122 protein-coding genes (1 of these 122 only partly in view) are annotated in these 111858 nt (G+C 68.2%); 76 read left to right on the top strand and 46 right to left on the bottom strand.

Annotated elements, in window-relative coordinates; translation table 11 throughout:
• A protein-coding gene (locus ASE48_RS26400) for a cyclopropane mycolic acid synthase family methyltransferase (RefSeq protein WP_057170147.1) crosses the window boundary here: on the top strand, positions 1–408 show its end. Its footprint begins 468 nt before the window's first position; only the last 408 of its 876 coding nucleotides appear in the window; the start codon falls outside the window, past its left edge; the stop codon is at positions 406–408.
• Between the two features lie 17 nt (positions 409–425).
• On the opposite strand, the gene ASE48_RS26395 is transcribed toward ASE48_RS26400, so the two are convergent.
• Together ASE48_RS26395 and ASE48_RS26390 are read right to left on the bottom strand one after the other, a co-directional pair.
• The gene (locus ASE48_RS26395; RefSeq protein WP_057170146.1) at positions 426–1298 is read right to left on the bottom strand and encodes a polyphosphate kinase 2 family protein; all 873 of its coding nucleotides are present in this window, start codon (positions 1296–1298) and stop codon (positions 426–428) included.
• A 6-nt stretch (positions 1299–1304) separates the two neighbouring features.
• Positions 1305–2006, bottom strand: a complete 702-nt coding sequence (locus tag ASE48_RS26390) for a TetR/AcrR family transcriptional regulator (RefSeq protein ID WP_057170145.1) — start codon at positions 2004–2006, stop codon at positions 1305–1307.
• 78 nt (positions 2007–2084) lie between these two features.
• Between ASE48_RS26390 and ASE48_RS26385 the strand changes: the two genes are divergently transcribed.
• The 5 genes from ASE48_RS26385 (at position 2085) to ASE48_RS26365 (ending at position 5266) form a co-directional block, all read left to right on the top strand.
• Positions 2085–3374 carry a DUF445 domain-containing protein gene (locus ASE48_RS26385; protein ID WP_057170144.1) on the top strand — a complete coding sequence of 430 codons (1290 nt, stop codon included), beginning with the start codon at positions 2085–2087 and terminating at the stop codon, positions 3372–3374.
• A gap of 85 nt (positions 3375–3459) precedes the next feature.
• The gene (locus tag ASE48_RS26380) at positions 3460–3909 is read left to right on the top strand and encodes a helix-turn-helix domain-containing protein (protein ID WP_057170143.1); all 450 of its coding nucleotides are present in this window, start codon (positions 3460–3462) and stop codon (positions 3907–3909) included.
• A gap of 11 nt (positions 3910–3920) precedes the next feature.
• The gene (locus ASE48_RS26375; protein ID WP_057170142.1) at positions 3921–4541 is read left to right on the top strand and encodes a hypothetical protein; all 621 of its coding nucleotides are present in this window, start codon (positions 3921–3923) and stop codon (positions 4539–4541) included.
• Between the two features lie 40 nt (positions 4542–4581).
• Positions 4582–4863 carry a DUF2516 family protein gene (locus ASE48_RS26370; protein WP_200962290.1) on the top strand — a complete coding sequence of 94 codons (282 nt, stop codon included), beginning with the start codon at positions 4582–4584 and terminating at the stop codon, positions 4861–4863.
• Positions 4864–4867: 4 nt separating this feature from the next.
• Positions 4868–5266, top strand: coding sequence for a DUF2599 domain-containing protein (locus ASE48_RS26365; RefSeq protein ID WP_057170140.1), 399 nt, complete (start codon positions 4868–4870; stop codon positions 5264–5266).
• On the opposite strand, the gene ASE48_RS26360 is transcribed toward ASE48_RS26365, so the two are convergent.
• The 4 genes from ASE48_RS26360 to ASE48_RS26345 are packed head-to-tail and all read right to left on the bottom strand — an operon-like array spanning position 5263 to position 8221.
• Positions 5263–6120, bottom strand: a complete 858-nt coding sequence (locus ASE48_RS26360; RefSeq protein WP_057170139.1) for an LmeA family phospholipid-binding protein — start codon at positions 6118–6120, stop codon at positions 5263–5265. The genes ASE48_RS26365 and ASE48_RS26360 overlap by 4 nt on opposite strands.
• Positions 6117–6923: a carbon-nitrogen hydrolase family protein gene (locus ASE48_RS26355; protein ID WP_057170138.1), complete on the bottom strand. Its 807-nt coding sequence runs from the start codon at positions 6921–6923 to the stop codon at positions 6117–6119. Before ASE48_RS26355 ends, ASE48_RS26360 begins: the two co-directional genes overlap by 4 nt.
• Positions 6924–6932: 9 nt before the next feature.
• Positions 6933–7736 (bottom strand): class I SAM-dependent methyltransferase, encoded by an 804-nt coding sequence (locus ASE48_RS26350; RefSeq protein WP_057170137.1) that lies wholly within the window; start codon positions 7734–7736, stop codon positions 6933–6935.
• Positions 7715–8221, bottom strand: coding sequence for a DUF2505 domain-containing protein (locus ASE48_RS26345; RefSeq protein WP_057170672.1), 507 nt, complete (start codon positions 8219–8221; stop codon positions 7715–7717). The genes ASE48_RS26350 and ASE48_RS26345 overlap by 22 nt, the downstream gene beginning before the upstream one ends.
• A 25-nt stretch (positions 8222–8246) precedes the next feature.
• On the opposite strand from ASE48_RS26345, the gene ASE48_RS26340 reads away from it, so the two are divergent.
• Together ASE48_RS26340 and ASE48_RS26335 are read left to right on the top strand one after the other, a co-directional pair.
• Positions 8247–9302: a UDP-N-acetylmuramate dehydrogenase gene (locus ASE48_RS26340; protein WP_235571552.1), complete on the top strand. Its 1056-nt coding sequence runs from the start codon at positions 8247–8249 to the stop codon at positions 9300–9302.
• Positions 9303–9317: 15 nt separating this feature from the next.
• Positions 9318–10637 (top strand): L,D-transpeptidase, encoded by a 1320-nt coding sequence (locus ASE48_RS26335; protein ID WP_057170135.1) that lies wholly within the window; start codon positions 9318–9320, stop codon positions 10635–10637.
• On the opposite strand, the gene ASE48_RS26330 is transcribed toward ASE48_RS26335, so the two are convergent.
• Positions 10621–11379: an SDR family oxidoreductase gene (locus ASE48_RS26330; RefSeq protein WP_057170134.1), complete on the bottom strand. Its 759-nt coding sequence runs from the start codon at positions 11377–11379 to the stop codon at positions 10621–10623. The genes ASE48_RS26335 and ASE48_RS26330 overlap by 17 nt on opposite strands.
• 290 nt (positions 11380–11669) lie before the next feature.
• On the opposite strand from ASE48_RS26330, the gene ASE48_RS26325 reads away from it, so the two are divergent.
• The 7 genes from ASE48_RS26325 to ASE48_RS26295 all read left to right on the top strand — a co-directional run bounded on the left by ASE48_RS26325 (position 11670) and on the right by ASE48_RS26295 (position 19007).
• Complete coding sequence (locus ASE48_RS26325) at positions 11670–12893, top strand: ROK family transcriptional regulator (RefSeq protein ID WP_235571671.1); 1224 nt, start codon at positions 11670–11672, stop codon at positions 12891–12893.
• Between the two features lie 24 nt (positions 12894–12917).
• A complete protein-coding gene (gene mshA / locus ASE48_RS26320; RefSeq protein ID WP_162264274.1) occupies positions 12918–14276 on the top strand; it encodes a D-inositol-3-phosphate glycosyltransferase in 1359 nt (452 codons plus the stop codon).
• The gene (locus tag ASE48_RS26315; RefSeq protein WP_057170132.1) at positions 14273–14785 is read left to right on the top strand and encodes a YbjN domain-containing protein; all 513 of its coding nucleotides are present in this window, start codon (positions 14273–14275) and stop codon (positions 14783–14785) included. The genes mshA and ASE48_RS26315 overlap by 4 nt, the downstream gene beginning before the upstream one ends.
• Positions 14786–14799: 14 nt before the next feature.
• Positions 14800–15549: a phosphoglyceromutase gene (locus ASE48_RS26310; RefSeq protein WP_200962274.1), complete on the top strand. Its 750-nt coding sequence runs from the start codon at positions 14800–14802 to the stop codon at positions 15547–15549.
• A 119-nt stretch (positions 15550–15668) separates the two neighbouring features.
• Positions 15669–16841 carry a sensor histidine kinase gene (locus ASE48_RS26305; RefSeq protein WP_057170130.1) on the top strand — a complete coding sequence of 391 codons (1173 nt, stop codon included), beginning with the start codon at positions 15669–15671 and terminating at the stop codon, positions 16839–16841.
• Positions 16842–16859: 18 nt separating this feature from the next.
• A complete protein-coding gene (gene regX, locus ASE48_RS26300; RefSeq protein ID WP_057170129.1) occupies positions 16860–17546 on the top strand; it encodes a two-component sensory transduction protein RegX in 687 nt (228 codons plus the stop codon).
• Between the two features lie 201 nt (positions 17547–17747).
• Positions 17748–19007 carry a hypothetical protein gene (locus tag ASE48_RS26295; protein ID WP_057170128.1) on the top strand — a complete coding sequence of 420 codons (1260 nt, stop codon included), beginning with the start codon at positions 17748–17750 and terminating at the stop codon, positions 19005–19007.
• Between the two features lie 40 nt (positions 19008–19047).
• Here ASE48_RS26295 and ASE48_RS26290 read toward each other — a convergent pair whose 3' ends face one another.
• Genes ASE48_RS26290 through ASE48_RS26260 form a run of 7 tightly spaced genes read right to left on the bottom strand, consistent with a single transcriptional unit; the run spans position 19048 to position 26985 of the window.
• Positions 19048–20091, bottom strand: coding sequence for a glycosyltransferase family 4 protein (locus ASE48_RS26290; protein WP_235571550.1), 1044 nt, complete (start codon positions 20089–20091; stop codon positions 19048–19050).
• Positions 20091–21158, bottom strand: coding sequence for a glycosyltransferase family 4 protein (locus ASE48_RS26285; protein WP_057170126.1), 1068 nt, complete (start codon positions 21156–21158; stop codon positions 20091–20093). Before ASE48_RS26285 ends, ASE48_RS26290 begins: the two co-directional genes overlap by 1 nt.
• A gap of 1 nt (position 21159) precedes the next feature.
• Positions 21160–22254 carry a right-handed parallel beta-helix repeat-containing protein gene (locus ASE48_RS26280; protein WP_082614440.1) on the bottom strand — a complete coding sequence of 365 codons (1095 nt, stop codon included), beginning with the start codon at positions 22252–22254 and terminating at the stop codon, positions 21160–21162.
• Positions 22247–23605 carry an O-antigen polymerase gene (locus tag ASE48_RS26275; protein WP_235571548.1) on the bottom strand — a complete coding sequence of 453 codons (1359 nt, stop codon included), beginning with the start codon at positions 23603–23605 and terminating at the stop codon, positions 22247–22249. The genes ASE48_RS26280 and ASE48_RS26275 overlap by 8 nt, the downstream gene beginning before the upstream one ends.
• A 4-nt stretch (positions 23606–23609) precedes the next feature.
• Positions 23610–24968: a lipopolysaccharide biosynthesis protein gene (locus tag ASE48_RS26270; RefSeq protein ID WP_057170124.1), complete on the bottom strand. Its 1359-nt coding sequence runs from the start codon at positions 24966–24968 to the stop codon at positions 23610–23612.
• The gene (locus tag ASE48_RS26265; RefSeq protein ID WP_057170123.1) at positions 24965–26725 is read right to left on the bottom strand and encodes a hypothetical protein; all 1761 of its coding nucleotides are present in this window, start codon (positions 26723–26725) and stop codon (positions 24965–24967) included. The genes ASE48_RS26270 and ASE48_RS26265 overlap by 4 nt, the downstream gene beginning before the upstream one ends.
• A gap of 14 nt (positions 26726–26739) precedes the next feature.
• The gene (locus tag ASE48_RS26260; RefSeq protein WP_057170122.1) at positions 26740–26985 is read right to left on the bottom strand and encodes an acyl carrier protein; all 246 of its coding nucleotides are present in this window, start codon (positions 26983–26985) and stop codon (positions 26740–26742) included.
• A 354-nt stretch (positions 26986–27339) separates the two neighbouring features.
• Between ASE48_RS26260 and ASE48_RS26255 the strand changes: the two genes are divergently transcribed.
• Positions 27340–28269: an amino acid--[acyl-carrier-protein] ligase gene (locus tag ASE48_RS26255; RefSeq protein ID WP_057170121.1), complete on the top strand. Its 930-nt coding sequence runs from the start codon at positions 27340–27342 to the stop codon at positions 28267–28269.
• Here the strand turns inward: ASE48_RS26255 and ASE48_RS26250 are convergent.
• Positions 28247–29593, bottom strand: coding sequence for a sugar transferase (locus ASE48_RS26250; protein WP_235571661.1), 1347 nt, complete (start codon positions 29591–29593; stop codon positions 28247–28249). The two genes, ASE48_RS26255 and ASE48_RS26250, sit on opposite strands and share 23 nt — an antisense overlap.
• Positions 29594–30018: 425 nt before the next feature.
• Positions 30019–30807 carry a hypothetical protein gene (locus tag ASE48_RS26245; RefSeq protein WP_235571546.1) on the bottom strand — a complete coding sequence of 263 codons (789 nt, stop codon included), beginning with the start codon at positions 30805–30807 and terminating at the stop codon, positions 30019–30021.
• A 34-nt stretch (positions 30808–30841) separates the two neighbouring features.
• Between ASE48_RS26245 and ASE48_RS26240 the strand changes: the two genes are divergently transcribed.
• The 9 genes from ASE48_RS26240 to ASE48_RS26205 all read left to right on the top strand — a co-directional run bounded on the left by ASE48_RS26240 (position 30842) and on the right by ASE48_RS26205 (position 38104).
• The gene (locus ASE48_RS26240) at positions 30842–31822 is read left to right on the top strand and encodes a Ppx/GppA phosphatase family protein (protein ID WP_057170120.1); all 981 of its coding nucleotides are present in this window, start codon (positions 30842–30844) and stop codon (positions 31820–31822) included.
• Entirely contained in the window at positions 31819–32814 is a 996-nt protein-coding gene (locus ASE48_RS26235) for a hypothetical protein (protein WP_057170119.1), read from the top strand. The genes ASE48_RS26240 and ASE48_RS26235 overlap by 4 nt, the downstream gene beginning before the upstream one ends.
• A complete protein-coding gene (locus tag ASE48_RS26230) occupies positions 32815–33660 on the top strand; it encodes a sugar phosphate isomerase/epimerase family protein (RefSeq protein ID WP_057170118.1) in 846 nt (281 codons plus the stop codon).
• Positions 33657–34463: a thioesterase family protein gene (locus ASE48_RS26225; RefSeq protein ID WP_057170117.1), complete on the top strand. Its 807-nt coding sequence runs from the start codon at positions 33657–33659 to the stop codon at positions 34461–34463. Before ASE48_RS26230 ends, ASE48_RS26225 begins: the two co-directional genes overlap by 4 nt.
• Before the next feature lie 58 nt (positions 34464–34521).
• Complete coding sequence (gene proC, locus ASE48_RS26220) at positions 34522–35373, top strand: pyrroline-5-carboxylate reductase (protein ID WP_057170116.1); 852 nt, start codon at positions 34522–34524, stop codon at positions 35371–35373.
• A gap of 137 nt (positions 35374–35510) precedes the next feature.
• Complete coding sequence (locus ASE48_RS26215) at positions 35511–35741, top strand: cell division/environmental response transcriptional regulator (protein ID WP_057170115.1); 231 nt, start codon at positions 35511–35513, stop codon at positions 35739–35741.
• Between the two features lie 76 nt (positions 35742–35817).
• On the top strand, positions 35818–35919 hold the full coding sequence (locus ASE48_RS32345) for a 30S ribosomal protein bS22 (RefSeq protein WP_003402602.1): 102 nt from the start codon (positions 35818–35820) through the stop codon (positions 35917–35919).
• Between the two features lie 29 nt (positions 35920–35948).
• Entirely contained in the window at positions 35949–37004 is a 1056-nt protein-coding gene (locus ASE48_RS26210) for an SDR family oxidoreductase (RefSeq protein WP_057170114.1), read from the top strand.
• Between the two features lie 35 nt (positions 37005–37039).
• Positions 37040–38104, top strand: coding sequence for a lysophospholipid acyltransferase family protein (locus ASE48_RS26205; RefSeq protein ID WP_057170113.1), 1065 nt, complete (start codon positions 37040–37042; stop codon positions 38102–38104).
• 61 nt (positions 38105–38165) lie between these two features.
• Here the strand turns inward: ASE48_RS26205 and ASE48_RS26200 are convergent, their stop codons facing one another.
• The 3 genes from ASE48_RS26200 to ASE48_RS26190 all read right to left on the bottom strand — a co-directional run bounded on the left by ASE48_RS26200 (position 38166) and on the right by ASE48_RS26190 (position 40483).
• On the bottom strand, positions 38166–39014 hold the full coding sequence (locus ASE48_RS26200) for a hypothetical protein (protein ID WP_057170112.1): 849 nt from the start codon (positions 39012–39014) through the stop codon (positions 38166–38168).
• Between the two features lie 111 nt (positions 39015–39125).
• Entirely contained in the window at positions 39126–39656 is a 531-nt protein-coding gene (locus ASE48_RS26195; protein ID WP_057170111.1) for an FAS1-like dehydratase domain-containing protein, read from the bottom strand.
• A 26-nt stretch (positions 39657–39682) separates the two neighbouring features.
• Entirely contained in the window at positions 39683–40483 is an 801-nt protein-coding gene (locus tag ASE48_RS26190; RefSeq protein ID WP_057170110.1) for an HAD family hydrolase, read from the bottom strand.
• Between the two features lie 50 nt (positions 40484–40533).
• Between ASE48_RS26190 and ASE48_RS26185 the strand changes: the two genes are divergently transcribed.
• The 14 genes from ASE48_RS26185 to ASE48_RS26120 all read left to right on the top strand — a co-directional run bounded on the left by ASE48_RS26185 (position 40534) and on the right by ASE48_RS26120 (position 50529).
• A complete protein-coding gene (locus tag ASE48_RS26185) occupies positions 40534–40773 on the top strand; it encodes a glutaredoxin family protein (protein ID WP_442928779.1) in 240 nt (79 codons plus the stop codon).
• Positions 40774–40887: 114 nt separating this feature from the next.
• Complete coding sequence (locus ASE48_RS26180; RefSeq protein WP_057170109.1) at positions 40888–42231, top strand: glutamyl-tRNA reductase; 1344 nt, start codon at positions 40888–40890, stop codon at positions 42229–42231.
• The gene (gene hemC / locus ASE48_RS26175) at positions 42228–43163 is read left to right on the top strand and encodes a hydroxymethylbilane synthase (protein WP_057170108.1); all 936 of its coding nucleotides are present in this window, start codon (positions 42228–42230) and stop codon (positions 43161–43163) included. Before ASE48_RS26180 ends, hemC begins: the two co-directional genes overlap by 4 nt.
• On the top strand, positions 43160–44827 hold the full coding sequence (locus tag ASE48_RS26170) for a uroporphyrinogen-III synthase (RefSeq protein ID WP_057170107.1): 1668 nt from the start codon (positions 43160–43162) through the stop codon (positions 44825–44827). Before hemC ends, ASE48_RS26170 begins: the two co-directional genes overlap by 4 nt.
• On the top strand, positions 44827–45807 hold the full coding sequence (hemB, locus tag ASE48_RS26165; protein ID WP_082614438.1) for a porphobilinogen synthase: 981 nt from the start codon (positions 44827–44829) through the stop codon (positions 45805–45807). Before ASE48_RS26170 ends, hemB begins: the two co-directional genes overlap by 1 nt.
• Positions 45795–46229 (top strand): hypothetical protein, encoded by a 435-nt coding sequence (locus ASE48_RS26160; protein ID WP_057170105.1) that lies wholly within the window; start codon positions 45795–45797, stop codon positions 46227–46229. The genes hemB and ASE48_RS26160 overlap by 13 nt, the downstream gene beginning before the upstream one ends.
• A gap of 12 nt (positions 46230–46241) precedes the next feature.
• Complete coding sequence (locus ASE48_RS26155; protein WP_057170104.1) at positions 46242–46685, top strand: hypothetical protein; 444 nt, start codon at positions 46242–46244, stop codon at positions 46683–46685.
• Positions 46682–47173, top strand: coding sequence for a hypothetical protein (locus ASE48_RS26150; RefSeq protein ID WP_057170103.1), 492 nt, complete (start codon positions 46682–46684; stop codon positions 47171–47173). Before ASE48_RS26155 ends, ASE48_RS26150 begins: the two co-directional genes overlap by 4 nt.
• On the top strand, positions 47170–47457 hold the full coding sequence (locus ASE48_RS26145) for a hypothetical protein (protein ID WP_442928767.1): 288 nt from the start codon (positions 47170–47172) through the stop codon (positions 47455–47457). Before ASE48_RS26150 ends, ASE48_RS26145 begins: the two co-directional genes overlap by 4 nt.
• A gap of 71 nt (positions 47458–47528) precedes the next feature.
• A complete protein-coding gene (locus ASE48_RS26140; protein ID WP_057170101.1) occupies positions 47529–48260 on the top strand; it encodes a cutinase family protein in 732 nt (243 codons plus the stop codon).
• A gap of 74 nt (positions 48261–48334) precedes the next feature.
• Positions 48335–49210 (top strand): oxygenase MpaB family protein, encoded by an 876-nt coding sequence (locus ASE48_RS26135; protein ID WP_057170100.1) that lies wholly within the window; start codon positions 48335–48337, stop codon positions 49208–49210.
• Positions 49197–49787: a TetR/AcrR family transcriptional regulator gene (locus ASE48_RS26130; protein WP_057170099.1), complete on the top strand. Its 591-nt coding sequence runs from the start codon at positions 49197–49199 to the stop codon at positions 49785–49787. The genes ASE48_RS26135 and ASE48_RS26130 overlap by 14 nt, the downstream gene beginning before the upstream one ends.
• Before the next feature lie 37 nt (positions 49788–49824).
• Positions 49825–50040, top strand: a complete 216-nt coding sequence (locus tag ASE48_RS26125; RefSeq protein WP_057170098.1) for a hypothetical protein — start codon at positions 49825–49827, stop codon at positions 50038–50040.
• 9 nt (positions 50041–50049) lie between these two features.
• Positions 50050–50529 (top strand): hypothetical protein, encoded by a 480-nt coding sequence (locus tag ASE48_RS26120; RefSeq protein WP_057170097.1) that lies wholly within the window; start codon positions 50050–50052, stop codon positions 50527–50529.
• Here the strand turns inward: ASE48_RS26120 and ASE48_RS26115 are convergent.
• The 3 genes from ASE48_RS26115 to ASE48_RS32900 are packed head-to-tail and all read right to left on the bottom strand — an operon-like array spanning position 50513 to position 59233.
• On the bottom strand, positions 50513–50896 hold the full coding sequence (locus tag ASE48_RS26115; RefSeq protein WP_057170096.1) for a nitroreductase family deazaflavin-dependent oxidoreductase: 384 nt from the start codon (positions 50894–50896) through the stop codon (positions 50513–50515). The genes ASE48_RS26120 and ASE48_RS26115 overlap by 17 nt on opposite strands.
• Before the next feature lie 10 nt (positions 50897–50906).
• Positions 50907–58355 (bottom strand): non-ribosomal peptide synthetase/type I polyketide synthase, encoded by a 7449-nt coding sequence (locus ASE48_RS32340; RefSeq protein ID WP_162264273.1) that lies wholly within the window; start codon positions 58353–58355, stop codon positions 50907–50909.
• Positions 58352–59233: a methyltransferase domain-containing protein gene (locus tag ASE48_RS32900; protein WP_156409386.1), complete on the bottom strand. Its 882-nt coding sequence runs from the start codon at positions 59231–59233 to the stop codon at positions 58352–58354. The genes ASE48_RS32340 and ASE48_RS32900 overlap by 4 nt, the downstream gene beginning before the upstream one ends.
• 170 nt (positions 59234–59403) lie before the next feature.
• Between ASE48_RS32900 and hemL the strand changes: the two genes are divergently transcribed.
• The 7 genes from hemL to ASE48_RS26070 are packed head-to-tail and all read left to right on the top strand — an operon-like array spanning position 59404 to position 66241.
• Positions 59404–60714, top strand: coding sequence for a glutamate-1-semialdehyde 2,1-aminomutase (gene hemL, locus ASE48_RS26100; protein ID WP_057170094.1), 1311 nt, complete (start codon positions 59404–59406; stop codon positions 60712–60714).
• A gap of 23 nt (positions 60715–60737) precedes the next feature.
• Positions 60738–61325 carry a histidine phosphatase family protein gene (locus ASE48_RS26095; RefSeq protein WP_057170093.1) on the top strand — a complete coding sequence of 196 codons (588 nt, stop codon included), beginning with the start codon at positions 60738–60740 and terminating at the stop codon, positions 61323–61325.
• Positions 61326–61348: 23 nt separating this feature from the next.
• The gene (locus ASE48_RS26090; protein WP_057170666.1) at positions 61349–61909 is read left to right on the top strand and encodes a TlpA disulfide reductase family protein; all 561 of its coding nucleotides are present in this window, start codon (positions 61349–61351) and stop codon (positions 61907–61909) included.
• Positions 61906–62637, top strand: coding sequence for a cytochrome c biogenesis CcdA family protein (locus ASE48_RS26085; protein ID WP_442928766.1), 732 nt, complete (start codon positions 61906–61908; stop codon positions 62635–62637). The genes ASE48_RS26090 and ASE48_RS26085 overlap by 4 nt, the downstream gene beginning before the upstream one ends.
• Positions 62634–64196, top strand: a complete 1563-nt coding sequence (gene resB, locus ASE48_RS26080; protein WP_057170092.1) for a cytochrome c biogenesis protein ResB — start codon at positions 62634–62636, stop codon at positions 64194–64196. The genes ASE48_RS26085 and resB overlap by 4 nt, the downstream gene beginning before the upstream one ends.
• Entirely contained in the window at positions 64193–65158 is a 966-nt protein-coding gene (ccsB, locus tag ASE48_RS26075) for a c-type cytochrome biogenesis protein CcsB (protein ID WP_057170091.1), read from the top strand. Before resB ends, ccsB begins: the two co-directional genes overlap by 4 nt.
• 3 nt (positions 65159–65161) lie before the next feature.
• The gene (locus ASE48_RS26070) at positions 65162–66241 is read left to right on the top strand and encodes a MinD/ParA family ATP-binding protein (RefSeq protein ID WP_057170090.1); all 1080 of its coding nucleotides are present in this window, start codon (positions 65162–65164) and stop codon (positions 66239–66241) included.
• Here the strand turns inward: ASE48_RS26070 and ASE48_RS33240 are convergent, their stop codons facing one another.
• Positions 66242–66403, bottom strand: a complete 162-nt coding sequence (locus tag ASE48_RS33240; protein WP_200962272.1) for a hypothetical protein — start codon at positions 66401–66403, stop codon at positions 66242–66244. It lies immediately after the preceding gene.
• A 79-nt stretch (positions 66404–66482) separates the two neighbouring features.
• Between ASE48_RS33240 and ASE48_RS26065 the strand changes: the two genes are divergently transcribed.
• Entirely contained in the window at positions 66483–66755 is a 273-nt protein-coding gene (locus tag ASE48_RS26065) for a DUF4229 domain-containing protein (RefSeq protein WP_200962288.1), read from the top strand.
• Here ASE48_RS26065 and ASE48_RS26060 read toward each other — a convergent pair.
• Complete coding sequence (locus tag ASE48_RS26060; RefSeq protein WP_057170088.1) at positions 66752–67957, bottom strand: MFS transporter; 1206 nt, start codon at positions 67955–67957, stop codon at positions 66752–66754. The genes ASE48_RS26065 and ASE48_RS26060 overlap by 4 nt on opposite strands.
• Before the next feature lie 79 nt (positions 67958–68036).
• On the opposite strand from ASE48_RS26060, the gene ASE48_RS26055 reads away from it, so the two are divergent.
• Positions 68037–70268, top strand: a complete 2232-nt coding sequence (locus tag ASE48_RS26055; RefSeq protein WP_057170664.1) for a S9 family peptidase — start codon at positions 68037–68039, stop codon at positions 70266–70268.
• On the opposite strand, the gene ASE48_RS26050 is transcribed toward ASE48_RS26055, so the two are convergent.
• On the bottom strand, positions 70248–70988 hold the full coding sequence (locus ASE48_RS26050) for a helix-turn-helix domain-containing protein (RefSeq protein WP_057170087.1): 741 nt from the start codon (positions 70986–70988) through the stop codon (positions 70248–70250). The two genes, ASE48_RS26055 and ASE48_RS26050, sit on opposite strands and share 21 nt — an antisense overlap.
• A gap of 63 nt (positions 70989–71051) precedes the next feature.
• On the opposite strand from ASE48_RS26050, the gene ASE48_RS26045 reads away from it, so the two are divergent.
• Positions 71052–71738: a DUF3159 domain-containing protein gene (locus ASE48_RS26045; protein WP_057170086.1), complete on the top strand. Its 687-nt coding sequence runs from the start codon at positions 71052–71054 to the stop codon at positions 71736–71738.
• Between the two features lie 79 nt (positions 71739–71817).
• Here the strand turns inward: ASE48_RS26045 and ASE48_RS26040 are convergent, their stop codons facing one another.
• Positions 71818–72687 (bottom strand): 1,4-dihydroxy-2-naphthoate polyprenyltransferase, encoded by an 870-nt coding sequence (locus tag ASE48_RS26040; RefSeq protein WP_057170663.1) that lies wholly within the window; start codon positions 72685–72687, stop codon positions 71818–71820.
• A gap of 106 nt (positions 72688–72793) precedes the next feature.
• Here ASE48_RS26040 and ASE48_RS26035 point away from each other — a divergent pair, with 106 nt between their 5' ends.
• From ASE48_RS26035 to ASE48_RS26025, 3 genes are read left to right on the top strand one after another with little or no spacing between them, the layout of a single operon-like run.
• Positions 72794–73015 (top strand): hypothetical protein, encoded by a 222-nt coding sequence (locus ASE48_RS26035; RefSeq protein ID WP_057170085.1) that lies wholly within the window; start codon positions 72794–72796, stop codon positions 73013–73015.
• A complete protein-coding gene (locus tag ASE48_RS26030; RefSeq protein ID WP_156409385.1) occupies positions 73012–73791 on the top strand; it encodes an S-methyl-5'-thioadenosine phosphorylase in 780 nt (259 codons plus the stop codon). Before ASE48_RS26035 ends, ASE48_RS26030 begins: the two co-directional genes overlap by 4 nt.
• Entirely contained in the window at positions 73788–74819 is a 1032-nt protein-coding gene (locus ASE48_RS26025) for an NAD-dependent epimerase/dehydratase family protein (protein ID WP_057170083.1), read from the top strand. The genes ASE48_RS26030 and ASE48_RS26025 overlap by 4 nt, the downstream gene beginning before the upstream one ends.
• On the opposite strand, the gene ASE48_RS26020 is transcribed toward ASE48_RS26025, so the two are convergent.
• Complete coding sequence (locus ASE48_RS26020) at positions 74816–75814, bottom strand: sensor histidine kinase (protein WP_200962287.1); 999 nt, start codon at positions 75812–75814, stop codon at positions 74816–74818. The genes ASE48_RS26025 and ASE48_RS26020 overlap by 4 nt on opposite strands.
• 14 nt (positions 75815–75828) lie before the next feature.
• The gene (locus ASE48_RS26015) at positions 75829–76503 is read right to left on the bottom strand and encodes a response regulator transcription factor (protein WP_057170081.1); all 675 of its coding nucleotides are present in this window, start codon (positions 76501–76503) and stop codon (positions 75829–75831) included.
• 103 nt (positions 76504–76606) lie between these two features.
• Here ASE48_RS26015 and ASE48_RS26010 point away from each other — a divergent pair, with 103 nt between their 5' ends.
• From ASE48_RS26010 to ASE48_RS25990, 5 genes are read left to right on the top strand one after another with little or no spacing between them, the layout of a single operon-like run.
• The gene (locus ASE48_RS26010; RefSeq protein ID WP_057170080.1) at positions 76607–77269 is read left to right on the top strand and encodes a glycosyltransferase family 2 protein; all 663 of its coding nucleotides are present in this window, start codon (positions 76607–76609) and stop codon (positions 77267–77269) included.
• Positions 77269–77928: a TIGR04282 family arsenosugar biosynthesis glycosyltransferase gene (locus ASE48_RS26005; RefSeq protein ID WP_057170079.1), complete on the top strand. Its 660-nt coding sequence runs from the start codon at positions 77269–77271 to the stop codon at positions 77926–77928. The genes ASE48_RS26010 and ASE48_RS26005 overlap by 1 nt, the downstream gene beginning before the upstream one ends.
• A 2-nt stretch (positions 77929–77930) precedes the next feature.
• A complete protein-coding gene (locus ASE48_RS26000) occupies positions 77931–78560 on the top strand; it encodes a class I SAM-dependent methyltransferase (protein WP_057170078.1) in 630 nt (209 codons plus the stop codon).
• Positions 78561–78565: 5 nt separating this feature from the next.
• Positions 78566–79657: a molybdopterin-dependent oxidoreductase gene (locus tag ASE48_RS25995; RefSeq protein ID WP_156409420.1), complete on the top strand. Its 1092-nt coding sequence runs from the start codon at positions 78566–78568 to the stop codon at positions 79655–79657.
• Positions 79654–80118, top strand: coding sequence for a hypothetical protein (locus ASE48_RS25990; RefSeq protein ID WP_057170076.1), 465 nt, complete (start codon positions 79654–79656; stop codon positions 80116–80118). The genes ASE48_RS25995 and ASE48_RS25990 overlap by 4 nt, the downstream gene beginning before the upstream one ends.
• Here the strand turns inward: ASE48_RS25990 and ASE48_RS25985 are convergent.
• Positions 80044–81399 (bottom strand): hypothetical protein, encoded by a 1356-nt coding sequence (locus tag ASE48_RS25985; RefSeq protein ID WP_057170662.1) that lies wholly within the window; start codon positions 81397–81399, stop codon positions 80044–80046. The two genes, ASE48_RS25990 and ASE48_RS25985, sit on opposite strands and share 75 nt — an antisense overlap.
• 71 nt (positions 81400–81470) lie before the next feature.
• On the opposite strand from ASE48_RS25985, the gene ASE48_RS25980 reads away from it, so the two are divergent.
• A complete protein-coding gene (locus tag ASE48_RS25980; protein ID WP_057170075.1) occupies positions 81471–82601 on the top strand; it encodes an NAD(P)H-dependent flavin oxidoreductase in 1131 nt (376 codons plus the stop codon).
• A 17-nt stretch (positions 82602–82618) separates the two neighbouring features.
• Positions 82619–83449 (top strand): adenylate/guanylate cyclase domain-containing protein, encoded by an 831-nt coding sequence (locus ASE48_RS25975; RefSeq protein ID WP_057170074.1) that lies wholly within the window; start codon positions 82619–82621, stop codon positions 83447–83449.
• Here ASE48_RS25975 and ASE48_RS25970 read toward each other — a convergent pair.
• Positions 83429–84109 carry a cutinase family protein gene (locus ASE48_RS25970; RefSeq protein WP_057170073.1) on the bottom strand — a complete coding sequence of 227 codons (681 nt, stop codon included), beginning with the start codon at positions 84107–84109 and terminating at the stop codon, positions 83429–83431. The two genes, ASE48_RS25975 and ASE48_RS25970, sit on opposite strands and share 21 nt — an antisense overlap.
• A gap of 165 nt (positions 84110–84274) precedes the next feature.
• Positions 84275–84937, bottom strand: coding sequence for a phosphate signaling complex protein PhoU (gene phoU / locus ASE48_RS25965; RefSeq protein ID WP_057170072.1), 663 nt, complete (start codon positions 84935–84937; stop codon positions 84275–84277).
• Positions 84938–84980: 43 nt separating this feature from the next.
• On the opposite strand from phoU, the gene ASE48_RS25960 reads away from it, so the two are divergent.
• Genes ASE48_RS25960 through ASE48_RS25950 form a run of 3 tightly spaced genes read left to right on the top strand, consistent with a single transcriptional unit; the run spans position 84981 to position 86810 of the window.
• Complete coding sequence (locus tag ASE48_RS25960) at positions 84981–85649, top strand: AzlC family ABC transporter permease (protein WP_057170071.1); 669 nt, start codon at positions 84981–84983, stop codon at positions 85647–85649.
• Positions 85642–85965: a branched-chain amino acid transporter permease gene (locus ASE48_RS25955; RefSeq protein ID WP_057170661.1), complete on the top strand. Its 324-nt coding sequence runs from the start codon at positions 85642–85644 to the stop codon at positions 85963–85965. Before ASE48_RS25960 ends, ASE48_RS25955 begins: the two co-directional genes overlap by 8 nt.
• Before the next feature lie 23 nt (positions 85966–85988).
• Entirely contained in the window at positions 85989–86810 is an 822-nt protein-coding gene (locus ASE48_RS25950) for a GNAT family N-acetyltransferase (protein WP_200962286.1), read from the top strand.
• A gap of 66 nt (positions 86811–86876) precedes the next feature.
• Here ASE48_RS25950 and ASE48_RS25945 read toward each other — a convergent pair whose 3' ends face one another.
• From ASE48_RS25945 to ASE48_RS25935, 3 genes are read right to left on the bottom strand one after another with little or no spacing between them, the layout of a single operon-like run.
• Complete coding sequence (locus tag ASE48_RS25945) at positions 86877–87509, bottom strand: pyridoxamine 5'-phosphate oxidase family protein (protein ID WP_057170069.1); 633 nt, start codon at positions 87507–87509, stop codon at positions 86877–86879.
• Entirely contained in the window at positions 87509–88597 is a 1089-nt protein-coding gene (gene menE / locus ASE48_RS25940) for an o-succinylbenzoate--CoA ligase (RefSeq protein WP_235571657.1), read from the bottom strand. The genes ASE48_RS25945 and menE overlap by 1 nt, the downstream gene beginning before the upstream one ends.
• A gap of 41 nt (positions 88598–88638) precedes the next feature.
• Positions 88639–88956 carry a DUF3349 domain-containing protein gene (locus ASE48_RS25935; RefSeq protein ID WP_057170067.1) on the bottom strand — a complete coding sequence of 106 codons (318 nt, stop codon included), beginning with the start codon at positions 88954–88956 and terminating at the stop codon, positions 88639–88641.
• A 183-nt stretch (positions 88957–89139) separates the two neighbouring features.
• Between ASE48_RS25935 and ASE48_RS25930 the strand changes: the two genes are divergently transcribed.
• The 3 genes from ASE48_RS25930 to ASE48_RS25920 are packed head-to-tail and all read left to right on the top strand — an operon-like array spanning position 89140 to position 91015.
• The gene (locus ASE48_RS25930) at positions 89140–90387 is read left to right on the top strand and encodes an inorganic phosphate transporter (protein ID WP_057170066.1); all 1248 of its coding nucleotides are present in this window, start codon (positions 89140–89142) and stop codon (positions 90385–90387) included.
• Positions 90388–90411: 24 nt separating this feature from the next.
• Positions 90412–90696, top strand: a complete 285-nt coding sequence (locus ASE48_RS25925) for a hypothetical protein (RefSeq protein WP_057170065.1) — start codon at positions 90412–90414, stop codon at positions 90694–90696.
• 10 nt (positions 90697–90706) lie between these two features.
• Positions 90707–91015, top strand: coding sequence for a DUF3349 domain-containing protein (locus ASE48_RS25920; RefSeq protein WP_057170064.1), 309 nt, complete (start codon positions 90707–90709; stop codon positions 91013–91015).
• Here ASE48_RS25920 and ASE48_RS25915 read toward each other — a convergent pair.
• A complete protein-coding gene (locus ASE48_RS25915) occupies positions 90953–91564 on the bottom strand; it encodes a TetR/AcrR family transcriptional regulator (RefSeq protein ID WP_057170063.1) in 612 nt (203 codons plus the stop codon). The two genes, ASE48_RS25920 and ASE48_RS25915, sit on opposite strands and share 63 nt — an antisense overlap.
• Before the next feature lie 196 nt (positions 91565–91760).
• Here ASE48_RS25915 and ASE48_RS25910 point away from each other — a divergent pair, with 196 nt between their 5' ends.
• The 4 genes from ASE48_RS25910 to ASE48_RS25895 are packed head-to-tail and all read left to right on the top strand — an operon-like array spanning position 91761 to position 95891.
• On the top strand, positions 91761–92189 hold the full coding sequence (locus tag ASE48_RS25910) for an MmpS family transport accessory protein (protein WP_057170062.1): 429 nt from the start codon (positions 91761–91763) through the stop codon (positions 92187–92189).
• Positions 92186–95092, top strand: coding sequence for an MMPL/RND family transporter (locus ASE48_RS25905; RefSeq protein ID WP_057170061.1), 2907 nt, complete (start codon positions 92186–92188; stop codon positions 95090–95092). The genes ASE48_RS25910 and ASE48_RS25905 overlap by 4 nt, the downstream gene beginning before the upstream one ends.
• 14 nt (positions 95093–95106) lie before the next feature.
• A complete protein-coding gene (locus ASE48_RS25900; RefSeq protein WP_057170060.1) occupies positions 95107–95436 on the top strand; it encodes a DUF732 domain-containing protein in 330 nt (109 codons plus the stop codon).
• A gap of 14 nt (positions 95437–95450) precedes the next feature.
• The gene (locus ASE48_RS25895) at positions 95451–95891 is read left to right on the top strand and encodes a DUF5078 domain-containing protein (protein ID WP_057170660.1); all 441 of its coding nucleotides are present in this window, start codon (positions 95451–95453) and stop codon (positions 95889–95891) included.
• Positions 95892–95945: 54 nt separating this feature from the next.
• On the opposite strand, the gene ASE48_RS25890 is transcribed toward ASE48_RS25895, so the two are convergent.
• The 7 genes from ASE48_RS25890 to ASE48_RS25860 all read right to left on the bottom strand — a co-directional run bounded on the left by ASE48_RS25890 (position 95946) and on the right by ASE48_RS25860 (position 101221).
• Positions 95946–96218 carry a hypothetical protein gene (locus ASE48_RS25890; RefSeq protein WP_156409384.1) on the bottom strand — a complete coding sequence of 91 codons (273 nt, stop codon included), beginning with the start codon at positions 96216–96218 and terminating at the stop codon, positions 95946–95948.
• Positions 96219–96426: 208 nt separating this feature from the next.
• On the bottom strand, positions 96427–96999 hold the full coding sequence (locus ASE48_RS25885; protein ID WP_057170058.1) for a TetR/AcrR family transcriptional regulator: 573 nt from the start codon (positions 96997–96999) through the stop codon (positions 96427–96429).
• A 3-nt stretch (positions 97000–97002) separates the two neighbouring features.
• A complete protein-coding gene (locus tag ASE48_RS25880) occupies positions 97003–97374 on the bottom strand; it encodes a glyoxalase superfamily protein (protein WP_057170057.1) in 372 nt (123 codons plus the stop codon).
• A gap of 19 nt (positions 97375–97393) precedes the next feature.
• Positions 97394–98158, bottom strand: a complete 765-nt coding sequence (locus tag ASE48_RS33235; protein ID WP_057170056.1) for an ABC transporter permease — start codon at positions 98156–98158, stop codon at positions 97394–97396.
• Positions 98155–98892, bottom strand: a complete 738-nt coding sequence (locus ASE48_RS33230) for an ABC transporter permease (protein WP_057170055.1) — start codon at positions 98890–98892, stop codon at positions 98155–98157. Before ASE48_RS33230 ends, ASE48_RS33235 begins: the two co-directional genes overlap by 4 nt.
• Entirely contained in the window at positions 98889–99824 is a 936-nt protein-coding gene (locus ASE48_RS25865) for a daunorubicin/doxorubicin resistance ABC transporter ATP-binding protein DrrA (RefSeq protein ID WP_057170054.1), read from the bottom strand. The genes ASE48_RS33230 and ASE48_RS25865 overlap by 4 nt, the downstream gene beginning before the upstream one ends.
• Before the next feature lie 23 nt (positions 99825–99847).
• Positions 99848–101221 carry a PucR family transcriptional regulator gene (locus ASE48_RS25860; protein ID WP_057170053.1) on the bottom strand — a complete coding sequence of 458 codons (1374 nt, stop codon included), beginning with the start codon at positions 101219–101221 and terminating at the stop codon, positions 99848–99850.
• A gap of 141 nt (positions 101222–101362) precedes the next feature.
• Between ASE48_RS25860 and ASE48_RS25855 the strand changes: the two genes are divergently transcribed.
• Genes ASE48_RS25855 through ASE48_RS25835 form a run of 5 tightly spaced genes read left to right on the top strand, consistent with a single transcriptional unit; the run spans position 101363 to position 106108 of the window.
• Positions 101363–102805: an APC family permease gene (locus ASE48_RS25855; protein ID WP_235571543.1), complete on the top strand. Its 1443-nt coding sequence runs from the start codon at positions 101363–101365 to the stop codon at positions 102803–102805.
• Positions 102798–103499, top strand: a complete 702-nt coding sequence (locus tag ASE48_RS25850) for an SDR family NAD(P)-dependent oxidoreductase (protein WP_057170051.1) — start codon at positions 102798–102800, stop codon at positions 103497–103499. The genes ASE48_RS25855 and ASE48_RS25850 overlap by 8 nt, the downstream gene beginning before the upstream one ends.
• Entirely contained in the window at positions 103496–104257 is a 762-nt protein-coding gene (locus ASE48_RS25845; RefSeq protein WP_057170050.1) for an SDR family NAD(P)-dependent oxidoreductase, read from the top strand. The genes ASE48_RS25850 and ASE48_RS25845 overlap by 4 nt, the downstream gene beginning before the upstream one ends.
• Complete coding sequence (gene speB, locus ASE48_RS25840) at positions 104254–105243, top strand: agmatinase (protein WP_200962271.1); 990 nt, start codon at positions 104254–104256, stop codon at positions 105241–105243. The genes ASE48_RS25845 and speB overlap by 4 nt, the downstream gene beginning before the upstream one ends.
• Positions 105236–106108: a polysaccharide deacetylase family protein gene (locus ASE48_RS25835; protein WP_057170049.1), complete on the top strand. Its 873-nt coding sequence runs from the start codon at positions 105236–105238 to the stop codon at positions 106106–106108. The genes speB and ASE48_RS25835 overlap by 8 nt, the downstream gene beginning before the upstream one ends.
• Before the next feature lie 75 nt (positions 106109–106183).
• Here the strand turns inward: ASE48_RS25835 and ASE48_RS25830 are convergent, their stop codons facing one another.
• Genes ASE48_RS25830 through ASE48_RS25820 form a run of 3 tightly spaced genes read right to left on the bottom strand, consistent with a single transcriptional unit; the run spans position 106184 to position 110141 of the window.
• Complete coding sequence (locus ASE48_RS25830) at positions 106184–108271, bottom strand: FUSC family protein (protein WP_057170048.1); 2088 nt, start codon at positions 108269–108271, stop codon at positions 106184–106186.
• 32 nt (positions 108272–108303) lie between these two features.
• On the bottom strand, positions 108304–109173 hold the full coding sequence (locus ASE48_RS25825; RefSeq protein ID WP_057170047.1) for an SDR family oxidoreductase: 870 nt from the start codon (positions 109171–109173) through the stop codon (positions 108304–108306).
• 53 nt (positions 109174–109226) lie between these two features.
• Positions 109227–110141 carry a 1,4-dihydroxy-2-naphthoyl-CoA synthase gene (locus ASE48_RS25820; protein WP_057170046.1) on the bottom strand — a complete coding sequence of 305 codons (915 nt, stop codon included), beginning with the start codon at positions 110139–110141 and terminating at the stop codon, positions 109227–109229.
• 114 nt (positions 110142–110255) lie between these two features.
• Between ASE48_RS25820 and ASE48_RS25815 the strand changes: the two genes are divergently transcribed.
• The gene (locus tag ASE48_RS25815; protein ID WP_057170045.1) at positions 110256–110531 is read left to right on the top strand and encodes a hypothetical protein; all 276 of its coding nucleotides are present in this window, start codon (positions 110256–110258) and stop codon (positions 110529–110531) included.
• 4 nt (positions 110532–110535) lie between these two features.
• On the opposite strand, the gene map is transcribed toward ASE48_RS25815, so the two are convergent.
• Complete coding sequence (gene map, locus ASE48_RS25810; protein ID WP_057170044.1) at positions 110536–111306, bottom strand: type I methionyl aminopeptidase; 771 nt, start codon at positions 111304–111306, stop codon at positions 110536–110538.
• Between the two features lie 87 nt (positions 111307–111393).
• On the opposite strand from map, the gene ASE48_RS25805 reads away from it, so the two are divergent.
• A complete protein-coding gene (locus ASE48_RS25805; protein ID WP_057170043.1) occupies positions 111394–111660 on the top strand; it encodes a helix-turn-helix domain-containing protein in 267 nt (88 codons plus the stop codon).
• The last annotated feature ends 198 nt before the right edge of the window (positions 111661–111858 follow it).

The raw sequence follows: 111858 nt of genomic DNA, 5'->3' as shown, positions 1-111858 counted from the left end.
GCCTACAGCATCCTGCCCGAGGGCGGCACCATGCTGTTGCACACGATCCTGGCGCACACCCAGGAGTTCTTCCGCACGAACGGCATCAAGGTCACGCTCAGCGACCTCAAATTCATGCGGTTCATCGGCAAGGAGATCTTCCCCGGCGGACAGCTGCCCGCCGTCGAGGACATCCAGAAGCTGGCCACCGACACCGGGTTCGACCTGCAGCGCATCCACCTGCTGCAGCCGCACTACGCGCGCACGCTGGACATGTGGGCGGCGAACCTCGAAGCCGCCAAGGACGAGGCCATCGCCATGCAGGGGCAGGAAGTGTACGACCGGTACATGAAGTACCTGACCGGTTGCGCCGACTTCTTCCGCCGCGGCATCACCAACATCGGACAGTTCACGCTGGTCAAGCCCTAGTCGGCCGGGCGGCGCTGCTAGGCCTTCTTGAGCCGCTTCTTCTCCGCCTCGACGTCGAAATCGGCTGGGGGCCACTGCAGGTCGAGGCTCTTCAGGGCCTCGATCATCAGCTCCAGCACCGCAAGCCGACTGTACCACTTACGGTTGCAGGGCACGATGTGCCACGGGGCGTAGTCGGTGGAGGTCTTGTCCAGCATGGCCTGATAGGCCTCCTGGTAGAGCGGCCATTTCAGCCGTTCGTCGATATCGGCCGGGTTGTACTTCCAGTACTTGTCGGGACGGTCCAGGCGCGCCGCGAGGCGCTTCTTCTGCTCGTCCAGTGAGACGAACATCGCGACCTTGACGATGGTGGTCCCGGCGTCGACCAGTTCCTGCTCGAAGGCGTTGATCTCGTCGTAGCGCGGGCCCCAGACGTCCGGCGGCACCAGATTGTGCACGCGCACGATCAGCACGTCCTCGTAGTGCGAGCGGTCGAACACGCCGATGTGCCCGGCGGCGGGCAGCGCCTTGTTGATGCGCCACAGGTAGTGGTGCGACAGCTCCTCGGGGGTGGGCTTGCCGAAGCTGTGGTACTGGATGCCCTGCGGATTGCTCGCTCCGACAACATGTTTGACGATACCGCCCTTGCCCGCGGTGTCCATGCCCTGCAAGACGAGCAACACCGAACGGTGGTCGCCGCTGCGGCTGTTGGCGTAGAGCATCTCCTGCAGACCGGCGAAGCGTTCGGTGCGCTCGGCGTGCAGCGCCGGCGCGTCCGATTTGGAGCCGGTGAATCCGGGGGTGGCGTCGGCGTCGATCTCGGACACCAGGGCGCCGGGCTTGAACCGCAGATGGGTGTGGGGCTCGTGGCTCCACAGCTTCGACAGTTCCGAGGTGTTGTCTGCGCTCACAACTCGTTAGTCAAGCAGGTGTCTGGGCAGATCGGGGGATGGATGATCCTGTGAGTTGAACTTCTCCAGCGATCCGCCGACCTCGACGATGCCGCACAGCGAGCTCCACGACAGCATCGTCAGATAGTCGATGAGGTCATCGGTGGACATCCGCGGATTGGACATCCAGGAGTGGGTGGCCAACTGCACGCCGCCGACGATCATGAACGCCCACGGCTCGACTCCGGAGGTGTCCATCTTCTCCGCTTGCATGCGCCGGCGCAGCATGACCGCGAGCATGCGGGCGATGATCTGCTCGGAGTCGTTGATGGCCTTGGTGCGGCTCGACGAGCTGTTGGACATGACGAAGCGGTATGGCTCGGGCTCGGAGGCAACCGTGTCCACATAGACCCGGATGACTTCGCGCACCAGGGTGTATCCGTCGAGGTTCGAGGACAGTGCCGCGGCCATGTTGGGAATCAGCGTGACCTGGGCGAACCGCATCATCACGGCCGTGGTCAGATCGTTCTTGTCCACGAAGTAGCGGTAGAGCACCGTCTTGGACACGCCGATCTCGGCGGCGATCTCGTCCATGCTGACGTTTGCGCCGCGTTGCCGGATAGCCTCCAGCGTGCCGTCCACCAGCTCGTTGCGTCGTTCGACTTTGTGCTGGTGCCAGCGTCGTTTACGGCCGTCGGTCTTCACCGCCGCCGCGCTCTGCTGTGCCACAGTCGTGAGATTCCATTCACTAGGTCGCCTCGATACTACGGTGGACGAGCCGCTCGCGCGGTAGCGGATGATGGGGGAGTGGTACACACGAGTTTCGCGGAGTCGCTGGCCGGTGCCGACTCGGAGGCAGACCGGGAACGGCTGCGCGGGTTACGGCGGATGAAGGTCGTCGCGCTGAGCTTCCTGCTCGGTGCGACGGTGATCTTTCTGGTCTGCACCTGGCTCCAATCCCGGGGCGCCGCACCATGGGTGGGTTATGTGCGGGCCGCCGCCGAGGCGGGCATGATCGGTGCGCTGGCCGACTGGTTCGCCGTGACCGCGCTGTTCAAGCATCCACTCGGTATCCCGATTCCGCACACCGCGATCATCAAACGCAAGAAGGATCAGCTGGGCGAAGGTCTGGGCGCCTTCGTGCGGGAGAACTTCATGTCACCCGAGGTGGTCGCGACCAAGCTGCGCGATGCCGAGGTGGCCGGCCGGACGGGCAAATGGCTGGCCGATCGGCGCAACGCCGAGCGGGTGGCCGCCGAGGTGTCCACCGTGCTGCGCGTGCTCATCGAGATGCTGCGCGACGAAGACGTGCAGCAGGTGCTGGACCGGATGATCGTCAAGCGCATCGCCGAACCGCAGTGGGGGCCGCCGATCGGACGGGTGCTCTCCAGCCTGCTCGAGGAGAACCGGCAGGAGGCGCTGCTCCAGCTGCTGGCGGACCGCGCCTTCCAGTGGTCACTGAATTCCGGCGAGGTGATCGAGCGGGTGATCGAGCGCGACTCCCCGACCTGGTCACCACGCTGGGTGGATCACCTGGTCGGCGACCGGATCCACCGGGAGTTGATGGACTTCACCGACAAGGTGCGCCGCGACCCGAACCACGAACTGCGCCGCTCTGCCACCAAGTTCCTGTTCGAGTTCGCCGACGATCTGCAGAACGACGGTGCCACGATCCAGCGCGCCGAGAACGTCAAGGAACAGATCATGGCGCGTGACGAGGTGGCGCGGGCGGCCGAGACGGCGTGGGCCGCGGCCAAGCGGATCGTGCTCGAATCCGTCGACGATCCGTCCTCGACCTTGCGCACCCGGGTGGCCGACACCGTGGTGCGGATCGGTGAGTCGCTGTGCAACGACCAGGAGATGCGCGACAAGGTCGACAACTGGATCGTGCGGGCCGCACAGCACCTCGTCGAGCAGTATGGGACGGAGATCACAGCGATCATCACCGAGACCATCGAGCGCTGGGATGCCGATGAGGCGAGCCGCCGGATCGAGCTCCATGTGGGTCGTGACCTGCAGTTCATCCGGATCAACGGCACAGTGGTCGGGTCCCTGGCCGGTCTGGTGATCTACACGGTGGCGCAGCTACTTTTCTGAAGTGCTAGCAGAGTGCTTGCAATAGTTAGCACTCGTGCCTACCGTGGACTCCGTCAGCCAATAACCGACGGATCGGGGGTTCATCATGACGCAGGACGAAAATCTTGCCGTTGTGGTGAGCAACGCCGCGCACGACATCGGCGGCTACATCCGGGCTCAACGCGAGGCTGCGCAGGTGTCAGTGCGCCAACTCGCCGAGAAGGCCGGGGTCAGCAATCCCTACCTCAGCCAGATCGAGCGTGGGCTCCGTAAACCGTCGGCTGATGTGCTCAGCCAGATCGCCAAGGCATTGCGTGTCTCCGCCGAGGTGCTCTACGTCCAAGCCGGGATGCTCGAACCCAGTGAGGGCAGCAAGGTGCGTGACGCGATCGTCACCGACACCGCGATCACCGAGCGGCAGAAGCAGGTGCTGCTCGACATCTACACCTCGTTCTGTCAGCAGAACGAGGCTGAGGCCGAAATCGATGCTGCAGCAGTCGAATCCGATACAGATTCCGAACCCGAACAACCCGCTGCACAACCGACCACCATCTGAGAGGAAGAACCATGAGCGAGAAGACCCAGGCAAGCGTCGAAGACCTCAAGGCTCCGTTGCTGGCGGCTGTCGGCGCTGCCGATCTGGCCCTGGCCAAGGTCAACGAGATCGTCGAGACCCTGCGTGACCGCGCCGACGAAGCCCGCACCGACAGCAAGACCCGCGTCGAAGAGGGCCGCGCCCGCCTGACCAAGCTGCAGGAGGATCTGCCCACCCAGTTCGACGAGCTGCGCGACAAGCTGACCCCCGAAGAGCTGCGCAAGGTTGCCGAGAAGTACGCCGACGAGGCGACCAGCCAGTACAACAAGCTCGTCGAGCGCGGCGAGGCCGCCCTGGAGCGCCTGCGCAACCAGCCGGCCCTCGAAGAGGCCGCCTCGCGCGTCGAAGAGGTCACCGATCAGGCCGTCGAGCTGACCCAGGATGCGCTGGGCACCGTCGCCAGCCAGACCCGCGCGGTCGGCGAGCGCGCCGCCAAGCTGGTCGGCGTGGAACTGCCGAAGAAGGTCGAGAAGGCCACTCCGGCAACCCCGGCCAAGAAGGCTCCGGCCAAGAAGGCCGCCGCCACCCCCGCCGCCAAGAAGGCCGCCCCGGCCAAGAAGGCGGCTCCGGCCAAGAAGGTCACCCAGAAGTAGGTTCGCGAACCGGATGGCACCCGCATAGGCTGCAGGCGTGATGCTTGCAAACCTGGCGGGTGCCATTCTGCTTGTGCTGGTCGGGATCGTCGTCCTGGTCGGCGTGTACTCGTTCGTGCACGCCGCGATGCAACGGCCCGACGCGTACACCGCCGCCGGAAAGCTCACCAAGCCGGTCTGGTTGCTGATCCTGGGCGGCGGCGTGCTGCTGGCGCTGCTGCTGCGCGACGCGTTCGGCGCCGCGATCTGTGCCTGCGCGACGGGTGTCTACCTGGTCGATGTGCGGCCCAAGATCCTGGAGATCCAGGGAAAGTCGCGCTGACCCGATGCGCGTCATCGGTGCCGCGCTGTGCGCGGCAGGTCTGCTGCTGAGTACACCGGTGGCTCATGCCGAGCCCGCCGGCGCCTATATCGACCACACCTCATGGGTGCAGTGGGGCGACCTGAAGAGCCTGCGGGTCTATCCGACGCCGGCCGGCCGCGCCCAGGCCGCCACTCCGGGCACCCAGCCCCAGCAGAATCAGGCCTGGGCCGAGGTGCTGGCCATCTCCCCGGAAGCCGATATCCCGGGAATGCAAGCACAATTCAACTGCCACTGGCAGTTCGCCGAGTTCATCGAACCCGGTAAGACCAGCTGGAATCTGGAGCCGTGGCGGCCCGAGGTCACCGACGCCGAACTGGTGGCCGCCGGCTGCAACCCCGGCGGCACCGAAGAACCCTTCTAGAGCCCTGCGAAGCAGGGATCCGAGTTCTGCCCGGTGCTGGCCGGCATCGTCGCGTTGCGGGTGAAGAACTTGGCGACCACCCCGGAATCGGTGACCTCCACGCTGTCGGCCTTGATGCCCAGCGGGTAGTTCTCCGTCATCTGCTTCAGGAACGCGTCCAGCGCAGGCTGCACGGACTCGCGTGGCAGCACGAAGCCCAGGCCCGTCAGGGCCTCCACCGTCAGCGTCAGCTCGTTGTTCCGCACTTCCGGCTTGGCGACGATGCTGCCGAGCATGCCCTGCAGTTCGATGGTGCCGTCGCTGGGATTGGTCGTCACACCGTTGACGAAGCTGCCGATCAGCGGGATGGCGTTCTGGATGGTCCGCTTGATGCCGTCGGCCGACCAGGTGATCTTGGCGTCCAGCGCGCCGACGGTGCCGGGTGCGGCCGGGTTGTTGGTCACCTGGACGTCGTTGATGACGATCTCGGCCTTCATCCCCTCGGCCTCACGGATGCGTTCGCCGCCGGTGGTCACGGTGATGTTGTTGTAGTTGTCGCTCAGATACTGCAGCACGATCGGGCGGGGGCCGAAGGACACGTCGACGGTGTCCTGCACCACGCAGGAGGTCACCCGGGTCACCGTCGAGTCGGCGATCCGCCGGGCCACCAGTTCGGTGCCGACGATGCCGGCCACGGCCAGCGCCAGCACGATGACCACCACCAGCACGATCGACAGCGGATCGCGGAACAGCCGCTGAAGCCGGCTCTTCGGCTGCGCTTCCGGCGTTGCCTCCTGGTCGTGCAGCGGCGGTGGCTGCGGCACGGGTGGGGGCGGCGGCACCTCATCGGCAGGGCGGGCCCAGGGATCGGTCACGCCGTCGATTGTGCCCTAGCGAAATGAGCGCGGTTACGCAGCACCGCGATCGTCTCGCGGGCCTTCGCCGCGGCATCCAGGTCGATATCGGTCACCAGAAGCTGTTCGTCGGCGTCCGCGGCGGCGATGACCTGGCCGGTTGCCGAGGCGACGAGACTGCCCCCGACGCCCGTCGGGCCGATCGCGGCGACCTCGTCACCGGGGTAGGCCTGATCGACGGCGGCCACGACGCCGGTGGTGTCGATCGCTCGGGCCCGGGCCAGCAACGTCCACTGGTCGAGCTTGCCGGGGCCGGTGCCCCACGAGGCGTGCACCGTGATCAGCTGGGCACCGCGATCAGCCAGTTCGGCATACAGCTCGGGGAAGCGGACGTCGTAGCAGAGCGTCAGCCCCACCCGCACGCCACCGACATCGATCACGGTCGGCTGGTGTCCGGGCGCGACGGTCTTGGACTCGGAGAACCCGTACGCGTCGTAGAGGTGGATCTTGTCGTAGTGCGCGTCGGCGGTGGGTCCGGAGGCGATCAGTGTGTTGGTCACCCGGCCGTCGCCCGACGGGCAGAACATGCCCGCCACGATGGTGATGCCGGTGCGCTGCGCAACGGAGCGGACCCCGTCGGCCCAGCGGCCGTCGCGGGGTTCGGCGACCGGGGCCAGCGGCACCCCGAACCGGCACATGGTCGCCTCGGGGAACAGCACCAGCGAGGCGCCGGCGTCGGCGGCCTCACGGCTGTATCGGTCGACGAGGTCCAGGTTCGCCGCAGGGTCGGTGCCGGACCGGATCTGAGCCAGGGCAATCCGCATGTGGCCAGCCTAGGTCGACGGTGACACTGCCGCCCAGGGCACGGTCAGCACCCCGTCACGCAGCCGCCGGCGCGGTGGGGCGACCGGGAAGCCGTCGGCGCGGAGCTGCTCCAGCATCGCCCGCCAGCGCACCCGCGGCCCGAACACCCCGTGCCCGGCCGCGGCCGCCCAGGCCCGGTCCGCGGCCAGCAGCAGGGCGTGGATCGGCTGGCCCTCGACGTTGTGGTGGATCAGCACCTTCGGCAGCCGCTCGGCCAGTTCCGAGGGCTGTTCGATGGCGAACGGATCGCAGGCCAGCGTCAGGCTGACCGGGCCGTCGACGTCCAACAACACCCAGCAGCACAGCCGGCCCAGCTCGTCACAGGTCCCGTCGACCAACAGCCCGCCCGGGGCCAGCCGCGCGCACAGCTGCGCCCACGCGGCGTCCACATCGGTGACCGGGTACTGGCGCAGCACGTTGAACGCCCGCACCAGCACCGGAGACAGCCCGGCCAGTTCGAAACCGCCGAGGGCGAACTCAACCCCATCGGTGGCGGCCTGTTGCGCGGTGCGGACCCGTTCCGGGTGGATCTCCAGTCCGACCACCCGCACGTCCGGGCGCACCGTCTGCAACCGCGACGCCAGTTCCAGGGTCGTGACGGGCAGCGCGCCGTAACCCAGATCGACGACCAGTGGATCGGCGGCCGTCAGCAGCGCCGCGCGTACCTGCGGGGAATGCACCAGCCAGCGGTCGCTGCGGCGCAACCGGTTGTAGCCGGTGGTGCCGCGCGTCGCGTGGCCCAGCGGTTTCTTCAGACGTGCTCGGTGATCCATTGCGAGGTGAACTGTTCTTCCAGCCGGACCATCTCCGCAAGTTGGCCGCCGATGAAGCCTTCGACCTTGCCGCCCAGCAGCGGGATCCGCACCTGCACGGTGGCGTGCACGTCCACCCGGGCGCCGGTCTCGATGCTGCTCATCTCCGCGGTGCCGGTGACGCTGACCGGAGCGCCGGGCACCACACCCTTGATGGTGCCGGTGGCCCGGCCGTCGCGGACCGGGGTCCACGTTTCGGTGCGCACCAGGGTGAGGTCACCGGAGTGCAACTGCGTCACGAACCCGGGCAGCCGGTGGAAACCGACCGTCTGGGTGGTGGCGATGCTGAGGCCGCCGTCGTCGCCGATGGTCAGCGCGTCCAGGGTGGCGACATCGCAGCCGGACTTCGCCAGCCGCTCGAGCCAGTACGCCTCGTCGGCGAACGCCCCGTGCACCTGCGCCACGCCGCACCCGTACTCGGCCGCCATGTCATAGGAACGCGGCATGCCGGTCACGCTACCGTTAGCGCCCGTGGCCGGAACGAATTTCGCGGGCGCGGCGGTCGCCGCGAACGTACCGCTCGTTCAGCGGACGACTTTGCGCGTCGGCCCGGTCGCGCAACGGCTGATCACCTGCGACACCACCGACCGACTGATCGCCGTGCTGTCGGCGCTGCCGGTGGCCGATGACGTGCTGGTGCTGGCCGGCGGCTCCAATGTGGTGCTGGCCGACGATCTGACGGGATTGACCGTCGTCGCGGTCGCCAACACCGCGATCACCGTCGACGGCGCCGTCCTGCGTGCCGAGGCGGGAGCCTCCTGGGATGACGTCGTGGTGGCCGCCCTGGCCCACGGTCTCGGCGGGCTGGAATGCCTGTCCGGGATCCCGGGCTCGGCCGGTGCCACCCCGATCCAGAACGTCGGCGCCTACGGGGCCGAGGTCGCCGACACCATCTCCCGGGTCAGGCTGCTGGACCGCGGCACCGGCACCGACGAATGGGTCGGGCCGGACCGGCTGGGATTCGGTTACCGGCACAGCGTGCTCAAGTATCAGTCCGAGAGCATCGTGCTGGAGGTCGAGTTCACCCTGGACCCCACGGGCCGGAGCGCACCGCTGCGCTACGGCGAACTCGCCACCACGCTGGGCGCGCGGCCGGGGGAGACGGCCGACCCGATGCGGGTACGCGACGCCGTGCTGGCGCTGCGCGGCGCCAAGGGGATGGTGCTCGACGCCGTCGATCACGACACCTGGAGCGTCGGCTCCTTCTTCACCAACCCGGTGGTGACCGCCGAGGTCTTCGAGCGACTGCGCGACGACGTCGGCGCCGCGGTCCCGCACTATCCCGCGCCCGACGGGGTGAAACTGGCCGCCGGATGGCTGGTCGAGCGGTCCGGTTTCGGCAAGGGGTATCCCGGGCCCGACGCATCCGCCCGGTTGTCCACCAAACATGCGCTGGCGCTGACCAATCGCGGCACCGCCTGCACTGCGGACCTGATCGCCCTGGCCAGGACGGTGCGCGACGGCGTATTCAGCCGTTTCGGGATCGAACTCACACCCGAGCCGGTACTGATCGGGTGCGCACTCTAGGTACGCTGGGTCCACGTGAGACCTACCGGTGGAAGTGAAGACGCCCAGCTGAGTCGGCGTCGTGCGCTCACCATCCTGGGCCTCGGCGGCGCGGGCTTCCTGGCTGCCTGCTCGAGCACCTCGGGATCGGGCACCAGCGCGCCGGAGCCGACCGAGGAAGCCTCGGCGCCGACCATCACCCTGAACCCGGACGATGCGTCCACCGATGTGGTGCCGACGGCCTTGGCCGGCGTCAAGGTCAGCGACGGCTGGTTCCAGCGCATCTCGCTGACCAACGCCGCAGGGCAGCCGGTCGACGGGAAGCTCAATCGCGACCGCACCGAGTTCACCGTCACCGAGCCGCTCGGTTACGGCGGCGACTACACCTGGGCCGGGTCGGTGGTGGGCCGCGACGGCAAGGCCATCCCCGTCACGGGCGGGTTCAGTACCGTCAACCCGCAGACCACCGTCAGCGGTGTGTTTCAGCTCGCCGACCATCAGACCGTCGGGGTGGCCGCGCCGATCATCCTGCAGTTCGACGCCTCGATCGCCGACAGTGACCGCGCAGAGGTGGAAAAGGCGCTGAAGGTGACCACCACCCCGGAGGTCGAGGGCAGCTGGGCCTGGCTGCCCGACGAGGTCGGTGGCTCCCGCGTGCACTGGCGCACCAAGGACTACTACCCGACCGGCACCACCGTGCACGTCGACGCGAATCTCTACGGGGTGTCTTTCGGCGAGGACGCCTACGGCGCCGCCGATTCCACCCTGGACTTCACCATCGGCCGGCGCCAGGTGGTCAAGGCCGAGGCCTCGTCACACCAGATCGAGGTGATCACCGATGCCGGCGTCATCATGACGCTGCCCTGCAGCTACGGCGAGGGCGATCTGGACCGCAATGTCACCCGCAGCGGCGTGCACGTGGTCACCGAGAAGTACGAGGACTTCTACATGACCAATCCCGCCGCCGGCTACGCCAACGTCCGGGAGCGGTTTGCGGTGCGGATCTCCAACAACGGCGAGTTCATCCACGCCAACCCGAACAGTGCCGGCGCCCAGGGCAACAGCAATGTGACCAACGGCTGCATCAACCTGTCGACCGAGGACGCCGAGCAGTACTTCAACACCGCGATGTACGGCGACCCCGTGGAGGTCACCGGCACCCGGATCCAGCTGTCCTACGCCGACGGCGACATCTGGGACTGGGCCGTGCCGTGGAGCGAGTGGAAGTCCATGTCGGCGCTCAGCAGCGACGCACCGCCGACGGGAATCCCCGACACCGCGCCGGTCACCCCCAGCGATGCGCCGACGCTGTCGGGAACGCCCACCACGACGCCGAGCGCTACGCCCGGCGGTTGACCCGGGAGCCGGTCGCGCCGGTGACCTGATCGCGCGGCCGCACCACGATGAGGTCCAGGTCGACGTGCGCCGGGCGGCTCGCGACGAAACCGATGACCTCGGCGATGTCCTCGGCCACCAGCGGATCCACCCCGGCGTACACCTTCTCGGCGCGCTCGGCGTCACCGTCGAACCGGTTCAGTGAGAACTCGGTCTTCACCATTCCCGGGGCGACCTCGGTGAGCCGCACCGGCTTTCCGAACAGCTCGCTGCGCAGCGTGCGGTGCAGGACGCCCTGGGCATGCTTGGCGGTGGTGTAGCCCGAACCGTTGTCGTAGGTCTCCAGGGCGGCGATCGAGGTGACGGTGACGATGAGCCCGTCGCCGGAGTCGATCAGCTTGGGCAGCAGCGCTTTCGTCACGTGCAGGGTGCCCAGCACGTTGGACTCCCACATCCAGCGCCAGTTCTCGATGTCGGCGTCGGCCACCGACTCCAGCCCGCGGGCGCCGCCGGCGTTGTTGACGAGCACATCCACCCGGTCCAGGCGCTGCGCCAGCGCCGCCACGGCATCCGGGTCAGTGACGTCCGCCACAATCGCGGTGCCGTCGATCTCGGCGGCCAGCGCCTCGATGGGGCCAGGTCGGCGTGCCACACAGATCACGTGAAATCCCTGTGCGGCAAGAGTTTTCGCGGTTGCTTCACCGATTCCGGCACTGGCTCCGGTGACTACCGCGACGCGGCGCTGATCTGTTGAGGTCGTCATGGTGACAACCCTAAGCCTGCGCATCTGTCCTTCGCGCGAGTGCTGATAGTCGTGCTAAGTTGACGACGTGTTCTTGATCAGTCAGGCGAGTGTTCTCGCCGCGCGGTGTGCGTGTTGTTGTTGCGCACCCGCCGCGCCCTGCTGACCCCGAGGACCATTTCGTCCCGCTGAGTCGCCGGTGTGGCAGAAGCCCACCCCACCCCCGACTCAGACCAGAGGACCCCATCGTGAGCACCGCCACCGCCACCACCGTTCGCCAGACGCCCGCCGCGCACGCCAAACGTGCTCTTATGGCCCGTCACCACATCGTCGCGCCGTCGCTGAAGGTGGCCGATGCGGCCGCCGCATCGGTGTTCGGGGCTGCCCGCCAGCGCGGTCCGATCGCCCGCGACGCCATCGCCCGTGTCACCGGACTGAGCATCGCCACGGTGAACCGCCAGGTCACCGCCCTGCTCGACGCCGGGGTGCTGCGCGAGCGCGCAGACCTCGCGGTGTCCGGCGCGATCGGCCGCCCCCGCGTCCCGGTCGAGGTCAACCATGAGCCATTCCTGACCCTGGGCCTGCACATCGGTGCCAAGACCACCAGCATCGTGGCCACCGATCTGTTCGGTCGCACCCTCGACGTCGTCGAGACCCCGACGCCGCGCGGTGCGCAGAACGCCGCGCTGGCCTCGCTGGCCGGCAGCGCCCGTCGCTACCTGAGCCGCTGGCACCGCCGCCGCCCGCTGTGGGTGGGCGTTGCCGCCGGTGGCGTCGTGGACAGCACCTCCGGATACCTGGACCACGCCCGGCTGGGCTGGACGGAAGCGCCGGTCGGCCCGGTGCTGGCCGAGACGCTGGGACTGCCCGTGTCGGTCGCCTCGCACGTCGACGCCATGGCCGGCGCCGAACTGCTGCTCGGGGTGCGTCGTCCCAATGCGCAGGTTGGCACCAGCCTCTATGTCTACGCCCGTGAGACCGTCGGCTACGCGCTGTCCATCGGTGGCCGGGTGCACTCACCGTCCAGCGGCCCGGGCACCATCGCCGCACTCCCGGTGAGCTCCGAATTGCTGGGCGGCACAGGGAAACTGGAGTCGACCGTCAGTGATGAAGCGGTGCTGAACGCGGCCCGCGCCCAGCGCATCGTGCCGTCCGAGGGCCCCGCGTCGACGCTGCCCGCGGTGCTGCGCGCCGCCCGTGGCGGCCACGAGGGCGCCCGCGCGCTGCTGGCCGAGCGGGCCAGGGTGCTCGGCGAGGCCGTGGCACTGCTGCGCGACATGCTCAATCCCGACGACCTGGTGGTCGGCGGTCAGGCCTTCACCGAATACCCCGAGGGTATGGAGCTCGTCGAGCGCGCGTTCGCGGCACGGACCGTGCTGGGATCCCGCGATATCCGGGTGACCGCCTTCGGAAACCGCGTGCAGGAAGCCGGCGCGGGCGTGGTGTCGCTCGGCGGGCTCTACGCCGACCCGATCGCCGCCATGCGTCGCTCGCAGCTGCGCCGCGGCGAAGCGGGTGTGCTCGGCGCATCCTGACCGGGCAGGTGTAGACATGAGCATGTGCGCGCCGTCCCAGAAACGCCCGGACTGAAGGACACTGCCCGTCGCGTTGCGGTGCTCTCGGTGCACACCTCGCCACTGGCCCAGCCCGGAACCGGTGATGCCGGTGGCATGAACGTCTACGTGCTGCAGACCGCGCTGGAACTGGCCCGCCGCGGTGTCGAGGTGGAGATCTTCACCCGGGCCACCTCCTCGGCGGACGCCCCGCTGGTCCAGGTGGCGCCCGGGGTGCTGGTGCGCAACGTGGTGGCCGGGCCCTTCGAAGGTCTCGACAAACACGATCTGCCCACTCAGCTGTGCGCCTTCACCGCGGGCGTGCTGCGCGCCGAGGCCACCCACGAGCCCGGCTACTACGACATCGTGCATTCGCATTACTGGTTGTCCGGGCAGGTCGGCTGGCTGGCCGCCGACCGGTGGGCGGTGCCGCTGGTGCACACCGCGCACACGCTCGCCGCGGTGAAGAACGCCGCGCTCGCCGAAGGGGACGCCCCGGAGCCCGCCCTGCGCTCGGTCGGCGAACAGCAGGTGGTCGATGAGGCCGACCGGCTGATCGTGAACACCGAAATCGAAGCGCAGCAACTTGTTTCGCTTCACCATGCGCACCGGGGCAGTATCGACGTGGTGCATCCGGGGGTGGACCTGGAGGTCTTTACGCCGGGCTCCAAGCGCGACGCGCGGGCGGCCCTGGGCCTGGACCCGCGCGAGAAGGTGGTGGCCTTCATCGGCCGTATCCAGCCGTTGAAGGCCCCCGATGTGCTGCTGCGGGCGGTGGCCGAGCTCCCCACGGCGGGCAGGAGCGCAGCGACCGGGGAATCAGCACCGGTGAGGGTGGTCATCGCCGGTGGGCCCTCGGGCAGCGGACTGGCCGCGCCGGACTCCCTGGTTCGGCTGGCCGAGGAACTGGGTATCACCTCGCGCGTGAGCTTCCTGCCTCCGCAGTCCCGCGAAGAACTGGTGAACGTCTACCGCGCCGCCGATATCGTCGCCGTGCCCAGCTATTCGGAATCCTTCGGCCTGGTCGCCGTGGAGGCGCAGGCCTGCGGCACCCCCGTGGTGGCCGCGGCGGTCGGCGGCCTGCCGGTCGCGGTGCGCGACGGGGTCAGCGGCACCCTGGTCGACGGACACGACGCGGGGGACTGGTCGCAGGCGATCGGCGCGCTCTTGGAGCGCGGCCCGGAGACGATGAGCGCCGCCGCGGTGGCCCACGCCGCCACGTTTTCCTGGGCGCACACCGTGGATGCGCTGCTGGACAGCTACACCCACGCCATCACCGATTACCGGGCCCGGCATCCCCGCCGTGAACCCACCGGGCGCCGCAACGGCCGGCGATTCGCGCTGCGCAGGGGGGTGCGGGCATGACCACCAACGGATCGAGTGGCGTGCAAGCGGTGATCGAGAAGACGCTGCAGGCCAACGAACTCGAATACGAGCACCACAAGGGTGCCCACGGCGGGCTGCCCGGAATCGTGGTGGCACTGCCGGGCGAGCGCAGGCTCAAGACCAACACCATCCTGAGTATCGGCGAGCACTCGGTGCGCGTGGAGGCCTTCGTCTGCCGCCGCCCCGACGAGAACTTCGAAGCCGTCTACAAGTTCCTGCTCAAGCGCAACCGCAGGCTCTACGGGGTGGCCTACACGCTGGACAATCTCGGCGACATCTACCTGGTCGGCTGGATGGCCAACGGTTCGGTCGACGCCGACGAGATCGACCGGATACTCGGCCAGGTGCTCGAAGCCGTCGACTCCGACTTCAACACGTTGCTGGAGTTGGGTTTTCGCACGTCCATCCAGAAGGAGTGGGAGTGGCGGGTGGCCCGCGGTGAGTCGCTGAAGAACCTGGCGGCGTTCGAGCATCTCATCGAAGACTGAGCTGTCGTGACAGAATGCCAGCCATGGCGAATCTGATCCTGCTGCGTCACGGCGAGAGCACGTGGAACGAGAAGAACCTGTTCACCGGTTGGGTCGACGTCGACCTCACCGAGAAGGGTCGGGCCCAGGCGATACGCGGCGGCGAACTGCTCGCCGATCAGGGCGTGCTGCCCGACGTGCTGTACACCTCGCTGCTGCGCCGGGCGATCGTCACTGCCAACCTGGCGCTGGAGGCCGCCGACCGGCTGTGGATTCCGGTGCACCGGGACTGGCGCCTCAACGAGCGTCACTACGGCGCGCTGCAGGGTCTGGACAAGGCCGCCACCAAGGAGAAATACGGTGACGAGCAGTTCATGGCCTGGCGCCGCAGCTATGACACCCCGCCGCCGCCCATCGAGAAGGGCAGCGAGTTCAGCCAGGACGCCGACCCGCGCTACGCCGATATCGACGGCGGACCGCTGACCGAATGCCTCGCCGATGTGGTGGCCCGCTTCGTGCCGTACTTCGAGCAGACCATCGTTCCCGACCTCAAGGCCGGTAAGACGGTGCTCATCGCCGCGCACGGCAACTCGCTGCGTGCCCTGGTCAAGTACCTGGACGGCATGTCCGACGACGACATCGTCAGCCTCAACATCCCGACCGGCATCCCGCTGCTCTACGAGCTGGACGACAACCTCAAGCCGGTGGTGCCCGGTGGCCGTTACCTGGACCCGGAGGCCGCCGCCGCCGGAGCCGCGGCGGTCGCTGCGCAGGGCGCCAAGTAAACAAACGGCGGGTGAACGCGAGTAAACGGTGACCGAACTCCTGTCTTTGTTCGTGTGACTTGTCCCGGTTTGGCCGCACGCTGCTGGGATGACGTTCACCCGATGCGTACGCTTTTCGCGTGAGTGTCGGTTCCGCGTTGCTGTTGGCGGCAGCGTTGGCGTTGGTCGCGCTGGCGGGCGGCGTGGCTGCGGGGATGGTCGTGTCCTCGCGACTCGCCGAACGCCGGGCCCGCCAACTGGCCGAACAGGGCCGCGGTATCACCATCTCCCAGATGCTCAGCCACATCGCGGCGATGTCCCCGATGGGGATCGTGGTGGTCGACGCCTTCCGCGACGTCGTCTACATGAATGATCAGGCCGCCGAGCTGGGTCTGGTGCGTGACCGGCTGCTCGATGATCGCGCCTGGCAGGCGGTGCAGCGCTGCCTGTCCACCGGAGCCGACGTCGAGATCGACCTGTCGCCGCGCAAGAAGCAGAAGTCGGGCCGTTCGGGCCTGTCGGTGCGCGGCCACGTGCGGCTGCTGGTCGAGGAGGACCACCAGTTCGCGGTGGTGTTCGTCGGCGATCAGTCCGAGCAGGCGCGGATGGAGGCGACCCGGCGCGATTTCGTCGCCAATGTCAGCCACGAACTCAAGACACCGGTCGGTGCGATGGGCCTGCTGGCCGAGGCGTTGCTCGCCTCCACCGACGACCCCGACAACGTTCGCCGCTTCGGCGAGAAGATGGTCGTCGAATCGAACCGGCTGGCCAGCATGGTGGGCGAGCTGATCGAGCTGTCCCGGCTGCAGGGCGCCGAACCGCTGCCCAACCTGGACAGTGTGGACGTCGACACCTTGGTTGCCGAGGCCCTCTCGCGCTACAAGGTGGCCGCCGACAACGCCGATATCGCCATCACCACCGACGCCCCGACCGGCTACCGGGTGCTCGGCGATGAGCGGCTGCTCGCGACCGCCATTGCGAACCTGGTCTCCAATGCCATCGCCTACTCCCCGGACGGCTCCGCGGTGTCGATCAGCCGGCGTCGGCGCGGCAACGACATCGAGATCGCCGTGACCGACCGCGGTATCGGCATCGCGCGGGCCGATCAGGAGCGGGTGTTCGAGCGATTCTTCCGGGTCGACAAGGCCCGCTCGCGGGCCACCGGCGGCACCGGGCTCGGCCTGGCCATCGTCAAACACGTTGCCGCCAACCACAACGGATCCATCCGGTTATGGAGTCAGCCGGGCACCGGCTCGACGTTCACCCTTGCCATTCCGGCCATTCATGACGACCGATCGGTTGATGATGATTAAGAGAGGACCAACCCACCCATGACGAGTGTGCTGATCGTTGAGGACGAGGAATCTCTGGCCGACCCGCTGGCATTCCTGTTGCGCAAGGAGGGGTTCGAGGCCACCGTCGTCGGTGACGGCCCGTCCGCGCTCGCGGAGTTCGAGCGGGCAGGCGCCGACATCGTGCTGCTGGACCTGATGTTGCCCGGGATGAGCGGTACCGATGTGTGCAAGCAGTTGCGCTCGCGGTCCAGCGTGCCGGTCATCATGGTCACCGCCCGCGACAGTGAGATCGACAAGGTGGTCGGCCTGGAACTCGGCGCCGACGACTATGTCACCAAGCCGTATTCGGCGCGTGAGCTGATCGCCCGGATCCGGGCGGTGCTGCGGCGCGGCACCGACAGCGAGGATGTCGGCATCGGGGACGGTGTGCTGGAGGCCGGCCCGGTGCGGATGGACGTGGAGCGTCATGTGGTGAGCGTCAACGGTGAACCGATCACCCTGCCGCTCAAGGAGTTCGACCTGCTGGAGTACCTGATGCGCAACAGCGGCCGGGTGCTGACCCGCGGCCAGCTGATCGACCGGGTATGGGGCGCCGACTATGTCGGGGACACCAAGACCCTCGATGTGCACGTCAAGCGGCTGCGCTCGAAGATCGAGGCCGATCCGGCCAGCCCCGTGCACCTGGTGACGGTGCGCGGCTTGGGCTACAAGCTCGAGGGCTGAGGGTGGCCGGGCGTTGAATTGGTCACAGTTTGACGCCGAGCATGGTCGCCTGGCTGTGTCGGAGCTATCTCTCCTCCTGCGGTTTTAGGCACTTTTAAGAGGAAATATGTCACCAGGGCACCTTTCCGGCAAACAAGTGTGAATTTGCTTCTCCGGGGTCCGTCCGTACTATGAAGGCGAACTGGACCCAGGGGAGTCGAAATGCAGAAGCGGTTGCGGGCCACTGTCTACGGATTGCTGACACCGATTTGGCCGGCCACCGTCGCAGGCATCGTCCTGGGGGCGATCGTGGGCACACTGATTGCGCTGTCGGTGAGCGCGAACGCCGCCACCGCCACCACCCAGGTGCGCATCGACCCGCCGATCGATCCCAACCAGATCATCACCAGCAGTCCGATGCCCGCGGACACCCTGCAGGGATATCTGTCCGGCGAGGTCGCCTATCTGAGTTCGACCGGTTTCCAGGATGCCGTCGCAGACGAGCTCGGCACCGACGAATCGCCGACGCTGACAGCCACCCAGCAGGGGCAGGCCTCGATCATCGCCATCTCGGCCACCGAGCCCGACGCCGAATCCGCCCAGCGGGCGGTCGACGCCGCCCTGAAGGTGTACGGCGGGCATGTCTATGACCTCAACAAGGTGCGCGTGCAGTCCGCGCTCGATGCGGTCAACGGCGCCGTGGTGCGACTGCGTCAGCAGGCGCTCACCGACGCCGACCGGGACGGAGTTCCCTTTGACGAGGCCGTGTTCAACGACCGCACAAGGGATCTCGACGGTAAGCGGGTGTCGCTGGAATCTCAGATCGACCGCGCCCCGGCCATTCAGACCATCGAATCGACTGTCTCGGAATCCAGCACCGGCTCAAGCACCCAACTGCTCGGCGGCATCGGTGGCGGACTACTCGGCGGTCTGCTCGCGCTCGGTGCGGCGCTGGCCTGGCGGGCCCGCTCCGGGGTGGTGTCCTCGCCGGCGCAGCTGCAGCGCGAGGTCGACCCGCTGCCGGTCATCGCACCGGAGGTCGCGATCGGAAAGTCCCGGCGCTCACTGGAATTGGCGCGCGCGCTCTACAGTCAGCTACCACAACCGCGCACCGGTGTGATCCTGGTGGTCGGCGCGTCCGACGGCTCCGGCAGCACCGAGGTGGCCCGCCTGCTGCACGGCGCCGCCAGCGAGCACGGTGCCGCGAAATCGGTCGGTGTCGCCGAACTCGCCGGCAAGGACTCCGCCGCGGTGCGCACCGCGCTGAACGCGGCGATCTCCGTCGAGGGACAGGGCAGCGTCATCGTCGACGGCGGCTCGCTGACCGGTTCGTCGCAGGTCATCGACGTCGCCGAGCGGGCGGATCAGATCCTGGTGGTGGCCCGCATCGGGCATGACACCGTCCCCGAGGTTGCGCTCGCCACCAACCTGGGCGATGCCCCCGTCGCGGTGGCCTGCACCCGGGGCGGAATCTTCGGCTGAGGCCGACGCAATGTCAGGGTGACATTGCCATCGAGACGGGTCAGGCCAGCTGCAGCGAGGCCAGTATGGTGCGCGCCGACTCATCCCAGGAGTAACGCTTCGCGTTCACCAGGCCGCGGTGTCGTAGGTCATCGGCGAGCCCGCCCTCGGAGTCCAACCGGTCCAGCTCGGCCAGCAGCGAACCGGCGTCATCGGGGTCGAAGAACAACGCTGCGTCCCCGGCGATCTCGGGCAGCGAGGCAGCCCGGGAGGTCACCACCGGGCAACCCAGCGACTGCGCCTCCAGCGGCGGTAATCCGAAACCCTCGTACTTGGACGGGAAGATGAGTGCGTCCGCGTTGCGGTACAGCCAGGCGAGTTCGGCGTCGGACAGATGACCGGCGATCTCCGCGTTCCCGGTGAGATCCGATGCGGCCGAGAACACTTGGCTGTTGCCCGACGCACCGACGACGATGACCTTGCGCCCGGACTCGACGACGGCCTGCACGGGAGCGACCAGATTCTTGTGCACCGCAAGCGTTCCGACCATCAGATAGAACGGGTCGTCGACACCGTCGAGCTCGGGGCGCACGGGTTCCAGCCCGGTCAGGGCGTCCGCCGCGCAACCGGCGACGAGGAAGCGGTCGACCGGGATGCCCAGGACGTCGTCGAGCTCGCGCGCGCTGAAGTGCGACACCGTCACCAGCTGCTCGGCGATCCGGCCCAGCAGGTAGTACACCACCAGGTAGGACCGCACGAAGGACTTGGTGAAGGTCTGCGGATAGCGGAACGGGGTGGCGTCGTGCATGGTGACCAGCTGGCGCCGCTTGAGTAGCGGTGCCGGGCCGGCGAAGTTGAGCAGAAGTTTGCCCGCGGTCACCGCCGGCAGGTAAACCTGTTCGAACAGTTGGCCTTTGACGCGTGCCTGCCGGATCTCCGCGCGTGGGTGATGCAGATAGGCCGGGACGTCCACGCCGGCCGGGACGTGGATCACCAGATCGACGGTGTCGGTGGCCAGGATGGCGCGCACGATCTCGGTGGCGTAGCGCTGGGTGCCGGTGAGCCGCTGCGCCAGCCACTTGCCGTTCACGTGCACCTGCGACATCACCGTGCTCCGATCAGCGGGCCGTACAGTTCACGCAGCGCCACCTGCTGGTCGCGGTCGGTGTTCTCGGCCAGCGCCTCCTGCGTGCGCCGACGCAGTTTATCCAGGGCGTCGCCCTCGCGCAGCTGGGCCACCGCCGAGGCGAAATCGGCGGGCTCGTCGATGATCACGGGCAGATCGACGCCCAGCAGGTAGGGCCGGCGCCGGGAGACCACCGGCAGGCCCATCCCGGACGCCTCCATGATCGAGATCGGGAAGCCCTCCCAGCTCGCGGTGTGCAGGTAGAGATCGGCCGAGGCCATCGCGGCGAGCGCCTCGGTCCGGGGCAGCCACCCCGTCACCTCGACGCCACACGCGCGCAGCTTGTTCTCATACTCCTCGTCGCCGCCGCCCACCCACAGCGCCTCGATATCGGGATTCTCCGCCGCCGCGGCGGCGAACGCGTCGGCGAAGAACGCGGGATCCTTTTGCGGCCCGAGCCTGCCGTTACCCACCACGCGCAGCGGACGGCCGGATTCCTCACGACCGTGCCCCGAGAGCCCGGGCGGGTTCACGTTGGGCACGCTCTGCACCCGGGTGGTCCGGCCCGGCCAGCGGGACAGCTGCGCCTCGCGTGGCGAGCAGGCTCCGTAGGCCGACGTGTTGAACGACAGGATCCATTCCAGGGCGCGGAAGACCTGCCGTGCCGGCCAGCTCAGATCGAGCCGTTCGAACGCGTAGCAGTGCGGGGTGTAGACCAGCGGCAGCCGCCGGGAGGTCCGTACCGCGGCGCGGACGTATGCGCCGGCCTTACTGGAATGCGCATGTGCGATGACGTTGCCGGCGAACCCGTTTCGGGCCTGCTGCAGGTAGCGGCGGGTGAAACGCACCCGGGCCAGGGTGCCGGCGGGCATTTCGGTGGCCGAGACGAATTGCTCCAGTTCGCGCGGGTCCACCGGGGCTTCCGGGCGTGGCGTGTACACCAAATGGTGTTCTGCCTCCGGATAGTTACGCACGAAATCGCCGATCGCCGAGGCCGTGCCGCTGGCGAAGGACTCCGTCACGTGGATGATCTTTGTGTTGGGCATGTCAACTCACCGCAATCGGGTTACCGCCGGCCGTCCAACCCGTCACTGCGAAGGATCCGGCATCGGCGTTGGTGAAAAATGCTGGGAGAGTGCTGTTGTCGAGCGAGATGCCGCTGATCTGGACGCCCTGCAGCGTTCCGGCCTTGGTGTAGATCGCGACATTGCGTTCGGCCGACGGTGGTGTCGAGGCGATACGGATGTCCGAGATCGACACGTTGCGCACCTCGGTGCCGGGATTCTCGACCGCGACCAGCACGGCGCCCTGCACGATGCCCGCGTTGCGGTTGGCGCCGGTGACGGTCCCGTCGGAGATGCTGACGTTCTCCACGGTCCGGGTGAAGTACGGATCGCCTTCGGTGGCGACGTACACACCGGCGGAATCGGTGTCGGCGACCGTGAAGCCGCGCATGGCGATGTTCGTGCCGCCGACGACGGTCATCCCGCGGCCCCAGCGGGTGCTGCCGACGTGCACATCGCTGACCGTGATGTCGTGGCAGCTGGCCGCGTCGGCGCCGTAGGACACCACGGCCACACCGTCATCGCCGGTCTGGTCGGTGCGCACACCCTCGACGACTCCGTTGCCGGCACCGTTGGTCATGTGCAGCCCATCGGCCCGGGTGCCGTGGACGGTCAGATCGCGAATCGAAAAATTTTGTGCGCCATCGACGAAGACCCCCGCGCCCGCGGAGCCGTCGATGTTGACGTGTGACACCGCGACGTTGTCCGCGCCGATCACCAGCTTGTGCTCGTCCGGCGACATGTAGCGTGGCCCCTCCGGCGGTGCGGTCAGCCGGATATTGCTCAATTGCACTCCGTCGGCCAGGATCTGGACGGCGGAGGTCTCGTCGTGGGTGGCCTGCAGGGTCGCGCCGTTGCCGTCGATGCGCACATCGGGCACCAGCACCTTGAGCACCCCGCTGTGCTCGTAGACCCTGGGCTCCAGGGTCAGGGTGTCGCCGGGCGCGAGGGCGTTGAGCATGCCCTGCAGGCCGGCGGTGCTGTCGCCGGTGGTCTCGCTGCTCGACGGGGTGGTCTGGCAGGCGACCATGGTGGTGGCCAGCACCGAGACCACAAGTGCGCGCATCGCTTTACGCATCAGCGGCCGTCTGCCGGCGGACCAGGCTGACCCGGTTGCGACGGCGGTAGACCAGCACCAGCACCACTGCGATGGCCAGCCAGGCGTAGGTGGCCCGGCCCTGACCCCAGTAGACGTAGCGCGGCATCTCGACGAGGCCGACGAAGAACACCGGGTACACCAGCAGGCCCAGGGGCCGGCCGTGGCAGAACTGGCGGTAGAGCAGGCCGGCGATCAGGCCGATGGCGAACATGAAGATGAGCCCGCCGAACCAGCCGTAATCGATGAAGGGTCCGACATAGCCGCTCTGATTGTTGAATTCGGGATTGCCGAACTGGGCCAGGGTGTCGAAATACGGGGAGATGTTCCCGCGGGCGTACGGCGGGCTGTAGCCGCTGAGCCGCTCGTAGAGACCGAACTGTTCGATGCCGGGAGCGCTCCAGAAGCCGTCCATGGTGTCGAACGGCCAACGCCCCGGCCAATTCAGATGCTCCAGGATCAGCTGCCCGTTGTTGAGCGCGGTCACGTAATACCCGGCCAGCCGGCTGAGTGCGAACTCGACGAATGAGCTCTGCCCATGGGCGCGGTAGTACGTCCAGGACCGGTTGTACTCGAAGGCGCTGAACACCACGACCACCAGCGCCAGACCCGCCAGCGGGAGCAGGCGGGCGGCGGTGCGTTGCCGGCGGCGCCCGATCGACAGGTGGGCAGCGACGATGACGCTGACCGGGATGACGAGCTCGAGGATGGCCAGGCGCTCGGCGTAGATGTAGGCACGCGGAACGGCCAGCCCGATGACGATCGCGACCTTGGCCACTTCCGCCCAGGAGAACTGCTGCACCGCAACCGTTGTCGCGATCACCACGGCGGCGACGCCGAGCTGGGTCATCGTCGTCACGCCGGGGATGGTGCCGATCGCGTCCTTGGCCGGCAGGTAGCCGTCCTCCTGGGAGCCCGCGAACAACTGCCCGAAGGACAGTCCGGAGCGCAGGATCAGCAAGCAGAAGCCGAGGTATCCGGTGACGGTCAGCGCGGTCAGCACGGTGGAGGCCGTGCGCAGCAGTCCCAGGGTGCCCTCGTCCAGGCCGGGCCACCGCATCGCCTGCGGCCGTGGCGCGGCGTACACCGCAAATGCCACCAGCGCACCGAAGGCCAGAGCGATTGCACCGCAGCCGAACAACAGCAGGGTCTCGGTGGTGATCGACTTCGGGGTCCGCCACAGGGTGCGGAACTTCTCGTCGCTGACCATCGCGGTCGGGATGATCGAGGCGGCACCGATGATCAGCGCGATGGCGACCGGGGACAGCCACCACAGGGCTGGTCGCGGGGACAGCGACGCGCGCAGTGGCGCGAGCGTGCTCAACGTGGGCATCGGGTCACACCGCCGCGACCGCGGGTACCTCGGCGACATCGCCGCGTTCGCTGACCAGCTCACGCCCGGCCCGGACCACGTTCCAGTGCGGTCGTGGCGATTCGCCGAAGATGTGCCGGGCGGTGAGCCACAAACCGATGTAGAGCGAGGCCAGACCGCACGCCGCGACGATCGCCAGCGCCAGGGCACCACCGAACACGGCCGCCGCGATCGCGCCGGGAACGACGAGAACAAGCACGATCAGCGAAACTCGGCAGACCGCGTCGAGGTGACCGGCGATGATCAGCAGCGAGGTGTTCACGCTCAGCGCGGCCTGCGGAATGCCGCCCACGGCAAGGATGACCAACAGGATGTTGGCTTCGCGCAGCGCCGGTCCGTAGGCGAGCTCGAGGAAGAATCCGCCGAAGAACGCCAGCACCAGCACGACCGACACGGTGATGAGGGTGTTGACGGTGGACAGGTTGGACAGCATCCGGATGACTTCGGGTTTCCGGCCGGCCACCCACATCCGGGCCGCCGGGGGCAGCACCGCGGTCGCGGCGAGGCTCTCCAGGATGGTGACCTGGATGGCGATGGTGGTGGCGACGGCGTAGAGCTTGGCGTCCTGCGGGATGAGCGTCGCGTTGGCCAGCCAGATGGTGCCGGACACGATGAGGAACGCGGTGAGTTCCAGGGTGAACAGCCGCGATCCGGAGGCGATGGCGGCCCGCAGCGCCGCAAGCCCGGGGGCGTGCCGTAGCGCGATATCGGAGCGCCCGGCGATCAGCGCGAACAGCACCTGGGTACCCGAGACCGCCGAGTAGGCGATCAGCATCTCGACCAGCGTCGGTTGCGCGACCGTGAAGGCGACGATGGCGACGACCGGCAGCACGATGACGCTGCGCACGTAGTGTGTGGTGGCCACCGAGGCGCTCACCCGGCCGACCGCCGAGAAGATGTCGCTGAGCATCATCCGGATGGACTCGATGAGCACCATCAGGGTGGTGAGCAGCAGTGCGGGAACGAAGTTTTCCTGACCGATCAGCCCGACGGTCGCGCACAGCGCGATGATCGGCGCGGTGGGCAGGGTCATCATGAAGGTGGCCCGCAGGTGGGTTCCCGCGATGATCCGTTTGAGCTGTCGGTCCGGTTCGGATGGGATCAACCGGACGACGTTGTTGCCCAGCCCCATCCGGCCCACGATGGATCCGATGGGCAGGGCCGCGAGGACACCGAAGAAGGCGGCCGTGTCCCGGGTGTTCAGGAACCGGACCACGATGACGGTCAGCAGGAAGGTGGCGACCATGCCGACCGCGGCCGCCAGCACACGGGTGGAGAAGCTGCGGCGCAGTTCGGATTTCGCGCCGTTGTGATCCGCGGTCATGAGCCCAGCGCCAAACTCTGCTTGCAGGGCGGGCCGAGCAACTCGTCCCGGATACCGTCGAGGACGGCCTGGTGGTAGGCGGCATGGTCCCCGCCGTCCAGTTCGACGGTGCGCAGCGGCAAGCCGGCCCGCTGCAGGCGCGCCACCGTGGCGAATCCGTCGAACCCGGCGAAATGTTCGATATCGAACGGGCACAACATCAGCACCGTGCGGGTGTCGTTACGCAGCAGCGGTCCGAGCAGGACTTCGGGCACCTGGGCCAGCCCGGCACGGCCGAGCAGCTTGAGCAGAGGCCGGGGCAGCCGGGCGCGCAGCAGGGTCTTCAACTGGTCCCGCAACGGTTTGAGCGACTCGATGATTCGCTTGCGCAGTGGCCACGGCTGGGCCGGATCCGGCGCAGCGCCGAGTTGCGGGCCGTCATCGCCCGCGGTCGCGAGGATGTCGCGGCGCACGTTCCATTGCCAGGCCCAGGCGCCGGACGGCCAGCTCCAGCTGCCGGCATTGACCAGCAGGGCGGCGCCCGCGGCCAACTCGCGCGCGGTGTGGGCGGCATACCAGGATCCCGAGCAGATCCCGACGACGCTGAGCTGGCGGGGATCCTGAGCGGCGTGACGGCCCGCTTCGTGCCCGTCGGCGATGCGCCGGGCGTCGTAGATGGGTTGCCACTGATCGCGCACGATCTCCGGTGAGTTGCCCAGACCGGTGCCGTCCCAACGGAACGCCTGAGCACCGCCTACCGCGATCTGCCTGCCCAGTTCCACCCAGCCACGGGCGGGCCCGACATGCGGATCGTTGGAGGTGGCGAAGAACAGCACGACGCGGCCCTGGCCGGGGGTGCTGCCCACCGGGCGGGTCCGGATGCCGAACAGGCCCTTGGGGCCGAATGTTTCGATGGTCTCGAGCACCTTCACGGGTCCGCTGTCGGTGCTGACCGGCATCAGCGCGGAGGTGACCGGGCGGGGTTCGACCGCGACGGGTGCGGAGTCGACTGAGGTGCCGAACCAGGCCACGATGTCGCCGAGCGCCGTCATCGGCATGGGAACGACGACATCGGCAGTCTGTGCGAACTCCGCCAGCCCGGGTGCGGCGATGACACGGGTGCGGTCGGTCGCGGCGAATCGGTGGGTATCGCCCGGGCGCACGACGAAGAGTCGGTCGGCCCCGGTGGCCACCGGGCCGGTGAGTTTGAGCGCTGTGAAGGACTTGGCGGCGGACTCGCTGAGCCGCGCACCGATGATCGAGACGGTGTCGGTGTCGGTGGCGCTGTGCGCGAAAGCCTCCGGCCCGACGGTGAACCGGTACAACGCGGCCTGCTCACGCAGGTAGCGACGCCCGGTTGCGGGTGGGTCCAGATAACCGACGCGGCCGATGGGCGCCCCCGCGGCGATGGCGTGATCGACCAGCAGGCCGCCGGCGCGCAGGGCGATGGCCGACACCGAGGGCACGCCCATTCCGGAGAGATGGTCGGCGGCGTGCCGGATGCTGCGCGACCACAGCGCCACGGCGTCGTCACGGTGATGCCCGAACGCCGAGTCGCCGGTGCCGTAATAGTCGAAACGCAGTACCGCGTAGCCGGTTTCGGCGAGGTCAGCGGCGAGGATCCGCTGGAACCGGATGCTGTCCATGCCTTCTTTGCCGAGTGACCCACAGATCAGCACCCCGCCGCGCACACGGTTGTCGGCGGGCAGGTGCAGCACGCCGAACAGCGGAGAGTCGCTGGGGCCGAAGAATGTCGGGGTTTCGCTCGGGGTGCTCACGGCGGGCCTGGGTGTCAGGCCGCGACGGCGGTGAGTTCGCCGACCGCGCGCTCGATGCTGGCGATCGTCGCGAAGGTCGTCTTGTTGAGGGCGTCGTCCGGGAATTCGATGTCGAACTCGTCTTCGAGCGCGAGCATCACGTTCACCGACGCATGCGAGGTCAGACCGAGTTCGTACAGGTCGGCGTCGGCGGCGATGGCCTGCGGGTCCGACGGCATCCGTCCTTGGCTGGCCAGTACTGCGCGAATGCGGTCCTGCATGGTGGCTGTCCCCGTCCTAGCATTCTCAAAACTTGTTCGCTGACACTAACATGGCAACTTTTCTGGCGGAATACGAAAACAACGGTGGACGTGGGACTCCAGGGGTGCTCGACGTTTGCCAGTGCGTGATCGAAGTGGACCGAGACGCCTTATATAGGGCATTGACATGCAGTTATCTACGGCTCGCGAATAGTGTTGCCGGTCGCGGTTGTCGAGGTGAGTGATGCGTCACAATCCGGAGGGACGGCAAATATTTGACGCAAGGGTGCATTTTTAGCAAATCTGCATCCACTTGCGTCTGCCGTGAGCCGCCATCCGTGGGTAGGGTGCGCCGCGCGATGGCAAGATGAGGCGATGACCACGCTTGAGGCCGCGCGCCTCCAGTTCAGGGACGATCTCGTCGCAGCGGGCCTGCTCATTCCGCTGGGCATCGACGGCCTGTACGGCCGCAGCGGGGTGTTCGAAGAGGTCATCGACGGCATCGACCGGGTGGTGCGGGCCAAGGGGCGCGCCGTCCACGGTGATCGCCCCGCGGTGCGGCGGTTTCCGCCGCTGTATCCGCGGGAGGCGTTCGAGAAGACCGACTACATCGCGTCGTTCCCCAATCTGACCGGCGCGGTGTCGACCTTCTCCGGGGACAACCGGGACCATCGGGCACTGCTCGCCGATCGGGAGGCGGGCCGGCCGTGGGACGGGCACCTGCATCCCGCCGGGACGATGCTGGTGTCGGCCGCCTGCCATCCGAGCTATGCGACGCTGCCGGAGGTCATCGAAGCCGACGGTGTGCTGCTCGACGTGTACGGCTACTGCTTCCGGCACGAACCTTCCATCGACCCGGCGCGCATGCAGGCCTTCCGGATGCATGAGTACGTCGCGGTCGGCAGCCCCGAACAAGCTCAGCAGCACCGGGATTCGTGGGTGGGCCATGGTCTCGACGTGCTGACTTCACTGGGTCTGGAGGCCAGCCCGGTCGCGGCGAACGATCCGTTCTTCGGTCGCGCAGGCAAGATGCTGGCGGCCAATCAGCGCGACGACGAACTCAAGACCGAACTGACGGTGCGGCTGTACGGCGACCTCGACGAGGGCACCGCAGTGGTGTCGGCGAACTGCCACCGCGACCACTTCGGCGCGACCTTCGGCCTGCGCACCACCGATGGGGCGGTGGCGCACAGCGCCTGCGTCGGATTCGGTATGGAGCGAATTGCGTTGGCGCTGATCCGAACCCACGGGTTCGAACCGGACGCCTGGAGCACGGAGATCCTCAGTACGCTCCGCTGCCCCTGAGCACGGTGCTGACCGTCTTGGCGATGATCACCACATCCCCCATGAGGGACCAGTTCTCGACGTAGGACAGATCCAGCCGGAACGCGTCTGCGGCCTCCAGGTCCGACCGGCCGCTGACCTGCCACAGGCCGGTGAGGCCGGGCTTCACGGTCAGCCGGCGTCCCATCAGGTCGTCGTAGGAATCCACCTCGCGACGGACCTGCGGGCGCGGGCCCACCACCGACATGTCACCGCGCAGCACGTCGAAGAACTGGGGCAGCTCGTCGATGCTGTACTTGCGCAAGAACTTTCCGACGGTGGTGATGCGCGGGTCATCCTTGAGCTTGAAGAACAGGGCGTCGCCGCCGTTCCTGGCGATCAGGTCGGCCATCATGGCGTCGGCACCGGTGACCATGCTGCGGAACTTCGTCATCTGGAACTCGGTGCCGTCGATGCCGATGCGCTCGGACCGGTAGAAGATCGGGCCGGGCCCGGAACGTCGTACGGCGATCGCGGCGGCAATGAGCACCGGGGAGGCCAGCAGCAGCGCGGTGGTCGCGAACGCGATGTCGAAGGTGCGCTTGAGCAGTGAGTTGGCGCGGCTGTACTGGGGTTTGGTGACCTCCAGCATGGCCATCCCGGCGACCGGGTTGCTGACCAGGCGCTGGTTGGCGACATCGATGAGGCCGGGAGCGATCATCAGGTCGACGCCGACCTCGTCCAGTTCCCACATCAGCCGCCGGATTTCCACGGGACGCAGGTGATCGGTGGCCGCCAGTGCGACGGTCTCCGCGCCGGTGCGTGCGACGGCGTCCAGGATGGCCTGATCCATGCCCACGATCGGCACGATGTCGCCGTTGATGGTCATGGATGCCTTGGCCGTGGTGGGCCCGGCCGGGGTGCAGACGCCCGCGACGCGGTATCCCGCCCACGGATCCTTCGCGAACTCGGTGGCGATATCGCGGGCCGCAGGCTCGGAACCGACGATCAGCAGCGGCGCCTGGTCCAGGCCCTGACGGCGCCGGCGCGCCGAAACCCGGCGCCACAGCCACCGGTTCACCATCAGCCCGACCAGTCCGAGCGGCAGTGCGATACCGAGGTAACGGGCCGAGATGTCGATCGAGAGCAGCAGTGCCACCGCGGCGATCAGGCCGAAGACTTGCAGCGTCACCAAACCGAGCACCACGTACTCGTCGGCACCGCGTCCGGCCACCCGGGGCGTCCAGCTGCCCAGTGCCAGGAACCCCAACCAGACCAGCGCCAGGGCCACCGATACCCAGGCGTAGCTGATGTTCCCCGCGCCGGTGGCGCCGAGGTAGAGCTGGGTGCCGGTGCCGCCGAACATCACCACGTGACTGAAAATGACGACACAGCAAATCATGATTACATCGCTAAAAATGATCATCTGGGTCGTTTTCCTGCGGCGGCGCTGACGGGGGGACGCCGCGGAACGCTGTGATGCGGTATTGCGTCGGCCGGTGCCCCCGGCGAGAGCGTCGTCAACGGCTTTGAGCTGCGTTAATCCGGCGCTCGAGGGCTTGCTCAGGTCGATCGATGTCATGACGTGCACCTGTCTCGGTGTGCAGAACCCCTGGTGAACGCCCTGCGATAGCTACGGACTTTAGCGGCGCAGAGTTATGTGCACAACAGCTGGGCGTGTGACGCTGACCACCGAAAAGTATTAACTCAACCGGAAATAGCAAAGCTAACGCTGGTAGCTAAAATCGCCGACAGCGAAGCTCGGGGGCTGTGGGCTCCGGGTGGTGTGCCCTACTGGGCGGCGCGGGTGGCCGGGTGCACGGCGATCAGACCGAGTTGGCCGCGGCGCTTACACATGGCGGCGAGCTCGGCGTAGGCCTTGTCCCCGAGCAGGGCGATCAGCTCGGGCCGGTAGGACTCCCAGACCGGTCGTTCACCCACGTGCGCGGCGGGGTCGCCGGTGCAGTACCAGTGCAGGTCCAGGCCGCCTTCGCCCCAGCCGCGCCGGTCGTACTCGGTGATGACGGTCTGCAGCACATCGGAACCGTCCGGGCGGGTCACCCAGTCCTGGGTGCGGCGCACCGGCAGCTGCCAGCAGACCTCGGGTTTCATGGTCAGCGGCTCGACCCCGAGCTTGAGCGCCTTGGAGTGCAACGCGCAGCCGATGCCACCGGGGAAACCGGGCCGGTTCTGGAAGATGCAGGCGCCCTTGTACTTGCGGGTGCGCAGATTGGGCTTGCCGTCGTACTCGTCCTGTTCCAGATAGCCCTTGCGCCCCAGACCTTTGGACCGGAACTGCCAGTCCTCGTCGGTCAGCGTCTTCACCGCGTCGTCGAGCAGGGCCCGATCATCGTCGTCGGAGAGGAACGCACCGTGCGAGCAGCACCCGTCATCGGGGCGGCCCTCGACGGTGCCCTGGCAGGCGGGGGTGCCGAACACGCAGGTCCATCTGGACAACAGCCAGGTCATATCGGCCTTGATCAGATGCTTGGGATCCTCGGGGTCATAGAACTCCACCCATTCCCTGGGGAAGTCCAATTCGACCTCGCCACCGATACCGCCGACATGTGATGTCCCCACAGTTGTCAACGGTAAACCCACTAACGTGGGTCGCGTGCGATTGGGCGTGCTGGATGTGGGCAGCAATACGGTGCATTTGTTGGTTGTCGATGCGCGCCGGGGCGGCCACCCGACCCCGATGAGTTCCACCAAGGCCGCGCTGCGCCTCGCCGAGGCCATCGACTCGAGCGGAAAGCTGACCCGCAAGGGCTCCGACGCCCTGGTCGAGACGGTCGACGAATTCGCGAAGATCGCCAGCAGTTCGGGGTGCGCGGAGATGATGGCCTTCGCGACCTCCGCGGTGCGCGATGCCAAGAACTCCGAGGCGGTACTGGCCCGGGTGAAATCCGAAACCGGCGTCGCGCTGCGGGTGCTCAGCGGGGTCGACGAATCCCGGCTCACCTTCCTGGCGGTGCGCCGCTGGTACGGCTGGAGTGCGGGACGCATCATCAACATCGATATCGGTGGCGGTTCGCTGGAGCTTTCCAGCGGCGTCGACGAGGAGCCGGAGGTCGCGATGTCGCTGCCGCTCGGTGCCGGCCGGATGACCAGGGAGTGGTTGTCCGAGGATCCGCCGGGTCGCCGCCGGGTGGCGATGCTGCGGGACTGGCTGTCCACCGAGTTGTCCGAGGCCGGTGCGGTGATGCAGGCCGCGGGCACACCGGATCTGGCGGTCGCCACGTCCAAGACGTTCCGTTCGCTGGCCCGGCTCACCGGCGCGGCGCCCTCGGGTGCCGGGCCGCGGGTGAAGCGGACGCTGACCGCGGCCGGTCTGCGGCAGCTGATCGCGTTCATCTCTAGGATGACTACGGCCGACAGAGCAGAGCTGGAAGGGGTGAGTGCCGAACGGGCGCCACAGATCGTGGCGGGCGCATTGGTAGCTGAGGCGAGCATGCGAGCGTTGGGTGTCGAAACGGTACAGATCTGTCCCTGGGCATTGCGGGAGGGACTGATTCTGCGGAAACTCGACAGTGAAGCGGACGGGACCGCCCTGGTCGAGACCACCCCAGCCACTCCCAAGGGCAACACACGATGACAGAACCGAGCGAAAACACAGCCACCCGTCCGATATCGGTGGCGGAGCTGCTCGCCAAGAACGGATCGATCGGATCCCCGGCGCCGGGCGGCCGACGCCGGCGACGGCGGGGCAATGCCGACGCCGTCACCGTCGCCGAGCTGACCGGTGAGATCCCGATCATCGCGCTCGAGGACGCCCCGACCGCCGAGGACACCCCGGTCGTCGAGGAGCCGCCGACGGCCGAGGACACCCCCGTCGTCGAAGACCTCCCCGCCGAGCCCGAACCGGAACCGGAACCCGAGCCCGAGGCAGAGCCCGCGGCCGACGCGGAAGCCGAGCCCGACGTCGAAATCGAGCCCGACGCCGCCGAGACCGACTACGCCGAGCATCTGCAGCAGCGCGACGTGGACCCGGCCCCGTTGGCATTCACCCCGCGCCGCCACGCGCACACCCTCAAGAAGCACGCCCCGCATGTCTCGGCCGGTGGTGCCGAGGAGATGACCTTCGACTCGCTGCACGACGACGACGCGCAGGACGACGACGATGACAGCGGCAGTGTCAAGACGCGTCCGTCGTATCTGAGATCGCCTTCCGACGCGCTGTTCGGCGGGGATTCCGTCGCCGACGATGTGGCCCGGCGGGGCCGGACACCCGGTCCCGAGGACATCGATCTCGAGGACACCCAGAAGGTGGCCCTCGACGCCGACGAGCCGCTGGCCGCCCTGGACCTGACCGAACCCGAGGCTCCGTCGCCGTTCATGCGCGGCGTGTGGATCGTGGTGCAGAGCGTGCTCGCGGTCGCGCTGGGCGCCGGCTTGTTCATCGCCTTCGACCAGCTGTGGAAGTGGAACAACATTGTGGCGCTGGCACTCTCGGTGCTGGTGATCCTGGGTCTCGTGGTCGGTGTGCGGGTGGTGCGTAAGACCGAGGACATCGCGAGCACCCTGATCGCAGTGGCGGTGGGCGCCATGGTGACGCTCGGGCCACTGGCGCTGCTGCAGTCCACCTAAGTGCGCCCCGCGATCAAGGTCGGCCTGTCGACGGCCTCGGTGTACCCACTGCGGACCGAGGCGGCCTTCGACTACGCCGCCCGCCTCGGCTACGACGGTGTCGAGCTGATGGTCTGGGCCGAACCGGTCAGCCAGGACATCGATGCGGTGTGCCGGCTGTCGGAGACGTACGGCATCCCGGTGCTCTCGGTGCACGCACCGTGCCTGCTGATCTCGCAGCGGGTCTGGGGTGCCAACCCGATCGCCAAACTGGAACGCAGCGTGCGGGCCGCCGAGCAGCTGGGCGCCCAGACCGTGGTGGTGCACCCGCCGTTCCGCTGGCAGCGCCGCTACGCCGAGGGCTTCAGCGAGCAGGTCGCCGAACTGGAGGCCGGCAGCGACGTGCTGGTCGCGGTGGAGAACATGTTCCCGTTCCGGGCGGACCGGTTCTGGGGCACCGGCCAGCCCTCGATCGAGCGAATGCGTAAACGCGGCGGCAGGCCCGGGCCGGGGATCTCGGCATTCGCCCCGTCCTACGACCCGCTCGACGGCGGGCACGCGCACTACACCCTGGACCTGTCGCACAGCGCCACCGCCGGCACCGATGCGCTGGAGATGGCGCAACGGATGGGGGAGGGCCTGGCGCATCTGCACCTGTGCGACGGCAGCGGCGCGTCCACCGACGAGCACCTGGTGCCCGGCCGGGGCACCCAGCCCGCCGCCGAAGTCTGCCGGCAGTTGGCGACCAGCGATTTCACCGGCCACGTCATCCTGGAGGTCACCACCTCCGGAGCCCGCAACGCCGCCGAACGGGAGGCCCTGTTGACCGAGTCCCTGCAGTTCGCGCGGGAGCACCTGCTGCGATGAGCGTGCTGTTCAGCGATGCCATGCGGCTGGAGTCGGCCGGTGGCGGTGTGTACGAGGGTGTTCTGAACGAGCACTGGACCATCGGGCCCAAGGTGCACGGCGGGGCAATGCTGGCGCTGTGCGCGAATGCGGCCCGCACCGAACTGGGCACCCCGGACTTCGAACCCATCGCGGTGTCCGGGAACTTCCTGTGGGCACCGGATCCCGGGGCGCTGCGGGTCGTCACCACGGTGCGCAAGGTCGGCCGGCGGATCAGCCTGGTCGATGTGGAACTCATGCAGGGCGATCGGGTCGCGGTCCGGGCCGCGATCACCCTCGGTGTCCCCGAGCACGATGCGCCGCCGCTGTTGTCGACCAACCCCGTCGTGCCGTTGATGACGCCCGAGCCGCCGCCCGGTCTGGAGCCCATCGGTCCCGGACACCGGATGGCCGACATCGTGCACCTGGCCCACGGCTGCGACATCCGGCCGTCGCTGACGACCATGCAACCGCGCTCGGATGGCGGACCGCCGGTCATCGAGTACTGGGTGCGCCCCCGCGGCGAAGCCCCTGATGTGCTTTTCGCCCTGCTGTGTGGCGATGTGTCGGCCCCGGTGACCTTCGGGGTCAACCGGTTCGGCTGGGCACCCACCGTGCAGCTGACGGCCCTCCTGCGGGCCCGCCCGGCCGACGGCTGGCTGCGGGTGCTGTGCACGACGACGCAGATCGGTCAGGAATGGTTCGACGAGGACCACGTCGTGGTGGACTCGGCGGGCCGCATCGTGGTGCAGACGCGTCAGCTCGCGCTGGTGCCGACGTCCTAGACGCGAACTTTCCCCGTCGCTTCGCTCGCACCGGCGCGGGCCGTGGGAAACTGCACCCGTGGCAAGAATTGCGATCATCGGCGGAGGAAGTATCGGCGAAGCGCTGCTCTCGGGGCTGTTGAGGGCGGGCCGTCAGGTCAAGGACCTGGCGATCGCCGAGAAGCATCCCGACCGCGCCAAACAGCTGGCGGAAACGTATTCGGTGCGGGTGACCTCGGTGGCCGATGCCGCCGACAGTGCCACCTACATCATCATCGCCGTCAAGCCGGCCGATGTGGAGTCGGTGACCGGTCAGATCGCCGAGACCGTCGCCCGCGCGGAGGGCGAGAGTGAGGAGCAGGTCTTCGTCAGCGTCGCCGCGGGTGTGAACACGGCGTTCTTCGAGGCCAAACTGCCCGCGGGCACTCCGGTGATCCGGGTGATGCCGAACGCCCCGATGGTGGTCGGTGGCGGTGTCAGCGCGGTGGCCGCCGGCCGTTTCGCGACGCCCGAGCAGGTCAAGGAGGTCACGGCCATCTTCGACACCGTCGGTGATGTGCTGACGGTGCCCGAATCGCAGCTCGACGCGGTGACCGCGGTGTCGGGTTCTGGACCCGCCTACTTCTTCCTGATGGTCGAGGCGCTGGTCGACGCCGGCGTGGACGCCGGGCTCAGCCGGGAGGTGGCCACCGAACTGGTGGTGCACACCATGGCCGGATCCGCGGCCATGCTGCTGGATCGTCGGGACAGCGCGCAGGCCGGTGTCATGGACACCTCGGCGGCCGCGCTGCGGGCCATCGTGACGTCCCCGGGCGGCACCACAGCGGCTGGTCTGCGGGAACTTGAGCGGGGTGGCCTGCGCAGCGCCGTCTCCGATGCCATCGCGGCCGCAAAAAGGCGCTCTGAGCAGCTCGGAATTACATCCGAGTAGTTCACCAATTTCGGACGGATTAACCCACACCCGTCGCAATAACCCCAGTGGCCACGCTATTCTCCTCGTGTATGCACGCGTACGTGCCAGCGGTGGGGAAGCCGCTGGAACGGCCGTGCCTTATGGATTGGGTTGCGATGACGTCATTGAACGGGCCATCGGCGCGGGATTCCGCCGGCGACGGCCAGCCGAAGGCTCAATTTCTCACCGTCGCGGAAGTGGCAAGCCTGATGCGGGTGAGCAAGATGACCGTCTACCGGCTGGTGCACAACGGCGAGCTGCCGGCGGTGCGTGTCGGACGGTCATTCCGGGTGCATGCCAAGGCGGTCCACGATCTGCTCGAGACGTCGTACTTCGACGCCGGATAGCACGCGTTTTCCGCTTCACCGGGCCACCCAGGTAAGGTGACGCGGTCAGTTCACTCATTGGTAGGTAGCGGAGTTCATGGGTTCAGTTATCAAGAAGCGGCGCAAGCGCATGTCGAAGAAGAAGCACCGGAAGCTGCTTCGTCGCACTCGGGTTCAACGCAGAAAACTCGGTAAGTAGCTTTCAGCTTCAGCCGATAGGCTGGCCCGATGGACGAGCAGGCGACCGATCCCAAAGTGGTGCTGGTGACCGGTGCCTGCCGGTTCCTCGGTGGCTATCTCACCGCTCGGCTCGTGCAGAACCCGGCGATCGACCACGTCATCGCGGTCGATGCCATCGCGCCGAGTAAGGATCTCTTACGCAGGATGGGGCGCGCGGAATTCGTGCGCGCCGACATCCGCAATCCCTTCATCGCCAAGGTCATCCGAAACGGTGACGTCGACACCGTCGTGCATGCCGCGGCGGCGTCGTACGCGCCGCGGGCAGGCGGGCGCGCGACCCTCAAAGAGCTCAACGTGATGGGCGCGATCCAGCTGTTCGCGGCGTGTCAGAAGGCGCCGTCGGTGCGCCGGGTCATCCTCAAGTCCACCTCCGAGGTGTACGGGGCGAGTTCCCGAGACCCGGTGATGTTCACCGAGGACGGCGGCGCACGCCGGCCACCCGCGGACGGTTTCGCCCGCGACAGCATCGATATCGAGGGATACGTCCGCGGCTTGGCCCGCAGGCGTCCGGATATCGCCGTGACGATCCTGCGGCTGGCCAACATGATCGGGCCCGCGATGGACACCGCGCTGTCCCGGTATCTGGCCGGCCCGGTGGTGCCGTCGGTGCTGGGTCACGATGCGCGGCTGCAACTGCTGCACGAACAGGACGCCCTCGGCGCGCTGGAGCGTGCCACGGTCGCCGGTCGCGCGGGCACCTTCAACGTCGGGGCATCCGGCATCATCATGATGAGCCAGGCGATCCGCCGATCCGGGCGGGTGGCGCTGCCGGTGCCGCGTTCCGCGCTGGCCGCCGTCGATTCCCTGAGGCGCGCAACGAGTTACACCGAACTCGACCGTGAGCAGCTGAATTATCTGAGCTACGGGCGGGTGATGGACACCGCGCGCATGCGTAACGACCTAGGGTATAACCCTAAGTGGACGACGGCGGAGGCTTTTGACGATTACGTGCGGGGACGTGGTCTGACTCCGATCATCGACCCGAAATGGGTACGCTCAGTGGAGAGTCGTGCTGTGACGCTGGCGCAACGCGTCGGTGGCTAGACAGACTCGAAACAGGGCCGGGGAGAGGGTGACGCGTGGTGGGTGAACCCAGGGCGAAAGTGATTCCGCTGCACTCGAATTCGGGCCGCTCCTCGGCGCAGCGCCGGGCTTCGCAGCGGGCTGACAGTGCGCGCAGGCACCCGTCGCTGCTCGCCGACCCCGACGGCCGGGCCACCGCCGAGCAGATGTCCGCCGTCGTGCGCGAGATCGATCAGCACCGCAACGGCGGGGCCGAAACGGTTGCCGAGGACACCCCCAACGAACTGTCCCGGGCCATCTCCGGGATCGCCGAGTTCGTCACCAAGCGGATGACCGGCGACTACACCGTCGACGAGTTCGGCTTCGACGCGCACCTCAACGACGCCGTGGTGTTGCCCATGCTGCGCGGGCTGTACAACTCCTGGTTCCGGGTCGAGGTCAGCGGTATCGAGAACCTGCCGCTCGACGGGGCCGCCCTGGTGGTGGCCAACCACGCCGGCGTGCTGCCGTTCGACGGGCTGATGGCCGCGGTCGCCGTGCACGATCACCATCCGGGCAACCGCGTGCTGCGCATGCTCGCGGCCGATCTGGTGTTCGACCTGCCCGTGGTGGGACAGGCCGCCCGCAAGGCCGGGCACACCGTGGCCTGCGCCTCGGACGCGCACCGCCTGCTTGCCGCCGGTGAGCTCACCGCGGTGTTCCCCGAGGGCTTCAAGGGCCTCGGCAAACCGTTCAAGGACCGCTACAAACTGCAGCGGTTCGGCCGCGGCGGATTCGTCTCGGCTGCCCTGCGGGCGCAGGCGCCGATCGTGCCGTGCTCGATCGTGGGATCCGAGGAGATCTATCCGAAGATCGGCGATATCAAGCTGCTGGCGCGGGTGCTGGGCCTGCCGTACTTCCCGGTGACCCCGCTGTTCCCGCTGGCCGGTCCACTCGGACTGGTGCCGCTGCCCTCCAAATGGCACATCAAGTTCGGTGAGCCGATCCCCACCGAGGGCTACGACGACACGGCCGCCGACGATCCGATGGTGACGTTCGAACTGACCGACCAGGTGCGCGAGACCATCCAGCACACCCTGTATCAACTGCTGGCGAACCGCCGGAACACGTTCCTGGGCTGATTCCCCGCGAAACCGACGTTTTCGCGGTCCGGCGGGGCTGAATAGCGCAAAAGCGTCGGTTTCACGGTTGCCATCCGTGCGATATCAGTGCGCTGCACGTTTCGGCGAGCACGTCTGCCGGGCGATCCTCCTTGATGACGTGCACGATGTGCCACTGCAGACGGTGCAGCACCCGTGCGACTTTGACGTCGTTGGCGTTGGCGTAGGCGCTTCGGCTGGTGAGGTGCTGCTGACCGTCGTACTCGGCACCCACCTTGTACTTCTCCCAGCACATGTCGATTCGCCGCACGTAGTGACCGTCCTCGTCGTAGACCACGAACTGAGTCGTCGGCGCGGGCAGCCCGGCGTCGATGAAGAGCAGTCGCAACCAGGTTTCTCGGGGAGACTCGGCGCCGCCGTCGACCAGCGGTAAGGCGGTACGCACCCGGCGTAACCCGCGAGCTCCCCGATGCCGCTCGGCCAGGAGCAGGACCTCGTCGGGTGAGAACCTGCGGACCCTCCGCAGGGCGTCGAGACGGGCCACCGCCTGGTCGCGCGGCAGAGGACGGGCGAGGTCGAAAGCGGTGCGGGCCACGGTGGTGACGCGTATCCCGGCAACGGTGGTGATCTCGTCGGGATGCAGGCTTTCGTCGCGGACGATGAGCCCCGCTTGGCGGCGTCCGCCGGTGACGACCTCGATGGGGACATCGGGCGCAATCCAGTCGGCGCCGTGCAGCGCGGATGCGACCACACCGGCGACGACCGCACCGGGTGCGGCCAGCATCAGACCGGCCAATCGATCTCGCAGCGATAGCGGGTGCTGCACGGGTACGTGCACGCCGCGGTAGATCGGGCGATACCAGCGGCGGAGTTCGAACGGCGTCAGCTCACCGGCTGCGACTGCATCGGCGCCGATGAAAGGAATCCGCATAGAAGATCAGACGCAGCGTCGGTCCGATTGGATCCATGACTACATCGAAACCGACGTTTTTGCGCTCAGGATGTCCTCGATACCGCGAAAACGTCGGTCTCGGCGCAGAATTCAGGCGTTCTGCCCGGCCACCATCTTCGCGATCGCGGCGTCGCGGGCCGCGGCGATCTGGGCGGTGACCTCATCGGCCTCGCCCTCGTGTTCGGCTTCGCCGAGAATCGTCACCACCGTGGTCATCACCGGGTTGCCGTCGTCATCGGTGACCTCGCCGCGGACCTCGGTGAGGATGGCGCCGTGCGATTCGATGACCGAATCCAGGTACGAGTCGAACCACAGCTTGTCGCCGACCTTGATGGGGCGGTGGAAGATCAGCTTCTGGTCGCGGTGCAGCACGCGCTCCATGTTCACCGGCACATCGAACTGGTTGAAGATCTCCAGCTGGACGCGCCGGCCGGCCACCGCGATGAATGTCAGCGAGGCGAGGATGGCGTCGTGCCCGTGCTCGGCGGCGCCCTCTTCGGAGTGATGCGCGGGGTGCTGGTCCTGGACGGCGTTCGCGAACTCGCGGACCTTCTCCCGTCCGACCTCGAAATAGTCGGGGTACCGGAAGTGGGTTCCGACGATCTCTTCAGCGATTCCCATGGCGGGTCAGCCTATCAGCGCGAAGGTCAACGACCCGCGTCGCGGCGCGAGGCCACCGCGGCCAGCGCACCGCCCACCGCGCCCAGCGCGAGCGCGGACGGCACCCCGATCCGGGCCGCCTTGCGCGCGGTGCGGAAGTCGCGGATCTCCCAGCCGCGCTCGCGCGCGACATCGCGCAACGCGGCATCGGGGTTGATCGCCACCGCCGTGCCGACCAGCGACAGCATCGGCACGTCGTTGAAGCTGTCCGAGTAGGCGGTGCAGCGGCGCAGGTTGAGGCCCTCGCGGATGGCCAGCGACCGGACCGCGTGCGCCTTGCCCGCCCCGTGCAGGATGTCGCCGACCAGTCGGCCGGTGAAAACCCCGTCGACAGATTCGGCGATCGTGCCCAGCGCCCCGGTCAGGCCCAGCCGCCGCGCGATGGTGTCCGCGAGCTCGAAGGGGGTGGCGGTCACCAGCCACACCTGCTGGCCGGCGTCCAGGTGCATCTGGGCCAGCGCCCGGGTGCCCGGCCAGATCTTGTCGGCGATGATCTCGTCGTAGATCTCCTCGCCGAGTTCGACCAGTTCGGCGGTGGAACGGCCCTCGATGAAGGCCAGCGCCTTCTGTTTCCCCTCGGCGACGTCGTCGCTGTTCTCCTTGCCGGTGAACTGGAATTTCGCCTGCGCATAGACGATCCCGAGGATGTCGCCGTAGGTGAAGTACTTGCGGGCGGCCAGCCCGCGGGCGAAGTGCACCAGCGACGAACCGTGCACCAAGGTGTTGTCGACGTCGAAGAACGCGGCCGCGGTCAGGTCCGGCGGCGGCGGCAGGGGCGTCTCGGACACCGTTCAACCCTAAGTCACGCAGGGTCGATACTGGATGTGTGGACCATCAGGTGGTGTTGCTCACACGGGCCGGCTGCAGCATGTGCGAACGAGCGGCCGCGACGCTGGCCGTTCTGGCCGAGGAACTGGGGTTCTCGCTGAGCTCCACCGACGTCGACGCGGCGGCTGCCGCAGGCGAGCCCGCTCTACGTGCCGAATTCGGCGATCGGTTGCCGGTCGTGCTGCTCGACGGCGCCGAACACAGCTACTGGGAGGTCGACGAACCCCGGTTGCGTGCGGATGTCAGTTAATTTGGTGGCGCGCTGGTGAACGGCTACTTTGGACCCTGACCGGGCGGGCGAAATGAGGGTACGACCGTCCAGGGGCGAGCGAAGCGACGGGAAGAAATCTAAGGTGATGATGCCGTGAGCGTGCTGCTATTCGGGGTTTCGCATCGCAGTGCGCCGGTGTCCGTACTGGAGCAGCTGAGCACCGACGAGTCCGATCAGGCCAAGATCATCGACGAGGTGCTGCAGTCCTCGCTGGTCACCGAGGCCATGGTGCTGTCGACCTGCAACCGGGTCGAGGTGTACGCCGTGGTCGAGGCATTCCACGGCGGCCTCTCGGTGATCGGACAGGTGCTTTCCGAGCATTCCGGCATGGGCCTCAACGACCTCACCAAATACGCCTACGTACGCTACGCCGAAGCCGCCGTCGAGCATCTCTTCGCCGTCACCAGCGGCCTCGATTCGGTCGTCATGGGCGAGCAGCAGGTCCTCGGCCAGGTCCGGCGTGCCTACGCCGCCGCCGAGTCCAACCACACCGTCGGGCGCACCCTGCACGAACTGGCCCAGCGCGCGCTGTCGGTCGGCAAGCGGGTGCACACCGAGACCGGGATCGACTCCGCGGGCGCCTCGGTGGTGTCGGTATCGCTGGAGATGGCCGAGAAGCGGCTCGGGAACCTGGCAGGCCGCAGTGCGGTGGTCGTCGGCGCCGGTGCCATGGGGGCGCTGGCCGCCAAGCACCTGGTCCGCGCCGGGGTGGAGCGCATCGACGTGGTCAACCGCTCGTTGCCGCGTGCCACCCGCCTCGCGGAGAACATCTCCGAACTCGGCGTGCCCGCCACGCCGTACACCCTCGACGACATCTCATCCGTGCTGGCCACCGCCGACGTGGTGGTCAGCAGCACCGGTGCGGTCCGCCCGGTGATGTCGCTGGCCGATGTGCACCACGGTCTGGCGGCACGCGACGGGGACCGCCCGTTGGTGATGTGCGACCTGGGCATGCCCCGCGACATCGACCTCGCGGTGGCCGGCCTGCCCGGCGTGCACGTCATCGACATGGATCGCATCCAGCGCGAGCCGACCGCCCGTGCGGCCGCCTCGGATGCCGAGGCCGCCCGCGCCATCGTGGCCGCCGAGGTTGCCAACTACCTGGCCGGCCAGCGGATGGCCGAGGTGACCCCCACCGTCACGGCCCTGCGTCAGCGGGCCGCCGATGTGGTGGAGGCCGAATTGCTGCGCCTGGACAACCGGCTGCCCGGCCTGGACTCCACCCACCGCGACGAGGTGGCGCGCACCGTGCGCCGCGTCGTCGACAAGCTGCTGCACGCCCCCACGGTGCGGGTCAAGCAGCTGGCAGGCGCCCCCGGCGGAGACAGTTACGCCGAGGCGCTGCGTGAGCTCTTCGAACTCGACCCGCAGGCCGTCGACGCCGTCTCCGGTGGCGAATTGCCTTTGATCGCAACAGATAACGACAAGCCCGAGTGATCCGTATCGGCACCCGGGGCAGCCTGCTCGCGACGACTCAGGCCGGCTTCATCCGTGACGCCCTGATCGCCAACGGCCACCCCGCCGAGTTGGTCATCGTGGCTACCGCCGGTGACCAATCGAGTGCGCCCATCGCCGAAATCGGCGTCGGTGTCTTCACCGCCGCCCTGCGCGAAGCCGTCGTCGACGGCGTCGTCGACATGGCCGTGCACTCCTACAAGGATTTGCCGACCGCCCCCGACCCCCGGTTCGACATCGCCGCCATCCCGCCCCGTGAGGACGCCAGGGACGCGCTGGTGGCCCGGGACAACATGGTGCTGGGAGAGTTGCCCGCCGGCTCCACGATCGGCACCTCAAGCCCGCGACGGGCCGCGCAGCTTAGAGCACTGGGTCTCGGTTTGGAAATCCGCCCCCTACGAGGCAACCTAGACACCAGGTTGAACAGGGTAAGTAGCGGTGATCTCGACGGTGTCGTCGTCGCCCGGGCGGGTCTCGCCCGCATCGGACGGCTCGACGCTGTGACCGAGTCGCTCGAACCGGTGCAGATGTTGCCGGCACCGGCTCAGGGGGCTCTCGCAGTGGAGTGTCGCGCCGGTGACAGTGAGCTTGTCGCGGTGCTGGCGGAGTTGGATCACGCCGACACTCGCGCCGCGGTCACCGCTGAACGTGCCCTGCTCGCCGAACTGGAGGCGGGTTGTTCCGCGCCGGTGGGTGCCATCGCTGAGGTGGTCGAGTCCATCGATGAGGACGGCCGCGTCTTCGAAGAGCTGTCGCTGCGTGCCTGCGTGGCGGCGCTGGACGGATCCGACGTGATCCGTGCGTCCGGTATCGGTACTCCGCAACGGGCACGGGAGCTAGGGCTCTCGGTGGCCGCGGAACTGTTCGAACTGGGTGCACGCGATGTGTTGGCAGATGCTGGGAGTGACAGATGACTGGGCACGCAGGTAGCCGGGGCCGAAAGATCCGGCCCGGCCGTATCACGTTCGTAGGCTCAGGCCCGGGCGATCCAGGCCTGTTGACGACTCGTGCGCGGACGGTACTCGCCAACGCCGCGACGGTCTTCACCGACCCCGACGTACCCGAAGCGGTGCTGGCGTTGGTCGGCTCCGAGTTGCCGCCCACCTCCGGGCCGGCGCCGGAAGCTCCCGCCTCGGATGCCGACGGTGGCGAGACCGCAGCCGTGCTGCCCGGTGGCCCCGATGTGCGTCCCGCGCTGGGGGACCCGGCCGAGGTCGCCAAGACCCTGGCCGCCGAGGCCCGCCACGGCGTGGACGTGGTCCGGCTGGTGGCCGGTGACCCGCTGTCGGTCGACGCGGTCATCACCGAGGTCAACACCCTGGCCCGCACCCACCTGAACTTCGAGATCGTGCCCGGCCTGCCGGACACCACCGCGGTGCCGACGTACGCCGGCCTGCCGCTGGGTTCCTCGCACACCGTGGCCGACGTCCGTGACCCCAACGTGGACTGGGCCGCGCTGGCCGCCGCACCCGGGCCGCTGATCCTGCACGCCACCGCCTCGCATCTGGCGGACGCTGCGCGCACCCTGGTCGAGTTCGGCCTGGCCGAGAACACCCCGGCCGTCGTCACCGCGCACGGCACCACCTGCCAGCAGCATTCGGTGGAGACCACGCTGATCGGCTTGGGGGACAAGGCGATTCTGACCGCGGCCGAGTCCACCGGCGGTGCCCCGGGCCCGCTGGGTGGGCCGCTGGTGGTGACGATCGGCAAGACCGTCGCCAACCGCGCGAAGCTGAACTGGTGGGAGAGCCGCGCACTGTACGGCTGGACCGTGCTGGTCCCGCGCACCAAGGATCAGGCCGGCGAGATGAGTGATCGCCTGGTCACCCACGGCGCGCTGCCGGTCGAGGTGCCCACCATCGCCGTCGAGCCGCCGCGCAGCCCGGCCCAGATGGAAAGGGCCGTAAAGGGTCTGGTCGACGGCCGGTTCCAGTGGGTGGTCTTCACCTCCACCAACGCGGTGCGTGCGGTGTGGGAGAAGTTCAACGAGTTCGGTCTGGATGCCCGGGCGTTCTCCGGTGTGAAGATCGCCTGTGTCGGTCAGGCCACCGCGGACCGGGTCCGTGCCTTCGGCATCAACCCGGAGCTGGTGCCCGCCGGCGAGCAGTCCTCGCTGGGCCTGCTCGACGAATTCCCGGACTACGACGAGATTTTCGATCCGGTGAACCGGGTGCTGTTGCCGCGCGCCGATATTGCCACCGAGACCCTGGCCGAGGGCCTGCGCGAACGTGGCTGGGAGATCGAGGATGTCACCGCCTACCGCACCGTGCGCGCCGCTCCGCCGCCGGCGCAGACCCGCGAGATGATCAAGACCGGCGGGTTCGACGCGGTCTGCTTCACCTCCAGCTCGACGGTGCGCAACCTGGTCGGTATCGCCGGTAAGCCGCACGCGCGCACCATCGTCGCCTGCATCGGCCCGAAGACGGCCGAAACCGCAGTCGAATTCGGCCTGCGCGTCGACGTGCAGCCGGAGACGGCCGCGGTCGGTCCGCTGGTCGAGGCGCTGGCCGAGCACGCCGCCCGCCTCCGGGCCGAGGGTGCGCTGCCTCCGCCGCGCAAGAAGAGCCGCCGGCGGTAATGGGGTACCCCCGCCACCGTCCACGCAGGCTTCGTTCCACGCCGGCGATGCGCCGGCTGGTGGCGCAGACCTCGCTGGAGCCACGGCATCTGGTGCTGCCGATGTTCGTCGCCGACGGACTGTCGGAACCACGCCCGATCACCTCCATGCCGGGAGTCGTTCAGCACACCCGGGATTCGTTGCGCCGGGCCGCCGCCGACGCGGTGGCCGCCGGTGTGGGCGGACTCATGTTGTTCGGTGTGCCGCGCGACGAGGACAAGGACGCCGTCGGGAGCGCGGGCCTGGACCCGGACGGCATCCTGAACGGGGCCCTGGCCGATCTCGCCGAGGATCTCGGTGATGCCACCGTGCTGATGGCCGACACCTGCCTCGACGAGTTCACCGACCACGGGCACTGCGGCGTCCTGGACGCGCACGGCCGGGTCGACAACGACGCCACCAACGATCAGTACGTGAAACTGGCTGTGGCCCAGGCTCATTCGGGTGCGCACGTGGTCGGCCCGAGCGGGATGATGGACGGCCAGGTGGCGGCCATCCGGGACGGTCTGGATGCGGCCGGGCACGAGGACGTCGCGATCCTGGCCTATGCCGCGAAGTTCGCCTCGGCGTTCTACGGCCCCTTCCGGGAAGCGGTCGGCTCCAGCCTGTCCGGTGACCGGCGGACCTATCAGCAGGATCCGGGCAATGCCCGCGAGGCCGTACACGAGATCGCGCTGGACATCGACGAAGGCGCCGACATCGTGATGGTCAAACCGGCGATGAGTTACCTCGATGTGGTCGCCGCCGCCGCCGACATCTCGCCGGTGCCGGTGGCCGCTTATCAGATCTCGGGGGAGTACTCGATGATCAGCGCCGCCGCCGCCAACGGCTGGATCGATCTGCGGGCCTCCGCGCTGGAGTCGCTGGTCAGCATCCGCCGTGCCGGCGCCGATATCGTGCTGACCTACTGGGCGGCCGAGGCCGCCGGATGGCTGGCGTGACCGAAGAACCGCCCGCCACACCGCCGGCCAGCCGCCCAGAGGACATCGACACCGGGTTCTGGCTCTGGATGGCAGCGCTCCCGCTGATGGTGATCGGTTACCTCATCGACCTGGCCACCGCACGCATGCCGGACGCCGGGGGCTACGTCTACGCGGTGTCGGGTCTGTTCGTCGTGGTGACCATCGCCGTCGTCGTGACCTTCGCGGTGCTGATGCGGTTGGGCTACCGCTGGCCGCGCACCCTGCTGACCGCCGCGGGGCTGACGGCGGTGGTCTATTCGGTCTCCAGCCTGTTCACCGGGGAGCGGTCCGAGTTCGCCGCGGTCGGGTTCGCGGCGTGCACCATCATCGGCTCGGTGCTGATCCTCGGTGGCGTGGTGCTGTTGCACCGCAAGGACGCTCACGAATACCTCACCCGATAGGCTGGCGCCGATATGACCAAACCCACACCCGCGTCGCGCCCGGCCCTCGTCAACATCGCATTCTGGCTGGTCCTGGCGGGATCGGTGCTGCTGCTGGCCGGTGGTTTGCTCGGGCTGAGCAGCGCGATCAGCACCCCGCGCAGCGCCTTCTCCACCGAGCTGTCCGACAGCGAGGTCCGCAGCATCGTGATCATGCGGGGCGGTATCAGCGCACTGCTGTTGCTCACCGGTCTGGTGCTGAGCTTCCTGGCCGGCCGCGCCCGCAACGGGGATCTGCGGTTCCGCCGGGCGATGGTGTGGCTGTCGGTGGTGCTGGTGGCGCTGGTGTTCGTGCTGGCGCTGCTGGCACCGTTCGCCGTCGCGCCGCTGGCCCTTTTCGGGGTGGTGCCGGTGGCCATCGGGGCGACGCTGTTCATGCGGCCGGCGGCCTCGGACTGGTTTCTGGAGGTGCAATGACCGAGAGCATCCCGCCGGCTCCCGAGACCACCGAGCAGGTGTTGTTCCGCGAGCCGGGTGGCACCTGGTGGTGGTTGCTGGCCGGTCCGGCGGCCGGCGCGGCGATGATGTTCATCCAGCTGTCGGGTGGCGTCGGCGTGCAGTTCGGGGTGCCCGTGGCCTTCACCATCCTGGTCAGTGGCTTCCTCTGGATCCAGATCAAGGCCGCCCGCATACACACCTCGGTGGAGCTGACGCCCACCACGCTGCGGCAGGGCACCGAGTTCGTCACCATCGCCGACATCGTGAAGATCTATCCGGAGCCCAAGCGTCACGAGGCCGAGAAATGGCAGTCCTACCGTGCCTTCGGTGAGCTCAGCGGCATCCCCCGCGGTCGTACCGGGATCGGTATGAAGCTGACCGACGGCCGTTCCGGACAGGCCTGGGCGCGCAGGCACCGCACCCTGCGCGCGGCCCTGGAATCGCTGGTCGGGGAGCCCGCATCGTGAGTCGCACCGCACTCGTTCAACTCGTCCTCGCTGCGGCCGCACTCGCCGGTGCGGTGGCGAGCTGGCTGGCCGCCGGTTCACCCGAGCAGGTGCCACCCATCATGGACGGGCAGCCCACGCTGTCGACGACGGTCTATTACGCGCCGCTGGTCGTGCTGGCGCTGGCCTTGCTCACCGCAGCCGGCGTGCTGGCGGTGCTGGGATTTGCTGGCGTGCGCCGGGCCCGCCGGGCCGTGGGGCAGAACACTGTTTCGAGGGGATTCGACCGGCCGGTTCGGGGGTAGTCTCGGGCCTGCTGGTCGCGGGGGCAGCGGCGTCACCGCGGAGTCGGGAATCGAGCTCTGGGCGGTAGACGATGACAAGAATCGAACGTTGGTTGGGGGCCGCGGCATCCGCGGCGTGTGTGGCGGCCGGATCGATGGCGGTGGCGGGGCAGGCCGCGGCCGAGCCCCAGGCCTGCCCGGACATCCAGGTGGTGTTCGCGCGGGGCACTTTCGAAGCGCCCGGGGTGGGCGGAACGGGCCAGGCATTCGTGGATGCGCTGCGCGCCAAGACCGCAGGCAAGTCGGTGGACGTGTATCCGGTGAACTACCCCGCGTCGCTGGACTTCGCGACGGCCGCCGACGGTGTGGTGGACGCCGGTAACAAGATCCGTGCCACGGTGGCGGCCTGCCCGGACACCAAGGTGGTGCTCGGCGGGTTCTCCCAGGGGGCGGCGGTGGCCGCCTACATCACCGCTGATGCGGTGCCGGAGGGCTTCGCCCTGCCGCCGGGCCTGACCGGTCCGCTGGAACCGTCGGTGGCCGATCACGTCGCCGCGGTCGCGTTGTTCGGCAAGCCGTCGAGCGGTTTCCTGCAGATGATCTACACCGGTGCTCCCCCCATCACCGTCGGCGCCGGATACACCGATAAGACGCTGGATCTGTGCATCCCGACCGATCCGGTGTGCGCCCCGGGCGGCGGCGACGGCAACGCCCACAACATGTACGCGGCGAACGGTCTGGTCGACCAGGCCGCCGAGTTCGCCGCGTCCCGGTCCGGCGTCACCGAAACCGGAGACGCCGTCGTCGACCAGGCCTCCGGGTAGCGGCAGTCCGCGGGGCGTATGACCCACACCACAGCCTGTTGGAACAAAGTTCAAAATCTGTAACACTGTTCCCCATGACGGAACTGGCGGAGAACGTACCCGAGGCACTCGACGACGCATTGCCGCTCGGGCCCGACTCCTTGGTGTGGAAGTACTTCGGTGAGAACCGGATGTACCTGATCGGGCCGCGCCCCGCGGTGCTGCAGAACATGCTCGCCGAACTCGGCCAGGGCGTGTTGGACCACTCGACGTTCTTCTCCGACACCGCCGAGCGCCTCAAGCGCACCATCCCGCCGATCTTCAAGACGGTGTACGGCTCCGAGGACAACAACGCAGGCACCCAGGTGCGCGACTTCCACCACAACATCAAGGGCGACATGCCGGGCCCGGACGGTACGCCGGCCGGGCGTTACCACGCACTGGATCCGGATACCTACTACTGGGCGCACGCCACGTTCGTCGAGCAGGTCATCTACTTCGCCGACACCTTCGTCAAGCGGCTCAGCGAGGCGGAGAAGGAGCAGATCTATCTGGAATCCAAGACCTGGTACCGGCGCTACGGGGTCAGCGACCGTCCGCAGCCGGCCACCTACGCCGAGTTCGTGCAGTACTGGGACCGGATGCTCGAAGAGGTCGCCGTCCCGCACAAGTCCGCCAGGTACGGCGTCGGCTATGTCACCAAGGGATTCCCGTGCCCCAAGGGCGTGAACCCGGTGGTCTGGAAGCTCATCGCGAAGGTCTTCGATCCCGTCGCCGCATTCATCACCGCCGGCGGGCTGCCACCGCGGGCGCGCGACCTGCTGGGCCTGCCCTGGACCGAGCGCCAGGAACGCAACTACCAACGGTTCGCCGCACTCTGCCGGTCCCGCCCGGTCAACTGGGCCTGGGACAAACTGCCGATGTCGGTGCGCTACAGCAAGTTCGCCCAAGCCGGCTATGCCAGGGGCTGACGCCGGCGAAACCATCCTCGACGCGGCACTCGTCGAGTTGGAGCGGCACGGCTTCCGCAAGGTCGCCCTCGACGATGTCGCGCGGCGGGCCGGGGTCAGCCGGACCACCATCTACCGGCGCTTCGCCAACCGGGACGAACTCGTCGGCGCGGTCATCGAACGTGAGAACGTGGCATTGTTCGCCGATATCGCCAAGGAGTTGAAAGCGGCCAAGCCGCAATCGAACTACTACGTCGAGGCGTTCACGCTGTCGATCATGCGGTTCCGTCGGCACCGGGTGCTCAACCAGATGATCGTCGACGATCCCGCTCTGGCCCAGGAGATGCTGCACCGGCACTACGGCGCCGCCGTCGAAAGGATGGCCGCCGCACTGCTCGTGATCTTCCCGGACGGATTCGCCGAGCGGATCGGCGCTCAAGCCGTCAACGACCTGGCCGACACCATCCTGCGGTATGCGGCCATGGTGCTGCTGTTGCCCAGCGTGCAGCCGTTGCAGACCGCCGACGACGTACGGGCCTTCGCGACCCGGCACTTCCTGCCCAGCCTGCCTGCGGCTTTACGCTCGGTCTCGGCCTGATTGTTTGGTGGGTCACATATTCGGGCAGCCGTGAGCCATGACTACTGAACCTGACCGTGGCACCAAGGCGACGCCGGAAGAAATCGGGGCCTATGAGGACAACCGTCCGACGTCCGTGCTGCCCGGCAGCGATGGCACGGTATCGGGCACCGCGGTGACCGACTGGCTGGACGACGACGGAAACCCGAAATACAACGAGAACTCCACCGAAGAAGACCAGGACTCCACAGAAGACCAGACCCCGAAGAATTAAGCTGACCGGGTGACGCCGCTGGAACAGACCGCCCCCGCCTTCGTGGACATGGCCCATTCCATCGTGTGGGCCTCGGTGGCCACCGTGGACGCCGACAGCAAGCCGCGCAGCAGAGTTCTGCACCCGATCTGGGAGTGGGACGGCACCGACCTGTTCGGCTGGGTGGCCACCGTACCGTCGCCGGTCAAGCAGCAGCACCTCGCCGTGCACCCGTTCATGTCGGTCAATTACTGGGCGCCCAACCACGACACCTGCAGCGCAGACTGCCTCGTCGAGTGGTACACCGATGACGACACCCGAAAGACGGTGTGGGACAAGTTCGTCAACGCCCCCGAACCGCTGGGCTACAACCCGACCATCATCCCGGGCTGGGACTCGCCCACCTCGTCCGCCTTCGCCGTCCTCCGGCTGGCGCCGTACCGGCTGCGCGTGCAACCCGGCACCGTGATGACCGCGGCGACCGGCGAGGTGCTCAGCTGGAGCGCGTGAGCAACAACGCGGATTCGATTGGGGCGATGCGCAATACGTGTCGCCACGGCCCCTTCACGACGCTCAGCGCCTCACTCAGCGGCACCACCCGGGGTTCCTCCACGAGCAGGCTGCGACCGTCGATCTGCACCCGCCCGGACCCGGAGGCCTGCAGGTTGCGTACCCAGTCGGTGTCAGTGCCGTAGGGCAACAGCACCGCGACCCCATCGGTCGTCGGGAACGCCGTCACCGGTGTGCGGTAGTCCTTCCCGGACTTGCGGCCGACGTGGTCGACGGCCGACCACAGCGGCACATACCCGGCCAGCGGCTCCACCACCGGGTTGACGTACTTACGGTTGAACTCGGCACGTTGGCGGGCGAAGAGCATGCGGTGGATTCTAGAGCTCTCCGACGGTCGCCGCGGGGTTGCTGCAGACATTGCGCAGCAGATTCTCGAACTGCGCCAGCAGATTCCGGATCAGCCTCCCGCTGTACAGGGCGGTGCGGTAACTCGCCTCCAACACCATGGCCGACCCGCTGTCGACGACGTTGATGAACAGTTCGAACGTCTCGGCCTGCCGCACCAGGGTCTCGTAGCCGACGGTCAGCCCGGTATGCCGGATGTCGTCGTCACGCACGTCGATGTTGAACACCACGCTGACCAGGGGCGGGCGGTTGCCGACCCGGGTCAGGTTGAGCTGCTCGGTCAGTGTGCCCACGCTGACGCCCTGGTGGTCGTAGGCGTCCAGCAGGGCGCCTCGGGTGCCCCGCAGGGCGTCGGTGAAGCTGTCGGCGCCGTCGATCTGCAGACGCAGGGGCAGCAGGTTCACGCAGTGCCCCACCAGCCTGCCCTGATCGTGGAAGGACTGACCGGCCGCGGCCAGCCCGATCACCAGATCGTCCTGCCCGGTTCGCTGCTGCAGCAGACCGGCGAACCCGGTCAGCATGGTGGCCACCAGGCTGGCGCCGTGCGCGCTGCCCACGGTGCGCAACCGGCTCACCAGATCGGCATCCAGCGGTAGGTCCACCCGGGCCGCGGACAGGTCACTGTCGTCACCGCCGGGCCGGTCGCCCGGAATCTGCGGTGGCGCAGGCACCTCGCGCAGCTGCTTGAGCCAGTAGTCCTGGTGCAGCCGGCCGGTACGGGACTGCAGGAAGTGATGCTCGACGGCGCTGTAGTCGGCGTATCGCGGTGCGGCGGGCAACGCCGCGTCGCGTCCCTCCACCCGTGCCGAATACAGCGCGGCCAGCTCGCTCAGCGCGACCGCACCCGACCAGCCGTCGCACACCGCGTGATGGGTCACGAACAGCAGCTTGTGGTGCTCGGCGCCCAGTCGCACCAACCGGAACCGCACCAGCGGCCCGTTGCGCAGATCGAAGCGGCTGCTCATCTCGTGGTCGTGGATCTGGGCCAGCGAGGCGGCCCGGGCCGCCTCGTCGAGTCCGCTCAGGTCGTGCACCGGCAGGTCGAGTTCGACGGTCGTGTCGATCACCAGGGACCGGCCGTCGCGGGAGAACCGGGCGCGCAGCGACTCATGCCGGTCCAGCAGGGTCTGCAGGCCGTGCCGCAGTGCCTGCTCGTCGAGGCGCCCGGCCAGGTCCAGGCTCAGACCTTCGTTGTAGGCGACGCTGTTGTTGCCGACGAAGCGGGCGGCCAGCCAGACCTCACGCTGGGATTCGGTGCTGGGCAAAGTGATCGTCGTGCCGTCCGCGCTGACGGTCGCGCCGAACAGTTCCGCCGTCGGCGTCACATCGTCGAAGAAGCCGCCCTGCTTCATCTGCGCGATGGCGTAGGCGAACGCATCGACGATGAACTGCACCTCGGCCGGACCGTGCTCGGTGGTCAGATAGTTCGGCCGGGCATCCCAGGCGTTCACCCCGGCTTCGCGCAGGAAGTAGTAGAACAGTTCGCCGAAGGCGAGTTCCTGGGTCCACTCCGGCTTCATCAGCGACCCGAACCGGCCGATGTGCATGGGCACACCCTCGGAACGGAACAGCGCGTTGAGGCGGTCCACCATGTCCGCGGCGGTGGCATTGACCCGGTCCTGTAGGCCCGGATTGTCCTTCATGTGCTTGAGGGTGGCGTGCACGACGGCCATCGTGAGCGGGTGGCGCACGAAGGTGCCCGCGAAGTAGGTGACTCCCACCTCGGGCATCGAGTCGTCCCCGAACTGCCAGCTGCCACCGTCGAGGGCGTCCATGAACCGGGCGGTGCCCGCCAGTGCACCGACCGGCAGCCCGGCACCGAAAACTTTGCCGTAGCAACCGATATCGGCCTTCACACCCCACACACCCTGGGCGCCTGCCCAGTGCACGCGGAAACCGCACACCACTTCGTCCATGATCAGTGCGGTGCCGCTCTCATCGCAGATCCGGCGCACCTCGCGTACATAGTCGGCGGGCTGCAGATCGGGCTTGCGGGACTGCACGGGTTCGATGAGCACGGCCGCCAGCTCGTGGGCCCGTTCACGCAGCACCGCAAGCGATTCCGCGGTGCCGTATTCCAGGACGATGGTGTTGGCCACGCTCTCCGGCGGGACGCCGGGCGCGGCGGGCACGGTCCGGCCGCTCGGTGTGCTGCGGACCAGGACCTCATCGGTGATGCCGTGGTAGTCACCCTCGTGCTGCACGATGAGGTTGCGCCCGGTGACGGTGCGGGCCAGCCGGATCGCGGCCAGCACCGCCTCGGAACCGGTGTTGCAGAAGGCGACCCGCTCATGGCCGGTCATTTCCCCGAACAGCTTGGCGCATTCACCGGCGATGGGGTTCTGCGGGCCGATGATGATGTCGCGCTCGATCTGCCGTTGCACCGCGTCCACCACGAAATCCGGTCGATGGCCGAAGAACACCGAGCCGAAGCCGTTGGTGATGTCGACATAGTCGTTGCCGTCGATATCGGTGAACCGCGGGCCCTTCGAGGTCTCCGACACGATCGGGTAGACCAGGTCCTTCCACAACGGCCGGAACCCGGACACCGCACGCGGATCCGCCAGGTGCGGACGATGCTCGTCGGCGTAGGCACGGCTGCGCGTGGTCCGCGCGGTGTAGCGGGCGACGAAATCGTCGAGCGCGGCCCGCTGCCGCGGCGTCAACGACTCGTCGGCGGTCTTGCTGATGCGGGCTCCCGCACCGAAGACCTTGGGCTTCTGCGGATCTGCGCCGCCGGCGTCGAGTTCCAGCAGGTGCGCCGCCAGCCCGGCCGGGGTGGTGAACTCCTCCAGCAGTTGGCGAAACCGCAGCGAGACCGAGCGCCGCTGGTTGACCTGGGTGGTGATCTGGGTCAGCAGCAGGGAATCGAACCCCATCTCCAGGAAGGAGCGGTGATCGTCATCGGGGCCGATGTCGACACCGGCCACCTCGGCGAACAATGTCCGCACGAAGGTGGTCATCCGGTCCGCCGGGTCGGCCTCGATGTCTTGCTGAGGTGCCTCTGTTTCCGGTGCCGGGGCGGCGGCGGTGACGGGCAGCGCTCCGGCCGGGGTGAGCCAGTGTCGGGTCTTGGCGAACGGGTAGGTCGGCAGGCTGACCCGGAGCCGGGTCTCGCCGGCGTGCACCCGGCGGGCATCGGTGTCCACCCCACACAGGAACAGCCGGCCCACCGCGGCGGCGACGTGCTCGGCATCGTCGGCGTCGGCGGCACCGGCATGGGGGAGTGAAGCCACCGCGGTGACCCCGCACTGGCGGGCACTGGTGGTGAGGTTCTGACCGGGACCGCATTCCAGCAACACGACGCCGGGATGTTCGGCGACGTGGCGCAGGGCAGGCGCGAAACGCACCGCGTGACGTAACTGCTGCGCCCAGTAATTCGGGTCCTGGGCCTGCTCGTCGGTGATCGGCAGCCCGGACAGGCTGGAGTAGAACGGCAGCGACGGCGCGGTGCGCGGATACTGCGCGACCACCCGGGTGAACGCATCGACGATCGGATCCATCATCGGTGAGTGGAAGGCGTGACTGGTGTGCAGCGCGGTGGTGGGCACCCCCGCGGACTCCAGTTGAGCCCGTACCTCGTCGAGTTCACCATGCGGGCCGGACAGCACGGTCAGCTTCGGCGAGTTGACACCGGCAACGGCGACCGACCCGCGCACGTACCGGCCGGCGTCCTGTTCGGACAGCCGCACCGCGAGCATCCCGCCCGCCGGCATCGACTGCATCAGCCGGGCGCGTTCGGCGAGGATCAGCAGCGCATGCTCGAGCTCGAACACACCGGCCAGGGTGGCGGCCACGAACTCGCCGACGCTGTGCCCGATCATGGTGTGCGGCTTCAATCCCCAGCTCATCCACAGCTTGGCGGTGGCGTAGCTGATGGTGAAGATGGCCGGCTGGGCCAGCTGGGTGTCGCGCAGTGCATCGGCGGAATCGGCGTCGAAGAGCACATCGCGCAGATCGACGTTCAGCGCTGGCAGCAGGATGTCGGCGCACTGGTTGACCGCGCTGCGGAACACGCTCTCGGTCTCGTAGAGCCGGCGTCCCATCCCGGTGTGCTGGGCGCCCTGGCCGGGAAAACCGAACACCAGGTGCGGGCGCCCCTGCGGATCACGTCCGGTGACAACGCTTTCCGGGTCCGCGAGCCGGGTGGCGGCCTGCCCGTGGGTCCGGGCCACCACCGCGGCCCGGTACTGGTGCCGGTTGCGGCCCACATCGAGTGTGTAAGCGATATCGGCGAGCGAATCCGCGGAGCCGGTCAGCACCCGGGCCAGGTCGTCGATCTGGGTCTGCAGCGCCTCGGCGCTGCGCGCCGACAGGCGCAGCACCTGCCACTCCCGGCGGGCCGGGGTGGACGCCTGGACCGGGCCCTGCTCCAGGATGGCGTGGAAATTGGTGCCGCCGAAACCGAACGAGGACAGCGCGCCTCGGCGCGGACCGTCGGGCGCCCAGCTGGTGCGGGTGTCGTTGACGAAGAACGGCGAGGACTCGAAGGCGCAGTCCGGGTTGGGCTTCTCGAAGTTCAGGGTGGCCGGGCGTTCGCCGTGGCGCAGCATCAGGGCCAGCTTGATCGCGCCGGTCATGGCCGCTGCGGCATCGAGGTGCCCGATGTTGGTCTTCACGCTGCCGATCGCACAGAACCCGGTGTCCTCGGTGTCCTCCCGCCAGGACTGGGTGATGGCGGCCACCTCGATGGGGTCGCCGAGCGGGGTGCCGGTGCCGTGGGCCTCCAGCACGCCGATGCTGCGGGCGTTGATACCGGAACGGTCCAGCGCGGTACGCACCACGTCCCGCTGCCCGGCGATGCTGGGCGCGGTGAAACTGGCACGCTCACCGCCGTCGTTGTTCAGGGCGGTGGCGCGGATGACGGCGTGGATGGTGTGGCCGTCGGCAATCGCGTCGTCGAGGCGCCGCAACACGACACACGCGCCGCCGCCGGTGAGCACCATGCCGCTGGCATCGGCATCGAACGCGCGTACCCGCCCGTCGGCGCTGAGCGCCCCGCCGGGAATGTGCTCGTGCCCGTGGCGGTACTGCCAGGGCAGCGACGCGCCGCCGGCCAGCGCCACATCGCAGTCGTCGGCCAGCAACGCCTGACAGGCCAGGTGCAGCGCGGCGCCACTGGACGAGCACGCCGTCTGCACGCTCATCGCGGGCCCGGTCAGTCCCAGCTTGTAGGCGATGCGGGTGGCGGCGTAATCCTTGTCATTGCCGACCAGTGCGTAGCCCAGGCCGTAATCGCCGGTCTGATCGTGCGGCAACACGTTGCGGGTGAGGTAGCTGTTGGCGGCCACACCGGCGTAGATGCCGGCGCGCAGCGTGCTGGTGGCGGTGGCCAGCCCGGCGTCCTCGAAGGCGGCCACCGCGGTCTGCAGCAGCAGGCGCTGCTGCGGGTCTATCCGTTCGGCCTCGTGCGGGGTGTAGCCGAAGAAGGTGTGGTCGAAGGTTTCCGAGTCGGCGACCCAGCCGCTGACCGGCACCTGCCCGGGCAGGTCCGGGTTGAACTCCAGCACTTCCAGCGAGTCCACCCCGTCGAGCAGGTTGCGCCAGAACGTCGCTACGTCGGCGGCACCGGGCACCCTGGCCGCCATGCCGACGATCGCGATGTGTTCGCCTGTGCGGCGGTGCCGCGGGGCGCGCGGCACGGGCGCGGCGGCCGGTTCGGGCCGCGCCAGCCTGGCGGCCACCCCGGCGATCGTCGGCTTCTCGAAGAACTCGGTGATCGTCAGTGCCGCACCGACTTCGGCGTTGACCCGGGTCACCAGCCGGGTGGCCAGCAGCGAGTTGCCGCCCAGTTCGAAGAACGGGTCCTCGGCACCGGCGCCGGGGAACCCGAGGAGGTCTTCCCAGATGGCGGTCAGCGTGCGTTCCAGCGCATCGGCCGGCGGCCGGTACGCGGTGCCCAGTGCGGGGCGCCCCAGCACCGGTGCGGGCAGCGCCTTGCGGTCCACCTTGAAGCTGGCGTTGACCGGGAAGGTGTCCATGAAGGTGTAGCTGGCCGGGACCATGAAGTCGGGAAGATCATGCGCCAGTACGGCATTGAGTGCGGTTCGGTCCCGCGCACCCTCGGAGGAGGTGCGCAGGTATGCCGCCACGAAGCGTTCCCCGTCCGGTCGGGACGGCGCGGTCACCACGCTCTCCAGTACACCGGGGATGCGGTTGAGGGCCTGTTCGATCTCGCCGAGTTCGACCCGGTGACCGCGGATCTTGACCTGGTGGTCCATCCGGCCGTGATAGAGCAACACCCCGTCGGCGCGCCGGCTGACCAGATCGCCGGTGCGGTAGAGCGTGTCACCGCCCAGCGGGTCGGCGACGAACGCGGCCGCGGTCTGCTCGGGCAGGTTGCGGTACCCGGCGCCCACGCAGACACCTTGCACGCACAGCTCGCCCTTTTCGCCGTGGGTGACCAGGCGCAGGTCACGGTCGCGGACGGTGAGCACGATATTGGGCAGGGCGTCACCGAGCGGGCAGTCACCGCCGGTGCTGATATCGGCGTCGGTGACCTCGTGGGCGGCGATGGTGTCGGCGCACTCGGTGGGCCCGTAGCCGTTGAACAGCGCGGGCCGGGTATCGGCGTGGGTCAGCCAGTTTCGGAACCGGTCCAGGCGCAGCGCCTCGCCCAGGATCAGCAGCCGTCGCACGCCGGCCATCTGCGCGTAGGTCGCCGCACTGCCGTCCTCGATGAGGCCGAGCAGACCGGTCGGCGTGTGATTGAGGGTGTTGACGCTGAAGTCGACGATGGCGGCGCGGATACGCGGCGGGTCGTAGACGGGGGAGTCGTAGAGCACCACGGTGCCCCCGGCCAGCAGTGGTGAGCAGATCGCCTTGCTGGTGATGTCGAAGCCGATGGAGGTCGCCACCAGTGCGCGGGTCTGCGGGCCGACGCCGAAACCGTCGATCATCCAGCGGTTGACGTTGACCGCGCCGCGCTGAAAGTTCAGGGTGCCCTTGGGTTTTCCGGTGGATCCAGAGGTGTAGATGGAGTACACCAGGTCATCGGCGCTGCCCGCCGGTGGGTTGGTGTCGTGGCCGGCATCGTCATCGCGCAGCTGTACCACCCGGGTGCCGGCTTGAATGCCCATGGCGCGCAGGCCCTCCGCGTCACGGTCGGTGACCAGTGCGAACGGTTGGGCGTCGGCCAAGATCCCGTCGATGCGGGCGGCGGGGTAGGTCGGGTCCAGCGGTATGTAGTAGCCGCGAGCCTTCAGGATGCCCATCAGCGCGATCGGCAACAGCGGGGTGCGGTCGCACAGGAAGGCCACTCCGGTGCCCGGCGTCAGCCCGGCGTCGATCAGTCGGTGCGCCAGCCCGTTGGCCCGGGCGTTGAACTCGGCGTAGGTCAGCGACCTGTCGCGGTGGGCGATCGCCTCGGCGTCCGGGGTGCGGGCGACCTGCTGCGCGAACAGATCCTGGATGGTGCTCACGCGGCAGCCTTTCGCGCAGAAATGGTGAGGAAGCGCATGCCCGCCACTTCGGTCTCGTACTGCTCGACGACGTCCCAGCCGGCCCGGGTGAGTAGGTGCGGGTGGTTGTGGCAGAAGCTGAACTCGTTGCCGTGCGGACGCGAGCGGGTTTCGGTGCTCAGGTCGTAGCCGGTGTAGACCGGTTCGGTGAGCAGCCACCAGCCGCCGCGCTGCGCGGTGATCCGGTAGAGCTCGGTGACCCTCTCCTCGGGCAGGTACTCCAGCACGCCGGCATTGGAGAAGTACGTCCAGTCGGCGCCGGTGTTCGCGTCGATCCAGGACACCGCGTCGGCGGCGACGAATCCCAGCCGGTCCTCGTGCTGCCAGCGGCGGGCGTTGGTGCGGGTCGCCTCGGCGTTGATGTCGACGCCGACGAAGCGGCCGATCTCGGGGAGTTGCCGGCTGAGGTACTCCAGGGCCAGGCCGTTGCCGCTGCCGATCTCGCAGAGCGCGGGGCAGGACCGGGTACTCAGCTCGCGGCGCAGGAACTCCAACGGGCGGGCGTGCTCGCGCAGGAACCACTCCTGGAAACGCTCGGCGATGTCGGGGTCTGCGCTGAACCGCGCGCCACCGGGTCCAGCCCAGAAGCGCTGGTGCAGGGCGCTGAGCGCCGGCCAGTCGGCGGGCGTGGCGCGGCTGGTCCAGCCGGCCAGCATCAGCCGATCGGCCAGCGTGAAGGTTGCGGGATCGCCCTGATCGAGCAGCTGCCGGCCGTAGCGCGGGCGCAGCGTGAGCAGGGTGCGCCCCAGGCTGACCTTGACCGCTTTGCGCCAGCCCTGTTCCGGCAATCCGAACGGATATCGGATCGCGGCCTGGCTCACAGGTAGCTGATCGGTCACAAGAATTTTCCTAACGACGCATATTCAGGATGATTATCCGCTAAATCAGGCATTTTGCCCGAACATGGGAGTTTGCGATAGTGGAGTGTGGGATTTGCCACGTCTACGGCGGATCTGTTCCACTACACCCTGTAGTTGCTGAGTTGGCATTGACTGGAACACTGGGGGTCATGAGCAGTACCGGTTCATCCGTTTCGGCCTCCGCGAAGTTGTTCGCCGACGCGTCATCGGTGATCCCCGGCGGGGTGAACTCGCCGGTGCGGGCCTTCAGCGCCGTCGGCGGGACCCCGCGCTTCATCACCTCGGCCAACGGCTATTGGCTGACCGACGCCGACGGCAACCGCTACGTGGACCTGGTGTGCTCCTGGGGACCGATGATCCTCGGGCACGCATACCCGGGCGTCGTCGAGGCGGTGCAGCGCGTCGCCGCCGACGGGCTGTCCTTCGGCGCCCCGACGCCGGCCGAGACCGAACTGGCCCGCGAGATCATCGACCGCGTCGCGCCCGTCGAGCGCATCCGCTTCGTCAACTCGGGTACCGAGGCCACCATGAGCGCCATCAGGTTGGCGCGCGGATTCACCGGGCGCCCCAAGATCATCAAGTTCTCCGGCTGCTATCACGGTCACAGCGACGCGCTGCTCGCCGACGCCGGATCCGGTGTGGCGACCCTGGGCCTGCCGTCCTCGCCCGGGGTCACCGGCGCCGCCGCCGCCGACACCATCGTGTTGCCCTACAACGACGTCGCCGCCGTCGAGGAGGCGTTCGCCACGCACGGCGAACAGATCGCGTGTGTCATCACCGAGGCCAGCCCGGGCAACATGGGCACCGTGGCGCCGCTGCCGGGTTACAACGCGGCGCTGCGCCGGATCACCGCCGAGCACGAGGCCCTGCTGATCATGGACGAGGTGATGACCGGATTCCGGGTCAGCCGGTCCGGTTGGTACGGCCTGGATCCCGTCGACGCCGATCTGTTCACCTTCGGCAAGGTGATGAGCGGCGGCCTGCCTGCTGCGGCGTTCGGTGGCCGCGCCGAGGTGATGGAGAAGCTCGCCCCGCTCGGCCCGGTGTATCAGGCGGGCACGCTGTCGGGGAACCCGGTGGCCATGGCGGCCGGTCTGGCCACGCTGCGCGCCGCCGACGACACCGTCTACGCCACCCTCGATGCCAACGCCGACCGGCTCGGCGCGCTGATCACCGGCGCCCTCACCGAGGCCTCGGTCGCGCACCGGGTATCGCGCGCCGGGAACTTCCTGACGGTCTTCTTCGGCGACAGTGAGCCGACGAACTTCGCCACCGCCAAGGCCACCGAGACCTGGCGCTACCCCGCGTTCTTCCACGCGCTGCTGGACGCCGGCATCTATCCGCCGTGCAGCGCCTTCGAAACCTGGTTCGTCTCGACCGCCCTCGACGATGACGCCTTCGACCGGATCGCCGCGGCCCTGCCGCACGCGGCGCGCGCGGCCGCCGAGGCGACGCGGTGACGACACGTACGACGGTCCATGTCATGCGCCATGGCGAGGTACACAACCCGGAGAAGGTGCTCTACGGCCGGCTGCCCGGCTACAACCTGTCCGACCGCGGCCGGCTGCAGGCCCAGTCCGCGGCGGATTGGTTGGCGCCCAAGGACATCACCTATGTGGTGGCTTCCCCGCTGGAGCGCGCCCAGCAGACCGCGGCGCCGATCGCCGCGGTGCACGGGTTGGACATCGACACCGACGACGACCTGATCGAATCGTGGAACGACTTCGAGGGCAAGCGCGTGGCACCCGGGGACGGCGCCCTGCGCGACCCGCGCAACTGGCCGCGCCTGCGCAACCCGCGCAAACCGACCTGGGGTGAGCACTATGACGACATCGCGCCGCGGATGATCGCCGCGCTGCACCGCGCGCGGGAGAAGGCGGCCGGCCACGAGGCGGTCTGCGTCAGCCATCAGCTGCCGGTGGAGACGCTGCGCCGGGCGATGACGGGCCGCAAGCTGCCGCATCTACCGCTCCCGCACAGCCGGTTGTGCAACCTGGCGTCCATCACCTCGTTCACCTTCGACGATGACCGCCTCGTCCGCTGGGGTTACACGGAGCCCTGGGGCATCTAGTGAAGTGGTTTGTCGCCCTGGCGATGTCGCTGGCGGTCGTGGTGTCCGGGTGCAGTACCGGTGACGACGCCGTCGCTCAGGGCGGCACCTTCGAGTTCGTCGCGCCCGGTGGCAAGACCGACATCTTTTACGATCCGCCCGAATCTCGCGGTGTGCCAGGGAAATTGGCGGGCCCGGACCTGATGGACCCGGAGCGGACGCTGGCGCTCTCGGATTTCGCGGGCAAGGTCGTGGTCATCAACGTGTGGGGACAGTGGTGTGGGCCCTGCCGCGCCGAGATCGGTGAGTTGCAGCGGGTCCACGAACAGACCAAGGACCTGGGCGTGCAGTTCCTGGGAATCGATGTGCGCGACAACAACCGGGATGCCGCGGTCGATTTCGTCACCGACCGCAATGTCACCTTCCCGTCGATCTACGACCCGTCGATGCGCACCATGATCGCGTTCGGCGGCAAGTACCCGACCACCGTCATCCCCTCCACACTGGTGCTGGATCGTCAGCACCGGGTGGCCGCGGTGTTCCTGCGCGAGCTACTGGCCACGGATCTGAAACCGGTGGTCGAACGGCTGGCTGCAGAACAGTGACCGATCTGATCACGGGTGGACCGCTGTTGCTGGCGGTCGGGCTGAGCATGCTGGCCGGGCTGGTGTCCTTCGCCTCACCGTGCGTGGTGCCGCTGGTGCCCGGCTACCTGTCCTACCTTGCCGCGATCTCCGGCGGGGACAGCCGCTTCCGGGTGGCCGGCGCGGCCGGCCTGTTCGTCGCGGGATTCACCGTGGTGTTCGTACTCGGCAGCGTCGCGGTCCTCGGCATGACGACGGCGTTGATCACCAATCAGGAACTGCTGCAACGCATCGGCGGCGTGGTCACCATCGCGATGGGTCTGGTGTTCATCGGCTTCATCCCGCTGCTGCAACGTGAGGCCCGATTCGCGCCGCGACAACTCTCGACGCTGGCCGGGGCGCCGCTGCTGGGTGCGGTGTTCGCGCTGGGCTGGACGCCGTGCCTGGGCCCGACACTGACCGCGGTGATCGCGGTGTCCTCGGCCACCGAGGGATCGGCGGTGGCCCGCGGCATCACCCTGGTGATCGCCTACTGCCTGGGCCTGGGTCTGCCGTTTGTGTTGCTGGCCTTCGGGTCGGCCCGGGCGGTGCGCGGGCTGGGCTGGCTGCGCGCCCACACCCGCGGTATCCAGATCTTCGGTGGCGTGCTGATGATCGCGGTCGGCATCGCACTGGTGACCGGACTCTGGGGTGATTTCGTGGCCTGGGTGCGCGACGCGTTCGTGTCGGATGTGAGGCTGCCGATATGAGGGCCTTCCGGAAAGTGTGGGCGCTGATCCGCAACACCTGGCGCACCCTGACCTCCATGGGCACCGCGCTGGTGCTGTTGTTCCTGCTCGCGCTGGCCGCCATCCCCGGAGCCCTGCTGCCGCAGCGCAGCCTCAACGCTGCCAAGGTCGACGAGTACCTGGCCCAACACCCGACCATCGGCCCGTGGCTGGACCGGGTGCAGGGCTTCGACGTCTTCTCCAGCTTCTGGTTCACCGCCATCTACGTGCTGCTGTTCATCTCGCTGGTCGGCTGCCTGACCCCGCGGCTCGCCGAGCACATCAAGAGCGTGCGCGCGGTGCCGGTCCCCGCGCCGCGCAACCTGTCCCGGCTGCCCAAACACCACGAGGCCGAGATACCCGGTGAGCCGGCGCAGTTGGCCGCGTCCATCGACGACCGGCTGAAGGGCTGGCGGCGCACCACGCGGGTGGACGACGGTGTCACCGAGATCTCGGCCGAGAAGGGCTATCTGCGCGAGTTCGGCAACATCGTCTTCCACTTCTCCCTGCTCGGCCTGCTGGTGGCCATCGCCGCCGGCAAGCTGTTCGGCTACGAGGGCAACGTCATCGTCATCGCCGACGGTGGACCCGGGTTCTGTTCGGCATCCCCGGCCGCCTTCGACTCGTTCCGGGCCGGCAACACCGTCGACGGCACCTCGCTGTACCCGATCTGTGTGAAGGTCAACGATTTCGACGCCGACTACCTGCCCAGCGGTCAGGCCGTCACCTTCGCCGCGAACATCGAATACCAGGCCGGCGCGGATCTGGAGAGCAACACCTGGAATGACTACCGCCTCGAGGTCAACCACCCGTTGCGCGTCGGCGGGGACCGGGTCTACCTGCAGGGCCACGGATACGCACCGACGTTCACCGTCACCTTCCCCGACGGACAGACCCGCACCAGCACGATGCAGTGGCGCCCCGACGATCCGATGACGCTGCTGTCCTCCGGAGTGATCCGGGTCGATCCGCCGGCGGGCACCTATCCCGATCCCGATGAGCGCCGCGAGCAACAGATCGCGATCCAGGGTCTGTTCGCCCCGACCGAATTCCTGCAGGGCACCCTGCTGTCCTCCAGCTTCCCGGCGCTGAACAAGCCGGCGGTGGCCATCGACATCTACCGCGGCGACGCCGGCCTGGACACCGGGCGCCCGCAGTCCATCTTCGACCTGGATCCCCGGCTGATCGGGCAGGGCCGCCTCAACAAGGAGGCCCGGGTCAACCTCAACGTGGGCGAGGAGAAACGCCTCGAGGACGGCACCACCGTCCGTTTCGACGGAGCCGTCCCGTTCATCAATCTGCAGGTGTCCCACGATCCCGCGCAGATCTGGGTGCTGGTGTTCTCACTGACCATGATGGCCGGTCTGGTGGTGTCGCTGGTGGTGCGACGCCGCCGCATCTGGGTTCGGATCACCCCCGCACCTGCGGGTACCGTGAGCGTCGAACTCGGGGGACTGGCCCGCACCGACAACTCCGGGTGGGGCGACGAGTTCGAGCGGTTGACGGACCGACTGCTCACAGACGGAGGTAAGCACGCGTGAACAGCACCGACATCGATATCGAGCTGGCCAGGTATTCGGACTGGGCCTTCACCTCGTCGGTGGTGGTCCTGGTGCTGGCGCTGCTGCTGCTGGCCGTCGAACTGGCGTACTCGCGCGGCCGCAAGGTCGAGGCCCGCGAACTGGTGGGCGCAGCCGTGGGTGCCGACAGCGCCACCCCCGGCATCGTCACCGATGCCCCGACCCGCACCGCCGATGAGCGCATCGGACGCGCGGGTGTCGCGTTGACCTACGTCGGTATCGCGCTGCTCGCGGCGTGCATCGTGCTGCGCGGTCTGGCGACCTCGCGGGTGCCGTGGGGCAACATGTACGAGTTCATCAACCTGACGTGCTTCTCCGGTTTGGTCGCCGCCGCTGTGGTGTTGCGCCGGCCGCAGTACCGCGGGCTGTGGGTCTTCGTGCTGCCGCCGGTGCTGGTCCTGCTGACCGTCTCGGGCAAGTGGCTCTACACCCATGCCGCGCCGGTGATGCCCGCTCTGCAGTCCTACTGGTTGCCGATCCACGTCTCGGTGGTCAGCCTCGGCTCGGGCGTCTTCTTGGTCGGCGGTGTGGCCAGTGTGCTGTTCCTGCTGAAGATGTCCCCGCTCGCCCAGCGGGACAACGGCTTCGGGCGGATGCTGCAACGCCTGCCGGATGCGCAGCTGCTGGACCGTATCGCCTACCGCACCACCATCTTCGCCTTCCCGGTGTTCGGGTTCGGTGTCATCTTCGGCGCCATCTGGGCCGAGGAGGCGTGGGGCCGGTACTGGGGCTGGGACCCCAAGGAGACGGTGTCGTTCATCGCATGGGTGGTGTACGCCGCGTACCTGCACGCCCGGTCGACCGCGGGCTGGCGCGACAAGAAGGCCGCCTGGATCAACGTCGTCGGGTTCATCGCGATGGTCTTCAACCTGTTCTTCATCAACCTGGTCACGGTGGGTCTGCACTCGTACGCGGGGGTCTGAGCCGTGCCGAGCTTCCGGGAGCAGAACCGCTTCGTCGATCCCTCGCTGGCGCTGCCGCCGGAGTGGACGGCGCCGACACCGCCGCACGGGTTCCCTGTTGTGCAGGGTGGGCCGAGCGCAGCGGATCTGCCGCCACAGACCAGCCCGGTCCCGCTGCCGGCGCCCTACCTCGATCTGTCCACCGTGGCGCTGCTCGGCCGGCCCAAACAGGCACCCTCGAAGGGTTGGCGTCGCTGGGTGTATCTCGGGTCGTTCAAGCTGCTCAACGTCGGTGAGAGCCCGAAGGTCACCAACCAGATCACCCTGCTCGAAGAGGTCGGCCGGCCGCTGCGTGGCTGCTACCGCATCGCGGTGCTGTCGCTGAAGGGCGGCGTCGGCAAGACGACGGTCACCGCGACGCTGGGGGCCACCTTCGCGTCCAGCCGGGGTGACCGGGTCATCGCGGTGGACGCCAACCCCGACCGCGGGACCCTGAGCCAGAAGGTGCCCCTGGAGACCCCGGCGACCGTGCGGCACCTGCTGCGCGACGCCGAGGGGATCGCCTCCTACAGCGATGTCCGGCGCTACACCTCGCAGGGCCCGAGCCGGCTGGAGGTGCTGGCTTCGGAATCCGATCCGGCGGTCTCCGAGGCATTCAGTTCACAGGACTACGCGCGGACCGTCGAACTGCTGGAGCGCTATTACAGCCTGGTGCTGACCGATTGCGGCACCGGGATGCTGCACTCGGCGATGGCCGCGGTGCTGTCGAAGGCCGATGTGCTGATCGTCGTCAGCTCCGGTTCGGTGGACGGGGCGCGCTCGGCATCGGCGACGCTGGACTGGCTGGACGCCCACGGCCATCAGGATCTGGTGCGCAATGCCGTCGCGGTGGTCAACGCGGTGCGTCCGCGCTCCGGCAAGGTCGATCTGCAGAAGGTCGTCGACCACTTCTCCCGGCGGTGCCGGGCGGTGCTTCAGGTGCCCTTCGACCCACACCTGGAGGAGGGCGCCGAGATCAGCCTGGAACGCCTGAAGCCGCCGACGCGTGAGGCGTTGCTGCGGCTGGCAGCGGTGGTTGCCGCGGGGTTCCCGAGCGCGAGCTGACTAGCTGCGCGGGTTGTCGCCGTCGCGGAGCCTGCGCAGGAAATCGGGATCGTCGTCCGGTCCGATGACGCGCGGCCTCGGGCGATTGGCCGAAGCGCGCACCAATCGGTAAGTCGCATATGCGAGCCCGGCCACGATCAGGGCCAGGAGTAAGTACTGCAAGCGAATAACCTCCTTGCTCCGAATATACGCGTTGCCTCGGTAGGCTCGGGCCGTGTCTGATTCTCGGCCGGGTCCCCGGATGCTGCGTGATGTCGGTGCCTACCTGTTCGCCCGGCTGGCGCTCGCCGCAGTCCTCACCGGGGTGATCATCGGCGCGGGACATCTCGTCGGGCTGCGCGAGTTCCCGGTCGTGGTCGCGGTGCTGTTCGCTCTGGTGCTGGCGTTGCCGCTGGGCATCTGGATCTTCGCGCCGCTGCGCCGGCGGGCCACCCTGAGCATCGCCGAGTTCGACGAGCGCCGCCGCAAGGACAAGGAAACCCTGCAGGCGCGGTTGCGCGGCGAGGACAGCTAACCGGCCGCCGGTTCGAGATCGGCCAGCGCCCGCGACGCCATCAGCGTGCCTGCGACGGCGAGCCAGATGACGAACACGGTGACACCGGCCGCGACCGGCGAGCCGAACTCCGCGATGACGCCTGCCATCCCGATGCCTGCCGGCGCGGCGACCTGCAGGCACGCGTTCTGCAGGCTCAGCACCCGGCCACGGACCCCGTCCGCAATGCGTTCGGCCTGCAACACCCCCAGGACGGCGCCGAGCACCGCGTTCGCGACGCCGAGGATCGCCGCCCCGGCGAACACCCACGCCGGCGAGATCAGCGTCGCCATCAACAGGAAGCCCACCGTCGTCCCGATCAACGCGGACGTCAACCAGAACGTCCTCGACATCCGCGTACCGACCGCGGCGAAGGTGGTGGTCCCCGCCAGCATCCCGAGGGCGAGTGCGGTCAGCACGAAACCGAGCAGGTCCGGCCGCCCGATGACGCTGAAGTACAGCGGCAGCACCAGGCCCTGCAGTCCGCCGAGGGTGACCGCCAGCCCCACCGTGAGCGTGACGGTACCGGTCAGGAACAGGCTGTTGCGCAGCGCCGCCGCGCCCGCCGCCAGCTGAGTCCACAGCGAGTCGCGGTCGGTGGTGACGGCGTCGACGCGACCGAGCCGGTGCGGCAGGGCCGTGGTGATCAGCGCGGCGGCGGCCGATGTCGCAGCCGTCACGAAAAGCACTGTGCTGCCGTCGAACAAGGACAGCAGTGTGCCCGCGGCGGCCGGCCCGATGACCAGTGCCATCGATGTCATGGACTGCCGCAGGCCGATCAGCCGCTCCAGCGACACCCCGGCGTGGCGGGCCACCGCGGGGACCATCACCTGCCGGGCGGTCATGCCCGGCACATCGCCGAAGGATCCGACGATGGCGAGCCCGACGAGCCAGCTGAGGCTGAGACCCCAGAGCAGATCGACCACCGGTATCGCGGCCACCGCGGCGGCCGAGACGATATCGGAGAGCATCGAGCAGGTCCGCCGGTTCACCCTGTCGATCAGCACGCCGGCGGCAAGTCCCACCAGCAGCGCGGGACCCGCGGTGGCCGCGGACACCGCGCCGACGCTGAGCGGACTCCCCGTCGTCTGCAGCACGATCAGCGGCAGCGCGACCGCCAGGATCCCGTTCCCGAGGAAACTCAGGAAGTGCGAGCTCAGGTAGGCGACGGCGATGAACGGCATGGCTCCAGGTAAGGCTGTGCCGTTGCGGCACGGTCAAGGCGGTTGACCATGCCGCTACGTCCGGGTGTCGTATGTGTCCGTGACCCGAATCCTCACCGACTCCGATTACGCACGCGCCGAGCAACTGCTCGCCCCCTACCGGGAGCGCAAGGTCCCGGGCAGCAGGCTGACGCCGCAGTGGCTTTCCGACGGCACACGGTTCTGGTACCAGGTCGGCACCCGTTACGTGATCGTCGATCCGGCCGCCGGTGGCCGCCGCGACGCGTTCGATCACGACCGATTGGCCGCGGCGCTCTCGGTGGCATCGGGACATGCGGTGAACGGCGACGATCTGTCGATCGCGGCGGTCGAGTTCCATGGCGATGCGGTGCGGTTCAACGCGCTCGAGCAGGCGTGGGAATGGTCGGACGGTCTGGGCCTGCGCAAGTCCGATCATGTGACGCCCCTGCCCGGTGAGGTGCCGTCCCCGGATGAGCAGTGGGTGGCGTCCAGTCGGGACGGCAACATCTGGGTCCGGCGGGCCGACGGTGGGCACGAGTTCGCGCTCACCGAGGATGCCGAACCGCACTTCGACTACGGCAGTCTGCCCGAGACCACCGGGGCGAAGGCTCTGATGCGCCTTCTCGGCCTGCCGGCCCCGCTCTTCTTCCACTGGTCACCGGACTCCACGCGAATCCTGGTGCAGCGCATCGATCAACGTGACCTGCCGGAGCTGGTGCTCATCGAATCCACGCCGCGCGACGGTGGCCGCCCGGTCGAGCACCGCACCCGCTACACGATGCCCGGTGAGGACGCGGTGGCCCAGATGACGTGGAACGTCCTCGACGTCACCGATCGTTCCGTGGTCCGGCAGCAGGATCCGCCGACGGCGATCATGCACAACACCGCGCTCGTCTACGCCTGGTGGACGGGAACAGATGCCGTGCACTTCCTGCACCATTCCCGCGACGCCCGCACCCTCGAGCTGCGCCGCCTCGACCCGGCGACGGGCGCCACGACCACCCTCATCACCGAGACCGGCGAAACCCGCGTCGACCCCACGGTGCAACTGGGGGACCCGCAGATGGTGCATGTGCTGGACTCCGGCGAGATCGTCTGGTGGTCGCAGCGCGACGGCTGGGGGCATCTGTATCTCTACTCGGCCGACGGACAACAGATCAGCCAGATCACCACCGGGCCGTGGCTTGTGCGCTCGCTGCTGTGGGTCGACGAGGAACGCCGGCAGGTGTGGTTCGTCGCGGGCGGTCTCGTCGCCGACGATCCGTACCTCCGGCAGATCTGCCGGATCGATCTCGACGGTTCCGGATTCACCCGGCTCACCGACGACCATCTCGACCACGACGCCGTGAGCCCACCCGAGGGTGGCTACATCGTCGACCGGGCATCGTCGTCGAGCGTGGCGCCCCGATCTGTTGTGCTCGACGCCGATGGGAAGGTCACCGTCGAGCTCGAGTCACCGGACACGGCGGCGCTGCAGGCACTTGGCTGGAGCCCACCCGAGCGCTTCCGCACGACCGCCGCGGACGGCAGGACACCGATCTACGGTCTGCTCTGGCGCCCACACGATTTCGACCCGGATCGGCGCTATCCGATCATCGAGCACATCTATCCGGGCCCGCAGATCTACCGGGCCGGACCATCGTTCGATCCGCCCCATCAGGGCGAACCGGAGGCCTTCGCAGCGCTCGGCTTCGCCGTCGTGGCGATCGACGGGCGCGGTAGCGCGGCGCGGGGCAAGGCATTTCAGGACCATTCCTACGGCGACCTCGGCAACGGTGGAGCCTTGGACGACCACGTCGCGGCGATCCGGGAACTCGGGCACCGATACCCGTGGCTGGACACCGGACGCGTCGGTATCACCGGCCAGTCCGCCGGCGCCTTTGCCGCCGCGCGTGCCGTCCTGATGTACCCCGAGGCCTACCACGTGGCGGTCGCGACATCGGGCAACCACGACAACAACATCAACCTCGCGATGTGGGCCGAGCACTACCACGGCGACCTCAGCGACGAAGGCAGGCGTGCCATCTCGAACGCCACGCTGGCCGGCAACCTCACCGGCAAGCTGCTGCTCATCCACGGTGAGCTCGATGACAACGCGCACCCGTACATGACGATGCGTCTCATCGACGCACTCATCAAGGCCGAAAAGGATTTCGACCTGATCATGATCCCGGGCGCCGAGCACGCGCTGATCGGTCGGCAGCACTATTTCCTGCGTCGCACCTGGGACTATTTCGTCCGGCACCTGCACGGCACCGAACCGCCGGGCCACCGGCTGGCGCCGCTGCCGCTACCGACCCTGGGCGGCTGAGGCGCGCAGAATCTCGCCGGCCCGGCGCAGCACGTCGAGCTGCGCCGGGTTGTAGAGATCGGCCATCGCGCCGCTGATCGTCTTGGTCGCGAAGCGTTCCCCGCGGGGGGCGTCGGACCGGGACTCGGCGAGTCCGGGATGAGCCTGGTTCACCGCCCGGATGTAGAGCGCCAGACGTTCCGCGAGGTCGTTCCGCGTCGGCTCATCGGCATCGGCGGGCAGGGTGTCGAATTCGGCCGACGCCGGGTCCTCGGGCGTCTCCCGCATCATGTCCGCATAGACCTGCATACCGCGGGGCCCCAGGACCCGGCTCAGCACGACGACGAGGGCACGATCGGCGTCGGTCATCTTGGCCGCCGCCTCCGGTGGCACGAAGTCGTGCGGCAGATCGGTCGGCGCCGAGTGCTCCAACAGCACGGCCAGTTCGTCCCGCGCCCGTTGCAGCCGCTCGATCGTCGCGGCCAGTTCGGCATCGAGCTCCCGCAGCGCCTGCTCGGGATGATCGTCGTCGTCGCCCAGCGCCGCGATCTGCGGCAGCGAGAACCCCAGGTCGACGAGTCGTTTGATGCGCACCAGCCGGACCAGGTGCGCCACGCTGTACTGCTTGTAGCCGTTGGAGCGCCGATCGGGCTCGGGGAGCAGGCCGATCTGGTGGTAGTGCCGGACGGCCCGCAGGCTGGTGCCGGCGAGTTCGGCGATTTCACGGGTACTCCAGGCCACCTGTCCATCTTGGCCCAGGCCCGGACTTGACTGTGCCGTTACGTCCGAGTGTGCGATGGCGCCATGAACAAAGCTGAACCGACTGTGCTGGAACGGGTGGGTGGCGTGTCCGGGCTGGTGCTCGCGAGCGTGCCCACCTTCGCCTATGTCATCGCCAACGCGATCGCCGGACTGGATGTGGCGGTGGTGGTGGCTGTCGCGGTCAGTGCCGCACTGATCGTGTTCCGGCTGGCGCGCAGGCAACCAATTCAGCCTGCCGTGTCCGGTCTGCTCGGCGTGGTCATCGCGGCGCTGATCGCCTACTACACCGGCTCGGCGGAAAACTACTTCCTGCCGGGCATCTGGATCAGCCTGGCCATGGCCGCCGCGTTCACGGTGTCCCTGCTGGCGCGCCGTCCGCTGGTCGGGGTGATCTGGAATCTGTTGCGCAGCAGCGGACCGGACCCGGCGTGGCGTGCCGACAGGTCCGTGCTGCGGGGTTTCGATATCGCGACGCTGGCGTTCGTGGCCCTGTTCGCGGCGCGGTTCGTGGTCCAGCAGTGGCTCTACGACGGTGGCCACACCGGCTGGTTGGCGTTCGCCCGGATCGGGATGGGCTATCCGCTGCTCGGGGTCGCGCTGTTGGTGGTCTTCTGGGCGGTCCGCCGGGCGAACCGGCGATCGGTCACAGTGGTCGAGGAGCGCGAGCCCGCACCCCCGACGACGCTGGCCCCGGCGGCAGTGCGGTCGGAGTGCTCAGGTCGAGATTGAGCTCACGGTCGTGATTCCGGTCAGTTCCGCAGAGATCGCGACCCTCAGGTCGATCTCGCAACGAGGGTTCCGGGGACGGTCAGCCCAGCGCCAGTGCCAGCGCGACCGCGATCGCCCACACCAGCATGGTGAGCCCGGTGTCGCGCAGCACCGGAATCAGTTCGCGGCCGCCGAGTCCGCGCCGCACCGGTCCGGCCGCCCGCACGGCCAGCGGCAGGGCAACCAGCCCCACCGCGGTCCAGGGCGTGGCCAGCATGAGCACCAGGGTCAACGCGAAGGCCACCGCCAGCAGGCCGACGTAGAGGATCCGGGTCTTCGCATCGCCGAGGCGCACGGCCAGCGTGATCTTGCCGGAGTCGGTGTCGGTGGGGATGTCTCGTAAGTTGTTGGCCACCAGCACCGCCGAGGACAACGAGCCCATCGCGACCGCCATGGCCAGGCCCACCCAGTCCACCCGCAGCGCCTGGGTGTACTGCGTGCCCAGCACCGCGACCAGACCGAAGAACACGAAGACCGCGACCTCGCCGAGCCCGCGGTAGCCGTACGGTTTGGACCCGCCGGTGTAGAGCCAGGCGGCCGCGATGCAGGCGCCGCCGATGGCGATCAGCCAGGGCTGGCTCACGATCGCCAGCGCCAGCCCCGCTCCGGCACCCACCACCAGACTCACCAGCGCCGCGGTCAGCACCGCGCGCGGAGAGGCCACCTTGGAACCGACCAGCCGCAGTGGTCCGCTGCGGACATCGTCGGTGCCCCGGATCCCGTCGGAGTAGTCGTTGGCGTAGTTCACCCCGACGATCAGGGCCAGCGAGACCACCAGCGCGAGTAGCGCCTTCCACCACACGGCCTCGCCGAGCCACGCCGCCGCGCCGGTGCCGGCGATGACGGGCGCGACCGCATTCGGGAGGGTGCGCGGGCGGGCGCCCTCTATCCATTGCGCAAAGCTAGCCACGCGCGCCATCGTTGCACGTGCGCACCGGGGCGGGGGAACAACCTGCCTGAGCAGGCGTGACGCGGCGCACCTTGTCACATCGGGTGGTCGGCATGAGACTGAGCACATGACTGACCGACTCAGCAAGAGTGAAATCACCAAGGACGCCCTGCAGGAGGGCGTGGAGACTGTGGCATCCACGGTGGGCGAGGTCGCGACCATCATCACCACCGCGGTCAAGGATGTGGCCAATGCGATCGGCGGGCTGGCCACCGATGCGTTCGCCATCCGTGATGCCGCGCGGCAGGCCGCTGAACGCGCCGAACTGGACGGGCAGCCCGACGCCTGATGCTCGGCGTCATCGGAGGTAGCGGCTTCTACACCTTCTTCGGCCCGGACGCCCGAACCATCAGCCTGGACACCCCCTACGGTGCGCCCAGTGCGGCGATCACCGTCGGCACCGTCGCCGGCCATGACGTGGCGTTCCTGCCGCGGCACGGGCTCAGCCACGAGTTCTCCCCGCACACCGTGCCGTACCGCGCGAACATGTGGGCGCTGCGGGCGCTCGGGGTGCGGCGCATTTTCGCGCCGTGCGCGGTCGGCAGCCTGACCCCGGAACTCGGGCCGGGCGCCATCGTGGTACCCGATCAGCTCGTCGACCGGACCAGCGGGCGTGCCGACACCTACTTCGATTCCGGCGGTATCCACGTCGGGTTCGCCGACCCGTACTGCCCGACGCTGCGGGCTGCGGCATCCGAGCTGCCCTCGGTGGTCGACGGCGGCACCATGGTCGTCATCCAGGGCCCGCGGTTCTCCACCCGCGCCGAGAGCCAGTGGTGGGCCGCTCAAGGCTTCACGCTGGTGAACATGACCGGCTATCCCGAGTCGGTGCTGGCACGGGAACTCGAAATGTGTTACGCCGCGATTGCTTTGGTGACCGATCTGGATGCCGGCGTGGAAGCCGGTGCGGGTGTGCGCGCGGTGGATGTGTTCGCGGAGTTCGAACGCAACATCGGCGGCTTCAAGCAGCTGGTGCACGAGGCCATCGCGGGGGTCGCACCCGAACGCACCTGCACGCACTGCCTGGCACACGAAGGCGTCACGCTGCCGTTCGAACTGCCGTGAGGGTGCTGCTGACCGGTGCCGCCGGATTCATCGGCAGCCGGATCTGGGCGCAGCTGACCGATGCCGGTCACGAGGTGGTCGCCGTCGACGTCATGCTGCCCGCCGCGCATCGAGGCGGCGCCGAGCCGCCACCGGAATGCCGGCTGCTCGACATCCGGGACGCCGACGCCGTGGCAGGCCTGCTCGACGGTGTCGACGTGGTCTGCCACCAGGCCGCGGTGGTCGGTGCCGGGGTCAACGCCGCGGACGCGCCGTCCTACGGCAGTCACAACGACTACGGCACCACGGTGCTGCTGGCCGCGATGTTCGCCGCGGGCTGCTCGCGGCTTGTGCTGGCGTCCTCGATGGTGGTCTACGGGCAGGGCGGCTATGACTGCCCCGAGCACGGACCGGTCGAACCGTTGCCGCGCACCAAGAAGGACCTCGACGGCGGGGTCTTCGATCACCGCTGCCCGCTCAGCGGGGAACCGCTGCGCTGGCGCCTGGTCGACGAGGACGCACCGCTGAAGCCGCGCAGCCTGTACGCGGCCAGCAAGACCGCGCAGGAGCATTACGCGCTGGCGTTCAACGACTCAGTCGGCGGTTCGGTGGTCGCACTGCGCTATCACAACGTCTACGGGCCGGGGATGCCCCGGGACACCCCGTACTCGGGGGTGGCCGCGATCTTCCGTTCGCAGCTCGAAGCCGGCGGGGTGCCCAAGGTGTACGAGGACGGCGGGCAGATGCGCGACTTCGTGCACGTCGACGATGTGGCTGCGGCCAATGTCGCGGCGGTCGAGGCGAACCTCGCCGGATTCACCGCGTTCAACGTGTGTTCGGGGCGGCCGGTGTCGATTCTCGATGTCGCCACCCGGCTCAGTGAAGCGCGCGAGGCGCCCGCTCCGGAGGTCACCGGGCAGTACCGCAACGGGGATGTCCGCCATATCGTCGCCGACCCGGCGCGGGCGGCCGAGCTGCTGGGCTTCCGCGCCGCGGTGGACCCGCGCGACGGTCTGGCCGAGTTCGCCTTCGCGCCGCTGCGGGACTAACCCGACAGCGGTAGCCGCACCTCGAACCGGGCGCCGGTGTCCAGATTGTGGGCGGTCAGCGATCCCCCGTGCGCCTGCACCAGCCCCGCGGCGATCGCCAGTCCCAGACCCGACCCGCTCGGTAACGACGAATCATCACGTGGCACACGACCGTTGGACCCGCGGTACGCCACGTCGAACACCCGCGGCAGATCGGCCTCGTCGATGCCGACACCGGTGTCGTCGACCCTGGCCCAGGCGTGCCCGCCCTCGGAGCCGACCGCCAGCGTGACGCTGCCGCCTGCCGGTGTGTGCGCGACGGCATTGGCCACCAGGTTAGATAACACCCGGACCAGGGAACGATCGCTACCCACGATGCGAACCGGCTGCTCGGGAAGTTCGGCCCGCAAGCTCACCCCGGCCCGCTGCGCGGGAATGCGGTGCGCCGCAAGGACATCGTCGACCACCTCGTCGAGTGCCACCGGTTCCTGTGTGGGTGCCACCGCGCCGGCGTTGATCTTCGACATCTCGAACAGGTCGTCGACCATCGCGGCGAGCCGGATCGATTCCTGCTCGATGTGTTTGGCCTGTATGCGTACCTCGTCGTCGGTGACGACACCGTCGGCGATCGCTTCGGAGACCGCGCGGATCCCGGCCAGCGGTGTACGCAGGTCATGACTGACGAAGGCGACCAGGCGGCGCCGGGACTCCTCGGCGGCCCGCTCCGAATCGCGGATCTCTTTCTCCCACACGGTGCGCCGGGCCTGGTAGCGGGCCAGCATGACGGCGGTCGGAATGGTCACCACCGAGACGATCACCAGGACAACGGCGATCTGCTCGAAGGTCTGGGTGATCATGAACCCGCTGGCGCCCAGCACACCGGTGAAGGTGGCCAGCGTCGGGATCAGCACCAGTGCCACCATGCTGACCGCCAGGGACCACGATCGCGCCAGCCGGATCACCAGCGCACCCGCCGCGACCACCGGTATGGAGCAGGCCAACGCCCACCCGGCCATCTCCCATAGGTCGGTCACTGTGCGCTCCACAGGTAGCCGCGGCCCCACACGGTCTGCACCCGGTGCTGGTCGCCGAGCTTGGCGCGCAGTCGTTTGACATGCACCGTGACGGTGGACATGTCCCCGAAGTCCCAACGCCACACCTGTTTGAGCAGATCGGCACGGGAGAACACGGTGTCGGTGTGGGTCAGGAAGAAGACCAGCAGATCGAACTCCCGGTTGGTCAGACTGACCGGACGCCCGGCCACCGTGACAGCGCGGGCAGCGGTCGACACGCACAGCTCGCCCACCGAAAGTTCCATCGGCACAGGCATTATCGGACCCGGCAGGCGCCGCAGCAGCGAGCGCACCCGCAGGGCCAACTCGCGCGGGCTGAACGGTTTGGTCAGATAGTCGTCGGCGCCGGCTTCCAGTCCGGCGATCCGGTCATCCTGCTCGCCGAGCGCGGTCAGCAGGATCACCGGCAGGCTGAAGTCACCGTCGCGGCGCAGATCGCGGCACAGGGTCAGCCCGTCCGAGCCGGGCATCATCACGTCGAGCACGGCCACGTCGATCTGACCGGATTCCAACAGCTGCCGGGCCTGGGTGCCGTCGTGCGCGATCGCCACATCCAGCCCATCGCGTTCCAGATACCGGCGGACCACATCGCGCACGACGGTGTCGTCGTCGGCGATCAGCACCCGGGTCATAGCTTCCGAGGCTAGCCGCCGGAGGCCCGCGGAGCTGCGGTGTCACGGTTCCGTCACCGTTTTGCTGTGGCATCCGTCCGGTAGGCCGCCTACCGTCGTTGCCATGACCGACCGCGAACCGGCTCTCGTCACGGTCGTACTTCCATGCCTCAATGAGCGAAATTCGCTGGCAGGTGTGTTGGCGGCCATCCCGAACGGGTATAGGGCGCTGGTGGTCGACAACAACAGCACAGACGACACCGCGAGCGTGGCTCGCGCGCACGGCGCGACAGTGGTGCATGAGGCACGTCCGGGTTACGGCTCGGCGGTGCATGCGGGGGTGGTCGCCGCGGCGACGCCCATCGTGGCGGTGCTCGACGGGGATGGTTCGCTGGACCCCCAGGAGCTGCCGGGTCTGGTTGACGAACTCGACCTGGGCGCTGATATGGCGATCGGTCGGCGCCGCGCCGCCCCGGGACTTAGCTGGCCGTGGCACGCCCGGCTCGGCACGGCCGCGGTGTGCTGGCGGCTACGCCAGCGCTACCGCCTGCCGGTGCACGATATCGCGCCGATGCGGGTGGTCCGCCGGGACAAGCTGTTGGCACTCGGTGTCACCGATCGCCGGTCCGGGTACCCCCTGGAGTTGCTGGTCCGCGCCGCGAAGGCGGACTGGCGAGTGGTCGAACGCGATGTGGTCTACGGCCCCCGCACCGGCGGCAAGTCCAAGGTCAGCGGTTCGGTGCGCGGTAGCGCCACCGCCGCCTGGGATTTCTGGCGGGCAATCTGATGTGGCGCGGGACCGTCTTGGTGGTGGCCAAGGCGCCGGTGCCCGGTCTGGCCAAGACCAGGCTGGCCGCCGCCGTCGGTGACAGGGTGGCCGCCGATATCGCCGCGGCGGCCCTGCTCGACACGCTGGACGCGGTGGCCGCCGCACCGGTGGCACGGCGGGTGGTGGCGCTCACCGGTGATCTACGTAAGGCGTGTCGGTCCGACGAGATCGCGGACCGGCTGGCCGATTTCACCGTCATCGCGCAACGCGGTGACGGTTTTTCTGAGCGGCTCGCGCATGCTCACGAGGACGCAGCCGAGGCCGGACTGCCGGTGATCCAGATCGGCATGGATACCCCGCAGGTCAGTCCCGCACTGATCGGCGAATGCGGTGATGCGTTACGGGACGCCGACACGGTGCTCGGCATGGCCGCCGACGGTGGCTGGTGGGTGCTCGGCGTGCAGGACCCGGCGATGGCCGGCTGCCTGTGTGATGTGCCGATGTCGCAGCCCGATACCGGTGCCCGCACACTGCTCGCGCTGTTCGATGCCGGTCTGGGTGTGCGACTGGTCGACGAACTCGCCGATGTCGACACCATCGCCGACATCGACGGGGTGCGGTGCGCGTGTGCCCCCACCGGCCGGTTCGCGCAGACCACCCGGACCGTGGGGGTGTAGGGGTGCACGGAGATCTGTACGAACAGGCCCTGGACGGTGAGCGATGTTGGATCCGGCAGGAGGACGGCCGGGTGAAACGGCTTCCGGTGCACGACTGGCTGATCGGGTCGCGCGCGGACAGCGTGTTCGATCGCGCCATCGTCAGCATGTGCACCGGTCCCACCATCGATTTGGGATGCGGCCCGGGTCGCCTGGTCGCCGATCTGTTGGAGCGCGGTGTGCCGGCGCTGGGCGTCGACCAATCCGCCTGCGCCGTCGAATTGGCCCGCAGCAGTGGCGTGCCGGTACTGCGCCGCGACCTCTTCGGTCCGCTACCCGGAATCGGGCGCTGGCACACCGCGCTGCTGGCCGATGGAAATATCGGGCTGGGCGGGGATCCGTGGCGGGTCCTGCAGCGCGCCGGTGAGCTGCTGCGCCGGGGAGGCGAGTGCCTGGCCGAATTCGACACGGCGGTAACCGGAGTCGAGGCGCGGTGGGTGCGGCTGGAATCGGCCGATGCCACCGGTCCGTGGTTCCGGTGGGCCTCGGTGGGCCTGGACTGTGCGGCGCGGATCGCCGAGGATGTCGGGCTGGCGTTGCGGGCTGTGCATCCCATCGGTGAGCGTGTGATCGCGAGCCTGGTCGCCCGGTGACCGCCCTGCGCGGCACCGCAGTGACCGCCAGGGTCGGTATTGCGCTCGGGATCGCCGTGACGGTGTGCTTCGTCACCGGGTTGCTCAGTCACTTCATCCAGCATCCGCAGCCGTGGTTCCTCTGGCCCACTCGTCCGGTGTGGTTGTACCGGTTCACCCAGGGCCTGCACGTTGCTTCCGGTATCGCCGCGATACCCCTGGTGGTGGTGAAACTGTGGTCGGTGTGGCCGAAGCTGTTCGAGCGACCGATCATCGGGGGACCGGTCAGGATGCTGGAGCGGGCCTCGATCCTGGTGCTCGTCGCGGCCGTCCTGTTCGAACTGTCGACCGGTCTGCTGAACATCGCCCAGTGGTATGCGTTCGAATTCTATTTCCCCACGGCGCATTACGCGATGGCCTATGTGGCGGCGGGTGCGGTGCTGGTGCACATCGCAGTGAAACTGCCGGTCATCCGCCGAGCGCTCGATGAACCCCTCGACGTGCTCGCCGACGGTGGTCGGGTCGGCCCGAGTCGGCGCACCGTGCTGCGCGGCGCCTGGCTGGCGGTGGCGGCGGCCACAGTGGTCACCGTGGGCCAGTCGGTGCCGCTGCTGCGCCGGGTCTCTGTGCTCGCTCCACGCACCGGTGAAGGGCCGCAGGGGCTTCCGGTGAACCGCTCGGCCGCTGCCGCCAGGGTGGGGCGGGCCGCGGCAGCCCCGGACTACCGGCTGACGGTTGTCAACGGTGCGCGCACCCGAACCTTCACTGTCGACGAGTTGCGCGCTTTGCCGCAGTCCACCCACCGGTTGCCGATCGCGTGTGTGGAGGGCTGGAGCGCGGACGCCGAATGGACCGGGGTGGTGCTGGCCGATCTCGTGGCCGCCGTCGATGGTTCACCGGATGCCGATGTGCGGATGGTGTCGCTGGAGCCGCCCGGCCCCTATTCGCGCACGGTGCTGCCCGCCCGCCACGCCCGCGATGAGCACACCCTGATCGCCCTGGAACTCAACGGTGAGACCCTGAACCTGGACCACGGATATCCGTGCCGATTGATCGCCCCGAGCAGGCCGGGCGTGCTGCAGACCAAGTGGCTCTCGCGCATCGAGGTGCTGTCGTGACACTCACCCGGATTCTGCTGGCACTGCTGGGAATCGGTCTCGGCGGCTACGGCGCCGTGCTGCTCCTGGACCTTCCGTCGGTGATCATCCTGCGCATCCTGGTCTGGGCGGTGGTGGCCGCGGTGGTCCACGATCTGGTGTTCGCGCCGGTGTGCGTGGCCATCGGGCTGGCCGGGCGGCGGCTGATTCCGCTGCCATGGCAGTACCCGGTCGCGGTGGCCGGCTTGTGCAGCGCGGTGCTGGTGCTGCTGGCGATCCCGGTGTTCAGCCGACCGGGTATGCGGCCGGACAACCCCAGCGTGCTCGATCGTGACTACCCGCTGGGATTGACCATTGCGTTGGCCGTGGTGTGGCTGTGCGTGCCCGTCTACCTTCTGTTGCGGCGGTTACCAATTCGTCAAGATCAGGTGGTTGATCGTCAGGGCGCCGATGACGTTGAGCGCCAGCCACCACCGGTGTGACCGGGGCGGCAGCAGCGCCGCGGCCGCGGTCAGCCAGACTGTGAACGGCAGCCAGATGCGTTCGGTCTCAGCCTTGCTGAGCATGCTGAGGTCGGCGAGCACGATGGACAGGAACGCCCCCGTCAGCAGCACGTGCAGTCCGGATCGCCGGCGCAACGCCTTGATGTCGAAGACCCTGCCGAGGCCCGCCACGCTGCCCAGGCCGATGGCGCACACCGCGGAGGCCAGGTTCCCCCACACCCAGTACTGGAACGGCCGGTCGTTGGCGATGCCCTGCCAATAGCGTTCCTGCACCAGGTGATACCCGTCGAACCACCAGAATCCGGCCGCGTAGAACACCGCCACCACGGCCAGCGCCGCGACCACAGCGGGCACCAGGGCGCGCAGTGCTGCACGCCAACCGTTGGCGGTCAGCAGAACCGCCACCGCGGGCACCGCGATCAGGCCCAGCCCGTAGTTGAGGAAGATGCCCCAGCCCAACAGCAGCCCGGCACCGGCGGCGGCGGGTATCGACCAGCGCCGCGAGCCGTGCACTGCCAGTGCCAGCAGCGCGATACCCCAGGCGGCCACCCCGGCGAAATACCCGTCGGCCGACACCGCGATCCAGATGGCGGTCGGGGCCACCGCGGCGAAGGGTGCTGCCAGCCGCGCGGTCGCCTCGTCCGAGACGGCGCGGATCGCGATGATGATCGCCGCGGCGGCGCTGGAGCCCACCAATACGCACAGCAGGCCGGCCCAGGCCCCGCCGCCCAGCCCGATGCGATCCAGCCAGACGAAGGTCAACAGGGCGCCCGGCGGGTGCCCGGAAACGTGGGTGATCCACGAATCCGGTTGGAAATCCAGGATTCTGCCGGAGAAAGTGCGTAGCGCCTCGGGAATGTCGGTGATCGTCGGGACCTGGCGCAGATACTCGTGGCGGGCCGCCAGGCGCCCGGCGAAACCGCGCTCCCAGCCGTCGATCATGGCCAGCGAGAAGGCCCACAGAAATGACGTGGCCCAGTTCAGACCGACCAGTGATCGCCAGCGCAGCGTGGCAGCCACGGTCGGGCCCCACCGCACCACCGCTGCGGCGATCAGCAGCGCCGGCACGGTGCCCCAGCCGACGTGGGCGTTCCACCATCCGAAGATCGGTGCGGTGTCGGCGAAATCGCGCAGTCTTTGGGGGGTGCTGTTGATCATCGGGGTGACGATGCCGAGGTTCAGATGCGGCACCACGAACGCCGCGACCAGCAACACCACCCCCACGGACAGCGCCACAGCTTCTCGTCGTCCGATACGCATGTCCTCCACACTATGGGTGTTTGCCGGGGACCCCGTGCACACCAAACTTGACGGGTGTCGATAATGAGCGGATGAGCCCCTCTTCTTCGTCGGCCTTCTGCGCGAGCTACGGCATCGACTTCCCGCTCTTCGCCTTCAGCCACTGCCGCGATGTGGTGGCCGCGGTCAGCAACGCCGGCGGTTTCGGGGTGCTCGGCGGTGCCGCGTATTCGCCCGAACAGCTGGACCGCGAGCTGACCTGGATCGATGAGCACGTCAACGGCAAGCCCTATGGGATCGACATCATCGTGCCGGCCAAATTCGAGGGCAAGGGCGAGACGCTCTCGAAAGACGATCTGGCTTCCCGCATCCCGGACAGCTACCGCGAGTTCGTCAACAAGCTGCTCGCCGACCATGGCATCGAACCCGACACCAAGGTCCGCACCGGTAAGCCCGTGCTGTCCGGCGGCAACGGCGCGGAGCTGCTCGAGGTCGCGATGAGCCACCCCATCAAGATGATGGCCAACGCGCTCGGTGTGCCACCGGACTACATGATCGAGGCCGGTCGCGAGCGCGGCATCCCGGTCGCGGCGCTGGTCGGCGCCAAGGAGCACGCCGTCAAACAGGTCGCCGCGGGTGTCGACCTGATCGTCGCCCAGGGCACCGAGGCCGGCGGGCACTGCGGCGAGGTGTCCACGCTGGTGGTCGTCCCCGAGGTCATTGACGCCATCAACGATGCGGTGCCGGTGCTGGCCGCCGGCGGAATCGTTACCGGCCGTCAGATGGCGGCCTCGGTGGCGATGGGTGCCGCCGGGGCCTGGACCGGTTCGGTGTGGCTGACGACCGAGGAGGCCGAGACCGAACCGCATACGGTCACCAAGATGCTGGCCGCCAGCTCGCGGGACACCGTGCGCTCCGCGGGGCGCACCGGTAAGCCGTCGCGCCAGCTGCGCTCGGACTGGACCGACGCTTGGGCCCCGAATCCCGGTGGCCAACAGCCCCTTCCGTTGCCACTGCAGAACATGCTGTCCGAACCGGTGCTGCGCCGCATCGACGCGCTGGCCGATCAGGGCCACGAGGGCGCCCGGCTGCTGTCGACCTATTTCGTCGGGCAGGGCGTCGGCCTGATGAACAAGGTCAAGCCGGCCCGTGATGTGGTGCTGGAATTCATCGAGGATTACCTGGCCGCCACCGAGCGGCTGAGCAACTCGCTTCCCGACTGAGCGGTCATAATCGGCGGGTGGCCGGCACCGAACTCCTCCTGCTCGGCGCCGCCGGGTTACTACTCGCGGGACTCATCACCTTCCTGGTGCTGTTCATCGTCGCGCGCCGCCAGCTGGGCAGCGTCCGTCGCGAGCTCACCCGGCTGCTGGCCGAACAGGACGATCACCGACGGCGGCGGCGCCGCGGTGTCGCCCCGCTGGCGCTCAAGACGGTCTTCCAGACCGCGGACATGCTGATCAACAAGGGTTTCGGCGCCACCGTGCGCAACTCGATCGAAGACCTCGCGGGCTGGGCCCAGATCGAACGCCCAGACCTGGCCCGGCTGACCGCCGACGGCCGGGTGGTCATCGTGTTCTCCGATATCGAAGGCTCCACCGAATTCAACGAGTCGATGGGTGACCGGGCGTGGGTGCGGGTGCTGCAGAAGCACAACAAGCTGATCGAATCATTGGTCGGCAAGCACGGCGGACACGTGGTGAAGAACCAGGGCGACGGTTTCATGATGGCCTTCGCCGACCCCGAGAACGCGGTGCGCTGCAGTTCGGACGTGCAGTGCGCGCTGGAGGAGAACCCGCAGCGCTGGGAGTCCATCAAGGTGCGCATCGGGGTGCACATGGGCACCTCGGTCCGCCGCGGCGAGGACCTGTTCGGCCTCGACGTCGCGATGGCGGCCCGGGTCGCCGGTCAGGCCGACGGCGGCGAGATCCTGGTCAGCGCGCCGGTCGGCCAGGCCGTCGACGGACTCGACGACATCCGGCTCGGTGCTCCGCGCGAGGTCGAACTCAAGGGACTGCGCGGCACCCACCTGCTGTACCCGGTGGACGGATCAACCTGGCGTGGACGCTGACGTGCCCTGAGCGGGTTTGGTGGTCTCGGGCTTCTTGTCCGCCGCCTTGATCAGCTTGGCTGTCCACTCCGCACCCAGCTTGACCAGGCCGGACTCCGGATACTGGACGTGGGCGTCCCAGTCGCGGCCCAGCGAGCAGATGGGGTCGGCGGGTGCGCACAGATCCGCGGTGCGCGGCCCGAAGGTCGTGCTCATCCGGGTCAGCGGGTTACCGATGCGCGCCGACGGATTGCCGAACACCACCACCGAGGTGATGTGCGGGACGGCGGCTGCGGGCAGCGGTGCGGTGTAGCCGAGGCCGGCGATGGGCGCCGTCGCCACGACGTCGACCACCGCGGCGCCCTGCGAGTAGCCACCGAGGACGATCTTGGTCTTCGGGCATTGCGCGACGATGGTCTGGATCCGCTTGCTCATGTCGTTGGCCCCGACCGCGGCCTTCATGAAGTCCCAGGTTGCCGGGTACTTGACCGCGTAGGTGCTGATGGACTTGCCCTTGACCATGGGGCGCAGCGTCTCGACGAAGGACTTGCCGACCTTGCCGATACCGGGCGGCTCATCGGTGCCGCGCGCGAACACGACTTCGATATCGGAGCATTCCGGCGCCGCCGCGGCGGTCGGTGCGGTCAGCGGGCCCAGGGCGATTGCGAGCCCCGCTGTCATGAGCACGGCCAATCTTCGGGCGGCCATTACTTGTTCTCCTCGACTGTTTCCGGTCGGCTACGTGCCCCCTTCAATGCCCATCATTATTCACAATATTCACTCTATTAACATCTGTGCCATTCTGTGACCTTGGTGATTATTGGCGAATGGCCACAAAGTGCCTGATCAGATCGGTATTTGGCCGACTTCCGGGGTTTTTCCGGATGCCTGGAAAATCACCTTCCGCGCAATATCCACGGCGTGATCGGCGAAACGTTCGTAGAAACGGCCGAGCAGTGCCACATCGGTGGCCGCGGCCACTCCGTCGGACCACCGTTCGTTCAACACGGTGCCCAGCAGTTCGCGGTTCAGGTCGTTCATCGCGGCATCGCCCTGCTGGATGCGGGCGGCCTCGACGGTATCGCCGGCGATCACCGCGCGCTGGGCCCGCTCGGCGAGGTCGACGGCGTGGCGCCCCATATCGGCGAACAAGCCCAGGGTCGTCGCCGGCACCGCGACACCGGTGCGCGCGCGGGTGCCGATACCGGCGATATTGGTGGCCAAGGCACCCATCCGGTCGGCGTTCGCCGCGATGCCGAACGCCGTCATGACGAGCCGAAGGTCATGGGCCACCGGAGCGTGCCGCGCCAACAACGAGAAGGCCCGCTGGTCCACCTGTTCGTTGAGCTCATCGAGATGGCTCAGTTGGCTGCGCACGCGTCGCGCCGCGGCGGCGTCGCTGTCGACGACGGCGACAGTGGCATCGGCGGCGGTGGCCGCCGCGATTCCACACATCTCTCCGAGCTCGGCGGTGAGCCGGTCGAGTTGAGCGTGAAATTCGGTCCTCATGGTGTGCCGGTTTACCCGTTTACGAGGCTGCCAAACTGTCCAGATGTCCGTTCTTCGACTGACAGCCCCGATCGGCCTGGCCTTTCTCCCGCTGGGCATGGCGCTGGGCTTCCTGGTGGTGCACGCCGGCCTGGCGTGGTGGTGGGCGCCGGTGTTCGCGGCGGTGATCTACGCCGGTTCGCTGGAGTTCCTGATGGTCGGTCTGGCCGCCGCCGGAGCGCCGATCGCCACGGTCGCGCTGACGACATTGATCGTCAACTCGCGGCACGTCTTCTACGCGTTGTCCTTTCCGCTGCACCGGGTTCGCGGTCTGCCCGGCAAGCTCTACAGCACCTATGTGATTTCCGATGAGGCCTTCGCGGTGGGCGTCAGTCCCGACGCCGGCGCGTGGACCTCGCGCCAGATCCTGGGCATGCAGGCGGGTCTGCACCTGACCTGGACGGTGTCGGCCGGCGCGGGCGGCCTGCTCGGCGCAGCACTGCCGATCGAGCGACTGCACGGCCTGGAATTCGCGCTCACCGCCCTGTTCATCGTGCTGGCGATCGACGCCTACCGCCAACACCCGGACCGGCTCACCGCGCTGATGGCGGTGGGGTGCGCAGTGCTGGCCTGGCTGCTGGCGCCGGGGCAGTTGTTGGTGTGGGCGTTCGCGGCGTTCACCGTCCTGCTGCTGGCCCGGTTCGTGGCCGGGCACCGGAATGCAGATGCCTGACACCGGGCACATCGCGGTCCTGGTCGCGGTCAGCGCCGCGGTCACCTGGGCGCTGCGGGCACTGCCGTTCGCGGTGCTGGCACCCATGCGGCACAGCGCGGTGGTCCGGTACCTGAGCCTGCACATGCCGCTGGGGGTGATGGTCATGCTGGCGCTGTACACCGTCCGAGATGTCCCCGAAGCGGCTGGGCGCCAACAACTCTGGCTGGTCATCGCGGTGCTGGTGACAGCCGGTCTGCAGGTGTGGCGGCGGCACGCGCTGCTGTCCATCTTCGTCGGCACCGGAATTTATGTGGCGCTGATGTCGCTGTGGTGACAGAGTGTCCGGCCGTGAGCATCCTGTTCTGCGGCACCGAGTTGGGCCGACGCATCGAGCACGCCGAAGCCGCCCTCATCGGCGCGGCCGTCGACGCGGCCACCCGCCGCGGCACCGACGGATTCGCGCTACCGCTGGCCGGTGGGGTGGCGGCCTTCGCCGAGCGGGGCGCACCCTTCAACAAGGTGGTGGGACTGGGATTCGCGGGCGTGCCCCGCGAGGCGGATATCGCCGCGGTCGAGCGGGCCTACACCGATCACGGGTCGCCGACCCCGGTCGAACTGAGCACGCTCGCGGATCCCCGGATCGCCGAACTGCTCGGCGGCCGCGGCTACCGGGCGGTGGCCTTCGAGGATGTGCTCGGCCGCGCACTCGGCGACACCCTCGAGGAGGTACCCGCCGGGATCGAGGTGCGCCCCGCCCGGGAGGATGAACTCGACGCGTGGGTCGACGTGGTGGTGGAGGGGTTCGCCCATCCGGACGGGGAAGGGGTGCCCAGTCCCGAGGAATTTCCGCGTGACGTGGTGGACCGCGCCGAGCGGGATTTCGCCGCAGCCGGTGTCACGCCGTATGTGGCGGTGGTCGACGGGGATGTCGCCGGCGGCGGCAGCATGCGGGTCACCGATGGCGTGGCCCAGCTGACCGGCGCGGCGACGGCACCGCGCCACCGGCGCCGCGGCGTGCAGGGCGCACTGCTCACCGCACGCCTGCGCGATGCCGTGCAGGTCGGTGCCGATATCGCCGTGGTCACCACGGCGCCGGGGTCGCAGTCCCAGCGCAACGTGCAGCGACGCGGCTTCCATCTGCTCTACACCCGTGCGGTTTTCGTCAAGGGCGATCAGTAAAAGCCCGCAGATCGGGTGGGAGCCCGCACTTCGGTGGGAGCCCGCAGTTCGGTGGGAGCCCGCAGTTCAGTAGAGCAGCGTGCGGTAGTTCTCTTCGCTGTAGTAGGCCTCCAGCTCTTCCAGGCTCTGCTCGGCCTTGAAGGACTTGGCCAGCACGGCGGTGCTCGGCACCGAATCCGGCGTCCAGGTTTCCGGTTTCCACGCGTTGGAGCGCAGGAACGCCTTCGAGCAGTGGAAGAACACCTCGTCGATGTGCAGCTCCAGCGCCAGGATGGGACGCTTGCCCTTCACCGCGAGGTCATCGAAATAGGCAGCGTCGGAGAGGATTCGGGCCCGCCCGTTGATGCGCACGGTGTCCCCGCGGCCCGGTATGACGAAGATGGTGCCGACGTGCGGATTGGTCAGCACGTTGAGATAACCGTCCACCCGCTTGTTGCCGGGGCGCTCCGGGATGGCGATGGTGGTGTCATCGATGATGTGGACGAATCCGGGCGGGTCCCCCTTGGGGGAGACGTCCACCCGGCCCTCGGTGTCGGTGGTGGCCACGAAACACAGCGGCGAGTTGGACACCCATTGCCGGTGTACGTCGAGCAGGCGGTCGCCCACCTTGTTGGCCACGGCGGGTACCGGATGTCCGACGATCTCCCGCAGTGCATCGACCGACGTGATTTCGACTGGTTCGGTGCTCACCCGGTCCATCATGCCCCGAATTTCTGGATCAGTGCCCGCCTGTCCAGCTTGCCGATGCCGCGCCGGGGGAGTTCATCGACGACGTGCAGCTGCCGCGGCGCGGCGGTGGGATCAAGGGTCTTGCCGACATGGGCCCGCAGTTCGTCGAGCGTGGGTTCGCGCTGCCCCGCCGCGAGCACGATCGCTGCGGCGACGCGCTGGCCGAGGCGGGCATCGGGTACCCCGAAGACCGCGCACTCGGCCACCGCGGGATGGCCTGCCAGGGCGTGCTCCACCAGCTGGGGCAGCACTGTCAGCCCGCCGGTGCTCACCGCGTCATCGGCGCGGCCCAAAATGCTCAGGACTCCCGAATCATCCACCGCGCCAAGGTCATCGGTGCGAAACCAGCCAGGCTCGGCGAACGGGTCCGGCTCGGCCGGGTTCCGGTACCCGGATGCCAGCATCGGCCCGCCGAGTGACACTCGTCCGTCGTCGAGGCGAACTGTCACCCCGTCCAGCGGCACACCGTCGTACACGCAGCCCCCGCAGGTTTCGCTCATCCCGTAGGTCCGGACCACGCGAACCCCTGCCGCACTGGCCTTTTCGCGCACACCGGCCGGCATCGGGCCACCGCCGATGAGCACGGCATCGAGTTCGGCCAGCGCCGCGGCAGCGGCCGGGTCCGACAGCGCCTTGTCGAGCTGGTTGGAGACCAGCGAGGTGTAGCGCCGTCCGGTTCCCAGCGCGGCCACCGCGGACACCAGGTCGGCGGGTGCAAAACTCGCGTCCAGCGCGACGGGCGTGCTGCCCCCGAGGACACTGCGTACCAGGACCTGCAGGCCGGCCACGTGATAGGCGGGCAGCGCCAGCAGCCAGCGACCGGCGCCGCCGAGGCGCCGGTGGGTCGCGGTGGCACTTGCGGTGAGCGCCGCCGCAGACAGCAGGGCACCCTTGGGGATTCCGGTGGTACCCGAAGTGGACACCACCACCGCGATCTCGTCGGCGATGGGTTCGCCGGCGCGCAGCGTGGCGGTCAGCAGGTCGCGCTGCCGGGCGTCGGCGGCCGGTACCGGCAGGCGCGCCCCGGCCCCGCCGAGTGCGGCCTCCAGCTCCGGCAGGATGGCCAGTGCCGCGGCGCCGGTGCCGACGGCGAGGGTGTTCAGGACTGCGATGCCGGGTCCTCCGGATCCTGCTCCCTCGGGTCGTCGAGCGGCCAGCCCTGGGCGGCCAGTCGGGCCCGGACCCGTTCGATGTCATCGTCTCGGGGGAGCCCGTCGGTGGTCTGGGTGATCAGCACCCCGATGTCGATGTGGTCGAACTCGCCCCGGTTCATCAGATCCTGGGCGACGGTCGAGACTTCGTCGTTGGACAGCCGCCGGGTGAGCAGGGCCATCAGCGGTACCCGGTCCGGTCCGGGTACCCCCTCCGGGTAACCGGCCGTCAACCAGGCGGCAATCCTGGCCAGGAAAGCGTTCACCGCGCCAGACTGCCAGATGGGTGTCACATGTGCCGATCTGACCGCCGATTTCCAACGCCGGGCAGCCGGTTCATGAACGATTGGTGAACAAGTTTGGCTTTTCGTCCAAACCTGCAGGTGGGGGGCGACTCCCGAGTTCGATGAAATTACGCGAAAAGCTGTGAGATGTCTCAGAATTGCGGCATGAGCGCAGAGCTGATCATCCTGGTGTTGCTGATAGCCACAGCACTGGCATTCGACTTCACCAATGGCTTCCACGACACCGGCAACGCCATGGCCACGTCCATCGCGACCGGGGCGCTCAAGCCCAAGACCGCGGTGCTGCTGGCGGGCGTGCTGAACCTGGTGGGCGCCTTCCTCTCGGTGGAGGTCGCCGTCACGGTCACCACCTCGGTGCTCAAGGTGCAGGACTCCAAGACCGGCTCGCTGCTTCCGGGCATCGATGCCTCGACGGGCCTGACCATCATCTTCGCCGGTCTCATCGGCGGCATCCTGTGGAACCTGCTCACCTGGCTGTTCGGCATCCCGTCCAGCTCCTCGCACGCGCTCTTCGGCGGGCTGATCGGCGCCGGCCTGGCCGCGCTGGGCACCGCAGGCGTCAACTGGTCCGGAGTCACCCAGAAGGTGCTGATCCCCGCGGTCGCCGCACCCGTCATCGCCGGGCTGGTCGCCGCCTGTGGCACCTGGGTGGTCTACCGGCTCACCCGCAAGGTCGCCGAGAAGCAGCGCCGTGAGGGCTTCCGCTGGGGGCAGATCGCGACGGCCTCGCTGGTCGCGCTGGCGCACGGCACCAACGACGCGCAGAAGACCATGGGTGTCATCGCGCTCGCCCTCATCACCACCGGGCACCTGACCGGTGACGTCAAGGAGCAGGGACTGCCGTTCTGGATCATCTTCAGCTGTGCGGTCGCCATCGGCCTGGGCACCTACCTCGGCGGCTGGCGGGTGATCCGCACCCTGGGTAAGGGCCTGGTGGAAATCGAGTCACCCCAGGGTTTCGCCGCCGAAGCCTCCTCGGCCGCCATCATTCTGAGCTCCAGCGCCGCCGGTATGGCGCTGTCGACCACCCATGTGGCCACCGGGTCGATCCTGGGCAGCGGTGTCGGTAAGCCCGGCGCCGAGGTGCGCTGGGCGGTCGCGGGCCGGATGGCCGTCGCCTGGCTGGTCACGCTGCTCGCCGCCGGTCTGGTCGGCGCGCTGTCCTACTGGCTGTCCGACGGCGTGAAGTCGGTGTTCGATTCGGCGCTGGCCGGCGACGGACTGATCTTCCTCATCCTGGTCGGCCTCTCCGGCTTCATGTGGTGGCGCGCCCAGCAGCAGAAGGTCGACAGCAGCAATGTCAACGCCGACTGGGATTCGTCGACCAATTCGGTGGTCCCGGCCGAGCTGCGCGAGGCCACCACGGACCACAAGCCCACCGCCTCGGTCTGACCCGGCACTAGTTAAGGAACTCACATGGCTTACCTGGAGAGCATCGTGAAGGTGCTCGGTATCGGACTGTTGCTCGGTGCGGGTCTGCCCGCCGTGTTCGCGCTCGGTCTGGTGGCCTACGCCCGTGGCGACGGTGGCGACGGCACGGACGGCGCCGCGACGGCCCCCAACCCCGCATTCAAGTTCCTCGGCATCGCGGCGTTCGTGTTCGTCGGCTGGGTGATCCTGACCGCGGTGCTCTGGATCACCCGCGCGACGATCATCCACCACACCGGCGTCGACCTCTTCCCCTTCCTCCCCAAGAAGTGAGTGAACCCCGATGACTGAGAACAAGACGGTGCTGGACAACGTGCTGGGCTGGCTGCACGAGGGTTACCCCGAAGGCGTGCCGCGCACGGACTACTTCGCGCTGCTGGCGCTGTTGAAGCGCTCGCTCACCGAGGAAGAGGTCGTCAAGGCGGCTCAGTCGGTGCTGCGGTCCAGCGATGGTGACAAGCCCGTCACCGAGGCCGAGATCAGCGGTGCCATTGAGCTGATCATCGCCAAGGAGCCCAATCCCGAAGAGCTACACCAGGTTGCGTCGCGGCTTGCCTCGGTGGGCTGGCCGCTGGCGGCACCGGCTCGCTGAGGCGGGCACCACGCACCGCTTGAAATAGCCGAGCAGTAGCGTGCGCAGCTGTGGTGCGGGGATATCGTTCAGCATCGAATCGGTTGCGCAGTAGTAGATCCCGGTGATCGCCACCGTGAGCGAGACCCGCGTCGCGTCATCGTGATCGGGGCCCAGCAGCAGGGCATGGAACCTGTCGGCGATGTCCTCCAGCTCCGGGTGCCGCGCGACCAGATGATCGATGTAGCGGTCCCGCCGGAACGGGAACGACGCGTTGCGCTGCCGGATCATCAGATCGATCAGTCCTTCGATGGCCACCGCGCGTTGAGAGTCGTTGTGCGGTAACGATTCCGCATGTTCGATCAGGTGTGCGAGATCGTCGAACACCGGCCGTAGCACCGCCAGCACGATCTCGTCCTTGGACGGGAACTGGTAGTAGACGGCGGCTTTGCCGACGCCGATCCGGTCGGCGATCATCTGCAGTGATGTGTCCTGCACGCCGTGTTCGGCGAACAGTTCGACGGCCACCTCGACCACGCGCTCGCGTGCTGCCCCACGTGCTCTGACCACGGAGCCCTTCCTCTACTGCGGCACTCAAACATGCCCATATCGTCCTTATGGCTAGCCATTGTTACTCGCTGTGATGAGTACCACTTAGCCGTCTGGCTTGTATGAAGTAAGCCGATTGTATAACTTGAGTGCCATCGATGGCTGAGGGGTTCATCGGACCAGCCAACCGGCGCGTCACTGCAGGAGGAAAGCGGACATGCAACTGCTCAAACGGGCTTGGCTGCCCCTGGTGATCGTCGTGGTGGTCGGGGTAGCCGGCTTCACAGTGGACCGCGTTCGCGGCATGTTCGCATCCGACCCGCCACTCGTCACGCCGATCGAGTTCGCCAACGACCCTGAGCCGTTCGATCCAAAAGTGGTGACCTACGAAATCTTTGGCCCGGAAGGGGCGGCAGTGGATGTGAACTACGTGGACCTGCAGGGCGAACCGCAGCGCGTCGATGGTGCGATTTTGCCGTGGTCGATCACGCTGCAGACGACCGAACCCTCGGCCGCGGCCAACATTGTCGCCCAGGGCAAGACCAGCTTCCTGGGTTGTCGGGTGCTCGTCGATGGTGAGACCAAGGACGAGCGCAGCATCAGCGGCACCAACGTCCAGACCTTCTGCATCGTGAAGTCGGCATGAGCGCGCACGGCGCGCACAGTGCGGATGCGACCACCGGGCCCATCGCCGTCGTGCCCGCTGCACACGAAACCGCCCATTTCGGCAGGATCGCGCGGCTGTTCCGAAAGTTGGCCATCCCCTTCATCCTCGGCTGGATCGCCATTGCGGTCCTACTGAACGTTGCCGTCCCGCAGCTGGAGGCGGTCGGTGAGATGCGGTCGGTCTCGATGAGCCCGAAAGAGGCGCCGGCCGTCATCGCCACCGAGCACATCGGCCGCGTCTTCGACGAATACGAGTCCAACAGCTCGGTGATGATTGTGCTGGAGGGCAAGGACAAGCTCGGTGACGATTCTCGTCGCTACTACTCGGAGCTGATCGAAAAGCTGCGCGCGGACACCAAACACGTTGAGCACGTTCAAGACTTGTGGAGCGATCCGCTTACCGCATCCGGTGTGCAGAGCGGGGACGGCAAGGCCGTCTACGTCTCGGCAAACCTGGCCGGCAACCAGGGCGAGGCGCTGTCGCTGGAGTCCATCGAAGCCGTCAAGGACATCGTGCACAGCGTGGCGGCGCCCCCGGGGGTCGAGGTCTTCGTCACCGGCTCCGCAGCGATGACGGCCGAGCAGACCGAGGCCAGCCACGGCAGTATGCGGTTGATCGAGGCGTTGACCTTCGTGGTCATCATCACCATGTTGCTCATCATCTACCGCTCGCTCATGACGATGGTGATGATGATCGTGATGGTCGCGGTCAGCCTACTGACCGTGCGAGGCGCGGTGGCCGCGCTCGGCTATTACGACATCATCGGTCTCTCGACGTTTGCCACCGGTCTGCTGGTCACGCTCGCCATCGCGATATCGGTGGACTACGCGATCTTCCTCATCGGCCGATATCAGGAGGCCAGGAGCGCCGGCGAGGATCGAGAACAGGCGTACTACACCATGTTCGGTGGAACGGCGCACGTGATCGTCGGCTCCGGTCTGACCATCGCAAGCGCCACCTTCTGCCTGAGTTTCACCCGGTTGCCGTACTTTCAGACCCTCGGTGTGCCACTGGCAGTCGGGATGCTGGTGCTGATCGTCACGGCCATGACCTTCGGGCCGGCCATGGTCACCGTGGGCGCGCGTTTCCTGGATCCCAAACGTTCCGGGCGCGTACGGGGTTGGCGCAAGGTCGGTGCCGCGGTGGTGCGCTGGCCCGGTGCGATCCTGATTTCCTCGATCGCCGTCTCGTTGATCGGTCTGCTGGCGCTGCCGGGTTACAAGACCAGCTACAACGACCGGCTGTACCTACCCGATGACATCAGCGCAAACCAGGGTTATGCCGCGGCCGAACGGCATTTCTCGCCGGCCCGGCTGAACCCGGAGATCCTGATGATCGAGAGTGACCGGGATCTGCGGAACCCGGCCGACTTCCTGGTCATCGAGAAGATCGCCAAGGCCATCTTCCAGGTCGACGGTATCGGCCGGGTGCAGACCATCACCCGGCCAGACGGCACGCCGATCGAGAACACCTCGATCCCCTACATGATCAGTCAGAACAGCACGCTGCAGCGGTTGAACGAGAAGTACAACCAGGACCGCACCGCCGACATGACCAATCAGGTGGCGGACATGGACCGGACCATCGCAAGCATGGACAAGATGCAGACGATCACCGAGGAGATGGCCGACACCACGTCCAAGATGGTGTCGTCGATGGACCTCATGGTCGGTGACATCGAGGACATGCGGGACAGCATCGCCAATTTCGACGACTTCTTCCGGCCGATGCGCAACTACCTCTACTGGGAACCGCATTGCTACAACATCCCGATGTGCTGGTCCATCCGGTCGGTCTTCGACGTGCTCGACGGCATCGATGTGATGACCACCAACATGAACGAGATGATGCCGCAGATGCATCGGCTCAACGAACTGATGCCGCAGATGATTGCGATCATGCCCGAGATGAAGCAGACCATGGTCAACATGAAAGAGATGATGCAGACCATGCAGCAGACCCAGCAGGGTATGCAGGAGCAGCAGCGCATCATGTCGGAGACGTCGACCGAGATGGGCAAGGCCTTCAACGACGCGATGAACGACGACTCGTTCTATCTGCCGGCCGAGGCGTTCGACAATCCCGATTTCGCAAAGGGATTGGAGCAGTTCCTGTCGCCGGACGGGCACGCGGTGCGATTCATGATCAACCATGAGGGCGATCCGATGTCCGCCGAGGGCATCGAGCGGATCGACCCGGTCAAGACCGCGGCCAAGAACGCCATCAAGGGCACCCCGCTGGAGGGCTCGACGATCTACATGGGCGGTACCGCATCCACCTTCAAGGACATGGCCGACGGCACGCAGTACGACCTGATCATCGCCGGGATCGCCGCGATCGGTCTGATCTTCCTGATCATGCTCATCCTCACCAGGGCGATCGTCGCCGCGGCGGTGATCGTTGGCACGGTGGTGCTTTCGCTGGGTGCGTCCTTCGGTGTCTCGGTGCTGCTCTGGCAGCACCTGCTCGGAATCGAGCTGCACTGGATGGTGCTACCGATGGCGGTGATCATCCTGCTTGCGGTGGGCGCGGACTACAACCTGCTGGTGGTCTCCCGCATGAAGGAAGAAATACATGCGGGGCTGAACACCGGCATGATCCGGGCCATGGGTGGCAGCGGTTCCACCGTCACCGCGGCAGGCATGGTGTTCGCCTTCACCATGATGGTGATGGCCGTCAGCGATCTGACGATCATGGGTCAGGTCGGTACCACGATCGGTCTGGGTCTGCTGTTCGACACCCTGGTGATCCGCTCGTTCATGACACCGTCCATCGCCGCCCTGCTCGGCAAGTGGTTCTGGTGGCCCCAACAGGTGCGCCAGCGGCCGAAACCGCAAGCCTGGCCGCCGCTCCAGCGTCGACCACAGGATGTGTTGGTGTGATGAGGTTTTCGAGGATGAAGTCGGCCATGGCCGGGTGTGTCGCGGTGCTGGCCGTCGTGACCGCACCGGTGGCGCACGCCGACCGTGACGAGGCCTTCGCCGACCAGTTGCACACCTACGGCATCTACGGGCAGAAGGACTTCAACGCCTGGATCGGCAAGCTGATGTGCAAACGTCTGCACAACGGCCTGGACGAAGATGCCTTCGCGTCGGCGAAATTCGTCCATGACCAGCTGAACAGGGACGCCACCACCGAGCAGGCGTGGCAGTTCGTCGCCGCCGCCGTGCCCGTCTACTGCCCGGATCAGTCTGCCGCGTTGCAACGCGCCGCCGACCGACGTTGAAAGGACCGAACATGATGCGCCGCAACCGATTCATCGCCGCCGCAGGTGCCGTCGCGGCACTGCTGGCCACGCCGGGCATCGCCGCCGCCGACGCCACCGACGAGTATCCGATCCCGAGCAACATGCTCAAGACCACCTGCACTGTGGACCAGTACATGGCCGCGGTCCGCGACACCAATCCGGTGTACTACGAGCGTTACATGATCGACTACAACAACAAGTCACCCGACGTACAGCGGTGGGCCCGGGATCGCATCACCTGGTTCTTCTCCATGGACTATGCGGGCCGGCGCCAGTACTCCGAGGAGACCGCCACCAACGCGTTCTACGAACAGCTGGCCTGGAACTGGCCGAACTGGGCCAAGTTGTTCTTCAACAACAAGGGTGTCGTGGCGCACGGCACCAAGAACTGCGCGACCTATCCGCCCGCCGATCCCGGCGTCTGGACCTGGTAGTCCCCGATGAGGGTCGGCCGGCGTGGTGCGTACCCGGCCGGCCTCGAGGGGATGTCAGTACTCGTATTCGAACGGACAGGACAGATCGACGTATACGGTCGACCCTGGTTTTTCGGAGGTGTGACGAAGTCCGTCGATCGAGCAGTTCGTCAGCGGTCCGCCGCGCGTGCCGTTCAGCTGCACGTTGAATCCCTGCGAGCGGAGCTGGTTCACGGTTTCGGTCACCGACGCCGGACCGCCGGGCGCGGCAGCCGCTGCGCCGGCGAATCCGATGGCAGCTCCCGATACGGCGACGACGGTCGCGATGGTCGACGTGATGGTGCGCATGGTCTCTGCTTTCTTCTCATCGACCACCGAAGCCCGTTCGCCATATGGGTCGTGACGTGGGCGGACGGCCGGCTTTCGGTGTCGTTAGCTGGAGCAATAGTCGTGCTCGGATGCCGAATACCGGCACCCATTCCCGACAACTCGTTCGCCTTGCTAACAATTCCCGGTTCCGGAAATTTCTTTCCACCCGACCGGCACTGTAGCCGTGTCAGTCGAAGAACGACGCGGTGCGCGTCAACTGCTGCGCCGCCTCCAAAAGTGTCCGGTGCAGATCCTCGTCGCTGACATCGTCCAGCGACTTGTCGGTGACGGCGGCGTAGATACCGTTGGTGACCATCGAGATGACGACCCGGCCTGCCGGGCCGTGACCGCCGCCGAGCAGCAGGTTCGTGAAGCGGTCGACGATATCGGTGAGATCCTCGCGGGACTGCACGAGGCTCTCCAGCACCGGGTCGCCGGCGAGCACCGCGGCCAGCCGGCGGTGCCGGACGCTGAACTCGATGAACCCGCTGATGGTGATCTCGCGCCGGGTCTCGGGATCGGGCACCGCTTCGGCGATCGTCACCACGCGCGCCATGTCGTCGAACATCGGCTGGGCCGCGGCCGCCACGATTTCCTCTTTGGAGTGGAACTGGTAGTAGACCGAGGCCTTGCCCACCCCGATGCTGTCGGCGATCATCTGCAGCGTGGTGCCGCTGACGCCGTGCTCGGCGAACTGCGCGAGCGCGGCCTCCAGCACGCGGGCACGGGCGGTGCCGCGCCCCAGAACGGATTTGGCCACGCCCTAGTCCCTGGTGTCGCGGCGCAGCGGATGCGTGTCGGGAACCTGGACGAAGATCAGGGTGACGCCATCGGGATCGATGATGTGCATCTCGTGCAGGCCCCACGGCTCTTCGGCGGCGGCCCTGGCGATCGGCACGCCACGCCCGGTCAGCTCGGTCTGCGCGGCATACACATCACGGACCTGCAGCCACAGCGTCCCGCCCGCCGAGGGCTCACCGTGGCCGGCCAGCTCGATCAGCGACTGCCCGGCGTAAAAGACGGTGCCACCGCCGTATTCGCGCGCGATGGCCAGCCCGATCAGGTCACGGTAGAACGCGACGGACTTCGGGTAGTCGGCCGGCCGTATCAGCATCCGGCTGGCCAGGATCTCCATATGTCGTGTTTATCACGGGTCAGGAGGATTCGGCCGCGACACGGTAGCCGCGCACCGCGATGGGCCCGAACACCGCCAGCAACCCGATGACCCACGCCGCGGACTGCGCTACCGGCCACAGGATCGGCCCGCCGGCCGCCAGTCCGCGCATCGCCTCGATCGCCGGGGACATCGGCTGGGCTCGCACCACGGGTTCGAGCCAGTCCGGGAACACGTCGACGGGCACCATGCCGGAGTTGAAGAACAACAGCAGGAAACACACCGTGGACAGGCCGGTGATGATGTTCTTACCGTTCGACTGCACGGCGACGGCCACGATGACGGCAGCGAACCCGATCACCATGAAGACCGGGATCAGCACGAAAGCGATTGCGGCCGGCCGGCCTTGGCTGAAGCGCAGGCCCATCGCCACGCCGACCGCGGTGATCACCAGGGTGCCGATGAAGGCCCGGGCGCCCTCGGCGAGCAGTCTTCCGGTGAGCGCGCTGGCGCGGTGCACCGGCAACGCCCACAGCCTGCTGAGCAGTCCGGATTCGCGTTCGTCCGGGATGGCCGCGCCGGTGCCCATCGCGCCGAACAGAGCCCCGGCGATCGCGCACATCGGCACCAGGCCATACAGGCTGTTGCCGCCGGTCAGGTGCAATACCGACTCGCCGATGACCTGCTTGTAGACGATCAGCAGGAAGGTGGGGAAGATCAGCGACTGGATCAGCACCACCGGTGCGCGCCGCCAGCCCAGCAGTAGCCGCCGGGCCTGCAGGCGACTCTGCCGGACCAGGGTCATGACGCCCTCCTCTGCATCCGGACCGCGATCGCGCCGAACAGCACCAGTAGCCCGACACACCAGGCCAGGCTGAGCGGGAGGTGGCGGTACTCGCCGACCGCCAGCCCGCGCAGCGTCTCGGCGATCACCGACACCGGCTGGTGCCGCACGAACGGTCCCAGCCAGGACGGGAACGCTTCTGCCGGAGCGATTCCGGTGGACAGCATCACCAGCAGCAGCTGCGGGATCAGCAGGGTCTGACCGGCCTCCTCGGTGCTGCCGGCCAGTGATCCCAGTGCATCCGCGCCCAGCGACAACGCCAGCGACAGCAGCAGCGCGAGTCCGACGAAGACCGCCACCGCGGCGACACCGCCGGAGAACCGGAAGCCGAACAGATACCCGATGGTGAGGGCGCCGACGAGCGCCGCGCCCGCGCGCACCAGCGCCGAGAGCATCCGTGCGGTCACCGGTGCCAGTGCGGTGATGGGCAGCGAGCGCATCCGAATACCCATGCCGCTCAAGTTGTCTCGCGCCGCCCGGTCCGCGGTGGTCATGGCGGTGAAGATCATCGCCTGCACCACGATGACCGGCAAGATGTACTGCGCGTAGCTCATGGTGCCGGTGTCGATGACATTGCGCAGGGTGATGTCGAAGCACACGAAGAACGCGATCGGCCCGCCGACGGCGAACACCAGATCACCGCCCCGCAGGGTGCCCAGCACCGACCGCCGGGTCAGCGCGCCCAGTGCGGTCATGGTGCCGGGGCCGTCAGGGTGAAGAACACCTCGTCCAGCGACGGTTTGCGCAGCGCGATGTCACCGACCTCGATGTCGAGGGCCTCCAGCCGGCGGAACACCTCGCTGAGCGTGCTCAGGCCACCCGGAGCCGGGATGGACAGTGCACCGGTATCCGGGTCCGTGCTGACCTCCCCGAGTCCGGCCAGGGCGTCGGCGATCCGCGGCCCGTCGGCGGTGTGCACCGGCGTCACCTGGCAGAAACTGCCGCCGACACGTTCCTTCAGCTCGTCGGCGGTGCCTTCGGCGATCACCCTGCCGTGATCGATCACGACGATGGAATCCGACAGCGCATCCGCCTCGTCGAGGTACTGGGTGGTCAGCAGCACGCTGGTGCCGCGACCGGTCAGTGAGCTCACCAGGTCCCAGACCTCGCGGCGGCTACGCGGGTCCAGCCCGGTGGTGGGCTCGTCCAGGAACACCACGGCGGGCTCGGCGACCAGCCCGCAGGCAATGTCGGCGCGGCGGCGCATCCCGCCGGAGTAGGTGCCGACCCGTCGCCCGGCGGCGTCGGTCAGGCTGAACGCCTCGAGCAGTTCGTCGGCCCGGGCGCGGGCCTGCGTCCGGGGGAGTCCGTTGAGTTCGCCGAACAGCACCAGGTTCTCCCGGCCCGTCAGCATCTCGTCGATCGCGGCGTACTGGCCGGTGAGTCCGATGCTCCTGCGGACCTGGGCGGCCTGCGTGACGACGTCGAAGCCGGCCACCTTCGCCGATCCGGAGGTCGGCCGGATCAGCGTGGACAGCACGTTGATGGTGGTGGTCTTGCCCGCGCCGTTGGGGCCGAGCACACCGAGCAGGGTGCCCGCGGGCATCCGGAACGTCACGCCGCTCAGGGCCTGTTTGTCCCCGTACTGCTTGGTGATGTCGTCCAGCTCGATCGCATACTCCGGCACCGGCCGAGTATGGCATGCCTAACCTAAAGTCGATCTGCTGCCCGCAGCCCGATCGTGAACGCCGCCTGATCCTCGAAGTCGAGCGGATTGCGGCCGGTGATCTGGCCGATGCGGGCCAGCCGGTGCCGCACGGTATTGCTGTGCAGGAACAGCTCGCGGGCGGTGTCGATGAGCGATCCGTTGGCCGCAAGGAACACCCGCAGGGTGCGCACGTGCTGGGTGCCGCGATCGCGGTCGAGCTCTTCGAGCGGGTCGATCAGCTGTTGTTTGAACGGGGCCAGCCTGCTCGACGGCAGGCCCTCCAGCAGGCTGCCGAACGTGCTCAGCTGATCGGGTCCGATGCTGCCGCCGCGCTGGCGGGCCAGATCCAGCGCGATGCGGGCCTGACTGATCGAGGCGCCCAGTTCGGTCAGCGGTCCGGCCGCCGCATGACCCGAAGGCAGCGACAGATCGGCGGCGATCTCGGCCAGCCGGTCCGCACCCGTGCTCAGCACCAGACAGACCTCGGGGGCGTCGGCGACCAGGGCGTCGGGGAACGCCATCGACAACAATGCCCCGGCGCCGGCCGGCCAGGCCGAACAGTCGATCTCCCGGCCCGCCAGACCCGGCCAGTCCAGCAGCTGATTCAGCGCATCCGGGAGCAGCATCCGGCGCTCCACCAGTGACAGCAGCTGCCCGACGCGCTCGCGGGCCAGCGCCGCCTCGATATCGCGTTCACCCTGGGCTGCCGCGACGAAACGCGCGATGACCTCCATGACGGCGCCCTCCGGCGGGTCGCCGCGACCGACCCACACCACGGTGCCCATTCCGTCGACCGGCACCGACACCGCGGCGTCGGCGGCCTGCCCGGGCGGTTCGAGCAGGAAGTAGCAGCCCAGCACCTGTCCGGCCCGGTCCAGCAGCTGGCGCACCGATTCGCGACGCCGCTGGGAGGACAGCAATTCGGGCACCAGCGCATTGGTGGCCCGCGCGGTGGCGACCGCACCGCCGAACTGGAAGTCGGCGATATAGCGGCTGACGGTGGAAAACGGTACCGATGGCGGTGCGATCAGCAGCGGCAGGCCGGCCCGGGCGCAGGCGTCGATCAGGGCCTGCGGGGTGGCGTCGTGCACATCGCCGATGCCGAAGCAGACGCCGGCCGCCCCGGCCCGGGACAGCGCGTCGACGAAGGTGTCGCAGTCGGCGGGGGTCTGCAGGCTGATGCCGACCGTGCACACCAGCTCCCCGCCACGCAGATACCGCGAGGGATCGTGCAATTCGGTGGTGTGCGACCAGGTGATCGGCGTGGCGAGCTGTCCGGTATCGAGGTGGACGGCGTCCAGGCCGAGGCCGGCCCGTTCCAGCAGGTCACGGAACGTCGGGGCGACGCCGTCCTGGTCGGTCCCCGGCTCGGTCATCGGTCGATCGTAACGTCGGCGTCATCTGTTCGGCCCAATTCGTTGTGCGATCCCACAATGCGACGACGGGGTGGCGGTGGATTCGCAGCGTCTTCGCCGCGAACGATGGCGGTCCCGTGGCGGGCGCGTGATAGTTCGTCCATGACCGAGCCACAGGTACTGCGCCGCGAGTTCTCACTCTGGTCGGCGTTCGCGTTCGCCTTCGCGTTCATCTCGCCGATCGTCGCGCTGTACGGCATCTTCGGCCTGGCCCTGTCCGCGGCCGGCCCCAGCTTCTGGTGGGGCTTCACGCTGGTGTTCGCCGGCCAGTTCCTGGTTGCGCTGGTCTTCGCGATGCTGGTGTCGCGCTGGCCGCTGGAGGGTTCCATCTACCAGTGGTCGCGCCGGTTGCTGGGCACCACCTACGGCTGGTTCGCCGGCTGGGCGTACATGTGGACGCTGGTGATCGCGATGGCGACGGTCGCGCTCGGTGCGGCCGGATTCGCCGCCAACATCTTCGGGATCGAGGAGCCCTCGGGGACGACGCTGGCGTTCATCGCCCTGGTCATCCTGCTGGCGGGCACCGCGGTCAACCTGGCCGGCCGACAGGCGCTGAAGATCTTCATGATCGGCAGCATCATCGCCGAGGTCATCGGTTCGGTGGTGCTGGGCACCTGGCTGCTGCTGTTCCACCGGCAGAGCTCGCTGTCGGTGCTCTTCTCCGGCGGCGGCGCCGACACCGACACCCTGGCCTACCTGACCGGGCCCTTCATGCTGGCGGTCGCCTTCATCGGTTGGTCCTTCGTCGGCTTCGAGAGCGCGGGATCCATCGCCGAGGAGGTGCACGAACCACGCCGGTACCTGCCCAAGGCGGTGCTGTTCTCGCTGGCGTTCATCTTCGTGGTGGTGGCCTACTCCAGCCTGGCGATCATCCTGGCCATCCCGGATCTGGATGCGGTCGCCGAGGGTGCCGTCGCCGATCCGGTGTACGAAACCCTCACCACCGCACTGGGTCACGGCGTCGCGCGGCCGGTCGAGGTGATGTTCGTGATCGGCTTCCTGGCCAGCTTCCTGGCGCTGCAGACCTCGGCCTCCCGGGTCATCTGGGCCTACGCACGCGACGGCGGCCTGCCCGCCGCCGGTGCGCTGGCCCGGCTGCGCGGCCCGGCCCGCATCCCGGTGGTGGCCATCCTGGTCACCACGGTGGTCGGCGCGGCACTGTTCCTGCTGAGCATCGTTGCCGGCGACATCTATTCGCTGATGGTCAACTTCACCGCGGGTGGTTTCTACCTCGCCTTCCTGTTCCCGCTGATCGGGTTCGTGGTGGTGCTGGTGCGCCGGGCCTGGACGCCGGCCAGCTTCTCCCTGGGCCGGGCCACCCTGCCGGTCGCGGTGGTGGCCGTGGTGTGGGCGGTGCTGCAGTTCCTCAACATCGCCTGGCCGCGAGTGGCTTTCGAGCAGCGCTACCTGGACTGGTCGGTCTGGATCGGTATCGCCGTGCTGCTGGTGCTCGGGACGGCGATCCTGGCCACCGTGCGCTCCCGCATCGTCGAGGCCACGGTGATCGAGGACGGCGTCGTCGAAGAGGACGCGACTCGTGCCTGATACCGGCCCGGTAGCGGTCGTCACCGGCGCCGCCAGTGGTATCGGCGCGGCCTGCGCGCAGAGCCTGCGCCGTCGCGGCTACCGGATCGGCGCACTGGACCTCGCGCCCGGCGCTGAAGCGGATCATGCTGTGGCCGTGGATGTCTCCGACGGCGCAGCCGTCGCCGACGCGATCGCCGAGATCCGCGACCGGTTGGGCCCGGTGAGCGCCCTGGTGACCTCGGCGGGCTATTACGAGATGGCGCTGGTGGATCAGATCGACGCCCGGTCCTGGCGTCGGATGCTTCGGGTGCACCTGGGCGGCCTGTTCAACGCGACACGTGCCTGCCTGCCCGACATGCTGGCCGCGGGCTCGGGTGCGGTGGTCGCGGTGGCCAGTGAACTCGCCGTCGGTGGCGGGGACCGGGAAGCGCATTACGTCGCGGCCAAGGGGGCGATCCTCGGGCTGGTCCGCAGCCTGTCCGCCGAGGTCGCGGGTGCCGGCGTGCGCGTCAACGCCGTCGCACCCGGCCCCACCGACACGCCGCTGCTCAGCGATGATTCTCCATGGCGCGCCGACGAATATCTGTCGACGCTGCCGCTGCGCAGATTGACGATGCCGGCCGAGGTGGCACGCTGTGTCGAATACCTGGTCTGCGACGCGACATTCAGCGTCGGCGATGTCGTCAATGTCAACTCGGGAGCGGTGATATGACGGCGCTGGACGGCCGGGTGGTGCTGGTGACCGGCGCCGCGCAGGGGATGGGTGCCGCCCACGCCCGCCGGCTGGCCGCGACCGGAGCGACGGTGGCGGTCAACGACGTTCGAGGTGGCGCCGATCTGGACGAGCTGGCCGCCGAGATCGGTGGCCTGGCCGTTGCCGGTGACGTCGCCGACCCGGACGAATGCGTGCGGATCGCCGACACGGTGGCCGAGGCCACCGGCGGACTCGATGTGCTGGTCGCCAACCACGCCTACATGACGATGGCGCCGCTGCTCGAACACGATGAGCAGGACTGGTGGCGGATCGTCGACACCAATCTGGGTGGCACCTTCCACCTGGTGCAGGCGGTGCTACCGCATATGCGCCGGGGTGGCGAAGGCCGCGTCGTCGTGATCGCCAGCGAATGGGGTGTCACCGGCTGGCCCGAGGCCACCGCGTACGCCGCCGCCAAGGCCGGACTGATCGCTCTGGTCAAAGCGCTGGGCCGCGAACTCGCACCCGAGGGCATCATCGTCAACGCGGTGGCGCCCGGGGTGACCGACACCCCGCAACTGCAGGTCGACGCCGACGCCGCCGGAATCGATCTGTCCACCATGCACGCCCGCTACGCCGAGGCGATCCCACTCGGCCGGATCGGGCGGCCCGATGAGATCGCCGCCGCCGTGGAACTTTTGGCCGATTTCGAGGTCGCCGCCATTGTCGGGCAGGTCATCGCCTGCAACGGCGGATCCACCAGGACCAGAGCATGACAGGAGAACAGCAGGTGCCAAGCCAGCCTTATGTGCGATCGGCGTCGGGGAACGTCGGCCAGGTCAACGCGATGGAGGTGCCCCGCTACGCCGGTCTGGCGACCTTCGCGCGGCTGCCTCAGCGCCACGAGGTCGACCGCTACGACATCGCGGTGGTCGGGGTGCCGTTCGACAGTGGCGTCACCTACCGGCCGGGGGCCCGATTCGGTCCTGCCGCGATTCGTCAGGTGTCCCGGCTGCTCAAGCCGTACCACCCGGCGCTGGACGTCAGCCCCTTCGCGCAGGCGCAGGTGGTCGACGCCGGCGATATCGCGGCCAACCCGTTCGATATCGAGGCCGCGGTCGACCAGGTGCGGGAAGGCATTGCCGGACTGCTGAATACGCCCGAGCAGCGGGTGATGATCTTCGGCGGTGACCACACCATCGCGCTGCCCGCGCTGCAGGCGATCAACCGGGTGCACGGTCCGGTGGCGCTGGTGCATTTCGACGCGCACCTGGACACCTGGGACACCTATTTCGGCGCGCCGTGCACCCACGGCACCCCGTTCCGCCGGGCCGCCGAGCAGGGTCTGCTGGTCAAGGACCGCTCCGCACACGTCGGGATCCGCGGATCGCTGTATGACCGGGCCGATCTGCTCGACGACGAATCTCTCGGCTTCACGGTGGTGCACTGCCGCGATATCGACCGCATCGGCGTCGACGGTGTGGTGCAACGGATCCGGGAGCGGGTGGGGGAGCACCCGGTGTACGTGTCCGTCGACATCGATGTGCTGGACCCGGCGTTCGCCCCCGGTACCGGCACCCCGGAGATCGGCGGGATGACCAGCCGGGAGCTGGTGGCCATCCTGCGCGCCATGCGTGGTCTGCACATCGTCGGCGCCGACGTCGTCGAGGTCGCTCCCGCCTATGACAGCGGTGAGGTGACCGCGGTGGCCGCGGCGAACCTGGGCTATGAACTGATCACCCTGATGGCCGACAATGTCTGAATTTCGTCGGGGCGAGCGAAGCGACGGGGAATTCCGTTGGCCGGAAGGCAAAGTTGCGGCGGCGTCGTTCACCTTCGATGTGGATGCCGAGTCGGCGGTGCTGTGGGGCAATGAGGCGGCCGGCGCCCGGATGAGTGTGATGAGCCATCAGGCCTACGGGCCGTTGGTGGGCATCCCGCGCATCCTGGATTTGCTCGACAAGCACCAGATTCCGTCCACGTTCTTCGTTCCCGGCCACACTGCACACCGCTATCCCGCGGCGGTGCGCTCCATTGTGGCCGCAGGTCATGAGATCGCCCACCACGGCTATCTGCACGAGCAGCCCACCGCGCTGACGCTGGACGAGGAGATCGAGGCCCTCGACCGGGGCCTGGAGGCGCTGGCCGAGGTCGCCGGCGTACGCCCGGCGGGATACCGCGCGCCGATGTGGGATCTGTCTTGGCGCACACCGGGATTGCTCGCCGAACGCGGCTTCCTCTACGACTCCAGCCTGATGGACGCCGACATTCCGTATGAGCTCGAGGTCGGATCGCGGTCACTGGTGGAAATCCCGATCCAGTGGGCGCTCGACGACTGGGAGCAGTACTGCTATCTGCCCGACATCGCCGGCAGCGGGTTGATCGAGAGCCCGCGCAAGGCGCGCGAACTGTGGCAGCTGGAGTTCGACGCGCTACGCAACGCGGGCGCCTGCTGGGTGCTGACCAACCACCCGTTCCTGAGCGGGCGGGCGTCCCGCGCCGTCGAACTCGGTGACCTGATGCGCTACGTCGTCGAGCACACCGATGTGTGGACCGCCAGCCTCGGTGCCATTGCCGAGCATGTGCGCTCGCTGGGACTTCCGCCGCGCACCATCACCCGCCCCTGACCGAACTCCCGCGAGCGTGCGTGTCTGCGGGCCAACACGCCGCCGTCTTCCGGAGTCCGCGCACGCTCGCTGGAGTCAACCACCCGGGTAAAGCAATTCGAGTTCACCGAGGTGGGCCGCCACGGTGAGCAGCGGCAGCGCCGCGGACACCGAGAGCGGGTTGTCCCCGGCCTCGGCGCGCAGCGCAAGCACGAAGTCGTCACTGATCGGCGGTCCCGACGCATCTTGCGCGCACACGACTTCGGTGTGCACTTCCAGCAGCTCGCGCGCCCGCGGGTACACCCCGAGCGGCGGCGGCACCACATCGGCCACCAGCTCGGCGGCGGCCCGCAGCCGCACCGCGCGGTTGGCCGCCCGGACGATCGGCGCCCGGACGTCATTGTGGCCGCCGTTCTCCGAAAGATATTGCCGCACCGCATCATCGAGGCTCCGGCTGGCCTCCAGCGCGCTGCGGCTGAGCGTGAACACCTGGCCGTCGGTGGCCTCGGACGATCCGCGGATGACGCGGCGCACCGCGGCCCGCAGCAACGCCACGCCGGCCGCATGGGCGTGGTCCACCGCTCTGGCCGTCGGCGCCGATGCTCCTCGGGGCCACAACAACACCGAGACGGCGACGCCGACGAGCGCACCCACCACGACATCCTCGACGCGGATGAGCCCCACCGCCCAGCCCGAGGGCTGGATGAGGTTGAAGATGATCAGCACCATCATCGTGAACGCCGCCTGTCCGGCGATGAACGACGCCACCTCGGGGACGAAGGCCGAGCCGAATGCGACCACCGGCAGCAGCAGCCACATGACCACCGGGTCGACGCCGACCAGTTCGATCACGGCGACGCCCAGCCCGAAACCGAGTGCGGTACCGGCCACCGCGCGCAGCACCCGGGTGCCGGTGGTGAGCGCACTGCTGCGCAACACCGACAGGGCGCCCAGGACCACCCAGAACCCGTGCTCCACGGGGAACACGTGGGTGACCGCGACGGCCAGCGCCAGGCCCAGCCCGGTGCGCAGGCTGTTGCGCAGCACCAGTGCCCGGGTGGCCAGGAATCCCTTGGTGATGGCCGCTACGGCCGTGGTCTCGGGCATCACCCAGTCCGCGGTGCCGGTTTCGGGGAGCCCACGCCCGAGCACCCGCGCCCAGACCGGCCGGGCATCGGCCAGCGCGGCGTTGCGGATGATGCGTCCGGTGACCCCGACGGTGGCCGAGAAGGTGCGGCGTCCCAACAGCATCCGACCGACCTCGACGGCGGTGTCGTCATCGGGCACCGCGAGGATCTGCTCGATGTCCTCGCGGTAGCGGCCCTGGGCGATCGCGCGCAGATCGGTCAGCGCGGTGTTGAGCTCGGCGCCCCGGGCGGCGCGCAGTCGCGGTTCGGAGATGGTGAGCACCGCCGCGCAGTCGCGCAGCACGGCGACGATGGGTGGTTTCATGTCGCCGAGTGCGGCGCCGGTCCGGTCGGTGATCCGGTCGGACAGCCAGCCGAGGTCGTCGACGACGCGGACCAGGGCCCGGCTGCCCGCGGTCAGGGCGACCGGTCGGAAGTCGGCGTTGACGAAGTTGGCCCACAGCGCGTTCATCGCCCGGGTCACGTCCTTGGTCGACGCGACGCCCTCCAGGCAATCGGTGAGTGCGCGGCACACGCTGGCCGCGTGGCGGCGCAGATCGTCGTGATGCCGCGGCGGGAGCAGGAACAGCGCCGCGGGCACGCACACGGCCAGTGCGATGAGCCATCCGGACAGGCGTTCGGTGATCGGGCCGGGTGGTGTGCACGCAGGCAGCACGAAGGTCAGCAAGGTGGCGCGCTGCCCGGCGGCGACGGTCTCGCTGAGCACCCCGGCGAACATCACCGTCACGCCGAGTACGAACATCAGCCCGACGCTGAGCCACGGGTACGGCGCAACCAGGGTGCCGACGCTGATCAGCACCGCGCCGTTGAAACCCAGTCCGGCATACGCCAGGGCGCGCGCGGACCGGTTGCCGGGAAAGTCGGCGATGATCAGCAACGCCACCGAACCGAAGATGGCGAACATCGGCGCCTGGGTGCCGCCGGCGAGCAGGAAGCTGACCGCCGCCGCGATGGGAAGGACGATGGCCGCCCGGACGGCGCGGCGCAGCGCGTCGTACTCGGGGTCCCGCTGCCGGATCCAGTCCAGGCTCAGCATGAGTGCTGATGGTATGTGCCGTGCCGTGAAATTTACGAGGGCTCCACCACGCCGCGCTTCATGATCGCGCCCAACAGCCCGGGCGCCACGCTGTCCAGCGCCTTGGCGGTCACCGCCATCCGCGGCGCGATGCGCACCGGGCGGGTGCGGGCCGCGGTCACCATCCAGTCGGCGGCCTCCTCGGCGGACAGACCCGGCATCGCCACGAACTCCTTGGTCGGCTCGATCATCGGGGTCTTCACCAGCGGGTAGTACAGCGTGGTGGAGTGCACACCCTTGCCCGACCATTCGGTCTCCGCCACCCGGCTGGCGGCGGTCAGCGCGGCCTTGGATGCCTGGTATGCGCCGAACAGCGGGGAGGATTCGTTCATCACACCCCAGGTGGACACGTTGATGACGTGCCCGTCGCCGCGGGCGATCATGCCCGGCACCAGGGCGCGCATCAGGCGCAGCGGCGCGTAGTAGTTCAGCGCCATGGTGCGCTCGATGTCATGCCAGCGTTCCAGCGATTCGATCAGCGGCCGCCGGATCGAGCGGCCGGCGTTGTTGACCAGGATGTCCACGCCGCCATGGCTTTCCACCACGCGGGCGGCCAGCGCATCGACGGCGTCCAGATCGGACAGGTCGGCGGTGACGGCCTCCGCGATACCGCCGTTGTCCCGGATCCGGTCGGCCACCGCGCCGAGCAGATCCTCCCGGCGCGCCACCACAATGACGCTGGCGCCCAGTTTGGCCAGCTTCACCGCCGAGGCTTCGCCGATACCGGAGGACGCCCCGGTGATCAGGACGCGCTTACCGCGCAGCTCGACCTCGGGGCCGCGGCCCAGGTATTCGGTCAGCGGTGGTCGCATGCTGGTCAGCAGCACGGCGTCGGACAGCCGGCGCAAAGGGTTCTTACTCACCGCGACAGTCTAGGTTTGGGCGCGTCGGCGCTCGCTCACCCGCCCGAGATCGGTCAGAAGTAGCGGGGGAAACCGCTCCAGTCCGGGTCGCGCTTCTCCAGGAACGCGTCACGGCCCTCCACGGCTTCATCGGTCATGTACGCCAAACGCGTTGCCTCACCGGCGAATACCTGCTGGCCCACCAGGCCGTCGTCGATCAGGTTGAAGCCGAACTTGAGCATCCGGATGGCCTGCGGGGACTTGCCGTTGATCTCGTCGGCCCATTCCAATCCAACGGTCTCCAGCTCCGCATGGTCGACGACGTCATTCACCGCGCCCATCTGGTACATGGTCTGCGCGTCGTAGGCCCGGCCGAGGAAGAAGATCTCGCGGGCGAACTTCTGGCCGGTCTGCCGTGCCAAATAGGCGCTGCCGAAGCCGCCGTCGAAGCTGCCGACGTCGGCGTCGGTCTGCTTGAACCGGGCGTGCTCGCGGCTGGCCAGGGTCAGATCGCAGGTCACGTGCAGGCTGTGCCCGCCGCCGGCCGCCCAGCCGTTGACCAGGCAGATGACCACCTTGGGCATGAACCGGATGAGGCGCTGCACCTCCAGGATGTGTAGTCGGCCGGCCCGGGCCGGGTCCACGGTCTCGGCGGTCTCTCCCTCCGCGTACTGGTAGCCGGTGCGGCCGCGGATGCGCTGGTCACCGCCGGAGCAGAACGCCCACCCGCCGTCCTTGGCCGATGGGCCGTTGCCGGTCAGCAGGATGACGCCGACGTCGGGGGACATCCGGGCATGGTCGAGCACCCGGTAGAGCTCGTCCACGGTGTGCGGTCGGAACGCATTGCGCACGTCGGGCCGGTCGAAGGCGATCCGGACGGTGGGCCGGCGCACCCCGTCGACGACGTGCCGGTGGAAGGTGATGTCGGTCAGCTCGAAGCCGGCGACGGGCTGCCAGAGGGACGGGTCGAACGGGTTCGCAGTGGTCACGCATGAGACTTTAGGCGCGGCCGTGACGGGGACCACCGGCAGGTTTCGACGGGGCCTTCGTCGGGTACAAACGTTGCGACGATGCGTACGGGACGCACGAGGTTGGAGAGCACAGTGAAGCGTTCGGCAAGTGTGTTGCTAGCGGGAATGGCCGTCGGGGCCATGCTGGTCGGGTGCTCGCCGTCGGTCACCGGTGGTGACACCAAGTGCGAGGACTTCATCGGCCAGGACGAGAAGACGCAGAACGAAGCTGTGGCCAAGATGCTCAAGGACGAAAAGGGCACCGACGCAGCGCAGTTGGAGGTCACCGGGACCCGGCTGGCCGTGCAGACCTGGTGTCAGACGGCGGGTACGCCGGAGTCGAAGATCAAGGAAGCCCCGCACCTGTAGGGGATCAGGCCGCCCGGCGGGTCAACACGAGGGGTGACCCGTCGGTGACGGCGATGGTGTGTTCGGAGTGGGCGGTGCGCGATCCGTCGGCCGATCGGAGAGTCCACCCGTCTCGGTCGTAGACGATCTTGCTGGTGCCCTGGGCGAACCAGGGTTCCAGCGCAAGCGTCAGGCCGGGTCGCAGCACCAGCCCGCGACCGGCACGTCCCCGGTTGGAGACATGCGGGTCTTCGTGCATGGTGCGGCCCAGGCCGTGCCCGCCGAATTCGGTGTTGACGGGGTAGCGGTATTCGTCGGCGACCGCACTGATGGCCGCGGAGATGTCGCCGAGGCGACCGCCTGGAAGGGCGGCGGCAATGGCGGCATCCAGTGCGCGTTCGGTGGCCTCTATGACCCGTTGGTCTTCGGGGCGGGGGGTGCCGACGATCAGACTGCGCGCCGAATCGGCCACCCAGCCGTCGATCGACACCGCGATGTCCATGCTCAGCAGGTCACCGTCGCGCAGCACGTAGTCATGCGGAAGGCCGTGCAGCACCGCGTCATTGACCGATAGGCAGATGACATTGCGGAACGGCCCGCGGCCGAAGGACGGCGCGTAATCCCAATAGCAGGACACCGCGCCACGGTCCTCGATCAACTGGCGGGCCCGGTATTCGAGGTCCAGCAGATTGACCCCTACCGCGGCCCGGGAGTGCAGGTCCTCTAGTAGTTCGGCGATGAAGGCACCCGTGGTGCGCATCGCCTCGACCTCATGGGGCGTCTTCAATTCCAGCATGCACAATCCTGTTCAACGAGCGGTATAGAAATACCAGCCTAGCGGAGATCTCGGTATTTTCATACCGGCATGGCGTATTCTCGTCGCATGGTCCGATCACCCTTGACTCCGCAACAGCGTGCCGCCGGTCAGCGCCTGGGCGCGTTCCTGCGGGAATGCCGGGGCGACCGCAAGCCCGCCGAGGTGGCGCACGCCGCGTCGATCTCACCGGAGACGCTGCGCAAGATCGAGACCGGGCGCCTGGCCACGCCGGCGTTCACCACCGTCGCGGCGCTCGCCACGGTGCTGGGGATCCCACTGGACGAACTGGCCCGCATCTGCCTGCCGGATATGGATCTGTCCAGTACCGGTTAGTGGGCGGCTGTGCTGTTCCAGGCCAGTCGCGTGCACACTGATCGGCCATGATCGTCACCGATGTGTTGATGTGAGTGCTTGCGTGGGGCCATGATTCGGTGTCTTGAGTCAAGAAGTTGGCAGGTTTTTTTGGTTAATTGGGTTTAGGTATGCCTGCTGTGGGGTGTGGTCCTGGATGGCTTGGTGTGGTCGGATGGT

Origin of the sequence: Mycobacterium sp. Root265 (assembly GCF_001428895.1) — a bacterium.
In the GTDB taxonomy this organism is placed as follows: domain Bacteria; phylum Actinomycetota; class Actinomycetes; order Mycobacteriales; family Mycobacteriaceae; genus Mycobacterium.
The sequence above is the reverse complement of the archived record's forward strand: the minus strand, read 5'-3'. Positions and strand labels throughout refer to the sequence as shown.

Excerpts from the sequence above, each read along its gene's own strand:
- ASE48_RS26380 (WP_057170143.1), top strand. The coding sequence starts at position 3,460 with ATGACGCAGGACGAAAATCTTGCCGTTGTGGTGAGCAACGCCGCGCAC.
- ASE48_RS26375 (WP_057170142.1), top strand. The coding sequence starts at position 3,921 with ATGAGCGAGAAGACCCAGGCAAGCGTCGAAGACCTCAAGGCTCCGTTG.
- ASE48_RS26370 (WP_200962290.1), top strand. The coding sequence starts at position 4,582 with ATGCTTGCAAACCTGGCGGGTGCCATTCTGCTTGTGCTGGTCGGGATC.
- ASE48_RS26365 (WP_057170140.1), top strand. The coding sequence starts at position 4,868 with ATGCGCGTCATCGGTGCCGCGCTGTGCGCGGCAGGTCTGCTGCTGAGT.
- ASE48_RS26355 (WP_057170138.1), bottom strand. The coding sequence starts at position 6,923 with ATGCGGATTGCCCTGGCTCAGATCCGGTCCGGCACCGACCCTGCGGCG.
- ASE48_RS26350 (WP_057170137.1), bottom strand. The coding sequence starts at position 7,736 with ATGGATCACCGAGCACGTCTGAAGAAACCGCTGGGCCACGCGACGCGC.
- ASE48_RS26345 (WP_057170672.1), bottom strand. The coding sequence starts at position 8,221 with ATGCCGCGTTCCTATGACATGGCGGCCGAGTACGGGTGCGGCGTGGCG.
- ASE48_RS26330 (WP_057170134.1), bottom strand. The coding sequence starts at position 11,379 with ATGACGACCTCAACAGATCAGCGCCGCGTCGCGGTAGTCACCGGAGCC.
- ASE48_RS26325 (WP_235571671.1), top strand. The coding sequence starts at position 11,670 with ATGGCCCGTCACCACATCGTCGCGCCGTCGCTGAAGGTGGCCGATGCG.
- ASE48_RS26315 (WP_057170132.1), top strand. The coding sequence starts at position 14,273 with ATGACCACCAACGGATCGAGTGGCGTGCAAGCGGTGATCGAGAAGACG.
- ASE48_RS26310 (WP_200962274.1), top strand. The coding sequence starts at position 14,800 with ATGCCAGCCATGGCGAATCTGATCCTGCTGCGTCACGGCGAGAGCACG.
- regX (WP_057170129.1), top strand. The coding sequence starts at position 16,860 with ATGACGAGTGTGCTGATCGTTGAGGACGAGGAATCTCTGGCCGACCCG.
- ASE48_RS26295 (WP_057170128.1), top strand. The coding sequence starts at position 17,748 with ATGCAGAAGCGGTTGCGGGCCACTGTCTACGGATTGCTGACACCGATT.
- ASE48_RS26290 (WP_235571550.1), bottom strand. The coding sequence starts at position 20,091 with ATGTCGCAGGTGCACGTGAACGGCAAGTGGCTGGCGCAGCGGCTCACC.
- ASE48_RS26285 (WP_057170126.1), bottom strand. The coding sequence starts at position 21,158 with ATGCCCAACACAAAGATCATCCACGTGACGGAGTCCTTCGCCAGCGGC.
- ASE48_RS26280 (WP_082614440.1), bottom strand. The coding sequence starts at position 22,254 with ATGCGTAAAGCGATGCGCGCACTTGTGGTCTCGGTGCTGGCCACCACC.
- ASE48_RS26275 (WP_235571548.1), bottom strand. The coding sequence starts at position 23,605 with ATGCCCACGTTGAGCACGCTCGCGCCACTGCGCGCGTCGCTGTCCCCG.
- ASE48_RS26270 (WP_057170124.1), bottom strand. The coding sequence starts at position 24,968 with ATGACCGCGGATCACAACGGCGCGAAATCCGAACTGCGCCGCAGCTTC.
- ASE48_RS26260 (WP_057170122.1), bottom strand. The coding sequence starts at position 26,985 with ATGCAGGACCGCATTCGCGCAGTACTGGCCAGCCAAGGACGGATGCCG.
- ASE48_RS26255 (WP_057170121.1), top strand. The coding sequence starts at position 27,340 with ATGACCACGCTTGAGGCCGCGCGCCTCCAGTTCAGGGACGATCTCGTC.
- ASE48_RS26250 (WP_235571661.1), bottom strand. The coding sequence starts at position 29,593 with ATGTTCGGCGGCACCGGCACCCAGCTCTACCTCGGCGCCACCGGCGCG.
- ASE48_RS26235 (WP_057170119.1), top strand. The coding sequence starts at position 31,819 with ATGACAGAACCGAGCGAAAACACAGCCACCCGTCCGATATCGGTGGCG.
- ASE48_RS26225 (WP_057170117.1), top strand. The coding sequence starts at position 33,657 with ATGAGCGTGCTGTTCAGCGATGCCATGCGGCTGGAGTCGGCCGGTGGC.
- ASE48_RS26215 (WP_057170115.1), top strand. The coding sequence starts at position 35,511 with ATGACGTCATTGAACGGGCCATCGGCGCGGGATTCCGCCGGCGACGGC.
- ASE48_RS32345 (WP_003402602.1), top strand. The coding sequence starts at position 35,818 with ATGGGTTCAGTTATCAAGAAGCGGCGCAAGCGCATGTCGAAGAAGAAG.
- ASE48_RS26210 (WP_057170114.1), top strand. The coding sequence starts at position 35,949 with ATGGACGAGCAGGCGACCGATCCCAAAGTGGTGCTGGTGACCGGTGCC.
- ASE48_RS26200 (WP_057170112.1), bottom strand. The coding sequence starts at position 39,014 with ATGCGGATTCCTTTCATCGGCGCCGATGCAGTCGCAGCCGGTGAGCTG.
- ASE48_RS26195 (WP_057170111.1), bottom strand. The coding sequence starts at position 39,656 with ATGGGAATCGCTGAAGAGATCGTCGGAACCCACTTCCGGTACCCCGAC.
- ASE48_RS26170 (WP_057170107.1), top strand. The coding sequence starts at position 43,160 with ATGACTGGGCACGCAGGTAGCCGGGGCCGAAAGATCCGGCCCGGCCGT.
- hemB (WP_082614438.1), top strand. The coding sequence starts at position 44,827 with ATGGGGTACCCCCGCCACCGTCCACGCAGGCTTCGTTCCACGCCGGCG.
- ASE48_RS26160 (WP_057170105.1), top strand. The coding sequence starts at position 45,795 with ATGGCTGGCGTGACCGAAGAACCGCCCGCCACACCGCCGGCCAGCCGC.
- ASE48_RS26155 (WP_057170104.1), top strand. The coding sequence starts at position 46,242 with ATGACCAAACCCACACCCGCGTCGCGCCCGGCCCTCGTCAACATCGCA.
- ASE48_RS26150 (WP_057170103.1), top strand. The coding sequence starts at position 46,682 with ATGACCGAGAGCATCCCGCCGGCTCCCGAGACCACCGAGCAGGTGTTG.
- ASE48_RS26140 (WP_057170101.1), top strand. The coding sequence starts at position 47,529 with ATGACAAGAATCGAACGTTGGTTGGGGGCCGCGGCATCCGCGGCGTGT.
- ASE48_RS26135 (WP_057170100.1), top strand. The coding sequence starts at position 48,335 with ATGACGGAACTGGCGGAGAACGTACCCGAGGCACTCGACGACGCATTG.
- ASE48_RS26130 (WP_057170099.1), top strand. The coding sequence starts at position 49,197 with ATGCCAGGGGCTGACGCCGGCGAAACCATCCTCGACGCGGCACTCGTC.
- ASE48_RS26125 (WP_057170098.1), top strand. The coding sequence starts at position 49,825 with ATGACTACTGAACCTGACCGTGGCACCAAGGCGACGCCGGAAGAAATC.
- ASE48_RS26115 (WP_057170096.1), bottom strand. The coding sequence starts at position 50,896 with ATGCTCTTCGCCCGCCAACGTGCCGAGTTCAACCGTAAGTACGTCAAC.
- hemL (WP_057170094.1), top strand. The coding sequence starts at position 59,404 with ATGAGCAGTACCGGTTCATCCGTTTCGGCCTCCGCGAAGTTGTTCGCC.
- ASE48_RS26095 (WP_057170093.1), top strand. The coding sequence starts at position 60,738 with ATGCGCCATGGCGAGGTACACAACCCGGAGAAGGTGCTCTACGGCCGG.
- ASE48_RS26090 (WP_057170666.1), top strand. The coding sequence starts at position 61,349 with ATGTCGCTGGCGGTCGTGGTGTCCGGGTGCAGTACCGGTGACGACGCC.
- resB (WP_057170092.1), top strand. The coding sequence starts at position 62,634 with ATGAGGGCCTTCCGGAAAGTGTGGGCGCTGATCCGCAACACCTGGCGC.
- ASE48_RS26065 (WP_200962288.1), top strand. The coding sequence starts at position 66,483 with ATGCTGCGTGATGTCGGTGCCTACCTGTTCGCCCGGCTGGCGCTCGCC.
- ASE48_RS26060 (WP_057170088.1), bottom strand. The coding sequence starts at position 67,957 with ATGCCGTTCATCGCCGTCGCCTACCTGAGCTCGCACTTCCTGAGTTTC.
- ASE48_RS26045 (WP_057170086.1), top strand. The coding sequence starts at position 71,052 with ATGAACAAAGCTGAACCGACTGTGCTGGAACGGGTGGGTGGCGTGTCC.
- ASE48_RS26035 (WP_057170085.1), top strand. The coding sequence starts at position 72,794 with ATGACTGACCGACTCAGCAAGAGTGAAATCACCAAGGACGCCCTGCAG.
- ASE48_RS26020 (WP_200962287.1), bottom strand. The coding sequence starts at position 75,814 with ATGGCCGGGTGGGCGTTGGCCTGCTCCATACCGGTGGTCGCGGCGGGT.
- ASE48_RS26015 (WP_057170081.1), bottom strand. The coding sequence starts at position 76,503 with ATGACCCGGGTGCTGATCGCCGACGACGACACCGTCGTGCGCGATGTG.
- ASE48_RS26010 (WP_057170080.1), top strand. The coding sequence starts at position 76,607 with ATGACCGACCGCGAACCGGCTCTCGTCACGGTCGTACTTCCATGCCTC.
- ASE48_RS26005 (WP_057170079.1), top strand. The coding sequence starts at position 77,269 with ATGTGGCGCGGGACCGTCTTGGTGGTGGCCAAGGCGCCGGTGCCCGGT.
- ASE48_RS25985 (WP_057170662.1), bottom strand. The coding sequence starts at position 81,399 with ATGCGTATCGGACGACGAGAAGCTGTGGCGCTGTCCGTGGGGGTGGTG.
- ASE48_RS25980 (WP_057170075.1), top strand. The coding sequence starts at position 81,471 with ATGAGCCCCTCTTCTTCGTCGGCCTTCTGCGCGAGCTACGGCATCGAC.
- ASE48_RS25970 (WP_057170073.1), bottom strand. The coding sequence starts at position 84,109 with ATGACAGCGGGGCTCGCAATCGCCCTGGGCCCGCTGACCGCACCGACC.
- phoU (WP_057170072.1), bottom strand. The coding sequence starts at position 84,937 with ATGAGGACCGAATTTCACGCTCAACTCGACCGGCTCACCGCCGAGCTC.
- ASE48_RS25960 (WP_057170071.1), top strand. The coding sequence starts at position 84,981 with ATGTCCGTTCTTCGACTGACAGCCCCGATCGGCCTGGCCTTTCTCCCG.
- ASE48_RS25955 (WP_057170661.1), top strand. The coding sequence starts at position 85,642 with ATGCCTGACACCGGGCACATCGCGGTCCTGGTCGCGGTCAGCGCCGCG.
- ASE48_RS25945 (WP_057170069.1), bottom strand. The coding sequence starts at position 87,509 with ATGGACCGGGTGAGCACCGAACCAGTCGAAATCACGTCGGTCGATGCA.
- ASE48_RS25930 (WP_057170066.1), top strand. The coding sequence starts at position 89,140 with ATGAGCGCAGAGCTGATCATCCTGGTGTTGCTGATAGCCACAGCACTG.
- ASE48_RS25925 (WP_057170065.1), top strand. The coding sequence starts at position 90,412 with ATGGCTTACCTGGAGAGCATCGTGAAGGTGCTCGGTATCGGACTGTTG.
- ASE48_RS25920 (WP_057170064.1), top strand. The coding sequence starts at position 90,707 with ATGACTGAGAACAAGACGGTGCTGGACAACGTGCTGGGCTGGCTGCAC.
- ASE48_RS25910 (WP_057170062.1), top strand. The coding sequence starts at position 91,761 with ATGCAACTGCTCAAACGGGCTTGGCTGCCCCTGGTGATCGTCGTGGTG.
- ASE48_RS25905 (WP_057170061.1), top strand. The coding sequence starts at position 92,186 with ATGAGCGCGCACGGCGCGCACAGTGCGGATGCGACCACCGGGCCCATC.
- ASE48_RS25900 (WP_057170060.1), top strand. The coding sequence starts at position 95,107 with ATGAAGTCGGCCATGGCCGGGTGTGTCGCGGTGCTGGCCGTCGTGACC.
- ASE48_RS25895 (WP_057170660.1), top strand. The coding sequence starts at position 95,451 with ATGCGCCGCAACCGATTCATCGCCGCCGCAGGTGCCGTCGCGGCACTG.
- ASE48_RS25890 (WP_156409384.1), bottom strand. The coding sequence starts at position 96,218 with ATGCGCACCATCACGTCGACCATCGCGACCGTCGTCGCCGTATCGGGA.
- ASE48_RS25880 (WP_057170057.1), bottom strand. The coding sequence starts at position 97,374 with ATGGAGATCCTGGCCAGCCGGATGCTGATACGGCCGGCCGACTACCCG.
- ASE48_RS33235 (WP_057170056.1), bottom strand. The coding sequence starts at position 98,158 with ATGACCCTGGTCCGGCAGAGTCGCCTGCAGGCCCGGCGGCTACTGCTG.
- ASE48_RS33230 (WP_057170055.1), bottom strand. The coding sequence starts at position 98,892 with ATGACCGCACTGGGCGCGCTGACCCGGCGGTCGGTGCTGGGCACCCTG.
- ASE48_RS25860 (WP_057170053.1), bottom strand. The coding sequence starts at position 101,221 with ATGACCGAGCCGGGGACCGACCAGGACGGCGTCGCCCCGACGTTCCGT.
- ASE48_RS25855 (WP_235571543.1), top strand. The coding sequence starts at position 101,363 with ATGACCGAGCCACAGGTACTGCGCCGCGAGTTCTCACTCTGGTCGGCG.
- ASE48_RS25845 (WP_057170050.1), top strand. The coding sequence starts at position 103,496 with ATGACGGCGCTGGACGGCCGGGTGGTGCTGGTGACCGGCGCCGCGCAG.
- speB (WP_200962271.1), top strand. The coding sequence starts at position 104,254 with ATGACAGGAGAACAGCAGGTGCCAAGCCAGCCTTATGTGCGATCGGCG.
- ASE48_RS25835 (WP_057170049.1), top strand. The coding sequence starts at position 105,236 with ATGTCTGAATTTCGTCGGGGCGAGCGAAGCGACGGGGAATTCCGTTGG.
- ASE48_RS25830 (WP_057170048.1), bottom strand. The coding sequence starts at position 108,271 with ATGCTGAGCCTGGACTGGATCCGGCAGCGGGACCCCGAGTACGACGCG.
- map (WP_057170044.1), bottom strand. The coding sequence starts at position 111,306 with ATGCTGGAATTGAAGACGCCCCATGAGGTCGAGGCGATGCGCACCACG.
- ASE48_RS25805 (WP_057170043.1), top strand. The coding sequence starts at position 111,394 with ATGGTCCGATCACCCTTGACTCCGCAACAGCGTGCCGCCGGTCAGCGC.